Source organism: Amnibacterium setariae (assembly GCF_003581425.1).
In the GTDB taxonomy this organism is placed as follows: Bacteria; Actinomycetota; Actinomycetes; order Actinomycetales; family Microbacteriaceae; genus Amnibacterium; species Amnibacterium setariae.
The window spans coordinates 55,060-166,045 of the sequence record NZ_QXTG01000001.1 but is presented as its reverse complement, the minus strand read 5'-3'; the positions used below and the strand labels follow the sequence as shown (position 1 = coordinate 166,045).

Sequence of the window (110,986 nt, the reverse complement as noted above, 5' to 3'; positions counted from 1 at the left end):
CCGGACGCGACCGTCGTCGCGGACGCGACCGCGCTGCTCGGCCTCGACGGCCTGCACCTCGCGGCTCGCGAGGACGTGGTCTGGACGGACACGGCGCCGGCGCTCGCCCCCGAGACGATCGCGGTCCGGCGGGCGCTCGCCGGGGCGGCGCTGCCGGACGGGCTCGCGGTCGCCGGGTCCTGGGTCGCGGGGACCGGGCTGGCCTCCGTGGTCGCCGCGGCCGAGCGTGCAGCCCGACCAGGAGCCTCCTGATCATCCGTCGAGAAGATCCTGAGCACTCAGTGTCCCGTCGATACAGTGGCCCGACTACCGAGCAAAGGGGTGAGCCATGCAGGGTCGGATTCTCTTCGTGACCGGCGCAGCCGTCGGGTACGTCCTCGGCGCACGGGCCGGACGGCGTCGCTACGACCAGATCAAGTCGGCCGCCGACCGCGTCTGGAACGACCGGAACGTCCAGAAGAGCGTGAACGACGTCGTCGGCACGGTCCAGGGCTTCGTCAAGGACAAGGCGCCCGAGGTGCAGGACGCCGTCGTCGGGCAGGCGAAGAAGGTCGTGTCCAAGGTGAAGAAGTCCGACGGCGACGAGCCGTCGCCGTCGATCTGAGCACGATGACCGACGACAGGAGCGATCGGCGCACCGCATTCGCCTTCGGGTCGCGCGGCGCGTCCGACGACCGGCGGGAGCGCAAGTCCGTGTTCGCGCTCATCGGCGAGCTGCCCGGGCTGATCTCCACGCTGATCCGAGACGAGATCGAGCAGATCAAGCGGGAGGCGATCAGCCGCCTGAAGAGCGCCGGCATCGGCATCGCGCTCTTCGTGGTGGCCGCGGTGTTCCTCTACTTCGCCGCCTTCCCGCTGCTCGCCGCCGCGGTGCTCGGGCTCGGCGAGGCGCTGCCGCTGTGGCTGTCCGCGCTCATCATCGGCGTGTTCCTGCTGCTGATCGCCGTGGTGTTCGTGCTGATCGGGCTCTCGCGGGTGAAGAAGGGCGTGCCGCCGGTGCCCAAGGAAGCGGTCGACAGCGTGAAAGACGACGTGAAGGCGTTCAAGGGGGTCGAGCAGTATGACCGATGACAAGGAGCGGGCGCTCTCCGAGATCCGGTCGGACATCGAGGCGACCCGGCAGAAGCTGGCGGAGACGCTCGACGCGATCGAGGACCGTCTCGACGTGCCCAAGCGGGTGAAGGCGGTCCTGCAGGACGCGCTCGACCGCGTCGACGCGCTGCGGCAGGAGCGGCCGGAGGTGGTCTACGGCGTCCTCGCGGGCGTCGCCGCGCTGCTCGCCGGCGCCACCGCGCTGATCGTCCGGGCGGCCGCGCGCCGCTGACGGGACGGATCCCGACGCCCCCGGAACCGTGAGGTTCCGGGGGCGTCCGTCTGCACGGGCGCCCATCCGGGGTGAGGCACACTGGTCGGGGACTGCGCCGTCGCGGCCCGGAACGAGCGCCGATCCCCCGCGCCGTCCGTCGCGCGGGGCGCAGCCGCCCGCCGGCGAGTCCTGATCCGTGCTGCGAGCGAGGAAGTACCAGCGATGACGAACGAGGGCTGGGCCCTCTGGGCCGTGTTCCGCCGGGGCGACGCCGGGCAGGTCCCGGGCGATGCGACGGCCGGTCACCTCACGAGCGTGCTCGAGGAGCTGGAGCAGGGCGGGATCACCGTCCGCGGCATCTACGACGTCTCCGGGCTCCGCGCGGACGCCGACGTGATGTTCTGGCTGCACGGCGACGACGCGGCGGCCCTCCAGGCCGCGCTGCGCCGCATCCGTCGCACCGCGCTGATCGCGCCGCTGCTGCCGACGTGGAGCGCGCTCGGCGTGCACCGCGACGCGGAGTTCAACCGCAGCCACGTGCCCGGCTTCCTCCGCGGGGAGCGCGCCCGCGACTGGCTCGCGGTCTACCCCTTCGTGCGCGGCTACGACTGGTACGTGCTGCCCGAGGCGGACCGCGGGCGGATGCTCGCCGAGCACGGGCGGAAGGGCGCCGCCTACACGAGCGTCGTCGCCAACACCGTCGCGGCCTTCGCGCTCGGCGACTACGAGTGGATCCTGCCGATGGAGTCCGACTCGCTGACCGACCTCGTCGACATGATGCGGGCGCTGCGGGCGACCGAGGCGCGGCTGCACGTCAACGAGGAGACGCCGTTCTTCACGGGCCGGCGGATCACCGCCGACGAGCTGCCGGAGGTGCTCTGGTGAGCGCGCAGAACATCGGGACCGTCCGCAACGCCTCCGAGCCGGCGGCCTCGGGCCCGGAGCACGTGACCGAGCCCGTGGGGTACGACGCGATCCTGCTCGCCAGCTTCGGCGGCCCGGAGGGCCAGGACGACGTGATCCCCTTCCTCCGGAACGTGACGCGCGGCCGGGGCATCCCGGACGAGCGGCTCGAGGAGGTCGCGCACCACTACCGGCACTTCGGCGGCGTCTCGCCCATCAACGCGCAGAACCGCGCGCTCAAGGCGGCGCTGGAGACCGAGCTCGCCGCCCGCGGCGTCGACCTGCCCGTCTACTGGGGCAACCGCAACTGGGGCCCGTACCTGTCGGACGCCCTCCGCGAGGCGTCGGCGGACGGCGCGACGCGGCTCATCGCGATCGCGACGAGCGCCTACAGCTCCTACTCGTCCTGCCGGCAGTACCGGGAGGACTTCGCGCGCGAGCTCGACGAGACCGGGCTCGCGGACACGATGGTGATCGACAAGGTCCGCCAGTACTTCGACCACCCGGGCTTCGTCGCCCCCTTCACGCAGGGCGTTGCGGACGGCCTCGCGGAGCTCGAGCGGCGCCTCCCCGGCGTCGACCTCGCGACCGAGGCGCACGTGCTGTTCTGCACGCACTCCATCCCGACCGGCGACGCCGTGCACAGCGGGCCCGCCGCGCGCGGCTTCGGCGAGGGGGGCGCGTACGCGGCGCAGCACCGCGCCGTCGCCGAGGTCGTCATGGCCCGCGCGGGCCGCGACGTGCCGTGGGACCTCGTCTACCAGTCGCGCAGCGGCCCCCCGTCGCAGCCGTGGCTCGAGCCCGACGTGAACGACGCGCTCCGCGACCTCGCGGGCCGCGGGATCAAGGCGGTCCTGCTCGTGCCCCTCGGCTTCGTGTCGGACCACATGGAGGTCATGTGGGACCTCGACGAGGAGGCGACCGAGACGGCGGAGGGCCTGGGGATCGTGTCCGTGCGCACGCCGACGCCGGGCGTCGACCCCGCGTACGTGGCGGGCCTCGTCGACCTCGTGCTCGAGCGCGTGCACGGCACGCCGCCCGGCGAGCGGCCCGCGGAGACGGCGCTCGGACCCTGGTACGACGTCTGCCGGCCCGGCTGCTGCGAGAACGCGCGACTCGGCTTCCGACCGGCGGTCGCCGGGCTGGTGCCGTGACCGTCCGGCTCGGCACCCGCGGCAGCGCCCTGGCGCTCGCCCAGGCCGGGCGCGTCCGCGACGCGATCGTCGCGCTCGGCGAGCCGTGCGAGCTCGTGCCCGTCACGACCGTCGGCGACGTCTCGCGGGCGTCGCTCGCGCAGATCGGCGGCACCGGGGTGTTCGCCGGCGCGCTCCGGTCCGCGCTCGCCGCGGGCGAGGTCGACCTCGTCGTGCACTCCCTGAAGGACCTGCCGGTCGCGCCGGCGCCCGGCCTCGTCGTCGCCGGCGTCCCCGAGCGGGAGGACGCCCGCGACGCGCTCTGCGCCCGGGACGGCCTCGCGCTCGCGGACCTGCCCGCCGGCGCCGTGATCGGCACGGGGTCGCCCCGCCGCCACGCGCAGCTGGTGGACCGCCGGGCGGACGTCGAGGTCGTCGACCTCCGCGGCAACGTGGACAGCCGGCTCGCGCGCGTGCGCGACGGCGAGCTCGACGCCGTCGTCCTCTCCTGGGCGGGCCTCGCGCGCCTCGGCCGCCTCGACGCGGTGACGGAGGCGCTGCCGCTCGACGAGTGGCCCACCGCTGCGGGCCAGGGCGCCCTCGCGATCGAGGTGCGGGAGGCGGACGCCGACCCCGCCACCACCATCGGCCGCGTCGTCGCCGCGCTCACGGACCCGGCGGCGCGCGACGGCGCCCACGCCGAGCGCCGCGTGCTCGGCCGGCTGGAGGCGGGCTGCGCCGCGCCGATCGGCGTCGCGAGCACGATCGGCGACGACGACGCCGTCCTGTGGGCCTCCGTCCACCGGCCGGGCGGCGGGGACCGCATCGACCGCCGTCGCGTCGTGACCTGGGCCGCCGGCGGCCGCGCGGAGGCCCTCGACGCCGCCGCCGACGCCCTCGCGGACGAGCTGCTCGCCGCGGGCGCCGCCGAGCTCGCGCCGCTCGGAGCGGCCTCGTGACCGCGGACAAGCCGCTCAAGGGCTGGCGGGTGCTCGTCCCCCGCGGCGGCCCCTGGGGGCACGGCGTCGCGGCCGAGCTGCGCTCGCGCGGGGCGGTGCCCGTCGTCGCGCCCTCCATCAACTTCGCGGGCACGGCGGACGAGCCCGCCCTGGACGACGCGCTCGCGCGCCTGCAGGCCGGCGAGTTCGACTGGATGTCCGTGACGAGCGCCACCACGGTGGACGTGCTCGCCGCGCACCGCGTCGTGATCCCCGAGCGCACGAAGGTGGCGGCCGTGGGCGAGACGACGGCGGCCGCGCTCGTCGCCGCGGGCTACGACGTCGACTTCGTGCCGCGCCGAGACAACTCCGCGAGCGGGCTGCTCGCCGAGTGGGCGGAGGCGACGGGCGGCATCGTGCCGCTCGACATCCTCGCCCTCCGCAGCGACATCGCGAAGCCGGTCCTCACCGACGGGCTCCGCGCGGCGGGGCACCGCGTCTCCTCCGTCGTCGCCTACCGCACCGTCGGGGTGCCGATCGCGCCCGACACCGTCGCGCAGGTGTCCGCGGGCCAGTTCGACGCGATCCTCGTCACCTCCGGCAGCGTCGCGAACCAGATCGCGGTCCAGATCGGGCTCGTCCCGTCGCGGACCGTGATCGCGTGCATCGGCCCGCGCACGGCCGTGGACGCGGAGGCCGCCGGGCTCCGCGTCGACCTCGTCGCCCGGGAGCGCAGCAGCGAGTCCCTCATCGCGACCCTCGAGGAGCTCGCCGAGCGCCGACCCATGCAGGGGACCAGACCATGACGATGCCGATCCGCCCCCGTCGCCTCCGGCAGTCCGCCGCCGTGCGCCGCCTCGTCGCCGAGACCCGCATCGACCCCGCCCAGCTGGTGCTGCCGATGTTCGTGCGGGAGGGGCTCGCCGAGCCCCGCCCGCTCGAGTCGATGCCCGGGGTGCTGCACCACAGCGTCGACAGCCTCCGGCGGGCGGCCGCGGAGGCCGCCGCGGCCGGGATCGGCGGCGTGATGCTCTTCGGCGTGCCCGAGCAGCGCGACGGCATCGGCTCCGGCGCGACGGATCCGGACGGGATCCTCAACGTCGCGACGCGCGCCGTCGCGGAGGAGGTCGGCGACGCGCTCGTCGTCCAGACCGACCTCTGCCTCGACGAGTTCACCGACCACGGGCACTGCGGCGTGCTCGCCGCGGACGGGTCCGTCGACAACGACGCGACGCTGCTCCGCTACCGCGAGATGGCGCTGGCGCAGGCCGAGGCGGGCTCGCAGCTGCTCGGGCTCTCCGGGATGATGGACGGCCAGGTCGCCGCGGTCCGCGAGGCCCTCGACGAGGCCGGCCGGTCCGACGTCCTCCTGCTCGGGTACGCGGCGAAGTACGCCTCCGCCCTCTACGGCCCGTTCCGCGAGGCCGTCGAGTCCGCGCTGCAGGGCGACCGCCGCACCTACCAGCTCGACCCGGCGAACCGCCGCGAGGGGCGCCGGGAGGCCGTGCTCGACGTGGAGCAGGGCGCCGACGTCGTCATGGTGAAGCCCGCCTCCTTCTACCTCGACGTGCTCGCCGACGTCGCCGCCGAGAGCCCGGTGCCCGTGTGGGCGTACCAGGTGTCGGGGGAGTACGCGATGGTCGAGGCGGCCGGGCGGAACGGCTGGATCGACCGCGACCGCGCGGTGCTCGAGTCGATCACGTCGATCCGGCGCGCGGGGGCCGACGCGGTCCTCACCTACTGGGCCGTGGAGGTGGCCGGATGGCTGACGAACCGCTGACCCGCTCCCCGCAGCCGTCCGACGACGTGCCCGCGGGCGGCCTGTCCGCCGCCTCCTCCGAGGCGTACGACGCGAACGCCGCGCTCTTCGAGCGGGCGCAGCGGCGCATCCCCGGCGGGGTCAACTCCCCCGTCCGCGCCTACCGGTCCGTCGGCGGCGCCCCGCGGTTCGTGCGGCGCGCGGCCGGGCCGTACGTCTACGACGCGGAGGACCGGGAGTACGTCGACCTCGTCGCCAGCTGGGGCCCCGCGCTGCTCGGCCACGGGAACCCCTCGGTCGTGGCGGCGGTCAAGGCCGCGGCCGACCGCGGGCTCTCCTTCGGCGCCCCGACCGAGGGCGAGGTGGAGCTCGCCGAGCTCGTGCACGACCGCGTGCACCGGCTCGGCCGCTCGCCGATCGAGCGCCTCCGGCTCGTCTCGACCGGCACCGAGGCGACCATGACCGCCGTCCGGCTGGCCCGCGGCGCGACCGACCGGCCGCTCGTCGTGAAGTTCGCCGGGCACTACCACGGCCACTCCGACGGGCTCCTCGCCGATGCGGGCTCGGGCGTCGCGACGCTGGCGCTGCCCGCCTCCGCCGGCGTCCCGGCCGAGATCGCCGCGCAGACGCTCGTGCTGCCCTACAACGACGAGGACGCGCTCCGCCTCGCGTTCGAGCGGCACCCGGGCCGCATCGCCGCCGTCATCACGGAGGCCGCGGCCGCGAACATGGGCGTCGTCGCGCCCCTGCCGGGCTTCAACCGCTTCCTCGTCGAGACGGCGCACGCGAACGGCGCGCTCGTGATCCTCGACGAGGTGCTGACCGGCTTCCGCGTGCACCCGGGCGGCTGGTGGGCCCTCGACCCCGACGGGGCGCTCGACGTCGACCTGATCACCTACGGCAAGGTCATCGGCGGCGGGCTGCCCCTCGCGGCGCTCGGCGGCCGCGCGTCCGTGATGGACCTGCTCGCACCGCTCGGCCCCGTGTACCAGGCGGGCACGCTGTCCGGGAACCCGCTCGCGGTCGCCGCCGGGCTCGCGACCCTCCGCGCCGCGGACGACGACGTGTACGCGCGCGTCGACGCCGCGTCGCAGCGGGTGCAGGCGGCGGTGACCGCCGCGCTGACGGAGGCGGGCGTCGCCCACGCGATCAGCCGGGCCGGCAACCTGTTCAGCGTCGCGTTCGGCGTGACCGAGGCTCCGCGCGACTACGACGAGGTCCGGGCGCAGGAGTCGTGGCGGCACCCCGCCTTCTTCCACGCGATGCTCGAGCAGGGGATCAGCCTGCCGCCGTCGGTGTTCGAGGCGTGGTTCCTCACCGCCGCGCACGACGACCGCGCGCTCTCCCGCGTGGAGGAGGCCCTCCCGTCCGCGGCCCGCGCCGCCGCGGCGGCCCGCCGCCCCGCCTGACGCGCCTCGCGCGGTACCCGTACCACGTCGCGCGGTGGCCGCACCTCTGCGCGGTGGGTCGACCCACCGCGCAGAGGTGCGAGCACCGCGGGTCGTCCTCCGCGGGGCTGCCGGGCGCGGGGAGGCGTCAGGCGATCGGGGGGACCGTCCTCGGCCGGACCAGCACGAGGAGGGCGGTCGCGGCGCAGGTGCCGCCCACCACGGCGATGAGGCCGATGGAGGAGGCGGAGGAGGAGCCGAGCAGCCCGACGATCGGCGGGATGCACGCCGCGAGGCCGAAGTTGCTGACGCCGAGGAGGCTCGCGGCGGTGCCCGCCTCCTCCCCGTGGCGCAGCAGCCCGAGCACCTGCACCGACGGGAACGTGAACCCGCACGCCGTCATGAAGACGCCGAGGGGGATCAGCACAGCGACGAGGGGCGCCGGGTAGAGCATCGTCGTGATCAGCGCGACGGCGCTCAGCAGCTGGGCGGTGATCGTGACGCAGAGGATCCACTGCGGCCCGATGCGCCGCATCACCCGGGCGGCGAGCTGCGCGCCGCCGATGACGCCGACGGAGTTCGTCGCGAACACGAGGCCGTACTGCTGCGGGTCGAGGCCGAAGCGCCCCTGCAGCAGGAACGGGGAGACGGCGAGGTAGGCGAAGAGGCCCGCGCCCTGCATGGCGCCGACGATCGCCGCACCGACGAAGACCCGGTCGGTGAGCACCGCGCGGTACCGGGCGCGCGCCGTCGCGTGCCGGCCGTGCGAGCGCGCGGTGGAGGTGCGCGTCTCGCCGATGCCGACGGACGCGAGCATCAGCGCGGCGGCGCCGTAGATCGACAGGCAGACGAAGAGGCCCCGCCAGTCGAGCACGGCGAGCAGCTGCGAGCCGATCAGCGGCGCGAGGATCGGCGCCGCGCCGGACACCAGCCCCATGTTCGCGAGCATCCGCACGAGCCGGTGCCCGTGGAACAGGTCGCGCACCATGGCGGCTGCGACCACGCCGCCGCCGGCCGCGCCGATGCCCTGCAGCACGCGGAGCGCGGCGAGCACGCCCACGTTCGGGGCCATCGCCGCTCCGAGGCAGGCGAGCACGTGGACGGAGGTGGCGACGAGCAGCGGCACGCGGCGCCCGAAGCGGTCGGACAGCGGCCCGACGACCAGCTGCCCGAGCGCGAACCCGATGACGGTCGCGGACAGGGTGAGCTGGATCGCGACGTCGGTGGTCGCGAAGGAGGCCTGCACCGCCGGGAACGCGGGCAGGTACAGGTCGGTCGTGAAGGGGCCGAGCGCGACGAGCAGGCCCAGGATGACGACGACCGCGGCGCGGGCGCGCGGGCGGAGGGCGTCACCGGGGGAGACGAGGCCGGCGGGACGGACGACGGGGATGGACGCGGTGTTCGACGACAAGACGGTTCCGATGCGGATCGCGGTGGAGCGGGACGGTCCACGGCGGGCTGCTCGGGCACGGTCGGCGCCGCGTCCGGCGCCGGTGCTCGTGGAGACGACTCGACGTTCGCCCTGCAAGCGATTGCGGTGCAAACCCCGTCCCCGCGCGTCGCGGAGCCCGTAGCGTGGTCCCCGCCGGGCGGCGCCGGCAGCGGGACGGGTGAGGGATGCCGGCGACGATCCGGGACGTGGCGAGGCTGGCGGGCGTGTCCGAGGCCACGGTCTCGCGCGCGCTCCGCGACCTCCGGCACGTCGCGCCCGACACCGCGGAGGCGGTCCGGGAGGCGGCCGACCGGCTCGGCTTCGTCCCCTCCCGCAACGCCGCGGCGCTCGCGACGGGCCGCCCGAAGGTCGTCAGCGTCGTCACGCCGACCGTCGTCTCCTGGTTCTACGCGTCCGTGCTGGAGGGCGTGGACGCCGTGCTGCGGGAGGCCGGCTGGGCGACGAGCCTCGTCGACCTGAACGCGGACGGCGGCACGCGCCGCCGGCTCACCGCGACGGAGCTGCACGCCGGCCAGGCGTCCGCCCACGTCGTGATCGGCTTCGGCCTCGACGAGGCGGAGCAGGAGGTCGTGCGGGGGATGCGCGACCCGCTCGTCACGGTCGGCGGCAGCTTCGAGGGCGTGCGGGGCATCGGGATCCCGGAGGCGGAGGCCGCGCGGCTCGCGGTCGGGCACCTCCTCGAGCTCGGGCACCGCCGCATCGGGCACGTCGGGGGCGACCGCGAGCCCGGCCTGAACGAGGCGGTCGTCGGCGCCCGTCGCGAGGCCTGGGCGTCGACCCTCCGCGAGGCGGGGGTCGAGCCCTGCACCGACTGGTTCGCGTCGAGCGGGCTCGTGCTCGAGCGGAGCCGGGACGCCGCGCTGCGGCTGCTCGACCGCGGCGACCGGCCCACGGCGGTGTTCGCGGCCACCGACGAGTGCGCCTTCGGCGTGCTGCTCGCCGCGCAGCAGCTCGGGCTCCGGGTCCCCGAGGACCTCTCCGTGGTCGGTCTCGACGACCACGCCTTCTCGGCGGCCTACGGGCTGACCACGGTGCGGCAGTCGCCGCGGGAGCAGGGGGCCCGGGCGGCGCAGCTGCTGCTCCGGGACCTCGGCGTGCGCCGCCGCCCGGTCAGCACGGCGCCCGCGCCGGTGGAGCTGGTCGTGCGGTCGACGACCGCGCCGCCCGCGCGGCCCTGACCCTCAGGGGCGCAGCGTCATGACGGGACGGGCCGGCGTCGGGCGGGCCGTCTCGACGAACCCGGCGCGGACGAAGAGCCCGGCCGTGCCGTGCCACAGCTCCGCGCTCGTCGCGCCCGGTCGCGCCGCGCGGTCGACCGGGTAGCCCTCGACGACGCGGGCGCCGTGGGCGAACGCGTGCCCGACGGCCGCGTCGAGCAGGGCCGCGGCGACGCCCGTGCCGCGGTGCTCGCGCCGCACCACGAAGCACGTGACCGCCCAGACCTCGGGGTCGTCGGCCGGCTCGGCGCCGCCGCCGCGGACGACCCGGGTGCGGAGCACGCCGGGCTGCGCGACCCGGGGCCCGACGCGCACCCAGCCCGCCGCCGCCCCGTCCACCGTCAGCACGAGGCCCGGCGCCACCGCCGCGTCCTCCAGCTCCCGCACGAGCAGCGTTCGGCGCTCCTCGCGCGTCGCCGCGTCGAACGCGCGCCGCGTCTCGAGCAGCCAGCGGCACCAGCAGGAGGCGCCGTCGCCGCCGCCCGTGAGGGCGTGCGCGACCAGGTCGAACCGGTCCGCCGTCGCCGGCAGCACCTCGACCGCCGCCGTCATCGCTCCAGGTCCACCACGACGCGGCCGCGCACCCGGCCCGCGAGCACGTCGTCCGCGGCGGCCGGCACCTCCCCGAGGCCCACCACCCGCTCGACGAGGCGGTCGACGACCGCGGGCGTCACCCGGTCGGCGAGCAGCTCCCACGCCGACAGCCGCCGCTCGCGGGGCAGGTCGACCGAGAAGATCCCGGCGAGGGTCGTGCCGCGCAGGATGAACGGCAGCACGGTGCCCGGCAGGTCGGGGGAGCCCGCGAGGCCGCACGCGGCGACGACGCCGCCCGGCAGCGTCTGCGCGATCGCGTTCACGAGCGCGCCGCCGCCGACGGAGTCCACGACCGCGGCCCACCGGGCGGACTGCAGGGGGCGCCCCGGCTCGGCAGGCAGACGGTCCACGACCTCGGCGGCGCCGAGCGCCCGGAGGTGGTCGCCGAGCGCCGCGGCGCGACCGGTCGAGGCGTGCACCTCGCGGCCGGCGGCCGCGAGCAGCGCGATCGCGAACCCGCCCACGCCGCCGCCCGCACCCGTGACGAGCACCGGGCCGTCCGGCAGGTCCGCCCGCTCGAGGAGGAGGGCGGCGAGCGCCGCGGTGACGCCCGCCGTGCCGATCGCCGCGGCGTGCCGCGGCGTGAAGGCGTCGGGGACCGGCACGGCGGCCGCCGGGTCGACGGCGACGCGCTCCGCGAGACCGCCGTCGACGCGCTCGCCGAGGCCCGCGCCCGTCACGACGACCGTCGCGCCGTCCTCCGTGCGCCCCACGACGTCGATCCCGGGCACCATCGGCTGCGACCGCAGCACGCCGGGGCGGCCGGCGACCGCGAGGGCGTCCTTGTAGTTGAGGGAGGACCAGCGCGCCGCCAGCACCGTCCCGGTCGGGTCGGGGTGCTCGGTGAGCGCGGCGCGCTCGCCGGGCTCCCGCGCGACGAGGGCGCGCACGTCAGTCGAGCTCGACGGTGCGGGCCTCGCCCACGTCCGGCCGGCCGCCCGTGACCGCGGCCTTCGCGTACTTGAGGAGGACGACGGGCTTCGGGTCGTCCGTCGCCCAGTACTCGGCCGAGTGGACCGTCACCTTGAGCAGGGCGACCTTCGGGTCCTCGCGGCCGTGCTCGAACCACGCCTCCGCGCCGGTGTCCCACAGCTCGTCGATCTTCGCCGCGTCGCGCACGACCTCCGCCTCGCCGGACAGCGACACCCAGCCCTTGCCGGACTCGAGCGCCACGTTGACCTGCGGGTCCCGCCGGACCTCGACGGTCTTGTGGGAGGGGTCCTCCGTGAAGAACCAGAGGTCGCCGTCGAACTCCCGGTCCTTGATCGCCATCGGTCGGCTGACCAGGCGGCCGTCGTCGTCGACGGTCGTGAGGATGCCGATCCGGGCCTTGCCGATGAGCGTGCGGAGCCGCTCGATGTCGTCGTCGTCCACCATCCGCCGGACGCTAGCCGGTCCGGGCGCGAGTCGTCTGCGAGGGACCGGATCGCCGCTCCCGAGACCTCGGCGTGTCGCCGCAGCACGACACGGCTGTGATTACGCTGTCCCCCCGTGCGGGGGACAGCGATCCCGGCGTCCGTCGCGGCGCCGGCGGTGACGACCGTCTACGCGCCCGCCGAGCCGGTCGACCTCGTCGCCACCGTGCGGGTGCTGCGGCGGGGTGCGGGCGACCCGACCTTCCGCCGCGAGCCCGACCGCCCGGTCGTGTGGCGGACGGTGCGGACGCCGGAGGGCGCCGCGACCCTGCGGCTCGCGCAGCACGCGGACGGGAGCGTCCACGCCCGCGCCTGGGGCGACGGCGCCGAGTGGGCGATCGACGGGGTGCCCGAGCTGCTCGGGGAGGGCGACGACTGGTCGGACCTCGACGTCTCCGCCGTGCGGCTGCTCGCCGAGACGCGGCGGCGACGCGTCGGGCTGAGGCTCACCCGGTGCCGCCAGGTCGTCGAGATGCTCGTCGCCGCGATCCTCGAGCAGAAGGTCGCCACCGTGGACGCGCACCGGTCCTGGGCCTGGCTCGTCCGGCGGCACGGCGAGATCCCGCCCGGCCCGGTGCCGGAGGGCATGCGCGTGGCGCCGGCGGCGGACGCCTGGCGCCGCATCCCCTCCTGGGACTGGCACCGCGCCGGCGTCGACCCGAAGCGGTCGGCCGCGGTGATGGCGGCGACCGCCGTCGCGCCGGGGCTCGAGCGGACGCTCGCGCTCGGCCGCGGCGGCGCCGAGGTGGCGAAGCGGCTGCGGAGCGTCGCCGGGGTCGGCATCTGGACGGCCGCGGAGACGACGCAGCGCTCGCACGGGGACCCCGACGCCCCGAGCTTCGGCGACCTGCACCTGCCCGGCATCGTCGGCACCGCGCTGATCGGCCGCAAGGTCGACGACGCCGGGATGCTCGAGCTGCTCGAGCCCTGGCGGGGCCACCGGCAGCGCGTCATGCGGCTGATCGTCGCCTCCGGCGTCTCGGTCCCCCGCCGCGCCGAGAGGCTGGCGCCGCAGGACCACCGCTGGCACTGACCCCGCTCCCTGTTCTCCCCGCATCCGGGGAACCGGTTCGGCGGGCGCCGGTTCCTCGGATGCGGGAGGAGAAGGGGTCAGACGGCGGGGCGGTCCGGCGCGGTGAGCTGGGCGGGCGGCAGCGCCGCCAGCCGAGCGGCGACCGACCGGCGGGCCTCGCGGCCGCCGTCGAGGATGCGCTGCAGCTCCTCCGGCCGGAGGGGCACCAGGCCGACGAGGCGCACCTCGCCTGCGGCGGTCGCCACCGCCTCCGGCACGCCCGGCAGGCCGACGCCGACCAGCACGCCCACGCCGCCGTCCGCGCCGCGCCAGTCCGCCGGCGCGTCCGCGGGCACGGACATGGAGAGCGCGCCGTACTGCTCGAGCTCCGCGGGCAGGTGCATGCCGCTCGCGCCGATCCGGCGGGCGACGGCCGCCACGATCGTGAACCGCCAGCCGTCCGCGACGGCCTCGCGCGTCGCGCCGAGCTCCGGCGACGCGAGGTAGACCTCCGCGCCGGCGCCGAGCGCGGCCGCGCCCTCCGCCTCGCCGAGCCCGTCCGTCGTCAGCACGTCGGCGCCGTCCGGCCGACGGACGAAGAGGTAGCCCTGCCGTCGCCACGACGGCTGCACCCCGAGGCGCGGCTCGACGCGCTCGACCTCGCCGAGGGCGCTCCACGCCGCGGTGAGCGCATCCGCGGGTCGCGGTGCCGTGTCCGCGGCGTCGACCCGCGTCGCCGAGACGGGCAGCGGCGCGGTCGCGGGCGGCGTCGTCGCGGGTGCCGGCCAGGCGTCGAAGCCGCCGTTGGTCGGCGCGGCGGGCGGCGCGGCGGGCGGTGCGGTGGGCGGTGCGGCGAACGGCGCGGCGGAGGCGCCCGCGGCCGGCACGGCGAACGGGTCCGGCGTGGAAGGCGCGGAAGCGGCCGGCGCCGGCGCCGAGGGCTGCCAGCGCGCGGCGCCCTCGTCGAACCGGCGGCCCTCCGGGTTCGACGGCAGCACGTCCAGCACGAGCAGGACGAGCCCGCCCACGGACGGGATGAAGCCGAGCAGCAGGAAGAGGCCGGACAGGTTTGCGTCGTGCAGCCGTCGGATCGACAGGGCGATGCTCGGCACGATCTGCGCGAGGAAGAACACCCCGAGCGCGAAGAGCAGCACGGCGCCCAGCGCGTTCGGGATCGCGGCCACCGGCGAGCCGTCGCTCGCGAGGCCCGCGCCGACCGCCACGAGGGCGCCGCCCGCGATTGCGAGCACGAGCGCCGCGACCGTGTTCAGCAGCGCGGCCCACCAGAACTCGGACAGGCTGGCGCGCCCCGTGAAGACGACGTACCGCCGCCAGAACCGCGCGTAGGCGGTCAGCGGCGGTGCGCCGTACAGGGGGAGGTCGGGGTCGGTCGGGTCGACGGGCATCGCGCTCCTCGGCGGTCGGGCTGACCGCACGACCCTACCGACGCCCCCGGGGTCGGACGGGGTCAGGCCGGACGGGCCACCTGCGAGAGCCGGTCGCCGTTGCGGACCTTCACCTCGCGCACCCGCTTGCCCGGGTACGGGGCCTCGATCATCCGGCCGTGGCCGGCGTAGATCGCCACGTGGTAGACGGCGCCGGGGCGGCCGTAGAAGATCAGGTCGCCGGCCTTCTTCTTCTTGAAGGAGACGAGGCGGTGCTTCGACTTCGCCTTCCGCCACTGCGCGGTCGCGCTGTGGCCGCCGATGGCGACCTTGACGGCCTTGTACGACTTCATCGTGAGGCCGGAGCAGTCCCAGCGGCCCGGGCCCGCCTTGGCGAAGCCGTAGGGGTCGCCGATCTGCTTGCGCGCGTAGGAGACGGCGCGGAGCGCTCTCGTGCGGCCGACGAGCGCGGCCGTGGTCGCGGTGGTGCCGTCGCCCTGCACGGTCTCCGGACGCACGCCGAGCGACTCGAGGCGCTGCAGCAGGCCGGTCAGCTCGGGCGTCTGCCGGTCGGCGAGGGCCGCGAGGGCGGACTCTGCCCGGTCGGCCGCCGCGCGGTTCGCGGCGGTGTCGTGCTGCAGCACGGCCTCGTCGGCGATCGCCGCGGCCTTGCCCGCGCGGTCCGCCGCGCCGTCCAGCGCGGTCAGCCGCGCCTGCACGGAGCGGACGACCGCCGCCGTGTCCTCGGTGCGCTCGGCGGCCGGCGCCGCGTGGTGGGGCGCGCCCGCCACGGTCCCGCCCAGCACCGCGGCGCCCGCCACTGCCGATACCAGCGCGATCCCTGCGCTCCAGCTCGTCGTCCGACGCATGCCGGCTCCTTCCATGGTCTCGGCGCGCACGCCGCAGGCACGCCGCGACGCGGCCGTGCGAGCAGTCGCAGGCCAGGCGTCGAGGCGTGTCGATGGGCCGCCGCGGATGGGGTGGAGGGGCGGCGGATGTCGCCGAGGAAGGTAACAGGACGGTCACGGCCTGGACGAACCGCGTACACCGCCTGGACGCCGCAGGCCTGCTGCGCCACGCCGCGGAATTCGTTGCGGAGCGATACGAATCCCAGGTCGTGCCCGGGATTCCCAGGGGGCCGGCTCGCGTCTGAACCGGTTCGAACCGATTCCCGCTCAGTGGAAAACCGGGCGCCGAGCGCCTCCGGTCACCCCGCCGTGCGGTTGACGAGGCGCGAGAGCACGATCGCGCTGCGGGTGTGGTCGACGTTCGGCGCGACCCGCACGCGCTCGAGGGCGAGCTCGAGGCTCGGGATGTCGCGGCTCCGCATGTGCACGATCGCGTCGGCGCTGCCCGTCACCGTGCCGGCGTAGACCACCTCCGGCACCGCGGACAGGATGCGCCGCAGCTCGGTGGGGGAGACGGTGCCGCGGCAGAACAGCTCGACCCACGCCTCGGTGCTCATGCCCTCCGTCGCCGGATCCACCTGGATGGTGAACGACCGGATGACGCCCTCGGCCAGCAGCCGGTCCACGCGCCGCTTCACCGCGGAGGCGGAGAGGCCGACCACGGCGCCGATGTCGCCGTAGGCCGAGCGCGCGTTGCGCTTGAGGAGGTCGATGATGCGGGAGTCGATGGCGTCCACGATCCCGAGGGTATCGATCGTTGCGTTCTGGGGGCACCTGACGCACAGGCGCTGCGCGGACCGCGCTCCGACCGGGCGCGAACGGGGGGACGCGCCGCGCCGGTGCCCGTCAATACGGTGGCCGCATGTCGGCCCGAGCGTCCGCGCCTCCCGTCTCCTCGCGGCTCGAGATCGGGATCGGCGGGGCGGCGGCCGCCGTCGGCGCCCTCGTGCTCGTCGCCCACGCGCCGTCCGTGCCCGGCTTCGTCGCCGAGCTGCTGGTCGGGTTCGTGTCGGTCGCCGACTTCTGGCCGGTGCTCGGCGGCGTCGTGCTCCTCGTGCTCGGGGTCCTCGCCGTCGTACGCGGTCGTCGCGGCGTGCGCCGGCACCAGCGGGCGGTGGCGCGGCTCGAGTCGATGCGGCTGCGGCAGGAGCAGCGCCGCGGGCCCGTCGCGGGCGGCGTCAGCGCCGGCGTCGCCGGGACGGCGCACCGCGTCCCCTCCCGCCGCTGACGAGCGCTCGGCGCGTCGGACCCGGCATGAACGCAACATCGTTGCGCGACCGGACGCGTCCGTGCGCGATCGGCGTTGCACACTGGGAGCGAGCCGTCGACCTGGTCCGGCGTCCAGTCCCGCCGACAGAGAAGGACCTCTCGTGACGTCCACCGCGCCCGCGCGCAGCCCCGAGTCCGAGCGGACGGCGATCCGCCGCCGCTACCTGATGTGCCGCCCCGACCACTACACGGTCGCCTACCGGATCAACCCCTGGATGAACCCGCAGGACCCGACGGACACCTCCGTCGCCCTGCAGCAGTGGCAGACGCTGCACGACGCCTACACCGCCCTCGGCCACGACGTCGAGCTGATCGACCCGCTGCCCGGCCTGCCCGACATGGTCTACGCCGCGAACGGCGGCTTCACGCTCGACGGCGTCGCGTACACCGCGAGGTTCACCCACCCCGAGCGGCAGCCCGAGGGCCCCGCATACGGCGAGTGGTTCCGCGAGCACGGCTTCCGCGTCCACGAGGCCCGGGAGGTCAACGAGGGCGAGGGCGACTTCCTCCTCGTCGGCGACGCGATCCTCGCCGGCACGGGCTTCCGCACGAGCGTCGAGAGCCACGCCGAGCTCGCGCAGGTGACGGGCCGCGAGGTCGTCACCCTCCGCCTCGTCGACCCGCGGTTCTACCACCTGGACACGGCGCTCGCCGTGCTCGACCCGGCCGGCGCCGACGCGAACATCGCCTACCTGCCGGAGGCGTTCGACGACGCGAGCCGCGCGGTGCTCGCCCGCCGGTACCCCGACGCGGTGGAGGTCGGCATCGAGGACGCACGCTGGCTCGGCCTCAACTCCATCTCCGACGGCCGGAACGTCGTCATCGCCTCCCGGGCGAAGGGCTTCGAGGCGTCGCTGCGCGAGCGCGGCTACACCCCGATCGGGCTCGACCTCGCCGAGCTGCTGCTCGGCGGCGGCGGCGTGAAGTGCTGCACCCTCGAGCTGCGGGGCGAGCGGTGAGCGGCGCCCGCACGGCGCCCAGCGCGCTCGCGCACAACTACCACCCGCTGCCGGTCGAGATCGCGACGGGCGAGGGCGCGTGGGTCGTCGACTCGGACGGCCGCCGCTACCTCGACCTGCTCGCCGCCTACTCGGCGGTGAACTTCGGCCACGGCCACCCGGCGCTGGTCGCGGCGGCGAAGGCGCAGCTCGACCGCGTCACGCTCGTCAGCCGCGCGTTCGAGAACGACCGGCTCGAGCCGTTCGCCCGCGAGCTCGCGGCCCTCGCCGGCAAGACGATGGTCCTGCCGATGAACACCGGCGCCGAGGCCGTCGAGTCCGGCATCAAGGTCGCCCGCGCCTGGGGCTACCGCGTGAAGGGCGTGCCGGACGGCGCGGCCACGATCGTCGTCGCGAGCGGCAACTTCCACGGCCGCACGACGACGATCGTCTCGTTCAGCGACGACCCCTCCGCCCGCGAGGGCTTCGGCCCCTACACGCCGGGCTTCCGGGTCGTGCCCTACGGCTCGGCGGAGGCGCTCGAGGCGGCCATCGACGACACGACGGTCGCCGTGCTGCTCGAGCCGGTGCAGGGCGAGGCCGGCATCGTCGTGCCGCCGGACGACTACCTGCCCGCGGTGCGCCACCTCTGCGACGAGCACCGCGTGCTGATGATCGCGGACGAGATCCAGTCCGGCCTCGGCCGGGTCGGCGCGACCTTCGCGTGCGACCTCGTCGGCGTCGTGCCGGACCTCTACCTGCTCGGCAAGGCGCTCGGCGGCGGCATCGTGCCCGTCTCCGCGGTCGTCGGCGACGAGGACGTGCTCGGCGTGCTCCGTCCCGGCGAGCACGGCTCGACCTTCGGCGGCAACCCGCTGGCCGCGGCCGTCGGCCTCGAGGTCGTGCGCATGCTCGCGACGGGCGAGCCCCAGCGGCGCGCCCGCGAGCTCGGCGCCGTGCTGCAGGCGCGCCTCGAGCCGCTGGTCGGGCGCGGCGTCACCGCGGTCCGCGTGCGCGGGCTGTGGGCGGGCGTCGACATCGACCCCGCCGTGGGCACCGCCCGCGAGGTCTGCGAGCGGATGATGGCCGCCGGCGTGCTCGCGAAGGACACGCACGGGCAGACCGTGCGCTTCGCCCCGCCGATCGTCATCTCGGAGGCGGACCTGAACGCGGCGATCGACGTCTTCGAGGCGGCGCTGCAGGGCTGATCCGCGGGCGGATCTCGAGGCTCGCTCCGCTCGCACCTCGATCAGCGGGGGTGCTCCGCTCGCACCTCGATCGGCGGCCCGTTCCGTCGGTCGAGGTGCGAGCGCCAGCGAGCCTCGAGACCACCTCGCTCCCCTACGGCCTCTGGGCGACCAGGAGGCAGTCGCAGGCGAGGCCGCCCGGCACCTCGCGGTCCCGCCGGCCGGACAGCTCGATCCGCAGGCCCGCGGCCTCCGCCGCGGCCCGGGTCTCCTCGGGCGTCGTGCGGATGGCGGGCGTCATCGTGCCGCCGAGCCCGCGCTCGACGTCTTCGCGGTCGTGCCAGATGCCGAGCAGCAGGCCGCCGGGCGCGAGCGACTCCGCCGCGCGGGCGATCGCGGCGGCGAGGGCCTCGGGCGGCAGCTGGAGGTAGCAGAGCACGGCGAGGTCGACCGGCTCGGGCGACCGCCACTCGGTCGCGTCCGCCACCACGGCGTCGATCCCCGCGCGGTCGCGCATGCCCGCCACCGCCGCTGCCGAGAAGTCGGTCGCGGTCACCCGCCAGCCCCGCTCCGCGAGCCAGGCGGCGTTCCGCCCCTCCCCCGCCCCGAGGTCGACCGCCCGGCCCGGTCCGGGTGCGAGCTCGAGGACGCGCTCCGCGATCCAGCCGTTCGGGGCCGCGCCCCAGAGGCTCGTGCCCGCCTCGGCGGCCGCGCGGTAGCGGCCCTCCCAGAACTCCCTGCTGCGGTCCGCCACCCGCCCATGGTGGCCCACCGGCCTCAGCGGGGGACGGTGAGCTCGACGCGCACGGACACCTGCTCGTCCCCGATCCGCACGTCGGCGCGGGCGAAGGCGGAGCGCAGCAGCGGCACGAGGGGCGCGACCCGGGTCCGCCGCGGGCGCGCGGCGACGGGCAGCGCGAGCTCCAGCACCGCGTCGCGGTCCTGCCCGCGGACCGACGCGAGGCCGGGCCGCTCGAAGTCCGCGAGCGGCAGGCTCGCGACGGTGGTCCGGAGGGCGGTGCGCTGCGCCGCGGTCATCCGCTCCGCGTAGCCGTCGGGGTCGTCGACGCGGAACCCGGCGTCCGCGAGCCAGCCGCGCGCCAGATCCGCGACGAGCGCCGCGCGCAGCCCGGCGGCGATGGCGCGGGCGCGCTCGGCCTGCGCGGCCGTGATCGTCCCGGCGTCCTCCACCGCGGCGAGCAGCGGGATCGCCTCCGCCTCGAGCCGCGCGACGGCCTCCTCCTGCACGGAGGCGGCGTCCGACCTGGTCACCGCCCGAGCGCCGCCGCGGCGGAGGGCGCGCAGCGTCGTCGCCCCGAGCGCGGTCGCGGCGATCGCGGGCGGCAGCACCCCGGTCAGCACGGCCGCGACGCCGCGCAGCGGCTCGGGGGAGAGCGCGGCCACGGCGGCGCTCGACGCCGCCGCTGCGAGCACGCCGCCGAGCAGCACCTCGCGGGGCGGGCGGAGGGTCGCCAGGACGAGGAGGAAGACCGGCAGGACCATCGGGCCCCAGTCGTCGGCGACGACCGCGTTGCGGCCGTCCTGCGCGGCCGCGTCGAGCACGACCGCGAGCAGGACCAGGCCGAGCACGGCGGCGTGCGCGCCGGCGGTGAACGGCGCGCGGAACGGGCTGGCGAGCAGCACGGCCGCGACGCCCGCCACGGCCAGGACGACGAGCGCGACGATCTCGAGCCCCGGCGCGGCGAGCTCGCGCCGGCCGAGCAGCGCCGCCGCGGCGGCGAGCACGAGGGCGAGCGCGGCGCCGCCGCCCGCGAGCACGGGGGCGGGGGCGCCGAGCAGCAGCGGTTCGCGGGCCGCGAGGGTGTCCCGGTTCACGGGCCCGCCGCCTTCGGCACCGCGAGCAGCACGGTCGTGCCCACCCCGGGCCGCGCGAACACGCGCACGGAGCCGCCGACGGCCTCGACGCGCGCGACGACCGCGGTGCTGAGGCCGAGCCGGTCGGGGTCGACGGCGTCGGGGTCGAACCCCGCTCCGGCGTCCGCCACCATGACGGTCAGCCCGTCGCGGTCCGCGAGGACGGTGACGTCGGCGCCCTCCACGCCCGCGTGGATCCGCGCGTTCGTCAGGCACTGCTCGATCGCGGCGGCGAGGGCCCCCTCCACCGCGCCGTCGAGGCCGCGGAGCGCGGCGAGCTCGCCGTCGAGCCGCACCGAGAAGTCGGGGTCCTCCGCGCGGGCGATCGCCGCGAGCACCGGGCCGCCGACCGCGTCGGGCGGCGCCGCGGGGTCGGCCCAGCCGGGGGAGGCGAGCAGGTCGAGGGTGCTCCGCACCCGAGCGGCGGCCGCGGGCGGCAGCGGACCCGCCCCGATCGCGGCGAGGGCGGCCAGGTCGCCGAGCACGGTGTCGTGCACGACCGCGGCCGCCCGGGAGCGGGCGATCGCGCGCGTCCGCGCCAGCACGTCCTGCTCCGCCGCCGTGCGGGAGGCCCGTCGCGCGACCGCGGTGCGCCGCCCGCCGACGAGGAACCCGGAGGAGGCGAGCGCGACGAGCGCGAGCCCCGCGGTCGCCGGCAGGTCGAACGCCCACGGCACGCCGAGGGCGGGCCCGACGAGCCCCGCGGCGGTCTCGGTGACGGCGGTGATGGCGACCCCGGCGATCAGCGGCGCCCGCCGCCGCCCGGCGTTCACGCCGAACGCGAGCATGGCGATCTTGAGCGGCGGCAGCGGGAAGGCCGCGGTGCTCGCCGGCGGCGCGGCCGACCGCGCGAGCACGACGAGCGCGGCGGTGGCGCCGGCGGTCATGACGACCGTGGCGGCCGCGACGGCGACCGGACGCGGCAGGGGCAGCACGAGGAGCAGGCCGCCGGCGGCGATCACCGCGACGGGCACCGCGAGCACGGCGACGGCCCGGAGGTCGCCGACGACGAGCGCCGCGGAGGCGAGGGCGAGCGCGAGGGCCGTGCCGCCGTACCAGAGGCCGGCGGCGCGCAGGCCGTCGGAGAGGGCGAAGCGCGGCGTCCACACCGCGTCCGACACGGCGCGATCGTAGGGCGGCCGCCGCGGGCGGTCCCGTAACACGCCCGGAACACCGGTCTGGCAGCCTGCGGCCATGGCGGACCTCTTCGACGGGTACGCGCGGACGGCGCACGCCGGCGCCGGCGCCGCGCCGTTCGACGAGATGTTCGCGGAGCCGCCGCTGACCACGGCGGGGGCGGTGCCGCGCGCGCCCTACCGCGAGGTGCACGACGCGCTCGCGACGATGACGCAGGCGGAGCTGCGGGGTCGCACCGCGGCGCTCGCCGACTCGTACCTGGCGCAGGGCGTCACCTTCGACTTCGCGGGGGAGGAGCGCCCGTTCCCCCTCGACGCCGTGCCGCGGGTGATCGAGGCGGACGACTGGGCCGCCGTCGAGGCGGGGGTCGCGCAGCGGGTCCTCGCGCTCGAGGCGTTCCTCGCCGACGTGTACGGCGCGCAGGCGGCGGTCCGCGACGGCGTGATCCCGGCCGGCCTCATCAGCTCCTCCTCCCACTTCCACCGGCAGGCGGCGGGCGTCGTCCCCGCCAACGGCGTCCGCATCCAGGTGTCCGGCATCGACCTGATCCGCGACGAGCGCGGCGACTGGCGCGTCCTCGAGGACAACGTGCGCGTGCCGTCGGGCGTCAGCTACGTCGTCTCGAACCGGCGGGTGATGGCGCAGACGCTGCCGGAGCTCTTCGCGCGGATGCGGGTGCGACCCGTCGGGGAGTACCCGCACCGGCTGCTGCAGGCGCTCAGGGCGGCGGCGCCGCCCGGCGTCGACGACCCGACCGTCGTCGTGCTCACGCCCGGCGTCCACAACTCGGCCTACTTCGAGCACACCCTGCTCGCCCGGCTCATGGGCGTCGAGCTCGTGGAGGGCCGCGACCTGTTCTGCTCGGGCGGCCGCGTCTGGATGCGGACGACCGCGGGGCCGACGCGGGTCGACGTGATCTACCGCCGCGTCGACGACGAGTTCCTCGACCCGCTGCAGTTCCGCGCCGACTCCCTGCTCGGCTCCCCCGGGCTCATGCTCGCCGCGCGTCTCGGCACCGTGACGATCGCGAACGCCGTCGGCAACGGCGTCGCGGACGACAAGCTCGTCTACACGTACCTGCCCGACCTCATCCGCTACTACCTGGGCGAGGAGCCGAGGCTGCAGAACGTCGACACGTGGCGGCTCGAGGAGCCGACGGCGCTCGAGGAGGTGCTCGACCGGCTCGACGAGCTCGTCGTGAAGCCGGTCGACGGCTCCGGCGGCAAGGGGCTCGTCGTCGGGCCGAGCGCGACGCGGGCGGAGCTCGACGCCCTCCGGCGGCGGCTCGTCGCCGACCCCCGCGGCTGGATCGCGCAGCCGGTCGTGCAGCTGTCGACGATCCCGACGCTGGTGGAGGAGGGGGTCCGGCCCCGGCACGCGGACCTGCGCCCCTTCGCGGTGAACGACGGCCGCGACGTCTGGGTGCTGCCGGGCGGCCTGACCCGCGTGGCGCTGCCGGAGGGGCAGCTCGTCGTCAACTCCAGCCAGGGCGGCGGCTCGAAGGACACGTGGGTGCTCGGCGCGGAACCGGTGCACGCGGACCGGCGCGTCGGCGCGATCGTCCGGGACCAGGCGGCCCACGACCGGGCGGCGCCGCCGCAGCCCCACGGGCACCGGCCCGACCACGCGCCCCTCGACGTCGTCGACGACACCGGCGAGCAGGAGCAGCAGCAGCAGCAGGTCGAGGCCGCAGCGCCTCCCGGGGCCGCGGACGGGGGGACCGGCCCGTGCTGAGCCGGATCGCGGAGAGCCTGTTCTGGATCGGGCGCTACATCGAGCGGGGCGACGGCACCGCCCGCATCCTCGACGTGCACCTGCAGCTGCTGCTCGAGGACCCCTGGGTCGACGAGGACTCCGCCTGCCGGGCGCTGCTCGCCGTCATGGGCGCGACGCCGCCCGGCGACGCGGCGCTGCGCCGCGGCGACGTGCTGGCGCTGCTCGGCGTCGACCGGACCCATCCCGCCTCCATCGCCCACTCGCTCGCCGCGGCGCGGGAGAACGCCCGCCGCGCCCGCGAGATCGTCGGCACCGAGCTCTGGGAGTGCCTGAACACGACCCGGGCGCGGATGCCCCGGCAGGTCTCCCCCGCGCGGGTGTCCGAGTACTTCGCCTGGGTCCGGGAGCGGACGGCGCTCGCCGTCGGGATCATCGAGAGCGCCACGAGCCGCGACGACGTCTGGCAGTTCTTCACGCTGGGCCGCAGCATCGAGCGCGCCGACATGACGGCCCGGCTGCTCGCGACCCATGCCCTCACCGGCGACAACGGGCCGAGCTGGACGACGCTGCTGCGCTCCTGCGGCGGCTACGAGGCGTACCTCCGCACCTACCGCGGCGTCCCGTCCGCGCAGAACGCCGCCGAGTTCCTCGCGCTCGACCGCCTCTTCCCGCGGTCGATCCTCTTCTCCATCAGCCGCGCGGAGGGCTGCCTGCGGCAGCTGGAGCCCCGCAGCGAACGGGTCGGCACGTCCGACCGCGCGCTCCGGGTGCTCAGGCAGATCCGCGCCGAGCTCGAGTTCCGGCCGATCGACGAGGTCCTCGACGAGCTCGCCCTGCAGATGGAGGCGGTGCAGGCCGCGACGTCCGCGGCGTCCGAGGCCATCCGGAGCCGGTACTTCCCGACGCACGCGGTCCCGGTCTGGGCGGGGGAGTTCTGATGCGCATGCGGGGAGCGGCATGAGTCGCCTGCGGGTCCGGCACGTCACCGGCTACGACTACGGCGGCGAGGTCGTGCAGTCGTACAACGAGGCGCGGATGCTGCCCGGCTCCGACGACGGCCAGCTCGTGCTCGCGTCCGGCCTCGAGATATCGCCGATGTCGTCGTCGCACGGCTACGTCGACTACTGGGGCACGCGCGTCAACTCGTTCGAGATCCTCACGCCGCACGAGCAGCTCTCCCTCACCGCGTCGAGCCTCGTGGAGGTGCGGCGCAGCGGGCACGCCGAACCCGGCATGGGCTGGCCGGAGCTCGCCGCCGCCCGGGGCGCCGCGGTGGCCGTCGTCGAGCAGCTGCAGCAGACCCCGCTGACCGACCCGGCCGAGGCGGTCGCCGCGTTCGCCCGCGAGGCGGCCGCCGACCTCGACCCGTGCGCCGCCGCGCTCGCCGTGTGCCGGGAGGTGCACCGCCGGATCGAGTACATGACGGGCGTGACGGGCGTGCAGTCCACCGCGCGCGAGGCCTGGGCGCAGGGACGCGGCGTCTGCCAGGACATCGCGCACGTCGCGATCGGCGCGCTCCGCGCGATCGGGGTGCCCGCCCGCTACGTCTCCGGGTACCTGCACCCCGACCCCGACTTCCCCGTCGGCGTCCCCGTGACCGGGGAGTCGCACGCCTGGGTCGAGTGGTTCTGCGGCTCCTGGCACGGCTGGGACCCGACGAACGACCTGGCGATCGGCGAGCGGCACGTGCTCGTCGGCCGCGGGCGGGACTACGCGGACGTCGCACCGCTCCGCGGCATCTACGCGGGTCCGTTCGGCAGCCGCCTCTTCGTGGAGGTCGAGATCACGCGCGAGGCGTGATCCCGGCTCACTCCTCGGGGCCGGGATCCTCCGAGCCGCGCCCGGGCCGGCGGTCGCCGCCCTCGTTCGGGCCGGGGTTCGACGAGCCCTCCTCGGGCACGTCCCCGCCGGGGCCCGGATCCGCCGTGCCGTGCCCGCGCTGCTGGGGCTCGCCCTCCTCGGGTCCGGGGTTCGAGCTGCCGAGAACGTCGCTGTCCATGGCAGGACCGTACGCGCGCCGCCCCTCCCGCGCAGCCGGCTGTGCACGACCGTCCGCGAGGATGGGGGCATGGCTCGCCTGATCCTCGTCCGCCACGGTCAGACGCGGTCGAACGTGCAGGGGCTCCTCGACACCGCCTTCCCCGGGCCCGGGCTGACCGACCTCGGCCGGGAGCAGGCCGCCGCCCTGGTCGGCGTGCTCGCGGAGGAGCGCATCGACCGGGTCGTCGCCTCCCCGCTCGCGCGCACGGTCGAGACCGCGACCCCGCTCGCGACCGCCCGCGGGCTGCCGCTCGGCGAGGACGGCGGGCTCCGCGAGGTCCTCGCGGGCGACCTCGAGCTGCTCGCGGACCACGCCTCGCACATGACCTACCTCGGCACCGTGCTCGCCTGGGCGGACGGCGACCTCGCCGCCGAGATGCCGGGGCGGCCGGAGACGGGGGAGTCGTTCCTCGACCGGTACGACGCCGCGGTCGAGTCGGCCCTCGACGGCGTCGACACGGCCGTGTGCGTGAGCCACGGCGCCGCCATCCGCGCGTGGGCGTGCTCCCGGGCCGTCAACGTGGACGCCGGCTACGGCGCGGAGCACGGCCTGCCCAACACGGGCGTCGTGATCCTCGAGCGGAGCGGCCGCGGCCCGTGGCGCGTGGACGCGTGGCTCGGCCGGCGCACGGCGCCGACCGAGAGCGACCCGACCGGTTCGCCGCTGCCGTGACCGGCTCGCGGGGCGCCGCCGTGCTCGCCGGGGTCCTGGCCCTGGCGGTCGTCCTGCTCTTCGTCGTCGCGGTGCTGCGCGCACCGGTCCCGCTGCCCGTGGTCGCCCACCTCGGCGGTCCCGGCATCCGGGTGGGCGTGATCCGCGGCGAGTGGGCCGTGCTCGTGCCGCCCGCGGTGGTCGCCCTCGTCGCCGCGGTGCGCGCCACGGGTCGGCTGCAGCGGAGCGCGACGGTCTGGGCGGTCGGTGCGGCGTCGCCGATCGTGCTCTTCCTCGTCGCGCGGCTGAACGGCGTCGCGGAGGCGGTGGCCCTCGTCCTCGTCTACGCCGCGACCGCGGGCGGCGTGCTGCTCCGATCCGTGCAGCGGCCCGGCGGCGACCCGATGCCGATCCGCTGGGCGGCGGTGCTCGGCGTCGTGCCGTGGGGCGTCGTGGCCTTCACGCAGATCGGCGGCCGGCTGACCGGCACGCCCGTCCCGGAGGGGGTGCCGCTGCTCACGGTCGTCGTGCTCGCGGCGAGCGCCGTCGAGTGGCTCGTGGCGTACCGGCGCCGCGACCGGGAGCGCTGCGGACCGCTCGACCTCGCGCTCGCAGCCCTGCCGGGCGTGCTCCTCGCCGCGCTCGCGCTCGCCCTCGTTCCCTGAGCGCGGAGCGAGCGCCCGGTCCCGCTGTGGGAGAACTGTTCCGATGAGCCCGCTCGGAACCGCAGCCGCGCCCCTCCCCGACGTCCGCAGGATCGCCGTCCTGCGCGCGAACGGCCTCGGGGACTACGTCGTCGGCGAACCCGCCCTCGCCGCGCTGCGGGCGGCCTACCCCGATGCGGAGATCACCCTGCTCGGCGCCGCGCACACCGCGGCGCTGCTCGCCGACCGGCCCTCCCCCGTCGACCGGGTCGTCGTCGTGCCGCCGGTCCACGGCGTGCGGGTGGCGTCGGCCGCGCCGGACGCGACGGAGGAGGAGATCGACGCGTGGGCGGCCGAGCGGCGGGCGGAGGCCTACGACCTCGCGGTGCAGCTGCACGGCGGCGGCGGGAACTCGAACCGGCTCCTCCTGCGCCTCGGCGCGGGGACGACCGTCGGCGCCGCGACCGCGGACGCCCCGAAGCCGGACCGCTGGGTGCCGTACACGTCCTTCCAGCACGACACCCTCCGCTGGCTCGAGGTCGTCGCGGCGGCGGGAGCGCCTCCGGTGCGGCTCGAGCCCGAGCTCGCCGTGACGGAGCCGGACCTCGCGGCCTCGCGCGCGGTCGTGCCGGAGACCGACGAGCCGCTCGTCGTGGTGCACCCCGGCGCGACGGACCCGCGCCGCTGCTACCCCGAGGACCGGCTCGGCCGGGTCGCCCGCGCCCTCGCCGACCGCGGCGCCCGGGTCGTGGTGGTCGGCGGCCCCTCCGAGGCGGACCGGGTCGCCGCCGTCGCCCGCGGCTTCGGCCGGGGCGTCGGGACCGTCGTCGGCGGCCTCGACCTGCCCGGGCTCGTCGGCCTGCTGGCGCGCGCCGACCTGCTGCTCGCCAACGACTCCGGCCCGCGGCACGTGGCGGCCGCGGTCGGCACGGCCACGGTCGCGGTCTTCACGTACGCCAACCTCGCGGACGTCGCGCCGCTCACCCGCGCCCGGCACCGGGCGCTCGTGTCCTGGCACGGCGGGTGCCGCGTGTGCGGGCGGCGGGTGCTCGAGGGGTGGTGCGACCACGGCGCCAGCGCCACGCACGACGTGCCGGAGACCGAGGTGCTCGCCGCCGCGACGGAGCTCTTCGAGCAGGTCCGCGCCGAGGACCCCGCCGCGCGCAAGCCCTTGCAGCGCGCTCCCAGACTGGTGTAGCGGCAACCCGCGACGATGCACGGATGAAGACTCCGTTCGGCCTGCTCGACCTCTCCGCCCCCGAGAGCCGCCGGCCCGGCGCCGCGCTCGTCGCGGGCGTCGTCGCGGGGCTCAGCTCCGGCGCGATCAAGATGGGCTGGGAGTCGCTCTTCCCGCCCCGGCGGCCGGACCGGGAGGTCCCGCCCGTCACGTTCCTCAAGCAGCGGGGCATCGACCCCGACGAGCACACCTACGAGTACAACGGCAACACCGTGCCGTGGGGCGTGCTCGCCGTGCACTTCGGCTTCTCGGTCGTGACCGTGGCGGCCTACTCCGTCGCCGCGGAGTACCTGCCGAGGACGAAGCTGTGGGCGGGCGCCGCCTACGGTATCGGCGCGTTCGTCGTCGCCCACGAGGTCGTCCTGCCCCGCCTCGGCCTGTCGCCGAAGGCGCGGGACCTGCCGATCGAGGAGCACGCCTCCGAGCTGTTCGGCCACGTCGTCTGGCTGCTCGAGGCCGAGCAGGTGCGCAAGGCGGTGCGGCTGGCGATCGCCGGCGTGCCCGACGCGGACACCCGGGTGAACGCGGCCGCGAGGCTCGCCGACACCGCCCGCGCCGCGCTGAAGGGCCTCCGCTGAGCACCGAGCGCCGGCGGGTCCTCGTCGTCCGCCTCGACAGCATGGGCGACGTGATCATGTCCGGGCCGGCCGTGCGCGCGGTCGCCGCGCGCGAGGACACCGAGGTCTGGTACCTCGCCGGGCCGCGCGGGAGGTCGGCGGCCGCCCTGCTGCCCGGCGTCGACGAGCTGCGCGTCGTCGGCATCCCGTGGATCACCGCGGTCGACCGGCCGGTCGACGCGGCGCTCGTGGCGGAGGTCGACGCGATCGTGGCGGAGTGCCGGCCCGACGAGGCGATCATCCTCACCGCGTTCCACCAGTCGCCGCTGCCGATGGCGCTCCTCCTCCGGCTCGCCGGCGTGCCGCGCATCCTCGGCGCGTCCGTCGAGGCCTCCGCAGGGCTGCTCGACGAGCGCTGGATCCCGGGGGAGGCGTTCCCGGAGGACATCCCGGAGCCCGAGCGGAACCTCGCGATCGTGCGGCTCGCGGGGTACGAGCTGCCGGAGGGCGACGACGGGCGGCTGCACGTCGACCTCCCCGCCGAGCGGCCCGCGGTGCTCGAGGCGCTGCCCGAGCACTACGTCGTGGTGCACCCGGGTGCGCAGTACCCGGCGCGCGAGTACCCGGCCGACCACTTCGCGGAGGTCGTGCGGCTGCTCGGCGAGGCCGGGCACGCGGTCGCGGTCACCGGCGGCGACCACGAGACGGCGCTCACCGCGCAGGTCGCGGGCGCCACGGGCGTCGATCTCGGCGGCGTGCTCGACCTGGGCGGGACGGCGCTCGCGCTGGCGGGGGCGCAGGCGGTGATCGTCGGCAACACCGGCCCGGCCCACCTGGCCGCGGCCGTCGGCCGGCCGATCGTCAGCCTCTTCTCCGCGGTCGTGCCGCCCGAGCGGTGGGCGCCCTACGGCGTGCCGCTCGAGCTGCTCGGGCAGCGGGACGCGGCCTGCCGCGGCACGCGCGCGACGCTCTGCCCGGTGCCCGGCCACCCCTGCTTGACATCGGTGCGCCCCGACCAGGTGGTCGCGGCGGCCGAGCGCCTCCTCGCCCTCGGCTGACGCCCCGCCCGGCGCCCGGAACCGCGTCTCCCCCCTACCGCTGGTCGAGGTGCGAGCGGAGCGAGCCCCGAGGCCACCGGACCTCCGAGAAGCGCCGCTCAGCGCACGGGGGCGACCGCGTCGAGCACGAGGTCCGCGGCGAGGCCGGCGGCGCCGAGCACGGGCGCCGCGTCGCCGAGCGGGTCCTCGGCGACCTCGACCCCGAGGCCGAGCCGGTCCGCCTCGGCCACGACCCTGCGGTGCAGGGCGGGCCGCGCGCCGACCGTCCCGGACAGGACGACGAGGTCCGGGTCGAGCACGGCGACGAGGTCGCGCAGCAGCAGCCCGATCCCCCGCGCCTCGTCGGCGAGGGCGGTCTCGGCGACCGGGTCGCCCGTCTCGGCCGCGGCGAACAGGTCGTCGAGGGCGCCGGGCAGCGGCGCCGCTCTCGAGTGCCCCGCTGCCTCGAGCAGCCCGCCGACGGCGAGCGCCTCCTCTGCGGTGGCGCCACGCGGGATCGGGGCGGCGAGCCCCTTGATCTCGCCCGCGCGGCCGCGCGCGCCGCGCAGGATCGCCCCCTCGACGATGAGGGCGACGCCGAGGCCCGCGCCGACATGCAGGTGGAGCACCGACGGCGGGGTCGGGCCCGGTCGGTAGCGCAGCTGGGCGACGGCCTCGCAGTTCACGTCGTTCTCGGTCCACACGGCGGCCGGTGCGACGGGGGCGAGGGCGGCGAGCAGCCGATCGTCGGCCTCCGCCCCGCCGTCGGCGAGCAGGTCGCGGCGCTCCGGGACGGCCCGGGGCACGGCGATCGCCGCGCCGAGCAGGCCGCCCTCGGACTCCGACAGCTCCTGCGCCACCTCCGCGAGCGCGTGCGCGGCGAGCTCGAGCTGGTCGGGCCAGTCGCGCGACACGGTCGGCGCGGGGTTCGGCACGAGGCGCTCGGCCACGACGGTGCCGTCGAGCCGGGCCGCCGCGACGCGGAGGCGCGCGCTGCCGAGGTCGATCCCGGCCACCCAGCCGGCCGACCGGTGCAGGGCGTACCGCAGCGCCGAGCGGCCGGTCCGGCCCTGCTGCACCGCGACGGCCTCGACGAGGCCGCGCTCCTCGAGCTCCGCGATCGCGGCCGACACCGTCTGCTTCGTCACGGCGAGGGCCGCGGCGAGCTCGGGCCGCGTCGCACGGCCCTGCGCGAGCAGCGTGCGGAGGGCTCGGGACGCGGTGTCGCTGAGCCGCTCGGGGAGCGTCATGGCTCCAGTCTCCCGGCTCGGGAACAGTGGCGTGAGTTCGTTCGTTCAGTTATCATACGAACGCAGAGATCGAACTCCTGAGGAGGAGACCATGAGCGCCGTCCTCGACGTGCTGATCACCCGCAACCCGCTGCTCGCCCACGGCCCGCGCACGCACGCCAACGGCGTCGCCCTGCCGACCGAGCGCCGCTCCGCGCCCCGCCGCCCGCGCCGCGACGTCGACGCGCCCCGCGTCCACCTCGGCCCCCAGGGCCGCTGATCCGGAGCCGCTGACGCCGCAGGCGTCACGGACGGCACGAGGGCCGGGTGGGATCCGGAGATCCCGCCCAGCCCTCGTCGTCCGTCCGCGCTCCGCGCTACCGCCGCAGCTCGAGGTACTTCGCGATCAGCGACTTCGTCGACGGGTCCTGCGTCGCGAGCGCGTCCCGGTCGCCCTCGACGGCCGGCGTGACCTCGAGCGCCAGCTTCTTCCCGAGCTCGACGCCCCACTGGTCGAACGAGTCGATGCCCCACACGGTGCCCTCGACGAAGGTGATGTGCTCGTAGAGCGCGATCAGCTGCCCGACCACCGACGGCGTGAGGGCCGGCGCCAGGATCGACGTCGTCGGCCGGTTGCCGCTGAAGGTGCGCGCCGGCACGACCGCCTCCGCGGTGCCCTCCGCGCGGACCTCGTCCGCGGTCTTGCCGAAGGCGAGCGCCTTCGTCTGCGCGAAGAAGTTCGCGAGGAACAGGCTGTGCACGTCCGCGCCCGGCCGCACGGCACCGCCGTCGCCCTGCTCGTCCTGCAGCGCGTGCGCGGGATTCGCGACCGCGATGAAGTCCGCGGGGATCAGCCGCGTGCCCTGGTGGATGAGCTGGTAGAACGCGTGCTGGCCGTTCGTGCCGGGCTCGCCCCAGAACACCTCGCCCGTGTCCGTCACGACGGGGGAGCCGTCCCACCGCACGCTCTTGCCGTTCGACTCCATCGTGAGCTGCTGGAGGTAGGCGGCGAAGCGGTGCAGGTACTGCGCGTACGGCAGCACCGCGTGGCTCTGCGCGCCGAGGAAGTTCGCGTACCAGACGTTCAGCAGGCCCATGAGGACCGGCACGTTCGCCTCGAGCGGCGCGGTGCGCATGTGCTCGTCGACGGCGTGGAAGCCGGCGAGGAACTCCGCGAACCGGTCCGGGCCGATCGCGACCGCGACGACGGTGCCGACCGCGGAGTCGACCGAGTACCGGCCGCCCACCCAGTCCCAGAAGCCGAAGGCGTTCTTCGGGTCGATGCCGAACGCCTCCACCTTGTCGAGCGCCGTGGAGACGGCCACGAAGTGCTTGCCGACCGCGTCGCGGCGCGCGTCGTCGGTGTCCGCGATGGCGCCCGACTTCGCGAGCCCCTCCCAGAGCCACTGCCGCGCGAGGCGGGCGTTCGTCAGCGTCTCGAGGGTGCCGAAGGTCTTCGAGGCGACGATGAAGAGCGTCGTCTCGGGGTCGAGGTCCGCGGTCTTCTCGTAGATGTCCGACGGGTCGATGTTCGAGACGAAGCGGGCGGCGAGCCCGGGCTGCACGTACGGCTTCAGCGCCTCGTAGACCATGACGGGGCCGAGGTCGGAGCCGCCGATGCCGATGTTGACGACCGTCTCGATGCGCTTGCCGGTCACCCCGGTCCACGAGCCGTCGCGCACCGCGTTCGCGAACACCGCGATCCGGTCGAGCACCTCGTGGACGTCGTGGTCGACGTCCTGCCCGTCGACCACGAGCGGCGCCGGCGGCTCGAGGCCCTCGCCGCCCTTGGGACGCCGCAGCGCGGTGTGCAGCACCGCGCGGTCCTCGGTGACGTTGATGTGCTCGCCGCGGATCATCGCGGCGTAGCGGCCCGGCACGTCGACCGTTCGGGCGATCTCGAGCAGGTGGCCGAGCACCTCGTCGGTGAGCAGGTTCTTCGACAGGTCGACGGTCAGGTCCGCCGCCTGGAACGTCCAGCGCTCCGCGCGGCCGGGGTCGCTCTCGAACCAGCCGCGCAGGTCGGGCGAGAAGCCCTCGGCGAGACCGTCGAGCGCCTGCCAGGCGCTGGAGGTCGTCGGGTCGACAGGTGAATCGGTCACGGGTTCGTTGACCTTCCGATGAGCAGGGTGGGCCGCCCGTCATCGGGCGGGGCCGGATGAGCCGCGCCTCGTGGAACGCTAGCGCTCCCGCCTGCACGGGGGCTCCCTGCGCCTGGCAGAACGCTGCTCGCTAGGGTCGGCTCGATCCGTCGACGTGGGAGGGGACCGGGATGCTCGTAGGGGTCGAGACCGGCGGTACGAAGGTGGTCTGCGCCGCGGCGCGCGCGGACGCGCCCGACCGCCCGGTCGCGGTGCGCCGCTTTCCGACGACCGACCCCGGTGCGACCATCGGCCGGATCCGGGAGTTCATCGCCGAGGCGGGCGCCGACGAGCCCGTCGAGGCGCTGGGCCTCGCCTCCTTCGGCCCCGTCGACGCCGATCCGTCGAGCCCGCGCTTCGGCACGATCACCACCACCCCGAAGGCGGGCTGGGCGGACGTCGACCTGCTCGGCCGCGTGAACCAGGAGGGGCTGCCCGCCGCGTTCGTGAGCGACGTGCTGGGCGCGGCCGTCGGGGAGCTCCGCTACGGCGCCGGTCGCGGCGCCTCCTCCCTCGCCTACGCGACCATCGGCACGGGCGTCGGGGTCGGGATCGTGATCGACGGCCGTCCGATCGGCGGCGACGGGTGGCCGGAGGTCGGCCACCTCCTCGTGCGCAGGCACCCCGCGGACCGGTTCGCCGGCAGCTGCCCCTTCCACGGCGACTGCCTCGAGGGGCTCACCGCCGGGCCCGCCGTGCTCGCCCGGTGGGGCGTCGACGCCTCGTCCTTCCCCGCCGGGCTGCACGACGAGGCGTTCGCGGTCCTCGCCTCCTACATCGCGCAGATGGCCTACAGCGTCGTGCTCACGACCGGGGCCGAGAAGGTCGTGCTCGGCGGCGGGGTGATGCTCGCGCCGGGCCTGCTCGACGCGGTCCGGTCCGCGCTGCCGGACCTCGCGCGCGGCTACGGACCGGCGGCCCTGTCGGCCGCGGCGCCGGAGGACGTACTCGTCGCGCCCGGCGTCCCGGACTCGCCCGGCGTGGTCGGGGCGCTCGCGCTCGCCGCCGACCTGCTCTGAGGCGCCTGCACCGCACGCCGCGCCGGGGTGCACGCCCGGCGGCCCCATGACTGAGGGTCGTGCCGGGGCCGCTCGGCACGGGACCCTGGTCGGGTGAGCGACACCCTCCTGACCGGACCGACGCCGAACGGCCACGAGCCGTCCGGCGCCGACATCTGGAACGCCATCGTCCGCGCCGCCATCCGGTCGTTCCGGGAGCGCGCCTTCCACGAGGTGACGCTGGAGACGGTCGCCGACGGTGCGGGCCTGCAGCTCGCCGCGGTCCGCGCCCGGTTCCCCACCTGGGACGACCTCGTGGTCGCGACCGTGCAGGTGTGGAACGCCGAGCGCATGGCCGCCTTCGTGCCGCTCGCGGAGCAGGAGGGCGCCGCCGGCTTCCTCCGCGCCCTGGTGCGCGCGAACCTCGCGGACCCGTCGCTCGTCCGGCTGCTCACCGCCGTCGTGAACATCGCGGCGACGCCCGGGCACCCCATGGCGGAGGCGCTGCAGAAGCAGTGGATCCGGTTCCACACCCTCGTGGAGCGGGCGATCGCCCGGGACGTCGCCGCCGGGCGCGAGCCGGACGGCCTGGACCCGGCCCGCGGCGCCGAGCAGCTCGTCGCGCTGTACGAGGGCCTGCAGCTGCAGGCGATGGTCCGGCCGGGGATGGACCTCCTCGACGCCTGGGACCACGCGGTCGCCCGCCTCCGCGACGGCTGGTCGCAGACCGCCGCCACCGCCCACGTCTGGGAGATCTGACCCGCGTCAGTCCGCGGGGACGACCGGTTCCCGCGCCTCGGCGTGCCGCCGGAGGTACGCGGCGCCGAGCACCGCGACCAGCAGGCCGGCGACCGCGCCGACCACGAGTCCCTGGCGCGGTCCGAGCGCGTTCGCGACCCACCCGACGAACGGGCCGCCGACGACCGTGCCGCCCATGACGGTGGCCATGTAGAGCGCCATGACGCGACCCCGCACGACCCGGTCGACGCCGAGCTGCACGAGCCCGTTCGCGGTCGTCATGAAGGTCTGCGAGGCGACGCCGACGAGCGGCAGCGCGATCGCGAGCCAGAGGTAGGTCGGCGCCACCGCCCCGAGCAGGAGCCCGGCGCCGAACAGCGCGCCCGCGAGGATCAGGAGCGGGAACCGCGGCGCGGGCCGCCGGGCCGAGAGCAGCGCGCCCGTCACGGCGCCGACGGCCAGCGCGGAGGAGAGCAGGCCGTAGCCCGTGGCGCCCTGCCCGAACAGCACGGCCATGGTCGAGGCGTAGATCGGGAAGTTCAGGCCGAACGTGCCGAGGATCGCGACGAGCACGAAGACGATCAGGAGGTCGCGCCGGCGCAGCACGGTCGTGAACCCCTCGCCGATGTCCGTGAAGGAGCGGCTCCTCCCCTCGCGCGCGGCGAACGCCGGGGCGTGGATGAAGCGGAGGGAGGTGAGGACGGCGGCGAAGCTCAGGGCGTTGATCACGAACACCCACCCGGCGCCGACCGCCTCCGTCAGCAGACCGGCGGCGGCGGGGCCGAGCAGGCGGGCGAGGTTGAACGAGGCCGAGTTCAGGGCGACCGCGTTCGAGACGTCGCCCGGGCCGACCAGGTCGGAGACGAAGCTCTGCCGGGCGGGCGCGTCGAACGCGGCCGTGACGCCGAGCAGCAGCGCGAACCCGTAGACCTCGAGCAGGGTGTCGGTGCCGGTCAGCACGAGGATCCCGAGCACGAGGCCGAGCAGGCCCATCACGGCCTGCGTCACCGTCAGCAGCGTCCGCTTCGACACCCGGTCGGCGACGAGGCCGGTGAGCGGGGAGAGGAACAGCTGCGGCCCGAACTGCAGCGCGGTGGTGACGCCGACGGCGAAGGCGTCGTGGTGCGTCAGCCGTGTCAGGACAATCCAGTCCTGCGTCGTGCGCTGCATCCAGGTGCCGACGTTCGAGACGATCGCGCCCGACGCCCAGAGGCGGTAGTCGTGCACCCGCAGCGACCGGAACATCCCGGTCCCCGTGATCGCACTCATCGCCCGCCAGTGTAGACAGTCTGGACTGTGCATCTGCTCCGGGCGACCCGCCCGCGGGCTCGGTGCGGCCGCTCGGCTCCGCACGACGAGAATCGGCGGGTGCCTTCCTTCCGCGACGACGAGGGCGTCGTCATCGAGACGCACGAGTGGGCGGTGCCGTCCCCGCGCGCGGTCGTGCAGATCTCGCACGGCATCGGCGAGCACGCCGGCCGGTACGCGGCGCTCGCCGCGGACCTGAACGGGGCCGGCTTCACGGTCGTGGCCGACGACCACCGCGGGCACGGCCGCACCGGCATGGGCCAGTGGGGCGACGCGTCCCGACTCGGTCGGCTCGGCCCGGGCGGGCTGCGGGCCGCCGTCGCGGCGATCGGGCGCTTCGGCGAGCTGACGCGGGAGCGCTTCCCCGACGTGCCGCTCGTCCTCGTCGCGCACAGCTGGGGCTCGCTCATGGCGCAGATCGCGCTGAACGAGCGGCCGGACGCCTACGACGGGGTCGTGCTGTCCGGCACGGCGTACCGGCGCCCGGGCTTCATGGACGCGGGCGACCTGAACCGGCGGCACCGGACCGAGGGCGGCACCGGCGCGGAGTGGCTGAGCCGGGACCCCGCCGTCGCCCGCGCCTGGGTCGACGACCCCCTGACCTTCCCCGCGAAGACGGCGAAGCTGCTCGGCGTGCGCGACGGCCTGCGGCTGTTCGGGCGGCCCGCGCGGGACCTGCCGAGCGGCCTGCCCGTGCTGATCCAGGTGGGCTCCGACGACACCCTCGGCGGCCGCCGGAGCGCGGAGCGGCTCGCCCGCGCCTACCGCGAGCGGGCCGGCCTGACCGACGTGTCGGTGCTCGTGTACGAGGGCGCCCGGCACGAGGTGTTCAACGAGACGAACCGGGACGAGGTCGTGGCGGACCTCGTCGGGTGGATCCGATCCCACGTCCTGCAGCAGGAGGCGCAGCCATGACCGAACCGCTCCACGGCGAGACCGCACCCAGTTCACCGCTCCACGGCGAGTACAAGGTCCCGGGCGGCAAGCTCGTCGTCGTCGACCTCGAGGTCGACGACGGCCGCATCGCCGCCTTCCGGCTGGCGGGGGACTTCTTCCTCGAGCCCGACGAGGCGCTCGCGGCGATCGACGCGGCGGTGACCGGCCTGCCCGAGGAGGCGTCGGCCGCCGACATCGCCGCCGCGGTCCGCGCGGCGCTGCCCGCGGACGCCGTGCTGCTCGGGTTCTCGCCCGAGGCCGTCGCGACCGCGGTGCGGCGGGCGATCGGCCGCGCCGCCGACTGGCGCGACTACCGGTGGGAGCTCGTGCACCCGGGCGCGGTGCCGCCGGCCGTGCACCTCGCGCTGGACCAGGTGCTGACCGAGGAGGTCGGGGCGGGCCGCAGGAACCCGACCCTGCGGATCTGGGAGTGGGACCAGCCCGCCGTGGTCATCGGCAGCTTCCAGTCGTTGAGGAACGAGGTGGACCTCGACAACGCGGCGAGGTACGGGGTCGACGTCGTGCGCCGCATCTCCGGCGGCGGAGCGATGTTCATGGAGGCGGGCAGCGTCGTCACCTACTCCCTGTACGCACCGGGCGACCTGGTGCGCGGCATGTCCTTCGCCGAGTCGTACGCGTTCCTGGACGACTGGGTGCTGCAGGCGCTGCGCTCCCTCGGCATCGACGCCACCTACCAGCCGCTGAACGACATCAGCTCGCCGCTCGGCAAGATCGGCGGCGCCGCGCAGAAGCGGCTGGCGGGCCCGGGCGGCGCCGTCCTGCACCACGTGACCATGTCGTACGACATCGACGGCGACCGGATGGTCGAGGTGCTGCGGATCGGGCGCGAGAAGATGAGCGACAAGGGCACGGTCTCCGCCGCGAAGCGCGTCGACCCCCTCCGCAAGCAGACGGGCCTGCCCCGCTCCGCGATCATCGAGCGGATGGAGCAGACCTTCATCGGCCTGACCGGCGCGGAGCGCGGCGACCTGACCGAGGCGGAGCTCGCCGCCGCGGAGGAGCTCGTGCGCACGAAGTTCTCGACGCGGGAGTGGCTCGAGCGCGTGCCCTAGCGGACGGGCGCCGCGTGCGCGGCGACCTGCTGCGCCGTGAGCACCGTCGTGTACACGGCGGCGTCGCGGAGGCGGCCGGTGAACCAGGGGTTCGCCGGCGGGGAGGGCCAGCTGCTGCTGATGGAGTCGTACCCGACCCGCCAGTACCCGGTGTAGACCTCGGCCGCCGTGATGCCGGCGTTCTCGGCGACGAGGGCCCCGTCGATGTAGAGCCGGAGCCCCGTGGAGCCCGAGAAGGTCCCGGCCACGTGGTGCCACCGCCCGTCCGCGTAGTTCACGCCGGTGGTCGCGATTGTCTTCGCGCCGCTGCTGTAGACGCCGAGCACCAGCCCGCCGGCAGGGGTCAGGTAGACGTGCCGGTCGTACTGGGAGTCCGCGCCCGTCGCCTTCGCGCCGAACCCGATGAGCTTGCCGCCCTTGACGGTGGTCTGGAAGGCGACCTCGATCGAGAAGGTCTGCGGGTTCGTCTGCTGCGCGCCGGAGAGCGCGTAGGTCGTCGCGCCGTCGAGCCGCCACGCCGTGCCGCCGCCGTCGTCGCGCGGGCAGGCGACCGGTGCGGAGCCGTCCGCCGTCATCGTGCCCTGGTAGGCGCCGGTGCGGCCGTTGCCGCTGCTGTCGGCCGCAGCGGCCGACGCCGACGCGTCCGTGAGCGCCCACTGGAAGAAGGCCGCGCTCCGGTCGGCGGCGAGCGCGTCGTCGCACCGGAAGTACGGGGCGGTGGCGGCGAGGTCCTGGGTGTTCGTGACCCGGGCCGAGAAGGCGCCGGACGCCGACGGCACGGCGGCGGCGACGACCCCGATCGCCGCGACCGCGCCTCCCGCGGTCAGCACGACCGCGCGACGGCGTGCGGCGGCGAGCAGCCGGTTCACGCGTCCGCCCGGTCCTCGGCGGGCAGGCCGACGACCAGGACCGCGAGCGCGGGCAGCACCGCCAGGGCGGCGAGGGCGAGCTGCAGCGGCCCGGGCAGGTCGGGCAGGGCGAGCACGCGGCCCGCGGCGGCGGGCAGGTCGACGACCTCGGGGCGGCCCGTCGCGAGCCGGGCGAGCTCCGCGCCCGCGGCGTCGACGAGGCGCACGGGCAGCAGGCCCGTCGAGACGACGGAGGCGCGGACGGCGTCGCCCGCCCGTTCCGAGCCGATCAGCGTCAGCTGGACGAAGGGGTGCAGCCACAGCAGCACGCCGGTCACGACGAGGTGGCCGCCGATCACGCGGGCCGAGGCGCGGCGGTCGCGCCGGCGGATCGGCGCGGTGAGCAGCAGGAGCAGCAGGAGCCCGGCGGCGAGCGGGGGCAGGCCGCGGACGGCGTAGCCGGCGCCCGGCAGCAGGGCGACCGCGCGCCCGATCACGGCGTCGGGCCGGATCGTCCACGGGTCTGCGGCGCCGTTGATGTCGCCCTTCGTCCGGATGCCGGAGGCGTCCACGGCGACGACGCGGTGCGTGTAGGTGCGGGGCGCGCCCGGCGGCGTGAAGGCGATGACCTCGCCCACGGCCGGCCGCTCGACCGGGGCCGTCACGACGAGCGTGCCGACGGGCGCCGCGGTGCCCATGGAGGGCGTCTGCACGACGAACCATCGGAGCCCGGCGAGCCAGCCCGCTCCCGCCAGGGCGAGCGCCAGCACGGCGACCGCGACCGCGACGCGGGCGACGACCGCGGTGCTCGTCGCGCGCCGCGACCGCGCGGGAGCGGGCTCGGGCGTGTCCGCGGTGCGGTCGGCCGCGGCGCCGTCGACGCGCCACCACTCCTGCAGCAGCGCCGCCGGAGCGGGGTCGACCGCCTCGACGGACTCGGGGACGAGGGCTTCCGTCGTCCCGCGGCCCGGGAGGGCGATGACGCGCAGCCCGGAGCCGCTCCGTCCGACCCCTCCGTCCCGCGGCGCCGCCTCGTCCCGGAGGGTCCAGACCGTGCGGCCCGGGAGCAGGGTCAGCTGTTCAGCGTCCACGTCATCGGCACCGAGGCCTGCAGGCCCTGGTAGGCGTTGGTCGCCGCGCCGTCCAGCGTGACCGCGAAGGTGAACGTCGTGGAGGCGCCGGCGGCGAGGGTCGTGAGGGGCTTCTGCGCCGTGAAGGCGGCAAGGGTGCCGTTGTAGACGCCACCGGTGGTGCCGCCGCTCTGCGTGACGACGACGCTCAGCTTCGTGCAGAGGTCCGTCGCGGATCCTGCGGGCGCGGTCGGGGCGGACTGGGTGCAGCCGGCGGGCGCGAGCGTGAACGTGCTGGCGTTCAGGGTGCCGCTGTTCTTGAAGGTCACGGTCTGGGTCACCGTCTGGCCGGGGACCATCGTCTGGGAGCCGGTGCCGCCGAACGTGTTGACGGTCGAGCACGTCGACGCGTTGGTCGTGATGCTCGAGCCGTCGACGGAGGTGCAGGTGAAGGTCGTGGCGTTGCTGCCGACGCCCTCCTGCAGCACGAGCGAGCCGGTTGTGACGGTGTTCGCGCTGTTCGTGATCTGGGCGGTGAAGCCGGACAGCGTGCCGGTCACGGACAGCGACAGCAGCCCCGCGGACAGCAGGACGGTGGTCAGCGCCAGGGGCGTGAATCGCAACCGCTTCGCGGCTGTGATGGGCGACATGGTCGGGTTCCTCTCCAGGCCCGAATCAGGGCCGAGGGAAGGATGGGGGGACACGCCGTGTCCCCCCATCCCCCAGAACGCGGCAGGCCGACGGGCAATCCGCGAGGCCGTCGGCGCCGGGGAGGGGGACGACGAGCGGTCCACCCCGGAATTCCGGGGCAGAACGGGGTTCCGTGCGGATCCGTCGAACGTGGTGCACGGAGGTTCGACGCGGTGTCGTCCCCCGAAACGGGGCGGCCTCCGCTGCCGGTCGGACCGCTTCTCGGCCTCATGGAACTCTTGGCCGGCTCCAAGGCGGGTGCGGGGGATCCGGGAAGACGCACCTCCACCCTGCTGTTGACATGAACGTCGCCGCATGCGCGGCGCGGAATGGAAGGGACCATGCACCGCCACTACAACGGCCTGAAGACCGCTCTGCTCTTCGGACTGCTCAGCGGCGTCATCCTGCTCGCCAGCTACCTGCTCTTCGGTGCGAACCTCGGCGCGCTGACGATCGCGCTCGTCATCGCGCTCGCGATCAACCTCGGCACGTACTGGTTCAGCGACACCGTCGCCATCAAGGCGATGCGCGCCCGGCCGGTCACGGCCGCCGAGCAGCCCGCGATGCACCGCATCGTGCAGGAGCTCTCGGCGAAGGCCGGCCAGCCGATGCCGAAGCTCTACGTCTCGCCGACGATGGCGCCGAACGCCTTCGCGACCGGCCGCAACCCGCAGCACGCCGCGGTCTGCGCGACCGAGGGGATCCTGCAGATCCTGGACGAGCGCGAGCTGCGCGGCGTCCTCGGGCACGAGCTGATGCACGTCTACAACCGGGACATGCTCACGGGCTCGATCGCCGCCGCGATGAGCTCGGTCATCACCTACCTCGCCTACGCGGCGATGTTCTTCGGCGGTGGCGGCAACGACCGCGAGCGCGGCGGCGGCGCCGCCGGCGGCCTGCTGATGCTGTTCCTCGGCCCGCTCGCGGCCGGCCTCGTGCAGATGGCGATCAGCCGCACCCGCGAGTACGACGCCGACGAGGACGGCGCTCGGCTGACCGGCGATCCGCTCGCCCTCGCCTCCGCGCTGGCCAAGCTGGAGCGCGGCGTGCAGGCGCGGCCGCTCGCGCCGGAGCCGCAGCTGCAGTCGACGAGCCACCTGATGATCGCGAACCCGTTCCGTGCGCAGGACGTCGGCCAGCTGTTCTCGACGCACCCGCCGATGCGGCAGCGCATCGCCCGGCTCGAGGCGATGGCCGGGCGACCCCTCGGTCGCTGACGGCGCACGGGGAGGTTTCCGAGAACTAGGAGTACGCCGACAAAGCGTTCCCTCTGCGGCCCCCTCCGGGCCAGGCTGGCGTCGATCCGGCGCCGGCCGGTCGGGAGGGGGCCGCAGTGGCCGTCAGGGACCTGTTCATCACGCGGGACATCGCCGACCTCGTGAAGGACACGGGGACCGAGGGCGAGCAGCTCAAGAAGACGATCGGTCCCGTCGCGCTCACGGCGCTCGGCGTCGGCGCGATCATCGGCACCGGCATCTTCGTCGTCATCGGCCAGGGCGCCGGCCTCGCCGGCCCGGGCGTCGTGCTCGCCTTCGTGCTCGCGGGCGTCACCTGCGCCTTCTCCGCGCTCTCCTACGCCGAGCTCGCGGCCGTCGTGCCCGTCTCCGGCAGCGCCTACACGTTCTCCTACGCCACGCTCGGCGAGCTGATCGCGTTCATCATCGGGTGGGACCTGATCCTCGAGTACGGGGTCTCGGTCGCCGCGGTCGCGGTCGGCTGGGGCGGGAACATCAACGAGTTCCTGAAGTCCGCGTTCGACTTCGCCCTGCCGGACGCGATCTCGAAGTCGCCGTCCGACGGCGGCGTCTTCAACATCCCGGCCGTCGTGGTCGTGCTCGGCATCACCGCGCTGCTCACGATCGGCACCCGGGAGAGCGCCCGCGTGAACGCCGTGATGGTCGGCGTGAAGATCGTGATCCTGCTGTTCTTCATCGCCGTCGCCTTCACGGCCTTCAACGGCAGCCACTTCGAGCCCTTCGCCCCCAAGGGCTTCCCGGGCATCGCCGCCGCGGCGAGCACGATCTTCTTCGCCTACATCGGCTTCGACGCGGTGACGACGGCGTCGGAGGAGGTGAAGCGGCCGGCCCGCGACCTCCCGATCGCGATCATCGCGTCGCTGCTCATCTCGACGCTCCTGTACGTGCTCGTCTCCTTCACCGCGGTCGGGATCGCGAGCACCAAGTCGCTCTCGGGCAGCGACGCACCCCTCTCCACGGCCCTCCGCGAGGGCGCGGGCATCCCCTGGGCGGGTGCGGTGCTCTCGCTCGGCGCCCTGATCGCGATCACGAGCGTCGTGCTCGTGATCATGTACGGGCAGACGCGCATCTTCTTCGCGATGTGCCGCGACGGCCTGCTGCCCCGGCGGCTCGCCACGGTCAGCCCGCGCTTCGGCACCCCCGCGAAGATCACCGTCGGGTTCGGGATCCTCATCGCGATCCTCGCGGCGCTGGTCCCGCTCAACGTGATCGTCGAGCTGACGAACATCGGCACCCTGTTCGCGTTCGTGCTCGTGAACATCGGCGTGATCGTGCTGCGCCGCACGCGCCCGGACCTGGAGCGGCCGTTCCGCGTCCCGCTCGTGCCCGTGGTCCCGATCATCGGCATCCTGCTCTGCGGCTACCTGATCTTCACGCTGCCGAACGAGACGAAGCTGCGGTTCGTGGTCTGGCTGGTCGTCGGCCTGATCATCTACTTCACGTACTCCCGCCGCCACTCCCGCCTCCGGACCGGCGAGAAGGCCGCAGTGCCCCCGATCGAGGGCGCATGAGCACCGCGCCGTCGCCGCTCGTCGCGGCGGTCAAGGGGCCGGCAGGGCCGGACGTGCTCACCTTCGCGGCGCGGTGGCGCGGCGCCTCCGGCCGGCCGCTGGTCGTCGTCACCGTCTACCCGGCGCCCGCGCCGCTCGGCGCGGGGCGGGTCGACGCGGAGTGGGTCGCTGCGGGGCGGGAGGAGGCCGAGCGGACCCTCGACTCGGCCCGCGCCGCGCTCGCCGGCACGGACGCGACGTTCCGCGCCGTGCCCGCCGCCTCGGCGCCGCGAGGCCTGCACGAGGTGCTGGAGGCCGCGGGACCGGGCGCGATCGCGGTGCTCGGGTCGCGCGACGCGAAGGGCGTGCGCCGCACGGCGCCCGGCAGCACCGCGGAGCGCCTGCTGACCGGCGCCCCCGGCCCGGTCGTGCTCGTGCCGTGGGACCACGAGGAGGACCCGCAGCCGCCGGTCCGCCGCATCGCGGTCGCCTTCATCGACACCCCGGACGGGCGCGCGGCGCTCGAGGCCGCGCGCCGGCTCGCGAAGGAGGTCGCCGCCTCCGTCGACCTCGTGTCCGTGCTGCCCGACACCCTCGTGCGGCCGAGCCTCGGCGAGCCGCGCCGGTTCGCGGAGGAGCAGCGGCGCGACTACGAGGCGTCGTTGCAGGCGGCCGCGCGCCCCGACGAGCGGGTCCGCCTGCTCGAGGGGCCCGTCGTGGACGCGCTCGCGGACCTGCGGCCCGCCGATGCCGACCTGCTCGTGTGCGGGTCCCGCGGCTACGGGCCGGCGCGGCGGGTCCTGCTCGGCGGCGTCTCCGCCCGGCTGCTGCGCTCGGCGCGGGTACCCGTGATGGTCGTGCCCCGACCCTGACTCCCGCCCGCGTCGCCACGTGCGGAGCACGCGGCCGTCAGTAGGCTCCCGGCCGTGCCCGGTGCGTCCTCCCTCCGTCCGACCCGGGCCGCGGCGGCGGTGCTCGCGACCCTCGCGCTCGCCGGCTGCACCACGCAGCAGGCCGCTCCGACGGCGCCCTCCTCCGGCACCGCGTCGACGGCGCAGGCGGTGCGCACGCCGCAACCGAGCCGGACGCCGAGCGCGACCCCGTCGCCGAGCCGGGACGCCGGCTTCGACTTCTCGGCGCACTCGCTCGACGACCCCGCCAGCATCTGGGTCGTCGTCGACAAGAAGCGGCCGCTGCAGCCGAAGACCTACGTGCCGGCCGACCTCGTGACCCCGGACGTGCCCCACACGAACGTCCCGCAGCTGCGCCGCGTCGCCGCGACCGCGCTCGAGACGATGTTCGCCGGCGCGAAGCAGGACGGGATCACGCTCGTGTCCCTCTCCGCCTACCGGTCGTACACGACGCAGAAGTCGATCTTCGAGCGGAACCTCGCCTCCCTCGGCCGGGCGACGACGCTGAACCTGACGGCGAAGCCGGGGTACAGCGAGCACCAGACCGGTCTGGCCGACGACCTGGGCGACGGCTCCTCCTGCGACCTGCAGGTGTGCTTCGAGTCGCACCCCGCGGCGAAGTGGCTGGCCGCGAACTCGTGGCGGTACGGCTGGGTGCTGCGCTACCCGCTCGGCTACACCCGCATCACGGGGATCCAGACCGAGCCGTGGCACTTCCGGTACGTGGGGGAGGCCGCCGCCGCGGAGATGCACCGCACCGGCGCGAAGACGCTCGAGGAGTTCTTCTCGCTGCCGCCGTCGCCCGACTACTGATCGCCGTGGCACGCTCGTGACCGTGGCGTCCCGGTTCCCGCGAGCGGTCTACGGGGTCGGGTCGGAGCCCGACCCGCGGTTCAGCCTGGCGAACGAGCGCACGTTCCTCGCCTGGATCCGCACCGGCCTCGCCCTGATCGCGGGCGGGGTCGCCATCGACGCGGTCGCGCTGCCGCTGCCCGGCTGGGTGCGCGTCGCGACCGCGGTGGTGCTGCTGGTGCTCGGCCTGGCGGTGCCGCCGCTGGCCTGGTTCGGCTGGGCCGCGACCGAGCGGGCGCTGCGCCTCGGCCGCCCGCTGCCGGGCTCGCTCGTGACCCTGCCGCTCGCCGTCGGGGTGCTCGTCGTCGGCGTCCTCGTGGTCGTGGGCGTGCTGATCCGGTGACCGCGCCGCGCGACCCGGGCCTGCAGCCCGAGCGGACGCTGCTCTCCTGGCGGCGCACCCTCCTCGCGGTGGCGGTGGGCGCGCTGCTCTCCCTCCGGGTGCTGGAGCCGCTGCTCGGCGTCGGCGCGCTCGTCGCGGGCGCCGCAGGGCTGGTCGCGGCGGTCGTGCTGTGGGCCCTCGCCGCCCGCCGCCACCGCGCCGTGGACGCGGTGTTCCGCGAGGAGGCCCCGCGCTCGGCGATGCCCGGCGGCGCCCTCCTCCTGGCCCTCGCCCTCCTCGCGACGGCGGCCGCGGCCCTGGCCCTCCTCCTGCTCCCCCTCCGCTAGTGCGGTGATTCCCGACTGGTGCGGCTGCGATCGCAGCCGCACCAGTCGGAGATCACCGCAGAAGGCAGCGGATCCGCTCCTCCCCAGCACCTCGTCTCGAGGGAGGGATGCGCGCGGGGGCATGCTGCCGCCCGTGAAGGGCTGGGAAGTGGAGCTGATCGTCGCGCGAGGCGACCGGGAGCAGCGCGCGGCGGCCCGGGACACCGACCGCGGTCTGCTCCGGCGCGTGCGGGGCGGTGTGTACGTGCTCGCGGGGGACGTCGCCGGGCTGCGCATCGAGGAGCTGCACCTCGTCGCGATGCGGGCGCTCGCCTCGGCGACCGAGCGGCCCCTCCTCTTCTCGCACCAGTCCGCTGCCGTCGCGCACGGTCTTCCCGTCCTCGGTCCGCATCTCGCCCGGGTGCACGTGACGGTGGAGCGCGCGGGCGACCGCTACTTCGAGCGGGCGGCCGGCCATGTCTTCGCCGTCCGGGACGAGGAGGTCGTCGAGGTGGGCGGGCTGCTGCTCACCGCGATCGGCAGGACGGTCGTCGACGTCGCGGGCAGCGGCACCTTCGAGGAGGGCGTGGTCACCGCGGACGCCGCGCTCGCTGCGGGGCTGTCGAGGGAGCTGCTCGAGCAGGCGGTCGACCTGGCGGGACCGCGCCGCGCCTGGCGCCGCATCCAGGACGTCGTCGCGTTCGCGGACGGCGCCGCGCAGTCGCCGGGGGAGTCCGTCAGCCGGGTCACGATGCGGGAGCTCGGGCTGCGTCCGGTCCTGCAGCATCGGATGTCCGACCGTCGCGGCGTGATCGGCGACGCCGACTTCTGGTTCCCGGAGGAGGAGGTGGCAGGCGAGTTCGACGGGTTCGTCAAGTTCCTCGACCCCCGGTACGCCCCGGCCGGCGCAGGCCGGAAGGTCTACGACGAGAAGATCCGGGAGGACCGCGGCCGGGCGGTGACGAAGGGGTGGGCCCGCTGGGGCTGGGTCGAGGCGAGGAGCCGTCGCCTCCTCGGCGCGGTCCTGCATCGGGCAGGCGTCAGGGTGCCGCGCCTCGTGCGGTGATCCCCGACTGGTGCGGCTGCGATCGCAGCCGCACCAGTCGGGAACCGCCGCACTAGGAGCCGAGGGCCGCGTCCACGATGCGCTTCGCCTCCGCCTGGACCTCCGCCAGGTGGTCGGGGCCCTTGAAGGACTCCGCGTAGATCTTGTAGACGTCCTCCGTGCCGGAGGGGCGGGCCGCGAACCACGCGGACTCCGAGACGACCTTCACGCCGCCGATCGCGGCGCCGTTGCCGGGCGCCTTCGACAGCTTCGCCGTGATCGGCTCCCCCGCCAGCTCGGTCGCGTCGACGGCGTCGCCGTCGAGCTTCGCCAGCGCCGCCTTCTGCGCCTTCGACGCCGGGGCGTCCACGCGGGCGTAGGCCGGGTCGCCGAAGCGCTCGGTCAGCTCGCGGTACAGCTCGCTCGGGCTCCTGCCGGTGACCGCCCGGATCTCGGAGGCGAGCAGGGCGAGCAGGATGCCGTCCTTGTCCGTCGTCCAGACCGAGCCGTCGCGCTTCAGGAAGCTGGCGCCCGCGCTCTCCTCGCCGCCGAACGCGACGGAGCCGTCGATCAGGCCCGGCACGAACCACTTGAAGCCCACCGGCACCTCGACGAGCTCGCGGCCGATGGACTCCGCGACGCGGTCGATCATCGACGAGGAGACGAGCGTCTTGCCGACCTTCGCCGACTCCGACCACTCCGGCCGGTGCGTGTAGAGGTACTGGATCGCGACCGCGAGGTAGTGGTTCGGGTTCATCAGCCCGCCGTCGGGCGTGACGATGCCGTGCCGGTCCGCGTCCGCGTCGTTGCCGGTGAGGATGTCGTAGTCCCCGGCGCGCGCGACCACGGAGGCCATCGCAGAGGGGGAGGACGGGTCCATCCGGATCTTCTCGTCCCAGTCCAGCGTCATGAAGGACCAGGTCGGGTCGACCTCCGGGTTCACGACGGTGAGGTCGAGGCCGTAGGTGTCGGCGATCGCCTGCCAGTAGGTGACGGAGGCGCCGCCCAACGGGTCCGCGCCGATCCGGATGCCCGACGCCTTGATCGCCTCCACGTCGATGATCGACGCGAGGTCGTCGACGTAGTGCTTCCGGAAGTCGTAGGTCTCGACCGCGGAGGGCTCGGCCCGCTTCACGGCCTTCAGCCCGTCCGCGATGATCGCGTTCGCGCGGTCCGCGATCCACGTCGTCGCGTCGGAGTCCGCGGGGCCGCCGTGCGGCGGGTTGTACTTGAAGCCGCCGTCGGCGGGCGGGTTGTGCGAGGGCGTGACGACGATGCCGTCCGCCTGCGGCTCGCCCGGGTGCTCCCGGTTCCACTTGATGATCGCGTGGCTCACCGCCGGGGTCGGCGTGTAGCCGTCGAACTCGTCGACGAGCACGCGGACCTCGTTCGCGACGAGCACCTCGAGCGCCGTCGTCTGCGCGGGCGCCGACAGGGCGTGCGTGTCCGCGCCGATGAACAGCGGGCCGGTGGTGCCCTGCTCCGTCCGGTACTCGACGATCGCCTGCGTGATCGCGGCGATGTGGTCGTCGTTGAAGGCGGTCTTCAGCGAGCTGCCGCGGTGCCCGGAGGTGCCGAACACCACCTTCTGCTCCGGATCGGACACGTCGGGGTGCCCGTTCCAGTACGCGTGCACCAGCTGCTCGACGTCGATGAGGTCGGACGACTGCGCCGGCGTCCCTGCTCGTGAGCTCATGCGCCCATCCTGGCCCACCCCGCTGATTCCGTTTTGAAGGAGTTCTCGGCCGCATCGCCCGAGAACTCCTTCAAAACGGAGTCAGGAGGGGGTGACTCGGACGACCGGGGTGCGCGGCGACCAGGGGAGCGTGCCGAGCAGGCGGGTGCCCGGCGGCTCCTCCGCCCCGCTCGCGCTCGAGATGAGCAGGAAGCGCCCCGCCGCGTCGGTGAGCAGCTCCGCGAACGCGGCCCCTCCCGTCGCGAGCAGCGGCAGCACGTCCTCGGCACGCGCGCCGACCCGCACCGACCGCAGCGTCGGGTCGGAGCCGTCGCGCTGCGGCGCGAACTCCCCCGGCACCCCGAGCACGAGGAACCGGGTGATGGAGCCCGACAGGTCGTCGACCTCCCGCTCGAGCACGCGGAGGTCGCCCGTCGCGAGGTCCGCCCCGCCGAGGGCGAGCGCCGGCACGTCGGATCCGAGCGCCCGCTCGAGCGCCCCGGCGGTCGAGTCGGTCTCCACCGGCTGCAGGCCCCACCGCGCGATGAACCGCGTGCACTGCGCGAGCCCCTGCGGGTGGCTGTAGACCGGGGCGCCGCGGAACGACTCGAGCGACCCGGGCGCGGCCGCGTAGGCGTCGAACCGCACGGCGACGTCGACGACGCCGGAGGCGACGACCGGGCCGGGATGCGCGAGCAGCGCGTCGACCGCCCGCCGCACGAGCCCGGAGGCGGAGCTCGAGATCGGCAGCACCGCGATCGTGCCGGGGCGGAGGGAGGCGAGCACCTCCGGGAACGCGGACCGGGCGAGCAGGTTCCCCGCCTGCAGGCCGATGCTCGTCGCGCACTGCAGCGCGGCGGCCTCCGAGAACGTGCCGGCCGGGCCGAGGTACGCGACGTCGAACACGTCGTTCGCGACCGTGCGGGCGACGCCGACCGGCCACCGGTAGGCGGCCGCGACCTCCTGCCGCACGGCCTCGATCGTCGCCTCGACGTCCCGGTCGGCGCGGATGCCGACGTGCACCACGACCGAGCGCTGCCCGGTGCGGACGACCTCGTCGACGAGGCGGACGTCGCGGAGGCCGGCGAACTGCGCGACGACCCGGGCGACGCCGGAGCCGGCGACCGACTCCGGCACCAGGAAGCGCACGTCGCGGCCGAGGAAGGCGAGCTGCTCGTCGAGCACCGCGGCGAGCTCCGCCTCCGGCAGCAGCTCGATGTGGCCGAGCCCGAAGGAGCGGGTGCGGACCGTGACGCCGACGCCGAGCCGCTGCGCGTTCTCGAGGCCGGGTCCGTCGAGCAGCGCGGCGCGGCCGGGCGGCCCGACGAGCAGCTCGGCGAGCTCGACGCGGGTCGGGGTCACGTCGACGATGCGGCCGACCCGGACGGGTCCCCCGGCGCCCACCCGGCGCAGCCCGACGAGGCGGCCGTCCCGCCGGCGCCGCGAGATGTCGCGCCGCCGCGCCTGCGCCGCCTGGATCCCGGCGGCGGCGGAGGCCTGCAGCTCCTCGAACATCGCGCCGCTGATCCGATCGCGCACGCGGGTCAGGGAGCGCTCGAAGTCGTCGCCGTCGAGGTCGTGCAGCGCGTCGGCGAGCCGCTCGCCGGCGACGCGGCCCGCGGCCGTCTGCGCGGCGACGACCTGCGCCTGCTGCCGCGGGTCGAGGGCCCGCGCGGTGAGGCCGAAGAGGCTGTCGAACAGCGGGGTGCGCAGCGTCCAGAGCGCCTGGAGGTCGACCTCGCTGCGCGTCACCGCGTCGGCGAAGGCGACGAGCGCGCGGTGCGTGGTCGCCTGCACGCTCGCCATCGCGGCGTCGTGCTCCTCGGCCGTGCCGGTGCGGAGCACGGCGCCGCTGCCCGTCACGACCGCGTCGAGCCAGGCGGGCGCCTCCCGGTCCCCCGCGACGTAGACGCTCTGGCCGTCGACCGCGGTGAGGTTCGGGTCGAACAGGAGGTGCACGCCCCAGAGCGGCCGGCCGGGCAGGAGGGGGCGGGCGGCGTCGAGCGTCGCCGTCATGGTGCTCGTCACGAGCACGACCTCCGTCGCCGGGCCGGCGACGGGCGCGAGCCGGCGGAGCACGTCGGGCATGGCCGCGACGGGCACCGCCACGATCACCGTCCGCGCAGGGCCCGGCGCGATCCGCGAGCCGTCCCCGAACCGGGTGAAGCCGCCGTCCTCCTCGAGCACGGCGACGAGGGTCGTGCCGTCGTCGCGGTCGCGCAGCGCGCCTGCCGCGGCCGGGGTGTCGACGAGGACGGTCGGCCGGGCACCGTCGGTCAGGCGGTCCGCGAACCAGCGGCCGGGCCCGAGGGCGGCGCCGACGACGACGAGCGGCCGCGCCGCCTCCGCAGGTCCGTCCGCCACGAGGCAAGGATGCCAGGGCGCGCGACCGTGCCGCGGATCAGGTCGGCGACGAGGGGCACGTCCCGATGCGTCGTCGGGACCCGCACCCGATGCTCAGGCGGCGGCCGCCTCGCGCTGCTCCTCGTCGTGGGGGAGCCGGTCCTGCTCCGTCGCCGGGATGCGCACGGCGAGGCCGCCCGGCCGCACCCGGGCCCGCACCGCGACGACCTCGCCCATGGTGTCGCCGTCGAGCTGGAACTCCTGCGGGTCCTCGGTGCGGAACACGATCTCCTTGCCCTTCAGGTAGCGGAGCGTGCGCACCTCCTTGGTGTTGCTGAGGATCTTGCGGCCCAGCTCGCTGCGGCGCATGACGCCGTTCTCCCAGAGCACCTTCCACGCGATCTGGATCCAGCCGAAGAGCCCCTCCGGCCGCAGCGCCACGATGTCGAAGACGCCGTCGTCGACGACGGCCTCGGGCAGCAGCAGGATGTTGCCGGTCAGCAGGCCGCAGTTGCCGATGAGGACCGAGTTCACGCGGACGGAGCGCGGCTGGCCGCCGTCGAGGCGGAAGCGCAGGCGAACGGTGTTCGGCCCCCGCATCGCGCGGGCGATGCCCTGCACGTACGCGAGCCAGCCGACCTTCTTCTTCAGCGCGGGGCTCGTGTTGGCGATCATCGCGGCGTCGATGCCGAGGCCCGCCATCACGACGAAGGCGTGCTGGTCGCGGCTGCCGTCGGGGCGCTCGAGGTCGACCGTGCCGAGGTCGATGGCGCGGTCGACGCCGGTGAAGGCGGTCTCGACGGACTCCTCGAGGCGGTCGAGGGAGAGCTTCAGGTTCCGCGCGAGCAGGTTCCCCGTGCCGGAGGGCAGCAACGCGATCGGGACGTCGCTGCTCTGCAGCCCCTCGGACACCGCGCGGATCGTGCCGTCGCCGCCGGCGGCCATCACGACGCGAGCGCCGTCGCGCACGGCCTGCTTCGCCTGGCCGACGCCCGGGTCCTCCTCGGAGGTCGCGTACCACCGCGACCCGCCCCAGCCCGCGGACTGCTCGGAGGCCGCGACGGCGGCGCGCAGGCGCTCCTCGTCGACCTTGATCGGGTTGTAGACGATCGCCGCGAAGGACGTGGAGGAGTCGTCGGACGCAGCCATGCTCCGCAGGGTACTGAGCGCTCGCCGAGCATCGCCTGGAAGCGGCATGAGAGCCTGTGGAGGCGCGCGCCCGCATAGGCTGGCGCGGTGATCGATCCGCAGCTGCTCCGAGCGGCTCCGGAGGTCGTCGAGGCGTCGCAGCGCGCCCGCGGCGCGGACGTCGCCCTGGTCGCGCGCGCGACCGAGGCGGACGCCGCTCGGCGGGACGCGATCGCCGAGTTCGAGCGACTCCGGGCCGAGCAGAACGCATTCGGCAAGCGGGTGGCCGCCGCGTCCAAGGACGAGAAGCCGGCCCTCCTCGCGCAGGTCAAGGACCTCGCGTCCGCCGTGAAGGCCGCCGCCGAGCGCTCGAGCGCCGCGGAGGCCGCCGCCGACGAGGCGGTCGGCGCCATCCCCAACGTCGTGCTGGCCGGGGTGCCGGAGGGCGGCGAGGACGACTACGTCGTGCTCCGCGAGGTCGGCACGGTGCCGGAGTTCGACTTCGCGCCGCGCGACCACCTCGAGCTCGGCGAGCTGCTCGGCGCGATCGACATGGTGCGCGGCGCGAAGGTGTCGGGCACCCGGTTCTCCTACCTCCGCGGCGTCGGCGCGCGGCTCGAGCTCGCGCTGATGAACCTCGCGCTCGACCGGGCGCTGGAGGCCGCGTTCGTGCCGCTCATCACCCCGACGCTCGTCAAGCCCGAGATCATGCGCGGCACCGGGTTCCTCGACGCGCACTCCGACGCCGTCTACCGCGTCGAGTCGGAGGACCTCTACCTCACGGGCACGAGCGAGGTCGCGCTCGCCGGGTACCACTCGGACGAGATCATCGACCTCGCCGACGGCCCCCTCCGCTACGCCGGCTGGTCGACCTGCTACCGGCTCGAGGCCGGCAGCGCGGGCAAGGACACCCGCGGCATCATCCGCACGCACCAGTTCGACAAGCTCGAGATGTTCTCGTACGTCGACCCGGCCGACGCGGAGCAGGAGCACGAGCGGCTCCTCGCGATGCAGGAGCGGATGATGACCGACCTCGGCCTCGCCTACCGCGTCATCGACACCGCGGCCGGCGACCTCGGCTCCTCCGCCGCCCGCAAGTACGACGTGGAGGCGTGGATCCCGACGCAGAACCGGTACCGCGAGCTCACCTCCACCTCGAACTGCACGACCTACCAGGCGCGTCGCCTCGCGATCCGCCACCGGACGGAGAGCGGGCGGACCGCGCCCGTCGCGACGCTGAACGGCACGCTCGCGACGACGCGGTGGATCGCGGCGATCCTCGAGACGCACCAGCGCGCCGACGGGTCGGTCGTGGTGCCGGAGGTGCTCCGGCCGTTCATCGGCGGCCTCGAGGTGCTCGAGCCGACGGTCGCGTGACCCTCGGACCCGGGGGCTGGCTCGTCGGCCTGGACATCGACGGCACGATCGTGCACGAGGACGGCTTCCTCTCCGAGGCCGTGCGCGCCGCGGTGCAGCGGGCGGACGCCGGCGGGCACGAGGTGATGCTCGCGACCGGGCGGTCCCCCGCGGCGACCGTCCCCGTGATCGAGCAGCTCGGCATCGCGCCGCGGTTCCTCGTGTGCTCGAACGGCGCGGTCACGCTCGAACGCACCGGCTCGGGGGAGTACGAGCGGGCGCGGGTGGAGACCTTCGACCCCGCCGAGGTGCTCACGACGATCTCGGGCGCCCTGTCCGACGCCCGGTACGCGGTGGAGGACTCGGAGGGGCGCTTCCGCTACACCGCGAGCTTCCCGGAGAACGCGGTGTCCCCGGGCAGCCTCGAGGTGCCGTTCGAGGAGCTGCTCGAGGTGCGCGCCACGCGCGTCGTCGTGATCTCGCCGAACCAGGGGCTCGAGGAGTTCCTCGCCGTCGTCGACCGGATGGGTCTGACCCGCGTCAGCTACGCGATCGGCTGGACGGCCTGGCTCGACATCGCGCCGGACGGCGTGAACAAGGCGACGGCGATGGAGTGGGTCCGGTCCGAGCTCGGCGTGCCCCACGAGCGCACGCTCGCGGTCGGCGACGGGCGCAACGACATCGACATGCTCGAGTGGGCGGCCCGCGGGGTCGCCATGGGGCAGGCGCCGGACGACGTGGTCGCCGCCGCCGACGAGCGCACCCGCGAGGTCCGCGACGACGGTCTCGCCCGCGTCCTCGCCACCCTCCCCTGACCCGCGCCCGCGGTCACCGTCGCGCGGTACTCCGACCGCGCCGCGCGGTACTCCGACCGTCCCGCGGCAGGTAGACCTACCGCGGGACGGTGCAGGTACCGCGCGACGCGTCCGCCGCGCGGGCCCTCACCGCGTGAGCAGGAGGAAGTGCAGCGCGAGGCCGCCCGCGAAGAGCGCCGCGGCCCCGGTGGTGACGAGCAGCGACGTCCGCGTGGTGCGTCGCGCGGCCGCGTCCCGGCCGTAGACGTGGGCGCGCACGGACGTCCGGTTCGCGTCCTCGATCACCCGGCGCACCTCCGGGTCGCCGCGGTCGAGCCGCCCGGCCGCGTCCTGCGCACGGATGCGCTGCGCCTCCTCGGGCGTCATGCGGACCTGTCGGCGCGGAGCCACGGCCCCATCCTGCGCCTCCCCGATCCCGGTCGGCAGGGACGGGCTCGAACCCGGTGCGAAGGGGGGCGCGCGGTCCGCGGGCATACGCGGGCGGGTCGTGCGGTTGCGGCCATCCGAGCCGATGCGGGCGTGGTCGTCCGCGGGCACGTCGCCGGCCGACGACCGCCGACGTCTGGAGCCCCATGACCGCCGATCTCGATGCAGCCGCACCCCGCACGATGAGCGACCGGCGGGGGTGGGTCGCGGTGCTCTCCGTGGCCCTCGGCTCCTTCGTGCTGGTGCTGTCCGAGTTCCTGCCCATCGGCCTCCTCCCGGCGATCGCCGCCGACCTGCACATCGGTGTCGGCACGGCCGGGCTGATGGTGGTCGTCACCGCGCTCACCGGCGCGATCGGCGCACCGGTCGTCACCGTGCTCACCTCGCGCGTGGACCGGCGGATCGTCCTGTGGTCGCTCGTGTCCCTGCTCGTCGTCGCGGACGTGCTCGGCGCGCTCGCGCCGAGCTTCGCCGTGCTGCTCGTCGCGCGCATGCTGCTCGGGCTCTGCATCGGCGGGTTCTGGGCGCTCGGCGCCGGCATCGCCGGCCGGCTGGTCCGGGGAAGCGCCGTCATCCGCGCCACGTCGGTCATCACCGGCGGCGTCTCCGTCGCGACCGTCGTGAGCCTCCCGCTCGGCGCGCTCGTCTCCGCGGTCGCGACCTGGCGGCTCGCCTTCCTGATCGGCGCCGCGCTCGGCGTGGTGGCGCTCGTGCTGCAGCTCGTGCTCCTGCCGCGGATCCCCTCGCTGCAGCGGGTCCGGTTCGGCACGCTGGGGGAGCTGCTCCGCGTCCCGCGCGCCCGCATCGGGCTGATCGCGACCGGGCTCGCGTTCATCGCGCAGTTCTCGGCCTACACCTACGTGGCGCCCTACCTCGAGGACCTCGTGCGGGTCTCTCCGACCGTGGTGACGATCGCCCTCCTCGCCTTCGGCGTCGCGGGGATCGCCGGCAACTTCGTCGCGGGCGTCACGCTGAGCCGCAGCGTGACCGGCACGCTCGCCGTCACGAAGATCGTGCTCGCGCTCGCCGTCGTCGCGCTGCCCCTCCTCGCCTGGTCGCTGCCCGGCGTCCTGGTGCTGCTCGTCGTCTGGGGCTTCGTGTGGGGCGCGCTGCCGCTCGGCCTGCAGACCTGGATGTCGAAGGCCGCGCCCTCGGCGTCGGACGGCAGCCTCGCGCTGTTCGTGAGCACGATCCAGATCGCGATCTCGCTCGGCTCGGTCGTGGGCGGTGTGGGCGTCGGCGCGTTCGGCATCGCGTTCGACTTCTACCTCGCCGGCGGCATCGCGGTGGTGGCGCTGCTCGTGCTGGTCTCGCTCGGGCGCGCACGGGTCCCGGCCCGGGTGCAGGCGCCCGGCCCGGCGCCGGCCTCGTGCCCCGCTCCCGGCGCCTGCTGACCGCCGATCGCCGACGACGGCGGTATCGTCTGGGGCCCTGGAGGGCTGTCCGAGCGGCCGAAGGATCCGGTCTTGAAAACCGGCAGGCAGCAATGCCTCGTGGGTTCGAATCCCACGCCCTCCGCTCGCCGAGCCGCAGAGGATCGTCGAGCGGTCGGCGCGGCCGGCCCCGTCGTCCTGTGCGCTCCCCGCGCGGACGCGCCCACCGCACGCGGCTCCTCCTGTCGAGGGAGTGTCCAGATCGCGCAGGACGCGCACCGTCCACCGCCTACCCGCTCATGGCGGAGGCGGGATCGAGATGATCGGGCGTCCGACGTGTGCGGAGTCGGCAGGGGTGCAGATCAGCGCCGTGGTCCGGCAGGCCGGGGACGGTGCGGCACGACCCGGCGAATGGTCCGCGCGCTGCGACGGCTGCGGCGCGGAGTGGGCGTTCTCCGACTGAGCGGGCTCACGCGCTGAGCGCGACGACGCAGGCCACTGCCGGCAGTGCCTGAGCGAGGAAGCCCGGGACGCGCTCGCGTCGCCGGTCGACGGCGAGCAGTGCGAGGGCCGCGGCGACCATCGCGGATCCGGAGGCGAGCAGCAGCGACTGGGCGACGGTCGTGGAGCCCAGCGCGAGGGCGACCAGGCCTGCGGCCGCGATCGCGGCGAGCAGGAGGTTGTAGACGCCCTGGTGGTGCGCCCAGAGCCGCACGGCCTCGGCGTGGGCCTCGGGCACCTCGAGCATGCGACGGGTGCCGTCCCGCCCGAAGAGCAGGCTCTCGACGACGAACATCCCGGCATGCGAGGCCGCGGCGATCGCGCCGGCGATGCCCGCGGCCACGAGCGCGACGGTCACTGCGGTGCGAGGGTCGCGTGGTGGCGGGCGAGGACCGGGGGTACGCCCTCGCTCAGCATCGTGCGACGCACGCCGCCGAGCAGCCGGGACATCGCGAAGCCGCCGGGACCGGTGAAGCCGGTGTGGCTCCAGGTGAAGCGGGTGCCCCCGGGGGTCGCCTCGAGCCGGTACGTCACGTCGGTGACGGCGCCGGCGTCCTCCTCGCCCCTCCACGTGTAGCGCAGCAGCTCGGGCGCCCGCACCTCGAGCACCTCGCAGTAGACGACGCCCGCCCAGCCCATCGTGGGCTTCCCCACGAAGCGGAACCGCCGGCCGACCTCCGGAGCGAAGTCCTCCGGACGCCCGCCCCGGCCGGTGGTGGTCCACTGCGCGACCCAGCCGGGGTCGGTCAGGACGTGCCAGACCTCCTCGATCGCGTACGGGTAGTCCCGGGTGATCGTGTACTCGCTCATGCGTGCTCCTCCGTCGATGCGGTCGACCGGCAACCTACCTACCGTTAGGTAGATGCGTCAAGCCTACCGACCGGTAGGCTCCCGGCGTGGTGGAACGGATGATCGGCGCGCGCCGGCGCGACGGGGCGGAGACCCGGCAGGAGGCGCTGCGCGTCGCGCTCGACCTCTTCACGGAGCAGGGGTACGAGGCGACGTCCCTCCGGCAGATCGCCGACGCGCTCGGCATCAACAAGGCCTCGCTCTACTACCACTTCCCGAACAAGGAGGCGATCCTGCGGTCGGTGTTCGAGCGGCGCGGCTCGGAGGCCGCCGAGCTGCTCGCGTGGGCGGAGCGCCAGCCGCGCAGCCCCGAGCTGATCCGCGAGGCCGTGCTGCGGTGGGTCGACTCGTTCTCCGCGGAGAAGCTGCAGGGGATCCGCTTCCTCCGCGGCAACCCCTTCATCGGCCGGGCCCTGGCCGACGCGGAGGGGGATCGCATCGGCGACCCCCTGGGCCGGTTGAGCGACCTGCTCGTCGGTCTGCTGCCCGAGCCGGACGGCGCGGACGCCGTGCTCGTCCGGATGGCCCTCCTCAGCATCAACGCCGCAGTCGAGGCGGCCGTCGGCGCCGATGTGCCCGACACGGACGTCATCGCCGCCGCCCGCGCGGCCGCCGACGCCCTGGTACGGGAGGTCCTCGCCCGCTGAGCTCCTGCGGGCGGACGCGCGCGGCCGCCGATGGGCCTCCGCGAACCATTGACTCGCTACGCTCGCCCCGCGCCGCCGCTGGACGATCAGCCCGCAGGCCGAACGAGGAGAGCCACGTGCCGCGAGTCGAGATCGCTGTGCCGTTCCAGGACAACTGGTACTTCGACGCCATGACGGAGGGGATCGCCGCCCGGCTGCAGGAGGTCGATCCGACCTGCACGGTCTCGATCCTCGCCGAGCGGCCCGGCGCGCCCGGCCGCGCCGTCGTCGCCGACCGGTTCGACGAGGTGCTCGCCGACGAGGACTGCGTCGGTGCGATCGCGATCGGGTTCGAGTTCAAGGGGCCGCAGGTCCCGCGCCTGACCGCGCACGGGAAGCCGGTCGTCGTGATCGGCGGCTGGTGCGACGGCCTGCCGAGCGTCACCGTGGACGACGAGCGCGTGGCCCGCGAGGCGACGCAGCACCTCCTCGACCTCGGGCACACGACCATCACGCACCTCGCCGGATACGCGCTGTCGCCCGACGACTTCACGATGCGGACCGACCGGGTCCGCGGGTACAGCGAGGCGATGCGCGAGGCGGGCCTCGACGAGCACTCCCACGTCGTGCCCTGCGAGTTCACGCACGAGGCCGCGTACCGCGCCGCCAAGGAGCTGCTGTCCGACCCGGTGCGACCGACCGCGGTCTTCGCCGTCGCCGACGAGCTCGCCTTCGCGGTGCTGGAGGCCGCCGGGGACCTCGGGCTCGAGGTCCCCCGCGACCTGAGCGTCGTCGGCGTCGACGACCACCGGGACGCCGCGAGCCGGGGGCTGACGACCTTCCGGCAGGACCCCGCCGTGGTGGGCGGCGCCGCGGTCGACCGGCTGCTCGGGCGCACGGAGGCGGACCACCAGGTCCTTCGGTGCGACCTCGTGGAGCGCGAGACCACCGCCGCGCCCCGGACGCCGGAGGCGCCGCGCCGCTCGGTGCTCGACCGGCTGCTGCGCCGCCGTTCGCCGGCCGTCGGCTAGGGGGTCAGTGGTCGGCGAGGGCGAGCATCACGGACGCTCGGACCGCGCCGCCGTCGCTCAACTCGGCGACCGCGTCGAGGAACTCCACGCCGTCGCCGTCACCGCTGACGACGTACGTCCAGCTCGCCACGTTCCTGCACAGCTCGCAGCACGACATCGTGCGCCTCCTCGACCCGTCCGACCCTCCTCGGAGTCGAGCACGGTGCGACGCGGGCGGTCAAGCCGGGAGGCGGACGCTTGACACCGGCAGTCGCAGGTGCAGGCCGAGGAGCGCTGTCGAGCGGGTCCATGCCCACCGGAGCATGTCGGGAGGATCGATCGCGGTGTCCTGCTTCCGCGGACGGCCCGGACGGCGCTCCGGCGCCCCGGGCCGTCCCGGTGCTCACCCCGGACGGCCGCCCGTCCCCTGCTCCACGGTGCGCGCGAAGCCCTCGATCAGCCGGTCGAAGCTGCGGTCCACGTCCGCGCGGAAGCGGAACCCGCCCGCCGCCTCGAGGCTGACGAAGCCGTGCAGCATGGCGCGGAAGCCGCGGATCGCGTCGATCGCGTCGTCGTCCCGCAGCCCGTAGCCGGCGAGCACGTCCGCGATCAGGTCGACGATCGCGGCGGCGCTCGCCTCGTGCTCGGCGTCGTCGGGCGCCGGCATGAGCTGCGCGGCCTCGTACCGTCCCGGGTGCTCGAGCGCCCAGCCGCGGTACGCCCCGGCCATCGCGACGAGGGCCTCGCGGCCGGACCGGCCCACTGCCGCCCGGGTCAGCACCTCGAGCAGCTGCCGCTGCGCGACGATCGAGATCCCGCGGCGCAGGCCCGCGAGCGAGTCGATGTGCTTGTAGAGCGACGGCTGCCGGACGCCGACGCGTTCGGCGAGGCCGGCGAGCACGACCCCGCCGAGCCCGGTCTCGTCGGCCATGACGGCCGCCGCCTCCACGACGCGGCCGGGGCTGAGGCCCGCCCTAGCCACGGGGGAGCGCCTCCGCGAGGAACGGGAGCACGGCGGCCGCGCTCGCCTCCGGCTGCTGCGCCTGCGGGTAGTGGCCGGCGTCCTCGATCAGCACGACGGGGGCGTGCAGGGCCTCGCCGATCCAGCGGGCCTCGCCGGCGGGGTCGCGGAAGTCGGGGTCCCGATCGCCCATGACGACGAGCGCGGGCGCGGTCACGCGGGGCAGCGCCGCCTCGGCGGGCGCGTGGTCCGTCTGCCGGGTCGTCGCGGAGAACGCCCTCCCGTACGACAGGCGGCGGAGGGCGGTGTGCACCGCGCGACGGTACTCGGCGAAGTCGACCGGCTTCCGCCCGGCGTAGAGCACCGGCATGTAGGCCTTCCAGACCGGGGCGATCCAGGCGGGCGCGGTCATGGCTCGGAAGAGCGCCGCCGTGAAGCGGCCGACGGGCGGGTTCCGCACGAAGGGGCCGACCAGCGCGAGCCCGGCGATCAGCTCCGGGTGCTCCGCCGCCGCGATCACCGCCGAGCCGGCCGCCAGGGAGTTGCCCACGACGACCGCCGGGCCGCCGAGCTCCGCGATCAGGGCGACGACGTCCCCGGCGGTCGCCTCGTCGCCGTAGGCGCTGAACCCGGTGTCGCTGTCGCCGTGGCCGCGCAGGTCCGTCGAGACGACCCGGTAGCCCGCCGCGACGAGCTCCGGCGCGAGGAAGCGGTAGGACGACCGCAGCTCGCCCATGCCGGGCACGAGGACGACGAGCGGCCCGTCGCCGCGCACGTCGTAGGCGACCCTCCCCTCCGAGCGGTCGAGGAAGCGGGTGTCGGTGCTCGAGGCGGTCGCGTTCATGGTGGCTACTGTAAACAGCCGTCCGGCTATTAGCAATAGCCGAACAGGAGCTCGGTCGGCTCGATCAACCCCGGTCGTGCAGCGTGACGCGGTAGCCGTCCGGGTCCGCGAACGTGAACGTGCGGCCGAACGGCCCGTCGGCGGGCGGGGTGACGATCGGGACGCCCTGCGCGACCAGGTCGTCGTGGATCGCCTGCGCGTCCGGCGCGAGGAGCCACAGCGCGACCCCGCCGCTCGGCTCGGGCGTCGCGTCGAGGTCGAAACCGGCCACGGCCTCGCGGACCGCGAACGCGATCGGCGAGGTGGCGAACACCACGGCGTGCGGCGGTCCGGGCTGCCGCACGAGCCCGAGCCGCTGCTCGTAGAACGCGGCGGAGCGCTCGAGGTCGCGGACCTGGATGGAGACGAAGTCGGGGCCGGTGACCGGCATGGGGTCCTCCTCGGGACGGTTTAAATGTCAGGAACCTGACATGGAGGAGGCTATGTCAGAATCCTGACATGAGTCAAGCCGGGCCGGCCGTCGACCTCGACACCTCCGTCGGGTACCGCCTGAAGCAGGCGACCGCGGTGCTCCACGCGGCCATGGAGGACGTGCTGCGCCCGCTCGGGCTGAGCATCACCCAGTACTCGACGCTCGAGCTGCTCGCGCAGCGGCCCGGGATGTCGAGCGCCGGCCTCGCACGGGGCGCCTTCGTCACGCGCCAGTCGATGAGCCTCGTGCTGCAGGGCCTCGAGTCGGGCGGCCTCGTCGTGAAGCAGGAGCGGCCCTCGGTCGGCCGCGTGCTGCCCGTGGAGCTGACCGCCGCCGGCCGGGAGCGGTTGGCCGCGGCCAGCGCGGCCGTCCGCTCGGTCGAGGACCGCATGCGGTCCGGCTTCGACGACGGCGACGCGCGCCGGCTCGCGGCGCTGCTCGACCGCTGCGTCGAGGGCCTCCGCGGCTGACGCGCCCGGTCGTGCGACGCCGAGCGGCTGATGCGACGCCGCGCGCCGTCGCACGAGCCGCGGAGCGGTGCACGAGGGCGCGGCGCATCGATCAGGAGCCGAGGATCGCCGCCCGGATGCGCTCGATCGGCGCCTTCGGCTCGCGGTCCGCGGTGAGCAGGCCGTTCGTCTCCTGCAGCGTGTCGGTCAGCTGCGTCCAGCAGGAGCCCGCGAGGAAGGCGCTCGCGCGGACGCCGTCGTAGAGGGCCGTGATCCGGCGGATCCAGTCGTCCTCGTCGGCCGCCTCCGTGTAGCCCCAGCCCTCCTCGTGCGGCCGGTCCGGCTGGTAGCGGACGCCGCCGAACTCGGTGAGCATGACCGGCTGCCCCTCGTCGACGGCGCCGCCCACGAGGATGCGGCGGCCGGCGGGGCCGATCCCCGCGAGGAGCCGCGTCCGCGCCGCGTCGTCGGCGTACGTGGCGGCGAGGCGCTCGCCGTCGCCCTCGTAGTCGTGCACGGTGACGATGTCGGAGCCCGGGTGCTCCCACCCGTCGTTCGAGACGACCGGCCGGGTCGGGTCGAGGGCCCGCGTGACCTCCGCGAGCGCCCGCGCGTACGCCTGCTGCGCCGGCTCGTGCGCGACGTGCTGGACGCCCCACGACTCGTTCAGCGGCACCCACGTGACGATCGAGGGGTGGGAGGCGTCCCGCTCGACGACGTCCACCCACTCGCGCACCAGGCGCTGCACCGCGAGCGGCGAGAAGGCGTAGGCGTTCGCCGTCTCGCCCCACACGAGCAGGCCGAGCCGGTCGGCCCAGAACAGGAAGCGCGGGTCCTCGACCTTCTGGTGGATGCGGGCGGCGTTGAAGCCGAGCGCCTTGATCAGCTCGACCTCCCGGCGCAGCGCGGCCGGGGAGGGCGCGGCGAGGTGCGACTCGGGCCAGTAGCCCTGCTCGAGCACCGAGCGGACGTCGACCGGTCGGTCGTTCAGGAGGAACGCGCCGCGGTCGACGGCGACGGTGCGGAGGCCGAAGTAGGAGGCGACCGCGTCGAGCCGGCGTCCGTCGGCGGTGCGCAGCTCGACCACCGCGTCGATCAGCCGCGGCTGGTCCGGGCTCCAGAGCAGCTCCTCCTCCGCCTGGCCGTTCGCCTGCCGCGCGACCGGCACGAGCAGGTCGACCGACCGGGCGTGCGGCGGGACCGCCGTCTCGAGCGCGCCGAGGTCCTCGTCGCCGTCGGTCCAGCGCAGGGCGACGGCGACGCGGGCCCCCTCCGGGACGGCGCCGCGGAACCGCACGGTCAGCCCCGTCGTCGCGGCGTCGCGGTTCGTCCAGCGCAGGTGCTCGACCGCCGCGTCGGGCACGGCCTCCAGCCACACCGGCTGCCAGATCCCCGTCGTGCGGCGGTACCAGATCGCGTGGGGCCGCTCCTGCCAGTCCTGCTTGCCGCGCGGCTGGGACACGTCGTGCGGGTCGTCCTCGGCCCGCACGACGAGCAGGTGCTCCCCGCCGCCCGCGAGGTGCCCGGTGACGTCGAACGTGAACGGCGTCTGCCCGCCCTCGTGCTCGCCGACGAGCGCCCCGTCGATCCACACCGTCGCCCGGTGGTCGACGGCGCCGAAGTGGAGCAGCACCCGCGGGTTCTCGGGCGACAGGCCGGCCGCGTCGAGGTCGGCCTGGGCGAGGGTCCGGGCGTACCAGACGACCGGGTGGAAGCCGGGCTCGTCGATGCCCGAGGCGCTCGACTCGGGCGGGAACGGCACCGTGATCGTCCGCGGCTCCGGCAGCCCGTGCGACCAGCGCGCCGACCCGCCGTCGTCGTGCCGGAACGACCACGGCCCGGACAGGTCCCGCCAGTGCGCCCGCAGCGCCTGCGGCCGCGGGTGCGTGCCGTCCTGCAGCGTGGCGGTCGGAAGGGCGTCGGGTCCGGAGGGGGCGGCGGTCACGCCGAGCACGCTACGACGCGGACGTCGGCGCCGTCCGAGCCCGTCGCGGACGGCCAGGTCGCCGCGGTCCGGTGCGGCGATACTGCAGAGCGCCCGACGACGAGCGTCCGGGCGGGAACGGGGTCCGCGTGCGCATCCGTCTGACCGAGACCGACCACCGCGACCTGCCGCGCGCCGTCGACCGGGTGCGGCGCATCCTCGAGGAGCGCGTCGGACCCGCGGTGGTGCGCGCCGCCGCTCCGGTCGAGGTGTCGGCCTGGCACGCGCCGGGCGAGCCGGTGCCGTTCGCGGAGGCGGTCCGCGCCGAGTACGCGCCCTTCGCCGTCGGCACCCCCTGGGGCGCGCCGTGGAGCACCACGTGGTTCCGCCTCCGCGGTGCCGCGCCCGCGGCGCCGGCGCCCGGGCTGCGCGCCGAGCTGCTCGTCGACCTCGGGTTCTCGGCCGGCGCGCCCGGTTTCCAGGCCGAGGGCCTGCTCTACACCCCGGACGGCGTGCCCGTCGAGGGGCTCGCGCCCCGCCGGCACTCGGTGCCGGGCGCCATCGCGGCGGACGGGTCGGTCGACGTCCTGCTCGAGGCCGCGGCGAACCCGGACGTGCTCCGCGACCTCTCGTTCGCGCCGACGCCCCTCGGCGAGCGCGCGACGGCCGGCCTGGAGCCCCTGTACGTGCTGCGGCGCGCGGACGTCGTGCTGGTGGACCTCGAGGTCCGCGGCCTCGAGGCCGATCTCGTCGTGCTCGCGGAGCTCGCGTCCGCGCTCCCGGAGGACTCGACGCGCCGCGCCCGGATCCTCGTCGCGCTCGACGCGGCCTGCGCCGCGCTCGACCTCGACGACGTCGCGGGCACCGCGGCCCGGGCGCGCGCGGTCCTCGCCCCGGCGCTCGCGAGCCCGGCCGTCCCCTCCGCGCAGGCCATCACCGCGGTGGGGCACGCGCACATCGACTCGGCGTGGCTGTGGCCGATCCGCGAGACGCGGCGGAAGGTCGCGCGGACGATCGCGAACGTGCTCGCGCTGATGGACGAGGACCCCGGGTTCGTCTACGCGATGTCGTCCGCGCAGCAGTACGCGTGGCTGGAGGAGGACCAGCCCGCGCTGTTCGCCCGGCTCGCCGAGCGCGTGCGGGAGGGCCGGTTCGTCCCGGTAGGCGGCATGTGGGTGGAGTCGGACACGAACCTGCCGGGCGGGGAGGCGCTCGCGCGGCAGTTCGTGGCGGGCACGCGCTGGTTCCGCGACCGGTTCGGCGTCGACGGCGAGGGCGTCTGGCTGCCGGACTCCTTCGGCTACACGGCGGCGCTGCCGCAGATCGCGCGGCTCGCGGGCAAGCGGTGGCTGCTGACGCAGAAGGCGTCCTGGAACGACACCAACCGCATCCCGCACCACACCTTCTCGTGGGAGGGGCTCGACGGCACGAGGCTGTTCACCCACTTCCCGCCGGTCGACACGTACAACGCCGACGGCTCCGTGCCGGAGCTGCTGCACTCGGAGCGGAACTTCGCGGACGCGGCGGTCGCGACCCGCGCCCTCCTGCCGTTCGGGCACGGCGACGGAGGCGGCGGCCCGACGCGGGAGATGCTGCTGCGCCTCGCGCGGGCGCGGTCGCTCGAGGGCGTCCCGACCGTGGAGATCGGGACGCCGCAGGCCTTCTACCGGGCGGCGGAGGAGGAGCTGACCGAGCCCGCGGTCTGGGCCGGCGAGCTGTACCTCGAGCTGCACCGCGGCACCTACACGAGCCAGCGACGGACGAAGCAGGGCAATCGCCGCAACGAGCACCTGCTCCGCGAGGCCGAGCTGTGGGCCGCGACCGCCGCGATCCGGGTCGCGGCGCCGTACCCCGCCGTCGCGCTCGAGCGGCTCTGGCGGCACGTGCTGCTGCTCCAGTTCCACGACATCCTCCCGGGCTCCGCGATCGCCTGGGTGCACCGCGAGGCGGTCGCCGACCACGCCGCGATCACGGCGGAGCTGGAGGCGCTGATCGCGTCGAGCCTCGCCGCGCTCGCCGGCGAGGGCGACGCCCTGCTGCTCGCGAACGCCGCACCCGACCCGCGCCGGGGCGTCGCGGCGCTCGGCGTCGGCGCACCGACCCCTCCCCGGTCGGGCGCGGTCACCGCCGACGGGAGCGGGTTCGTGCTCGAGGACGAGGCGGTCCGGGCGGTCGTCGACGCGGAGGGGATGCTCGTCTCCCTCGTGCACCGCGCGAGCGGCCGGGAGACGGTGCCGCCCGGCACCCGCGGGAACCGGTTCCAGCTGCACGAGGACCACCCGGTCCGGTGGGACGCGTGGGACGTCGACCGCGAGTACCGCGCGACGGCGGTCGACCTCGACGGCCCGGCCGAGGTCCGCGCCGACGGCGACGCGGTCGTGGTCGTCCGTCGGTTCGGCCGCTCCTCCCTCGAGCAGCGGCTGCGGCTCGTCCCGGGCGGCGAGCTCCGCATCGAGACGACGGTCGACTGGCAGGAGCGCGAGAAGCTGCTCAAGCTGGCGTTCCCCGTCGACGTGCGCGCCGAGCGCGTGGCGTCGGAGGTGCAGTTCGGGCACGTCGAGCGCGCGACGCACGCGAACACCTCGTGGGACGCGGCCCGGTTCGAGACCAGCCAGCACCGCTGGCAGCACCTCGGGGAGCCGGGCTTCGGCGTCGCGGTCGTGAACGACTCCGTCTACGGCTCGGACACCACGCGGATCCGGCGGGAGGGCGGCGGGACCGCGTCCCTGCTGCGGCTCTCGATCCTCCGCGCGGCCCGCTTCCCCGACCCGGAGCAGGACCGCGGCGCGCACCGCTTCGCCGTCGGCCTGCTGCCCGGTGCGCGCGTCGTCGACGCGGTCGCCGCCGGCTACCGGATCAACCTCCTCGAGCGGACCGTCCGCGGCGGCGGCGCGGTCGAGCCCCTGCTCGCGGTCGAGGGGGAGGGCGTCGTGGTGGAGTCGGTGAAGCTCGCGGAGGACGGCGACGGCGACATCGTCGTCCGGCTGTACGAGGCGCTCGGCCGGTCGACGGAGGCCGCGGTCGTGCTCGGCGTCGCGCACGAGGGCGTCGAGGAGGTCGACCTCCTCGAGGACCCCCTCGCCCCGTCCGCGCTCGTCGGCGTCGACGGGGGCCGCGCCCGGCTCCGTCTCCGACCGTTCCGGATCGTGACGCTGCGGGTGCGGCGCCCGCACGGGCGGCGCGCGTGACGGACGGCGAGGAGCACGGCGGGTCGTGGCTGGTGCTCGTCGTCGGCAGACCGGCTTCGGGCAAGACCACCGTCTCGCGGCTGCTCGCCGACCGTCTCGGGATCCCGCGCATCGCGAAGGACGACCTGAAGGAGATCCTCTTCGACGAGCTCGGCGGCGGGGATCGGGACTGGTCGGTGCGGCTCGGGCGCGCCTCGTTCGCCCTGCTCGGCTACGCGCTCGAGCGGCAGCTCACCGCGGGCGGCGCGGTCGTCGTCGACGCGAACTACGACCCCCGCGTCGAGGACGCGGTGCTCCGGTCGTGGCAGCGCCGGTACGGCTTCCGGGCCCTGCAGCTGCACTGCCGGGCGGGCGACGACGAGCTGGTGCGCCGGTTCGCGGCCCGCGCCGGTGACGGCTCCCGGCACGCCGGCCACGGCGACGCCGCGCAGGTCGACGCGTTCCGGGCCGTGCTGGGCGACGGCCGACCGGAGGTGCTCGACCTCGACGGCGTGGTCCTCGAGGTCGACACCGAGCGACCCGGCGCCGTGGACGCGGCGCTCGCCGAGGCGGACGCCCTCCTCACCGCTCGATCCGCCGGCCGGTGACGGCCGAGCGGGGCAGCCGTCCCGCCCGCGAGGTGCCCGTCATGACGTCGCCGGTGACGACGACGTCGAAGCGGAGGTCGAGCCGAATCGGCTTCGTGATCGACTGGTCCCAGGTGACGTGCTCGCCCTCCGGGGCGGGGTCCGTCCGCACGTCGCGCAGCGGGACCGTCTCCGCCCGGCCCGTGGCCGTGCCGCCGATTCCGTCGCCGTCGTCGACGAACGTCAGCTCCGCCTCGATGCGGCCGATGGGCGTGCGCATCGTGAGCGCCCAGCGCCCCGGCAGCGCGCTCGCGCCGCTCATGCCGGCACCGGGACGGCACCGGAGGCGCGCCAGACGACGCCGCGCCGCTCGTACTCGAACAGCCGCTCCACGGCGTGCGCGACCCGCGGTCCGTAGCAGCGCTCGAGCAGGTGGAGTCCGAGGTCGAGGCCGGAGGTGACCCCGCCGGCGGTCACGAGGTCGCCGTCGTCCACGACCCGCGCGGGCACGACCTCGACGCCGGTCGCCTCGAGCACGTCGTTCCCGAGGCGGTGGGTCACCGCCCGGCGGCCCTCGAGCAGGCCCGCCATCGCGAGGGCCAGCGAGCCGCCGCAGACCGCGGCGACGACCACGTCGGGTGCGGCGAAGGCGCGCCGCACGAGGTCCGGCAGCGCGGTCCCCGCGGTCCGCGCGAGCAGCACCGGGACCGTGTCGACCTCGTCCGGGTCGCCCTCGACGGGGCCGGAGGCGCCGGGGACCAGCACGATCCCCGGCTCCTCGGGCCGGAGCACGTCGGTCGCCTCGAGCCGGAGCCCCCGCGTCCCGCTCGTCACAGGGCCGGGGCCGTCGACGCCGACGAGCCGCACCTCCAGCGCGCCGCCGACCGCGTCGGACCCGGCGCACAGCACCTCGAACGGTGCGACGACGTCGAGCGGGTCGAACCCCTCGAACAGGACGATCTGAGCCAGCACGGGGCTCCTCCCTCTTCCTCGGGCACCGACGCTAGGCATCGGGCCGGAGCCGCACGAGTGGCCGATCAGCCGTTGTACGCCACGATCCCGCCACCGCGTCGTACGGTCGAGGGGTGCACACCGTGGCGGTCCTCGCGCTCGACGACGTGATCGCGTTCGACCTGGCGACGCCGATCGAGGTGTTCGGCCGCACGACGGCCCCGGACGGCGCGCCCGCCTACGAGGTGCTCGTCGCGGGGCCACGACCCACGGCCGCGGCGGGCCCGACGACGCTGACCGTCCCGCACGGCCTCGACCGCCTCGTCGCCGCGGACACGGTGGTCGTGCCCGGGCGCACGGACCCGACGACGCCGGTGGACCCCGCCGCGGCGGACGCGGTGCGGGCGGCCGCGGCGCGGGGCGCCCGCATCGCGTCGATCTGCGTCGGGGCCCTCGACCTCGCCGCGACCGGGCTGCTGGACGGGCTGCGCGCGACCACGCACTGGCGGGCGGCCGCTCTGCTCGCCGCGCGGCACCCGGCCGTGACCGTGGACCGGACCGCGCTGTTCGTCGACAACGGGCGGGTGCTCACCTCCGCGGGCGCGGCTGCCGGCCTCGACCTCTGCCTCCACATGATCGCCCGGGACCTCGGCGGTGCGGCGGCCGCGGAGGCCGCCCGGACCGCCGTCGTGCCCCTGACCCGGGAGGCGGACCAGGCGCAGTACGTGCGGGACGACGAGCTCGGCGCCACCGGGCTGACCGCGACGCTCGCGTGGATCGAGGCGCACGCCGCCGAGCCGCTCACGGTCGCGCGGATCGCTGAGACCGCGGCGGTCAGCGTCCGCACGCTGAACCGGCGGTTCGCCGACGAGGTCGGCGTGGCGCCGAGCGCCTGGCTCTCCCGGGCCCGGGTGCGGCGCGCGCAGCACCTGCTGGAGACGACCGACTGGCCCGTCGACCGCGTGGCGGCCGAGTCCGGGCTCGGCTCGGCGACGAACCTCCGAGCGCGCTTCGGGGAGGTCGTCGGCACGAGCCCGAGCCGGTACCGGGCCGCGATGGGAACGGCGCAGCGCCACCGCTGACGCGGCGCCCGCGCGCCACCGCTGACGCGGCGCCCGCGCGCCGCCGGGAGGGGGCGGGCGCGCGCCGATACCCTCCACGCGACCGCACGACCGGGGGAGGCGCCATGCGAGGGGACACCGCCCCGCCCGTGCGCGGTCGTCGCGCGGCCCGCGGCCCGCGTCGGCGGACGCTGCTCAGCCTGCTCGCGATCGCCGCGTGCGCGGGCATCGCGCTCGTCAGCGTCACCGACCCCTACGCCGGGGCGACGGCCTCCTCGTTCTACCGGCAGCCCGCGGTCGCCCAGCACCCGGCGGCCGTGCAGCGCTTCTCGATCGACGGCGGCACCGTGCTCGTCGCGCTGAAGCGCGACCGGTTCACCACGCAGGTGCTCGGCTCGTCCGGCGCCGCCGACGTCGTCATGCCCAGCGGACCCGTCGCGCCCGCGTCGACGGCCCAGGCCTTCGCCGCCGGGATCGTCGCCCAGAAGGGGTGGGCGGGCAGCGAGTTCAGCTGCCTCGTCAGCCTCTGGAACCGCGAGTCCGGCTGGAACGCGCACGCGGCGAACCCGAGCGGCGCCTACGGCATCCCGCAGGCCCTGCCCGGCAGCAAGATGGGCGTCGGGGGCGGCGACTGGCAGAACGACTACCGCGTCCAGATCCGCTGGGGCATCGGCTACATCGCGGGCCGCTACGGCAGCCCGTGCGGCGCCTGGGCGCACTCCCAGGCCGTCGGCTCCTACTGACGACCGGCCGGCGGGCGGCCGGAAGCCCCCGTCCGCTTCGAGGTGGCAGAGCCCTCCGGCAGGGCGCGGGAGTCGAGCCCTACCGTCACGATCATGCGCGCCAAGACGGCTCTCGTCGCCTCCTTCGACGACTACGGCACGGTCGACCGTCTGTCGATCGAGACGGTCCCGAGGCCGGAGCCCGGCCCCGGCGAGGTCCTCGTGCAGGTCGTCGCCTCCGGGGTGAGCCACATGGACGCCTACGTCCGCGAGGGCCGCTTCCGCGACGCGCTGCCGCTGTCGCTGCCCTCGCGCCAGGGCGTCAGCTTCGCGGGCATCGTGCGGGCCGTCGGCCCGGGCGTGCGCGGCGTCGCCGTCGGTGCAGAGGTGCTCGGGCACGACCCCGCGCACGGCGCGCACGCCACCCACCTCGTCGTCGACGCCGGCGCGGTCGTGCGCCGGCCGCCGCGGATGCCGTGGGAGGTCGCCGGCGCCCTCTACCTCGTCGGGCTCACCGCGTACACGCTGGTGCAGGAGCTGCGGCTCCACGACGGCGACGTGGTGCTCGTCTCCGCCGCGGCAGGCGGCGTCGGCCACATCGAGTGCCAGCTCGCCCGCCTCGCCGGCGCGCGCGTGATCGGGATCGCGGGTCGGGAGAACCACGACTACCTCCGCTCGATCGGCGTGCGGCCCGTCGCGTACGGCGACGACCTCGAGGAGGAGATCCGTCGCGCCGCGGAGGGCCGCGACGTCACGGCCCTGCTCGACAACTACGGCGACTACGACGCCCTCGCCCGGCGGCTCGGGATCGCTCCCGAGCGGATCCGCACGAGCGACCGGCGCCGTGAGGTCGAGATCGGGCTCTGGACCGCGGGGCCCGACCGCGGGATCGCCACCCGCCTCGCGGACGTGGCCGAGCTCGTCGCCGAGTGGAACCTGCGGGTGCTGGTGTCGGGGTTCTACCCCTTCATCAGCCTCGCGGAGGCGCTCACCGACCTGGACGCGCGCCACAGCCGCGGCGTGGTCGTCGTCGGCATGGACACCACCGCGCCGCCGCGCGAGTACCTGAAGCAGAAGCTCCGCGCCCGCTACGAGCAGCCCGCCGTCGACCGCGCCTGACGGCGCCGCGTGCGGATCCCGGCCCGCGGGGCACGGATCCGGGCCGAGCGGCAACCGCTCGGCGGCAGTGCTCCGGATCCGTGGTGGTCGGCGACGACGGGTCGCCCGATGCATCCGGATGGAGAACTTCGATGTTCGACAAGGAATTCATCGCCGGCGCGATCGCGCGCTCGAGCGAGACGGCGGTCGACCGCCGCCGCCTGCTGACCCTCACCGGCCTCGCCGGCGCGGGTGCGGCAGCCGCCATGGTCGCCGGCCCGGCGGGTGCGGCCAGTGCCGCGACCGAGTCGGCCGCCTCGAACGGCGTGAGCGACGGTGCGGTCCTCAACTTCGCGCTGAACCTCGAGTACCTCGAGGCCGAGTTCTACCACCGGGCCGTCTACGGCACCGGGCTGCCGGAGAAGCTCACCGGCGGCAAGGGCGAGCGCGGCGGCGTGACCGGCGGCCGCAAGGTCCGCTTCAAGAGCAAGCGGCTCGCGTCCTACGCCAAGGAGATCGCGGGCGACGAGTACAACCACGTCGCCTTCCTCCGCTCCGCGCTCGGCAGCGCCGCGGTCGCCCGCCCGGCGATCTCGCTCGACGGCGCCTTCCGCGCCGCCGCGAAGGCCGCCGGCCTCGGCAGCGGCTTCGACCCGTACGCGAACGAGACGAACTTCCTGCTCGCCGCGTTCGTGTTCGAGGACGTGGGCGTCACGGCCTACAAGGGCGCCGCGCCGCTCATCACGAACAAGACCTACCTCGAGGCGGCCGCCGGCATCCTCGCGGTGGAGGCGTACCACGCCGCCACGATCCGCTCGTCGCTCTACGAGATGGGCAAGCCGGCGCAGCGCGCGGCGAACGCGATCTCCGACGCGCGCGACTCGCTCGACGGCAAGCGCGACGACGACCAGCACATCACGATGAACGGCGGCAAGGACGCGAACATCGTCCCGGCGAACCGCTTCAGCGTGGCCTACAGCCGCACCCCGGGCGAGGTCCTGAACGTGGTCTACCTGACCCCGAAGGCCGCGACGAGGGGCGGGTTCTTCCCGAAGGGCGTCAACGGCGCCGTCAACGCCTCCACCTCGGAGTCCTGATCCACACGTCCTGACCCGCACGTGCCCGGGCGGCGCCGACGACGGCGCCGCCCGGGCACGCCGCCGCACCGCGTCAGTTCAGGACGCGGTGCGCTGCAGCGGGCCGGCGGCTCGCGCCGACCGCCTTGACCAGCACGCCTTCGACGTCGGTCACGATCAGCCCGCGGGGGCTCTCCGCGGAGCGGGACAGGCGGTCGATCCACTCCTGGTCGATCACGGGCACCCGCGACCCGGCGAACGTGAAGAAGATCGGCGTCGTGGGCGTGAGCCACATCGCGCTCCGCCCGTCACCGATGGCCGGCGAGTCCGCCCAGGACATCGGGAACGACTCGCCGCGGCGGAACTTCTGCATGATGACGACCTGCAGGTGGGTCAGGGTGCGGTCGTCGAACTCGACGGTCGCACCGACGTACGTCAAGGTGCCCATGTCGCGCCCTCCTCGGCCGAGGGTATGCCCGGCGGTCCGTTCCGCGCAGACCCTGTGCGGATTCCGCAGACCCCGTCCAGGGTGAGCGCTGCTCAGCGGATGAGCAGAGCGCGCAGCGCCGGCAGCATCGTCGCGAGCACGGTCCGATCGGCGCCCGCCGCGGCGCCCAGCCGCACGCCCGTCGCGTCCTCGAACAGCAGCGTGATCGTGCAGCCCGCGGGCAGGCCGTCGCCGTCGTAGACGAAGCCGTCGACCTCGATCGCGTTCAGGAGCCGGAGCGGGCGCAGCTTCACGGTCGGCTCCGGGTCGTCGCCGCCCGCGGACCAGGGCGTCGTCACCACCGCGAGCACCGACGCGGTCAGCACGCGGACCTCGAGCTCGGCCGTGTCCGCGAGCCCCGGATAGGCGACCGTCTCGATCCAGCGGGGCGTCTCCTCGACCGCGAAGGCCAGCGCGTGCGCGAACCGCAGCAGCGCCCGGCGGTCGAACTGCGGATCCGGGCCGCCCGTCCAGCGAGGGTCGCTCGCCTCGACGGCACGCACCGCGGCGTCGTACCCGAACCCGTGCTGCTGCGCCACCGGCGCACCTCCTGGAGTGGTCCGGGGCCGCCAGGTCGGAGCCGGATGTGCAGCGAGTCTGCCTCCTGTTGCGCGCAGTGCACACCCCCTTGCGCACACCTGCGTGCTGCACGGCGGTGCTGGGAAGGCGAGGGGGTGCACCGCCGCGGAGCACGGATGCGCCGTCGGAGCACGGGTGGGGGACAGCAGGACGGACGGGGGCACCGCGCCGGCGGTGGTCCGGGAGGCGGGGCGGGACCGTCCGACCGGCGCTGAGGGCGCGGACCGGCGGCGACTCGGCCGACGTGCACGTCGGAGCGCGGAGGATGTCCCGCATGAGCAGGAGATCGAGGTGAGCCGCGCCGAGCGGGTGACGGACGCCGTCGCCTTCCACGGCGAGGGGCCGTACTGGGACGACGAGCGGGCGCGCCTGCTCCTCGTCGACATGCTGGAGGGCGCGGTCGTCGAGCTGGGCGAGGACCTCCGGCCGACCCGGCACGAGTACGGCGGCATCGCCGCAGTCGTCCGTCGAAGGGCCTCCGGCGGGTTCGTGCTCGCGGTCGAGCGCGGGTTCCGGATGCTCGGTGAGGACCTGGAGCCGCAGGACGAGGAGGTCCGCGTCCTCGACGATCCCGCGATCCGCATGAACGAGGGCGGCTGCGACCCGCAGGGGCGGCTCTACGTCGGCACGATGGCGTACGACACGACGCCCGGGGCCGGCACGCTCTACCGGCTCGACCCGGACCGGTCGGTGCACACGGTGCTCACCGGCGTGACGATCTCGAACGGTCTCCAGTGGTCGGCGGACGGCACGACGGCGTTCTACAACGACACCCCGACCGACCGCGTCTCCCGCTTCGCGTTCGACCCCGTGGCCGGCGCGCTCGGCGAGCGGGCGACCGTCGCGACGATCGAGGAGGGCGCCGGGCACCCCGACGGCATGGCGATCGACGCCGAGGGCGGCCTGTGGATCGCCCTCTGGGGCGGGTCCGCCGTGCGGCGGTACGACCAGGACGGCGGGCTGACCGAGGTGGTCGACCTGCCGTGCCGCAACGTGACGGCGTGCACGTTCGGCGGCCCGGACCGGTCGACCCTCTACATCACGACGTCGCGCGACGGCCTGCCCGAGGGCGAGGTCGAGGCCGAGGCGGGCTCGGTCTTCGCGCTCGAGCCCGGCGTCGCCGGCGCGGTGCCGTACCGCTGGGCCGGCTGACCGGCCGGGCTCAGCCCGCGAGCACCGCGGCGCGGGCGCCGTCGATGACCCGCATCACCTGCACGACCTCCGCGTGCGGGTGGAGCGGCGACTCGAGGCGCCCCTCCGCGACGTAGGAGGCGAAGGCGGTCGCCTGGTACCCGAGGCCGTCGTGCAGCACGTCGAAGGCCTCGTCCCGCCACTCGGCGGTGTCGTCGGAGTCGAAGCCGCCGCGCGTGACGACGATCCCGCTCGGCCCGAAGAAGGGGCTCAGCAGGCGCGCCCGGCCGGCCGAGCCGACGACCTGCGCCTGCACGGGCAGCGCGGCGACGAGCGAGGTGGTCAGCAGGGCGGCGGTGTCGTCGCGACCGGTGGCGAGGAGGGTCGCGCTGCTGTCGACGCCGTTCTCCGTCGTGCCGACCGCGGACGTCAGGGCGAGCGGGCCGATCACCGACGAGGCGAACGAGATCGGGTAGACGCCCGCGTCGAGCAGGGCGCCGCCGCCCAGCTCGGGGGCCCAGAGGCGGTGCGACCGGTCGTCCGGCGCGACGAAGCCGAAGTCCGCGATGACGGTCCGCAGGTCGCCGAGCACGCCGTCGGCGACCACCTGCCGGAGGATCGAGGACTGCGGCAGGTAGCGCGTCCACATCGCCTCCATCACGAGCACGCCCGCCTCGCGCCCGGCGGCGAGGATCTCCTCCGCCTCCTCGGCCGACATCGCGATCGGCTTCTCGACGAGCACGTGCTTGCCGGCCGCGATCGCGGCGAGCGCCTGCTCGCGGTGCAGCGGGTGCGGGGTCGAGACGTAGACGACGTCGACGTCGGGCGAGGACACGAGCGCCTCGACGGACGGCAGCACCGCCGCGATCCCGTGCTGCTGCGCGAACCGGGCCGTCTTCTCCGCGTCGCGCGCGGTGACCGCCACGGCGCGCTGCGCGGTGTGGGCGTGGATCGCGCCGACGAACCGGTCCGCGATGCCCGTGCCGATCACGCCCCAGCGCAGCGCCGGCACCGAGTCGATCGGGATGAGCTCGGGTTCGGGCAGCGGGAACGGCATCGTCGACCTCTTCCGGGGCGGCTCGTCCGGCCCCGCTCGACCCTAGCCGCCGGTCGCTGCGCGGTCCCGGGACCTCAGGGGCCGAGGACCTCGGCGAGGAAGGCGTTGGTGAAGACCCGCTCCGGGTCCGCCGCGTGGCGCAGCGCGAGGAAGTCGTCCCAGTGCGGGTACAGCGTCCGCAGCCGCTCCCCGCGGACGGCGAAGAGCTTCGCCCAGTGCGGCCGGGCGCCGAGCGGCAGCAGGCGCTCCTCGATGCGGGGCAGCAGGGGGAGCACCAGGTCGGGCTCGTCCTTCCAGGTGAACCCGATCGACAGCACGTCCGCGCCCGCCGCGGCGGAGAGCCACAGGTCGTCCGCCGCGACGGTGCGCAGCTCCGTCACGTGCAGCGCGGGGTCGATGTCGGCGCCGATCCCGCGGAGCGACCGCAGCGCCTCGCGCGCCGCCTCGCGGGGCACGAAGTACTCGCTCTGCAGCTCCTCCCCGACGCTCGGCACCGCGGCGAGGCGGAAGTGGGGGAGGCGGTCCCACGACGGCCCCCAGGTGCCGACCTCGGTGTTCTTCGTCGCCGCGCCGATGTCGGCCGGGTCGCGCGGGCTCGGGGCGGCGCCGAAGAAGGGGCCGTCCCAGCCGTCGCGGGTGCGGGACTTCACGAGCGCGCCGCGCACGTCGCCGGTGTACTTCGTGAAGAGGCTCACGGAGTAGGCCGCGGCGAAGACCTCGTCGAGGTGCGCCTCCGCCTCGGCCCACGGCATCGCGTCGAACGCGTCCTGCCGCACCGCGAACGCGGGCTCGACGGCGACGGTGATCCGGGTCACGACGCCGAGCGCGCCGTAGGACAGCACCGCGCCGGCGAGCTCCCCTCCCTCGTACCGCCGCGCCGCGCCGCCGGGCCCCACGACCTCGAGCCCGCGGACGAGCGTCGCGAGCATGCCGAGCCCGTCGCCGGAGCCGTGGGTCGCCGTCGCGACCGCGCCGCCGAGGGAGATGTGCGGCAGGGAGGGCAGGTTCGCGATCGCCCAGCCCTGCTCGTCGAGCAGCCGGCCGAGGTCGCCGAGCCGGATCGCGGAGCCGACGGTCGCCGTCCAGGCCGCAGCGTCCACCACGAGGTCGGGCGCGACGCGGTCGAGGGCGACGAGGAGGCCGTCCGTGTCGGCGCAGGGCGTGAACGAGTGCCGGGTGCCGAGCGCGTGCACGCGGGTCGCGGCGGCGACCGTCTCCTGCAGCTCCTCGACGGAGCCGGGGTGGGCGACCGGCGCGCTGTAGACGAGGTTCCGGGCCCAGTTGCGTTCGACGTCGACCACGCCCGTACCGTAGTCCGCCGATGGACGAGGACGACCGGATCCTTCTGCCGGCCGGCGCGGTGCTGCGGCCCGTCGGCCCGGACGAGTGGACCGTGGTGGCGTGGCTGTGGCAGGCCTTCCGGCAGGACCTGTCCCCTGTGGTCGAGGGGCTGCCGTACGCGGACGGCCGCTACGGGGCCAGGCCGCTCGAGCGGTTCCCCTCCGCGGACGCGGTCGGGCACCTCGTCTGGCGGCCGCACCCGAACACGGGAGAGCAGGCGCCCGTCGGGTTCGCGCTCGTGGACGGGCTGGAGGGGGAGCGCCGCACGATCACCGGGTTCTGGATCGCGCCTCCGCTGCGGCGCACCGGCCTCGGCGCCGCCGTCGCGCTCGCGGTGCTGGGCCGCCACCCGGGCCCGTGGGAGATCGCCTTCCAGCACGCGAACCCCGTTGCCGGCGCGTTCTGGCGGCGCGTCGCCGACGCGGCGTTCGGGCCGGACGGCTGGACCGAGACGGAGGAGCCCGTGCCGGGGCGGCCGCAGGCGCCGTCGGACCACTTCATCCGATCGAGGTGAGCAGGAGGCGTGACCCGGGTACCCCAGGGGGGGTGTGCACAGGTACCCCTGGGGGGTATAACGGAGCCATGGACCACGCAGGGCACCAGCAGCACGTCGACCACGCAGGGCACCTCGAGCACGCCGCGGGGGCCCGGGGCGCCGGGCCCGTCGGCACCACCTGGCGCGCGGCGGCCCAGGCGACCCTGCACTGCCTCACGGGCTGCGCGATCGGGGAGGTGCTCGGGATGGTGATCGGCACGGCGCTCGGCCTGCCGAACCCGGCCGTGATCGTCCTGTCGGTCGTGCTCGCGTTCGTCTTCGGCTACGGCCTGACGACCCGCGGCGTCGTGGTCGCGGGCGTGCCGCTCGCGCAGGCGCTCCGCATCGCGCTCGCCGCGGACACCGTGTCGATCGCGGTCATGGAGGTGGTCGACAACACGGTGGTCGCCGCGATCCCGGGCGCCATGGACGCGACGCTCGCCGACCTGCTGTTCTGGGCGTCGCTCGCGCTGTCGCTCGCGATCGCCTTCGTGGTCGCGCTGCCGGTCAACCGCTGGATGATCTCGCGCGGCCTCGGCCACGCCGTCGTGCACGCCCACCACGCCCGTCACGCCTGAGAGCCGGCCGGGCAGGCTCCGAGCGGTGCTCAGGCGCCGACGTACTCCGCGAGGTGCTGCCCGGTCAGCGTCGAGCGGGCGGCGACCAGATCGGCCGGCGTCCCCTCGAAGACCACCCGGCCGCCGTCGTGCCCCGCACCCGGGCCGAGGTCGATGATCCAGTCCGCGTGGGCCATCACCGCCTGGTGGTGCTCGACGACGACGACCGAGTCGCCGCGGTCGACCAGCCGGTCGAGCAGCGCGAGCAGCTGCGCGACGTCCGCGAGGTGCAGGCCCGTCGTCGGCTCGTCCAGCACGAGCACGCGACCGCGCTCGCCGAGGTGCGTCGCGAGCTTGAGCCGCTGGCGCTCGCCGCCCGAGAGCGTGGTGAGGGGCTGACCGATGGTGAGGTACCCGAGGCCGACGTCGACGAGCCGCGCGAGCACCGCCTGCGCGGCCGGCACCCTCGCGGTCTCGCGGAAGAACGCCTCCGCCTCGGCCACCGGCATGGCGAGCACCTCGCTGATGTCCCGGCCGCCGAGCCGGTACTCGAGCACGGAGGCGTCGAACCGGCGCCCGCCGCACACCTCGCACGGCGTCGCGACGCCCGCCATGATCCCGAGGTCGGTGTAGACGACGCCGGCGCCGTTGCAGCTCGGGCACGCGCCCGCGGAGTTCGCGCTGAACAGCGCGGGCTTCACGCCGTTCGCCCTCGCGAACGCCTGCCGCACGGGATCGAGCAGGCCCGTGTAGGTGGCGGGGTTGCTGCGTCGCGAGCCCCGGATCGGGGACTGGTCGACCGTCACGACGTCGGGCAGTGACGACACGGAGCCGCCGATCAGGGAGCTCTTGCCGGAGCCGGCCACGCCGGTGACGACGACGAGCACGCCGAGCGGCACGTCGACGTCCACGTCGCGCAGGTTGTGCGCGGACGCGCCCCGCACGGCGAGCGCTCCGGTCGGCGTCCGCACCGCGGCCTTGAGCGCCGCCCGGTCGTCGAGGTGCCGCCCGGTGACGGTCCCGCTCGCGCGGAGGCCCTCGACGGAGCCCTCGTAGCAGACGGTCCCGCCGGCCGAGCCCGCGCCGGGGCCGAGGTCGACGACGTGGTCGGCGACGGCGATCGTCTCCGGCTTGTGCTCGACGACGAGCACGGTGTTGCCCTTGTCGCGGAGGCGCAGCAGCAGGTCGTTCATCCGGCGGACGTCGTGCGGGTGCAGCCCGGTCGTCGGCTCGTCGAAGACGTAGGTGACGTCGGTGAGGGACGAGCCGAGGTGGCGGATCATCTTGACGCGCTGCGCCTCGCCGCCCGAGAGCGTGCCGGAGGCCCGGTCCAGCGAGAGGTACCCGAGCCCGATCTCCTCGAAGGAGTCGAGCAGCTGCTGCAGCGAGGCGAGCAGCGGGGCGACGGCCGGTGCGTCGAGGCCGCGGACCCACCCCGCGAGGTCGCTCACCTGCATCGCGCAGGCGTCCGCGATGCTCGTCCCGTCGATCCTGGAGGAGCGCGCGGCGGCGGAGCGGCGGGTGCCGCCGCAGTCCGGGCAGGGCGTGAAGGTCGCGACGCGGTCGACGAAGGCGCGGACGTGCGGCTGCAGGCCCTCCCGGTCCTTCGAGAGGAACGACTTCTGCACCTTCGGCACGAGGCCCTCGTAGGTGAGGTTCATGTTCCCGATCCGCACCTTCGTCGCCTCGCGGTACAGGAAGTCCTGGCGCTCGGCGTCGGTGTAGTCGCGGATCGGCTTCGCCGCGTCGAGGAAGCCGGACTCCGCGAAGACCCGCACCTGCCAGCCGTCCGCCGTGTAGCCGGGGATCGTGATCGCGCCCTCCGCGAGCGAGCGCGTCTCGTCGAACAGCTGCGCGAGGTCGATGTCCGACACCGTGCCGCGACCCTCGCACCGCGGGCACATGCCGCCGGTCACCTCGAAGGTCCGGCTCGTGGTCGCGCCGTCCGACGTCGTGAGCACGCCGGAGCCGCGCGCCGAGGGCACGTTGAAGGAGAACGCCTGGGGCGAGCCGATGCGCGGGCTGCCGAGCCGGCTGAAGAGGATGCGCAGCATCGCGTCCGCGTCGGTCGCCGTGCCGACCGTCGAGCGGACGTCGGCGCCCATCCGCTGCTGGTCGACGATGATCGCGGTGGTCAGCCCGTCGAGCAGGTCGACCTCCGGCCGGGCGAGCGACGGCATGAAGGTCTGGACGAACGCGCTGTAGGTCTCGTTGATCAGGCGCTGCGACTCGGCGGCGATGGTGCCGAACACGAGGGAGCTCTTGCCGGAGCCGGAGACGCCGGTGAACACCGTCAGCCGGCGCTTCGGCAGCACGACGTCGACGCCCCGCAGGTTGTGCTCGCGGGCGCCGCGCACCCGGATGAGGTCGTGGCCGTCCGCCGGGTGCTGCGTCGTCGTCGATGCCATGCGTCCGTCCGCTTCGGGGGGTGGAGCTCGGGGCACCGACGATATCCGCGGGGGATTCGGAGCAGAAGTGCGGATTCGGCGAGACGGGTGTGCCCCGCACTGGGGAATCATTTCCGGATGCGCCGCGGGGTGCGCCCGATTACGATCGTCGACATCGGGCCACTTCCCGCTGGGGGGCGGGAATCGAGGCCTGATTCGCTACGGAGACGCCGCGGCGGCCGATTGGGGGATCGGTCGCACGCGGCGTCTTCCGTTCTCTCCGCCCTGAGCTGCTGCGCGCCGGGGGGAGGCGCGCCGTTCCGCATCAGGACGGGGGAGTCCGCCTTCCGAGACGGGGATCCGGTCCGCCTTCGGGTCGGCGGTCCGGGAACTCGGAATGCGGTTCGGGGTGGGTCGGGTATCGCTGGGTATCGCTATCCGCGGCGGGTACCGCGGTGGCATGACGGTAGCACGCGAGAGGACAGACAGATCTGTCTGTCCTCGTGATCTCGTGCCCCCATTCCGGGGTGCGAAGAGGAATTCGAGAATTCCGCGGGTGGAATTCGAACGCGTGTGGCATTCCTTCTCGACCCGCCGACTGCCGCTGTTCCCGGAGCCGTCATGCGGACGAAACGCCGCGCGGGCGATGATCGAGCGTGCTCGAGCTCGCCGACCGCCTGCTGCCGCTGCTCGCGGCCGGGCGCCCGGTCGCCGTGGCCACGGCCGTCGACGTGGTCGGCAGCGCGCCGCACCTGGCCGGCACCTCGATGGCCGTGACCGAGGAGGGCCCGGTCGTCGGCGCGGTGTCCGGCGGCTGCGTCGAGGACGCCGCACTCCGCGACTGCCGCGCGCTGCTCGCGGGCGGCACCGCCGGCGCGCGGCGCTTCGGCTTCGGGGACGACGCCGCGGGCCGTGCCGGGCTCGCCTGCGGGGGCGAGCTCGACGTGCTGGTCCACCTCGCCGACGGTCCCGGCGTCGCCGACGAGCTGCGGGCGGCGCGCGACGGACATCCTGCCGCCGTCGCGCTCGTGACGACCGGGCCGGCGCCCGTCGTCGGCCGGCTCGTCACCGCCCGGACGGTCGAGGCGCTCGTCGCCGAGGTCCCGGGTCTGTCCGCCTCGCAGCTGCGCGGCGCGATCGAGGGGCGCCGGGACGCCGGGCGCTCCGGCCCGGTCGAGGTCGCCTGCTCGGGGGCGGCGCTCCGGCTCTTCGTCGACGTCGCCGCGCCCGCCCCCCGGCTGTTCGTCGGCGGCGCGACGGAGACCGCCGTCGCCGTCGCGGCCGCGGCCGCGGCGATCGGCTACCGCGTCACCGTGTGCGACCCGCGGGCGACGTTCGCGGACCCCGCGCGGTTCCCGGCCGCCGACCGCGTGCTCGTCGGGCGGCTCCACGAGGTCCTGGCGGACGCGGCGCCGACGGCCCGCGACGCGGTCTGCGTGCTCGGCCACGACGAGGACCTCGACCCGCTCGCGCTCGCCGTCGCCCTCGAGTCCCCCGCCGGCCACGTCGGCGCCCTCGGGTCGCGGACCACGACCGCGCGACGGCGCGAGCAGCTGCGCCTGCTCGGCGTCCCGCGCGAGGCGATCGAGCGGCTGCGCATGCCGATCGGGCTCGACCTCGGGGCCCGCACGCCCCAGGAGGTCGCGGTCGCGGTGGTGGCCGAGCTGCTCGCCGCGCGGGCGGGCACGGACGGCGGACCGCTGACCGGGCGCGAGGGCCCCGTGCATCGCGCGCTCGCGCGCTGAGCCCCGCCCAACCGGCGGAGCCGCGGCTCCGAACCCCTCCACATCGGAGGGAAGATGCTGCGCGACGACATGACGGCCCGGGGCTCCGCGCCCGCCGCCGGACCCGGCACCGGGCTCGGCCGGTCGGCCGTCTCCACGCACGACCGGGCCGAGGCGGCGCTGGCGCTCCACCGCGCCTACCCGCGCATCGCCGTGGAGGTCCGCGGCGACGGCCCGTTCCTCTTCCGGCACAGCGCCGTCGGCGACGCCAGGCTGCGCAGCACCGAGCTCGTGCTGACCGGTGCGGCCCGGGCGGCCGGCGCCTTCGACGAGGGCGTCGTCGCGGTCGCGGAGGTGCTCGGCGGCCGGCTCGCGGTCGAGGCCGCCCGCGCCCGGATCGAGACCGGCGGGCCGTTCCTCCGCCCCGACGGGCACGCCCGCGCGATGGCCGAGGACGTGCACCTGCGCGCGACGGCCATCGACGCCGAAGCCTTCCGGCGCGCGGCCGAGCGGTACGACCGCGAGGGCGGGCGGCGCCGCTCGACCCGTGGCACGCCGGCCTCGCCGGCCGCGGCCGCCGCGTGGACGTGGACGGCGGCGCACGTGCAGCGCACGCTCCGCGACCCGGAGTCGTCCGGCAACCCGATCGTCGCCGGCGAGCTCTTCGACCTGACGGTGCGCACGCTGCTGGCCTGCTTCGCCGACGGGCCGGAGCCCGAGGCGGGGCTCGAGGCCTCGCCGAAGGCCCTGCGCCGCGCCATCGCCTACCTGGAGGAGCACGCGCTCGATGCCGTCACCGTGCCGGACGTCGCGGCCGCGGCCCGCGTGTCCGTCCGCTCGCTCCAGTCGCTGTTCCGCCGCCACCTCGGCGTCAGCCCGATCGAGCACCTGCACGCGATCCGGCTGGACGCCGCGCGCCGCGAGCTCACCGCGGGCGCCGAGGAGTCGAGCGTGCGGACCGTCGCGGAGCGCTGGGGCTTCGGCAACAGCGGACGGTTCGCGCGGCTCTACCGGGACCGCTTCGGCGAGCGGCCCAGCGAGACCCTGCGCGCACACCGCTGATCGCCCCGTGCGCTTATGCGCGAGGTAAGCGTGCGCTGAAGGCGTGCCGCCGAACGGCTGACGAGCAGCCTGCATCCGACCTGAACGCGGTCCGCGTCCGGTTCCATGACGGGACCGAACGGATCCACAGGAAGGACCCCATGAACGCGCCGGCCCTGGTCTGGGTGCTGACCGTCCTCTTCATCGTCGGGCTGCTGCTGTTCGACTTCTTCGCCCACGTGCGGAAGGCCCACGCGCCGAGCCTCCGCGAGGCCGCCGTGTGGTCGGGGGTCTACGTGGGCCTCGCGGTCCTCTTCGGCGTCGGGGTCCTCGTGCTCGCCGGGCCGGAGACGGGCGGCGAGTACTTCGCCGGCTACCTGACGGAGAAGGCCCTGTCGGTCGACAACCTCTTCGTCTTCGTCGTGATCATGGCGGGGTTCAGCGTGCCCCGGGAGTACCAGCAGAAGGTCCTGCTGTTCGGCATCGTCTTCTCGCTGGTCGCCCGGACCGGGCTGATCTTCCTCGGCGCGACCCTCATCGACGCCTTCGCGTGGATCTTCTACCTCTTCGGCGCGATCCTCATCCTCACCGCGGTCAACCTGCTGCGGTCGAAGGACCACGACTCGGTCGGCGACAACGTGATGGTGCGGCTGGCGCGCCGGTTCCTGAACACCACCGACGACTACGACGGCGACCGGATCACGACGCGCGTCGACGGCCGCCGGATGTTCACGCCGATGATGCTGGTGATGGTGTCGATCGCCGGCACGGACATCCTCTTCGCGTTCGACAGCGTGCCCGCGATCTACGGCCTGACGGAGAACGTCTACATCGTCTTCACCGCGACGGCCTTCTCCCTCCTCGGCCTGCGGCAGCTGTTCTTCCTCATCGACGGCCTGCTCGACCGCCTCATCTACCTGAGCTACGGCCTCGCCGCGATCCTCGGCTTCATCGGCGTGAAGCTGCTGCTGCACGCCCTGCACGAGAACGACCTGCCGTTCCTGAACGGCGGCCGCCCCTTCCCGGTCCCGGAGATCGGCACGCCGCTCTCCCTCGGGGTGATCGTCGGCATCCTGCTCGTCACCGTCGTCGCCTCGCTGCTCACCCCGGCCGGCCGCCGCAACGGCCGGCTGCTGAAGCTGCGCGAGCACGCCGCGATCGTGCTCGACCCCGACCGCTCGCTCCGCGAGCGGCAGGAGGCGCGGGCGGAGGTGGACGCGGTGCACGACGAGATCGCCGCGAACCGGGACGATCTCCCGCCGGAGGATGAGACCCTTCTTCACGAGGCCCGTTCGACGCGGCTCCGCTGACCGGAGCCCACGGGAGGAAAGGATCACCGACGCGTGGAGCTCACGACGTACCCGACCGCGGCGCTGTACGCGCTGCTCGCCCTGATCACCGCCGGCGTGGGCGTGGGCATCATCGTCTGGCAGACGGGCGCGTCCCGGAACGCGCTCGTCGCGCGCCGCAGCTTCCTCGTCGGCGGCGTCCTGCTCGTGCTCCTCGGCGGGGTCGTGCTGCTGACGCAGATCTTCGCGATCGTCACCGCCTCGTACGGCACCCTCGGCTGACCCGCCCTCCGGGACCTCCGGCACGAGGTTCCGTGCACCGCGCCCGGCGGCGCGTGCACGGGACATGAACGGGGGGACCGCTTGCGTGCAGCACAGGCCCGTTCGCGCCGACTGTGCGTGCAGTCGAGCGCGCCGCGCCGTGCCGCGCGCCGTGCCGCCCCTACCTTCCGAGCACGCCGCTCCCGCGGCGACCGCGGCGCGGTTGGCGCCGCCGGACACGACTCGGCAGGAGCCGGATTTGTACGAGAAGCAGTTCATCAGCGAGGCCGTCCAGCGCAGTGCCGCGACGGACGTCGACCGTCGCAAGCTCTTCACGATGCTCGGGGTCGCGGGCGTCGGCGCCGCAGCGGCGACCGTCGTCGGCGGTGCCGCGGCGAACGCCGCCCCGGCCGACGCGGCCTCGGACGCGGCGACGGACGCCGCCGTCCTCAACTTCGCGCTCAACCTCGAGTACCTCGAGGCGGAGTTCTACCTCCGCGCCGTCACGGGCGAGGGCCTCGGCAGCAAGGACGTGCACGGCACCGGCAAGTACGGCACCGTCTCCGGCGGCCACGAGGTCCCCTTCAAGTCGAAGGCGATCGCGAAGTACGCCCGCGAGATCGCGCGCGACGAGCGCGAGCACGTCCGCTTCCTCCGCGGCGCCCTCGGCAAGTCCGCCGTCGCGCGGCCGAAGATCTCGCTCGACGCCGCCTTCACGGCCGCCGCCGTCGCGGCCGGCGTGATCAAGAAGGGCCAGAAGTTCGACGCGTTCGCGAACGACACGAACTTCCTGCTCGCCGCCTTCCTCTTCGAGGACGTGGGCGTCACGGCGTACAAGGGCGCCGCGGGCCTCATCACGAACAAGACGTACCTGGACGCCGCGGCCGGCATCCTCGCCGTCGAGGCGTACCACGCCGGTGCGATCCGCACCGTGCTGTCGGCCGAGGCGGAGAAGAACCACGCCGTCTACGGGATCGTGCAGAAGCTCTCCGACGCGCGCGACTCGCTCGACGGCAAGGGCGACGACGACCAGGGCATCAAGTACGGCAGCGACTCGGGCTGGAAGCCGAAGAACCCGTCGAACCTCGTGCCGACGGACCGTCACGGCATCGCCTACGGCCGCACGCCGGACCACGTGCTGAACATCGTGTACCTGAACCCGAAGAAGGTCACGAAGGGCGGCTTCTACCCGAACGGCGTCAACGGCGGCGTGAACACCAGCGGCGGCGCCGCGAGCTGACGCTCCGCGCACGCAGGACGGGCCCCGGTCGATCGACCGGGGCCCGTTCCGCGTCCGGGGGAGTGCTCAGCGGTCGTCGTCGCCGCGGCGGCCGCCCGCGCGCGGCAGCGGCTCGGTGCGGTCGGACTCGAGCAGCGGCGCGAAGAGGCGGTCGATCGCGGAGTCGCGGTCGGCGCCGCTCCCGCCTGCAGCCGGGTCGGCGGCCGGCTCCGCCGCGGGGGCCGGAGCGGGCGCGGGGCGCGGCGACGGCGTCCGGCGCGGCGTGGCCCGGGGCGCCCGAGCGGGCTTCGCCTTCGGTGCGGGGGCGGCGGCGGGCGCGGGCGGCGTCCCGACGGGGAGCACCTCCGTCGGCGCGTCCTGCGGGCCGGTCTCGCGAGCGGGCGCGTCCGCGGCGCTCGTGACGGCGACCGCGGGAGCGGGAGCCGACGCCGGAGCGGCCGGCTCGGCCGGCTCGGTCCGCGCGGTCGGTTCGGTCGGCTCGGTCGACACGGCCTCGGGGGCGGTCGCGGTGGCGGGAGCGCTGGAGGCGCCGGCGGCCGGCGCGGGCCGTCCGGGTCGGCGGGCGGAGAACGGCACGCGCGGCGCCGCCGTCCGGCCCTCGGTCGCCGGCGCGGTCGAGGCGCCCTGCTCCTCCGTCCGCGCGGCGGCCCCGGTCCGCTCGGCCTTCGCCGCCTGCGCGGCGGGCCGCGGCCGGGGTCCCGGCGCCGTCAGGCGGCTCCGAAGGCGCCGGAGGCCGGCTCGACGGTCCACGCCGTTGCGGTCGAGCACCACGTCGAGGGCGAGCACCGCGGCCAGCAGCAGCAGCGCCGCCAGCGCCAGGAGCGCGATCAGGACGAGCGCGGTCACGGCGGCGGCGACGACGCCGAAGACGAGGGAGAGGAGCGGGGTCACGGCGCGCCAGTATGCCCCTCACGGGGGACGGCCGCATGACCGCGACCGGGACGCCGAGGGCTCCTCAGGCCTACTTCAGCAGGTGGAAGAACTGGATCCGCAGGGTGGAGCCCTTGATCTTCTGCTTCGCGTACCAGGCCGCGAGGCTCGTCGTCCCGCCGCCGTACTGGCGGTTGAGCGTGTGGGCGACGTAGTAGACGTCGTGGGTCCCGTCCGGCAGCACGACGACCTTCGAGACGACCGCCGTGTGCTCCCACGCCGAGTACTTCTTCGAGTGGCCCGGCCAGCGGAACTGCACGATGTCGCCCACCGCGACCTGGTCGCGCTGGCGGTAGTTCAAGTGCGTCGCCAGGTCGGGGCGTGACGACAGGTACGAGCTCAGCGCCGTGGACGACACCCAGGCGCCGCTCCAGTTCCCCGGCCCGTAGTTGAACCACTGCGCGGTCCGCTTCCAGCCGCGGGCCAGCAGGGTCTGGCTGGCGAAGTTCGCGCAGTCGTTCCCGCTGAGGTACCCGAAGCTGCGGTTCGAGTAGGCGTTCCAGTTCTTGAACGCGTACGCCATCTGCTTGTCGAGCCGGCTGTCCGCCTTGTACTGGAAGGTGAACGGCGTCGCCCGCGGCGTGCGGTCCGACCAGGCGGTGACCGTGATCCGGGCGGTCTTCGGCTGGTAGTCGATCGCGTTCGGCAGGGTGAAGGTCGCACGGGTGGGCGACAGGACCTTCAGGTTCGGCGCGGGCGTGCCGGCGACCTGCACGCCGGCGAGGTTCGTGAACTGCGTTCCCGTGATCGTGGCCGTGCGCGAGAGCGCGGTGTGGCCGACGTGCTTGTTGATCGTCGCCACGACCGGCAGCGGGACGGTCGGCGTCGGCGTCGGGGTGATCCGGGTGGGCGTCGGCGCGGGCGTCGTGGGCGCGACGGAGGGCGCCGCCGTCGGCGTCAGGACGGGCGTCGGCGTCGCGGTCGGGCTCGCGACCGGGGACGCGGTGCGGATGGGCGTCGCGGTCGGCGCGGGCGCCGCGCTCGTCGCCGGGGCGGGCGTCGGCGTCACGGCGACCGCCGGGACCGCGGCCCCGGTGGCGGCGAGTGCGGCGATCGCGATCGCGGCGGTCAGCGTCGTCGTTCGTGCGTTCATGAGCGGTGCGTGGTCCCCCGTCAGCGGTTTCCGGGCGAATCCATGGGGACCGAGCCCTGTTCAGGGGAAACGCGGTCAGTAGGATTCGCTCGGCGTGCGCGTTCGACGGTAGTTCGCGGCCTCCGCGACCTCGTCCCCCACTGCGAGGCGCACCGGAGGTGCAGCACGAAGCGCCGCAGGTGCACGGGAAGGAGGTCGGTCGATGACCGGATCGCGCCCTGCGCCGCTCGCGCGGCACGGCCGGCTCCGCTCGCCGGGGCTCGCCGCCGCGATCGTCCGCGTCGTCGCGATCGGGCTGTGCGTCGTCGTCGTCGCGGGCCTCAGCGTCGGCGCCATCGCGTTCAGCCGCATCGACGGCAACCTCCGGCAGCGCACGACGACCCTGCCGGGCGACACCGACGTGCCGTCGATCGGCGCCTACTCCGGCACCGTGAACCTGCTCCTCGTCGGCAGCGACACCCGCACGGGGCAGAAGGGGCACTACGGCGAGAACCCGGGCAGCACCCTCAACGACGTCAACATCCTGATCCACATCAGCGAGGACCACACCAAGGCGACCGTCATCAGCTTCCCGCGCGACCTCTACGTCTCGCGGCCCGCGTGCACGAACCCCGGGGACACGAAGGAGCGGCTGCCGTCCGCGACGGGCGTGAAGATCAACAGCGTCCTCGAGTTCGGCGGCCTCGGCTGCGTGCGCGACACGGTCGCGTCGCTCACCGGGATGCGGATCCCCTTCGCGGCCCTCATCACCTTCGACGGCGTCGTCGAGATGTCGAATGCCGTCGGCGGCGTGCCGGTGTGCGTGGCGAAGCCGATCCGCGACGACTACACGGGCCTCCGCCTGTCGAAGGGCGAGCACAGTCTGCAGGGCACGACCGCGCTGAAGTTCCTCCGCACCCGCCACGGCGTCGGCGACGGCAGCGACGTCACCCGGATCAGCTCCCAGCAGGTCTTCCTGTCGTCGCTCGTGCGCAAGATCAAGAGCGACTCCACGCTGACCGACGTCACGAAGCTCTACGGCCTGGCGATCGCGGCGACGCAGAGCATGAACCTCTCCTCGTCGCTCGCGAACGTCGACACGATGGTCTCGATCGGCCGCGCGGTCGCGCAGATCCCGCTCGCGCAGTTCGTGCTCGTGCAGTACCCGACGACGCTCTACGGCGACGGGCTCGTCCCGAACGAGAAGAGCGCGACGGTGCTGATCGACGCCGTCAAGGCGGACAAGAAGCTGACGCTCGCGAAGTCGCAGAAGGGCGCGACGGACGGCAAGGGGTCCGTCGACGAGAGCGGCTCCTCCGCGAGCCCGAGCCCCTCGTCGTCCTCCTCGTCCGCGTCCCCCTCCCCGTCGCCGAGCGGCTCCGCCTCGTCGAGCGACACCGTGGACCTGCCGGACACGGTCGTCGGGCAGACGGTGGAGCAGCAGACCTGCTCGGTCGGCAACGACCTCGGGCGCCGGTGACGGCGCTCGCGATCCCCCGCGGCGCGGGCGGCGGTTCGGGGGAGGGCGGTCTCGTCGCGTTCGCGGGCGACCTGCTGAACCGGCTCGGGGACGTCGGCGTCGGCGCGCTCGTGCTCCTCGAGACCGTGGTGCCGCCGATCCCGAGCGAGGTGATCCTGCCGTACGCGGGCTACCTCAGCCGCGAGGGGAGCCTCACCCTCGTCGGCCTGATCCTCTGGAGCACCGCCGGGTCGACGGTCGGCGCCCTGCTGCTCTACTGGCTCGGCGCCGCGCTCGGCATGCGCCGCGCCTCCCGCCTGCTCGCCCGCACGCGCCTGGTCGACGAGGACGACCTCGACCGCGGCGCCGCCTGGTTCCACCGGCACGGCGCGGTCGCGGTGGTCGTCGGCCGCCTCGTGCCCGGCGTCCGGAGCCTCATCTCGCTGCCGGCGGGCGCCGACCGGATGCACCTCGGGCTGTTCGTGCTCTGCACCGCGATCGGCAGCGGCGCGTGGAACTCGGCCCTCATCGGTCTCGGCGCCGCGCTCGGCACGCAGCGGCACCTGATCGACCCCTACCTCGACGTGCTCGACAAGGTCGTCTACGTCGCGCTCGCCGTCGCCGTGGCGGTGCTCGTCGTGCGGCGCCGTCGGCGTCGTCGCGCGCGCATCGAGGCCGCCGAGGACTGAGGAGGGGTCGGTGCGGGTCGTCGTCGCTCCGGATTCGTTCAAGGGCACGATCGCCGCGCCGGAGGCGGCCGCCGCGATCGTCCGGGGCTGGCTCGACGTCCGGCCCGCGGACGACGTGCGGGCCATGCCGATGGCCGACGGCGGCGAGGGCACCCTCGACGCGCTCGCGACGTCGCTCCCCGAGGCCGTGCGGCTGCCGGTCGTCGTGCCCGGGCCCGACGACCGTCCGGTCACCGCCGCGGTGCTGCTGCTGCCGGACGGCACCGCGGTCGTCGAGCTCGCGGCGACGAGCGGCATCACCCTGCTCGACCCCCTCCGGCCGCTCACCGCGCACACGCGGGGCTTCGGCGCGGCGATCCGCGCCGCCCTCGACGCCGGCGCGACCCGGCTCCTGCTCGCGATCGGCGGCAGCGCCTCCACGGACGGCGGCACGGGTGCGCTCCGGGAGCTCGGCGCCCGGTTCCTCGCCGCGGACGGGTCGCCGGTGGCGGACGGCGGCGCGGGGCTCGCGGCGCTGGACCGCGTCGATCTCCGCGGCCTCGCGGCGCCGCCGCCCGGCGGCGTGCGCGTGCTCACCGACGTGACCAGCCCGCTGCTCGGCCCCGAGGGCGCGGCCGCCGTGTTCGCGCCGCAGAAGGGCGCCGACGCCGCGGACGTCGCCCTGCTCGAAGCAGCGCTCGCGCGGCTCGCCCGCCTGCTGCCCGGGGACGCCGCGGCGCCGGGCGCCGGCGCGGCGGGCGGCACCGGGTTCGGGCTGCTCGCCTGGGGCGCCGTCCTCGAGCCCGGCGCTCCGGCCGTCGCGGCCGTGAGCGGCCTGCCGGAGGCGGTCCGCGCCGCCGACCTCGTGATCACGGGGGAGGGCCGGTTCGACGGCCAGTCCGCCCGCGGGAAGGTCCCGACCGCGGTGCGCGACCTCGCGGGCGCCGTCCCCGTCGCGCTCGTCGCGGGCGCGATCACGGCCGCGCCGGAGGGCTACCGCACGGCCGTCTCCCTCGCCGAGCTGGTCGGCCGGGAGCGGTCGTTCGCCGATCCGGCCGGCGCGCTGCGCGCCGCGGGCGCCGCCCTCGCCGCGCGGTTCCTCCCTGCATCCGGGGATTCCGCGCCCGATGCGGCGGATCCCCGGATGTAGGAAGGAACCGGGCGGGTCAGCGGGCGGCGCGGGCCTCCGCCTGGCGGGCGGCCTCGGCGCCCGAGGCGATGGCGGCGCGCAGGTGCCCCTGCTCGTACCCGAACGCCTCGACCAGCGGCAGCGCGTGCGGGCGCATGCGCGCGACGAGCGCGTCGAGCAGCCGCGTCACGGCCCTCCCGCGCGAGCGGCTGAGCAGCCCCCGCACGAGGTACCAGCCGAGATCCCGCTCGATCACCTGCAGCGCGAAGACGTCGCGGACGAGCGCCAGCAGCGCGCGCGTCGGCGCGTCCGTCTCCCGCTCGACCGCCCGGGTGAACGCCCGCCACTGCCGCAGGCGCGCCTCCGCGCGGGCCGCCTCGATCAGCGCGTGCTGGTGCTCGCCGAAGCGCGCGGCGAGGTCCGCCGCCGAGACGCCGGGCCCCGGGCGGAGCGCCGGTGCGATCTCCGCGACCGCGACCTCGACGCGCTCCTGCAGCAGCCGCTCCTGCGTCGCCGGGTCGCGCAGCGATCGGGCTGCGCCCGCCGCCGTGCCGCCGTCGGCGACGCGCTGCGCCAGCGCCGTCAGGCCCGCCGACGCCGCCGCGGCGCCGAGCGCCTGCCCCGCGACGATGCGTGCGGCGCCCGCGCCGCCTGCCGCCTTCAGCCGCTTGCCGTAGTCGGTGAGCAGCCGCTTGCCGACGAGCTGCAGCAGCACCGTGTTGTCGCCCTCGAAGGTCGCGTAGACGTCGAGGTCGGCGTGCAGCTGGCCGAACCGGTTTTCGGCGAGGAAGCCGGCGCCGCCGGCCGCCTCCCGGCACTCCTGGATCGTGTCGAGCGCGTTCCAGGTCGCCTCGGCCTTCGCCGCGGCGGCGAAGTTCTCGAGCTCCTGCCGCGACTCGTCGGTGTCGTGCTCGCCGGTGAAGACGCGGTGGAAGGCCAGCAGCAGCTCGTCCTGCGTGAACGTCGCCGCGCAGACGGCCGCGAGGCGCGGCAGCAGGCGCCGCTGGTGCCGCGGGTAGTCGAGCAGCACCTCCTCGTCGCCGGCCGCGCCCGCGAACTGCCGGCGCTGCTCCGCATACGTGAGCGCGATCTGCAGCGCGATCTTCGCGCCGGTGTTCGACGCGCCCGCGAGCGAGACGCGGCCCTGCACCAGGGTGCCGAGCATCGTGAAGAACCGGCGGCCCTGGCTCGGGATGGGGGAGGAGTAGGTGCCGTCCGGGGCGACCGAGCCGTACCGGTCGAGCAGGTTCGCCCGCGGCACGCGCACGCCGGTGAAGTGCAGCCGACCGTTGTCGACGCCGTTCAGGCCGCTCTTCGGCCCGTCGTCCTCGCCGCCGACGCCCGGCAGGAAGGCGCCCGCCTCGTCCCGGATCGGCACGAAGAAGGCGTGCACGCCCTGGCGCTCGCCCTTCGTGACGAGCTGCGCGAAGACGACCGCGGCGCGCGCGTCGACGGCGGCGTTGCCGATGTAGTCCTTCCACGCCGCGCGGAAGGGGGTGTCGATCACGAACTCCTGCGTCGCCGGGTCGTAGGTCGCCGTCGTGGCGATCGACGCCACGTCGGAGCCGTGCCCGGTCTCCGTCATCGCGAAGCCGCCGAAGGTGCGCAGCTCGACCGCGTCGGCCAGGAAGTGGTCGTGGTGGTACCGCGTGCCGAGGTGGAGGATCGCCGCGGCGAACAGGCCCCACTGCACGCCGGCCTTGATCTGCAGCGACGGGTCCGCCGTCACCAGCTCCTCGAACGCGACGAGGTTGCCGCCCGCGTCGCCGGTGCCGCCGAACGCCTCAGGGAAGGGCAGACGCACGGCGCCGCTGTCGAGCAGGACCTGCAGCTGCGCGGTGACGCGGGCGCGGTGGTCGGCGACGAGCAGGTCGTCGCGCCGGTGCAGCGCCGGGTCGAGCGTCCTGGCGCGCGCGGCGAGCCGCACGTCCTTCCAGCTGCCGAGGAGGGCGTCGTGGATGCGGTCGAAGTCCGGGCCGTCCGCCGGAGGACGGGTCGCCCCCGCCTCAGCCGTCATCGTCGCCCCGGTCACCGAGTCCACCGTCATGCCCGCCTCCTGTCCGTTCGGTCAGGGACGGTAGCCCGCGGTCGCAGCCGGGCCGAATCGGCTGGGGGAAGCACGAGTCCGGATCGCCGGAGCGCGCCCGTCCGCTGTGGACGACCTACAACCGGAGGCGTCCCGGCCTGTGGGACCCGTTCAGTCCGCGGCGCGGGCGACGACGACGCCGTCGCCCAGACGACGACGCATCACGTCGACGGCGTCGGGGTTCTCGTCCACGAGCAGGAAGCGCCGGCCGAGCAGCCGCGCCGCCTCGCCCGTGGTGCCGCTGCCCGCGAACGGGTCGAGCACCCAGTCGCCGCGCCGGCTGCTCGCGGCGAGCATCCGGCGGACCACCCCGACCGGCTTCTGCGTGGCGTAGCCCGTCTTCTCCCGCCCGGTCGGCGACACGATCGTGTGCCACCAGACGTCCGTCGGCAGCTTGCCGAGCGCAGCCTTCTCCGGCGGCACCAGGCCGGGCGCCATGTAGGGCTCCCGGTCGACCTCGGCGGAGTCGAAGAGGTACCGCCCGGGGTCCTTCACGTAGACGAGGACCGTGTCGTGCTTCGCGGGCCACCGCCGGGTGGTCCGTGCGCCGTAGTCGTAGGCCCACACGATCTCGTTCAGGAAGCACTCGCGCCCGAACAGCGCGTCGAGCAGCACCTTCGCGTAGTGCACCTCGCGCTGGTCGAGGTGCAGGTAGAGCGTGCCGTCCTCGGCGAGCAGCCGCCAGACCTCCTCGAGCCGCGGCTCGAGGAACGCCCAGTAGTCCGGGAACGCGTCGTCGTAGCGCGTGACCACGCCCTTCACGACGTCGTAGGGCCGGCCGTGGAACCCCATCCGCGTCCCGCCGATCGGGTCGTGGCGGGTGACGGTCGTGCGCCGCCGCTGCTCCCGGCCGGAGTTGAACGGCGGGTCCAGGTACGCGACGCGGAAGGCGCCGTCCGGGAGGCGGCGCAGGACCGGCAGGTTGTCGCCCTCGAGCACGAGGTCGGGCCCGACCGGGGACCAGGAGACCCGGGCTGCGGCCGGCAGGTCGAGGGTCACGACAGCACCGTACGGGCGGGAGCGGACAGCGACAAAGCGCCCGGCACCACGAGGGTGCCGGGCGCCCCGAGGAGGGATCGGGTCAGCGACGTCCGATCAGCGCTGTCCGATCAGCGCTGTCCGGCTCCGACGGTGCCGGAGTCGGCCGGCGCCGTCGTGCCGACCGCGGCGGCCGCGCCGCCCTCGGCGACGTCGAGCTTCTGCGCCGCCGCCGCGTCGTCCGCCTGCTCCTGCAGCGCGGAGCGCTGACGGAGCGGCGGCACCCGGAAGAACCAGGTGATGACGAAGGCGATGAGCAGCACGATCAGTCCGACCCAGTAGATCTGGACGGCTGAGGTGTTGAAGCCCGTGAGGAACGGCTTCGCGAGCCGCGGGTCGGCGCCCTTCAGGAACGACGTGTCGCTCGTCGAGCTGTCGGTCGACGAGGCCGCGCCGGAGCCGCCCTTGGCGATCTGCTTCTCGATCGTCGGGACGACCTTGTCGACCACCGCACGGCGCTGGGCCGCGTCGCTGAAGTCGACGACGAGCCTGCCGTCCACGACGCTCGCGTCCGCCTTCGCCGCCGCCTGCGTCAGGCCTGCCGCCTCGGCCTGCGCCTTCGCGTCGGGCAGGGCCGCCGCGACCTGCTGGTCGATGACGGTCTGCGCGGCGGCGGCGGGGACCCGGCCGGCGGCGACCTGCTGCTGCACCGCGGCGGTGACCTGCTGGGTCACGGCCCTGGTCGCGGCGGCGTCGGCGCCCTGCTTCACCTGCGTGGTCGCGTCGTCGAGGCTCGCCTGCAGCTTCGTGCGGATCGGGTCGACGATCGGGTTCCACAGCTGCTTCATGATCGGCCGGTTGTCCGCCGCCTGCGCCACCGAGGGGGTGAGCGCCGCGTTCAGCGCCGACGTGAGCGTCGGCCGGTCCGCTGTCGCGGTCAGGATGTTGCCCGGCAGCGACGAGAACAGCACCGACAGGAGCACCGCGGTGCCCAGCGTGCCGCCGATCTGGCGGAAGAACGTGGACGCGCTGGTCGCGACGCCCATGTCCCGCGGCTGCACCGAGTTCTGGCTGGCCATGGTCAGCGTCTGCATCAGCTGACCGAGCCCGAGGCCGATCAGGAACATGCCGATCATGAGGTACCAGAGCGGCTTGTCGATCGTGATCGTCGTCATGAACAGGAAGCCGGCGGAGGTGAACGCCGTGCCGGTGACCGGGAAGACCCGGTACTTGCCGGTGCGGGAGATGATCTGGCCGGACCCGATCGACGCGATCATCAGGCCGAGCACCATCGGCAGGGTCGCGAAGCCCGACTCGGTGGCGGTCAGGCCGGTGACGACCTGCAGGTACAGCGGCAGGGTGAGCAGCGCGCCGAACATGCCGAAGCCGACGAGCACGCCGAGGATCGTCGACATCGTGAAGACCCGCGAGCGGAAGAGCTTGAGCGGGATGATCGCGTCGTCGCCCATCAGCGTCTCCGCGACCAGGAAGCCGATCAGGCCGAGCGCGCCGACGACGTAGCAGGTGATGGAGCCCCACGAGCTCCAGCCCCACTCGCGGCCCTGCTCGGCGACGAGCAGCAGCGGCACGAGGGTCGCGATGACCGCGGTGGCGCCCCACCAGTCGATGCGGGGCTTCCGGCGGTCGCCGAAGCGGGGGAGGTGCAGGAAGGTCAGCACCATGAACAGGGCGACCGCGCCGATCGGCACGTTGATGAGGAACACCCAGCGCCAGCCGGTGATGAAGAGGATCTGGCTCGCACCCGAGAACAGGCCGCCGACGAGCGGGCCGACGAGCGACGAGACGCCGAAGACGGCGAGGAAGTAGCCCTGGTACTTCGCGCGCTCGCGCGGCGCGAGCATGTCGCCCATGATCGCGAGCGGCAGCGACATGAGGCCGCCGGCGCCGATGCCCTGCACGGCGCGGAAGCCGGCGAGCATCAGCATCGAGGTCGAGAACGACGCGAGCAGCGATCCGAGCACGAAGATCGTGATCGCGAAGATGTAGAGCGGCCGGCGGCCGAAGAGGTCGCTGAGCTTGCCGTAGATCGGCGTCGCGATGGTCGACGTGATCAGGTATGCGGTCGTCACCCACGCCTGCTGGTTGAGCCCGTGCAGGTCGTCGCCGATGGTGCGGATCGCGGTGCCGACGACGGTCTGGTCGAGCGCCGACAGGAACATGCCGGCCATGAGGCCGTAGATCACCAGCAGGATCTGCCGGTGCGTCATCACGGCGCCGCCGGTGCGCGGCGCGGTGTCGGTGGTGGTCACGGGTGCCCTTCGGGAACAGCGGAGCGCACCGGGGGCCGCGACGTCGTAGCGCCACAGCCCGACATCGATGCTTGCAGAGACTGCAAGATTACACCTCGTGCAAGATCTGTCCAGATCCGGCACGCCGCGCTGCGTCCGCGGCGAGGCTCACTTGCTCGTGGTCGGCTCCCGCAGCGCGATCGCGTCGAGCAGGCGCGCGTGCACCTCGTCCGGCGTGCCCGTGCCGTCGACCCGCAGCACCAGGTCCGCGGCGTCGTAGAGCGCGACGAGCGGCTCCGTCTCGTCGTGGTACAGCGCGAGGCGGTGTCGGATGACCTCGGGGGTGTCGTCCGAGCGGCCCTGCTCGGCGGCCCGCTTCAGCAGCCGCTCCTCCAGCACCTCGTCGGGCGCTGCGAGCAGCAGCACCGCGTCGATCGAGACGCCGGCGGTGGCGAGCAGCCGGTCGAGCTCCGCCACCTGGTCCGCGGTGCGCGGGTAGCCGTCGAGCAGGAAGCCGCCGGCGGCGTCGGGCTCGGCGAGGCGCTCCGCGAGCATGGTGTTCGTCACGGAGTCCGGCACGTAGTCGCCGGAGGCGATCAGCGCCGACAGGCGGCGGCCCAGGTCGGTGCCGTTCCGGACGTGCGCACGGAAGAGGTCGCCGGTCGAGATCGCCGGGACGCCGAGGGCCGCGGCGAGGCGGCCGCCCTGGGTGCCCTTGCCGACCCCCGGGGGGCCGAAGAGGACGACTCGCTGCATGTCTCTGCTCCTTCGATGAGACGCCGGTGACGGTGGGGTCAACGCTCAGAGGGGCGGGGACTTCCCTCCGGAAGGCGCGATCGGGCCGGGCGTGCTCGATCGTGTGTACCAGACGATCCGAGGACGGCCAACAGCGGGCGCTCGGGAAGCTCTGAAGTCGAGGGCACCCGGGGGCGCGCCGCCGCCGCTGCGGCGCACGCCCCGGGACCGGAGCCCGATCGGCCCGTCAGCCCGCTGCGAGGAGCTCGAGCGTGTCGACGACGCGGTTGGAGAAGCCCCACTCGTTGTCGTACCAGGCGACGACCTTGACGTGCCGACCGTCGGCCCGGGTGAGCGAGGAGTCGAAGATCGACGACGCCGGGTCGCCGACGATGTCGGAGGACACGAGCGCGTCCTCCGAGAACTCGAGCACGCCCGCGAGACGGCCCTCCGCCGCCGCCCGGTACGCCCCGATCACCTCGTCCCGCGTCACGTCGCGGGACACCGTGGCGTTCAGCTCCACGATCGATCCGACGGGGACGGGCACGCGGATGGAGTCGCCGGCCAGCCGGCCGTCGAGGCGCGGCAGGACGAGGCCGATCGCCTTCGCGGCGCCCGTCGTGGTGGGCACGATGTTCACCGCGGCGGCCCGCGCCCGACGCGTGTCGCGGTGCGGGCCGTCCTGCAGGTTCTGCTCCTGCGTGTAGGCGTGCACCGTGGTCATGAAGCCGTGCTCGATGCCGGCGAGGTCGTCGAGCACCGAGGCGAGCGGCGCGAGCGCGTTCGTGGTGCAGGAGGCGTTGGAGACGATCACGTGCGCCGCCGGGTCGTAGGCCTCGGTGTTGACGCCGTAGGCGAGCGTGACGTCCGCGCCGTCGGCCGGCGCGCTGACGAGCACGCGCTTCGCCCCCGCCGTCAGGTGCGCGCGGGCGGCCGTCGCGGAGGTGAACCGCCCGGTCGACTCGAGCACGACGTCGACGCCGAGCTCGGCCCACGGCAGCTGCGCGGGGTCGCGCTCCGCGAGCACGCGGATGCGGCGGCCGTCGACGACGAGCGCGTCGCCGTCCGCGACGACGGGGCGGCCGAGGCGGCCGGCCGTCGAGTCGAAGGCGAGCAGCCGCGCGAGTGCCGCCGGCTCCGTGAGGTCGTTGACGGCGACCACCTCGAGGTCGCTGCCGCGCTCGAGCAGGGCGCGGAGGGTGTTGCGGCCGATGCGGCCGAAGCCGTTGATGGCGATGCGGGTCATGGGGACTCCTTCCGGTTCCCCTCCACCGTCGTCGTCCCGCGAGCGCCTCGACAGTGGCGCGAACGACACGGTTCGAAAGGATCGCGCCAGGTGGTCAGAAGTCCGGCGTGAAGGTCCGCCGGTACTCGGAGGGCGTGGTCCCGAGCACGCGCTGGAAGTGGAGCCGCAGGTTGGTCCCGGTGCCGAGCCCGACGTCCGCGGCGATCTGCTCGATGCTCCGCTCGCTGCGCTCGAGCAGCTCGCGGGCGACGTCGAGCCGGGCGCGGAGCAGCCATCGCATCGGCGTCGTACCCGTGTCCTCGGCGAACCGGCGCGAGAAGGTGCGCGGCGAGACGGCGGCGTGCCGCGCGAGGTCGTCGAGCGTCAGCGGTTCGGCGAGGCGGCGGAGCGCCCATTCGCGCGTGGCGGCGAAGCGCTCGCCGAGCGGCTCCGGCACGCTCCTCGGCACGTACTGCGCCTGCCCGCCGCTGCGGTAGGGCGCGGCGACGAGGCGGCGCGCGGCGTGGTTCGCGCTCGCGATGCCGAGGTCCCCGCGCAGCACGTGCAGGCACAGGTCGATGCCCGAGGCCGCGCCGGCCGATGTGAGCACCGCGCCCTCGTCGACGAAGAGCACGTGCTCGTCGACCCGGATCCGCGGGTACCGCGCCGCGAGCGCCCGGGTGTAGTGCCAGTGGGTCGTCGCGCGGCGGTCGTCGAGCAGCCCCGTCGCCGCGAGGGCGAACGCGCCGGTCGAGATCGCGGCGAGCCGGGCACCCCTCGCGGAGGCGGCGCGCAGCGCGTCGAGCACCACCGCCGGCGGGTCGTCGCGGTCGGGGGACCGGTAGCCGGGCACGAAGACGAGATCGGCCCAGTCCAGCGCCTCGAGCCCGTGCGCCACGAGGTACGACAGGCCGTCGCCGCCCGTGATCGGGCCGGGCGCGGCGCCGCAGACGCGCACCTCGTAGGGCATCGAGGCGCGCGTCGTGAACACCTGGGCCGGGATGCCGACGTCGAGCGGCTTCGCACCCTCCAGCACCAGCACGGCGACGCGACGCAGGCGGGGCTCCGGCACGGGGCCACGCTACGGCGCCCGGTCGGAGCGCGGGGCCCGGTGTCGGGCAGCGGGCTTGCATCGCCCTCCTCCGAGGGTCTACCGTCGTTATCTAACAACGCAATTCAACCCGGAAGGACCACTCGTGTTCATCGTCGCCCTCGTCGTCACCCTGCTCGTCGCGGGGTTCATCGTCTTCATCGGCACCCGCTTCCTCCTCGCGCCCCGGGTCGCCCTCGCCGGGTTCGGACTCCCCGAGGGGCGCTTCCAGCCGCTCGCGGGGGCGAAGGGGATCCGGGACATCACGTCCGGGGTGATGGTCCTGGTGGTCCTCGCGGTCGCCGGGACGCATGCGCTCGGCTGGGCGCTCGTCGTCGCGGCGATCACGCCGGTCGGCGACGCGATCCTGGTCGCCCGCAACGGCGGCTCGGTCTCGTACGCGCTCCGCGTCCACGGCCTCACGGCCCTGTTCCTCGTCGTCGCCGGCCTGGTCCTGGCCCTGGTCTGACACGAACCGTCGTCAAGATCGATCCCATGCCTCCGAGACCCGCCCCCGACCTCGCGGGTCGGCGCGACCAGGTCGTGGTCGCGGCACGGACCGTCGCCGAGGCCGAGGGGTGGAGCGCCGTCACGATGCGACGGCTCGCGGGCGGGCTCGGTGCCACGCAGCCGGTGCTCTACTCGGTCTTCGACGGCCGGCGGGCGCTGGTGGACGCCGTCGCGCTCGAGGGCTTCGACGCCCTGGCCGCGCCGCTCGTGCGGGCGTCCGAGCGGGAACGACGAAGCCCCCGGTCGCGAGACCGGGGGCTGATCGTCCTGCGCGCCCGGAGGGACTCGAACCCCCAACCTTCTGATCCGTAGCCACGCGCCTGGACATCACACCGGCGCGTCGAGAGCGTCTGGCGCTCGTCTTCGGCGTCATTCCGGGCCTGTTCCCAGCGCTTCGATCATCAGCGCGCGGCAGGTCGAGCGCGGCGTGCACACACACGGCACACACGACGCGTCGGCTCATGAGGGTGCGCAGTGTCACGTGTCCTGCGAGCAGAGGCGCCCTGATCGGCGTCGCTCGATGTCTAATCGAACTTCAAAAGTCCGCAGGAGCGGGGAGGAAGCCGTCCTCGATGGCGCGTTTGTAGAGGTCGACCTTCGTGGCGGCGTGTCTTCCGACGCGGGCGTACTTCGCGCGGATGCGGCGCACGTAGTCCTCGATCGTGGACATCGCGACCTCGAGTTCACGGGCCACTGCCTGCGCGCTGGCGACGTCCGCGAACCGCATCAGCACGAGCTGTTCATGGGCGGTTATGCCGGCGTCGGCGAGGAGAGGGTCGTTCTGCAGGGCTGTCGCCCACTCGCTGGTCACGACCGGGCGGCCGCGAGCCGCCTGCTGGATCGCCTGGACCAGCCGCGGCAGCGGCTCGCTCTTGCGCAGGATTCCGAGAGCGGGCGTACGGGCAGCGCTTCGCAGCAGGAATCGACTCTCGCCGCTCGTGTAGATGAGAACGCGATACCGCCTTCCGTGAGCCGTCTAACGTTCAGTTCGGGCGACGTGTGGTCGCGAAGGCGCAGGTCGAGCAGCACGAGATCGAGTGGCGCGGTCGCGCGCCCCAGCAGGCCCTCGACGGTCTGTGCCCAGGTCACGAAGTCGATCTCGGGAGCGAGACGCATGGCTGCCCGGAGTGCAGATGCGATCACCTCGTGGCCGTCGACGAGCGCGACACGGAAGCGGCTGGAACTGTTTCGCAGTCCGAAGTCAGTGGCGCTCGTCGACATGATCCAGCTCCCTCTCCGGCCTTGTAGCGCTGTTCCAGACGCTCTCGGCCGCCCCGGTTCTTAGCCCTACGTCCGCGTAGTGAACTTGCGCACCGTGCGGCGGGCCCGCTCGGAGCGTCGGGTCGGTGGTTCTGATGGTCTGAGCAATCGCACGTGTCATGGACCGGTTGGGCGGTAGCCGGTGACGGCTCCCACGCCGTCCGCGCTGACGTTCGGATCGGCGCATTTGCCGACCGGCGGGACGTCGGGGACCGGTATCCGCGTTCGCGCGCGACCGATCGTGAGTACGACGTTCTGAACTCGTTCTGCGCCGCAGTCGGTCAGGCGGTCGAGCCGGAAGAGCTCGATCTCGACGTAAGCGGTGCCGTGCGCGGCGAGACGGACTGGCTTCGCCGGGGTCGCCGGGTCGCCGTTCTGACCCCCGAGGCCGCCGATCTGGTTGCCGGACGCGTCGAGATACGCGATCTGGGGCCACGTCCGGATCGCGCAGTCGTTGGTAGCGGCGCTCGTGATCTTGACGATTCCGCCCTCGAAGTGCGGCCAGCGAGTGAACTCCGCCGTCGGTTCGAGATCCCGGGTGCTGCAGGTGCGTAGGGAGCGGGGGACGCCGGGGCCGGTCGCAGTGACCGAGGGGTGATCCGGGACGGCGGGCACCGCGCGAACCGGCACCGCGGTGACTCGGAGTGCGAAGCGCGGGTACCCGGTCGTACTGACCTTGATCGTGACCTTGCCCTCGGCCATAAGGCGCCCGTTCTTGGCTTGCAGCTCCGGGCCGGTCGAGGCGGTGCCGTCGCACCCGATTGCGGAGTCGCTGTGGTGGACGAGGGTGTACCGCACGCTGCCGCCGCCCGTGCACGCGACCGTGATCGCGACCGCCTTGCCGTGGGCGTCGAGCGTGCGGGTAGCCGGCAGTGAATCGCGGGAGGTCCACGTGGCCAGGACCGTACCTGCGACCGCGGGAAGCGCCCCGACCGTGCCCGCGCCCGGAGATGGCGACGGTGTCGGGGTGGCGGTCGGGGGCACGGAGAGTGCCGGTGCGGACGTGCGCGTCACCTGCCCCAGTGCGATCGTCCCGACGACGAGCAGCGCGAGGACCACCACAGTGATGATTACGGCGCGGACACGACTCTCATGAGCGCGTCGCCGGTTGTCGCGCGATCCGGACTCGGTGCTCTGCGCGGGTAGGAAATCGGGTTCCATCGGTAGCCAGCGCTCGGCTGACCGAAGTCGGCGCAGCGCGTCTTCGGGGTTCATCGTTTCTCCGCGACCGCGCGGGTCTCCGCGCGGAGCTTGTCGAGTCCGCGCATCGCGTTGGAGCGAACCGTCGCGCGGGTGATGTCGAGCAGCTCGGCGATCCGGCGGTCGTCGAGATCGAGGTAGTAGCGGAGCACGAGCACGGCTCGTTGCTGCTGCGGCAGGTGCTGTAGCCGAGCGAAGAACGCCTGGTCCTCCTCGAACCGCAGCAGCCCGCGGTCCTCCACGGTCCGCTCGAGCAGGTCGTCGGACGGATGCCGCTTGCGAATGAGGTCGATCGACTTCCGCAGCACAGCGGTGCGCAAGTAGGCGAAGGCGGCGCTCTCGGAGCCGAACAACCGAGTCGGCCATGACCGCGAGACGGCGATGTACGCCTCCTGCAGCGCGTCCTCCGCGTCGTGCCGGCTCCCCGTAAGCATCGCCGCCGCGCGCAGGAGCTCGCCGCCACGCCGCCGCACTAGATCGGTGTATCGCGGGTCAGCGGACCACGTGTCCGTCATCCACCCTCCGCTCCCTGCCACTGCTCACGTATTAAGAACGGCGTGGAGGACGCGAACTGTTGCATCGTCCTGGGAGCGGGTCCCCTCGATGCGCACATGAGCCCTGTCGGTGGCGCGCGGGCCGTGCCTCATCTGGACGGTGAAGCTGCCTTTTGGGCGCACGCGTCTAGTCCCGAGGAAGGCGAACGCGGCTGCCAGCGCGAGGTGCGCGGCGAGTTGCAGCCACTGGTTAAGAGCGGGGGTCGGGGTGGCGATCGTCCAAACACCCAGCGCCAGCCACACGCCCGCGAAGACGAAGTACGCGATCGGATTCGGCCCTCTCACCGTCCGCTCGGCCACGAGGTGAGGCTGCCAGCGCGGTGGCTGCGTCGCAACCGTCGACATGCTCGGACGAGGTCGAGGACGGGCCGTTGGAAGCGGAGTCGGCGCTCCGACAGATCGCCGGTGCGATTCGGCGGCTCCCGCAGCGCGACCGAGACGCGATGCCGCTCTAAGCGTGGGGCGACCTCGGGTACAAGGGCGTCGCGCAAGCGTTGGCCGTTCCCGTCTGAACCGTCCGCTAGATCCAAACCTATCGATTGACGACACTGTCGACGTTCGATATGTTACGGAAATGTCCGATGCCTCACGACTGCAGGACGCCCAGGTGATTCCGGAACGATTCCGGTGGGCGCTACGACTGTTACTCACGGTCGCAGTGCTGTGGACGCTTGTCAGCCTTGTCGGTCTGGTTCTGCAGGTGACGCAACTCGTGAACTGGGTGCAGCCCGGAGCTCGTGTACCGGTGACCTTCAGCACCAGCTTCGAGCTGAAGACCAACGGCGGGCAGAACAGCTATGGCGGCGGTCCGTTCGTGCAGGACGGACAGTCGGTGACTGTCACGCAGGTCGCCACAACGTTGAACGGCGTGCCGCTGATCAACCGGATTCTGCTCGGGGCCGCGCCCATCGTCTGGTCACTCACCGGGGTCGGGGTCGCCCTGCTGCTCGGCTTCACGATCCGGCGACTCATCGTCGGCACGTCCTTCGGGCGAGGGCTCGCCCGTCCGGTCGTACTCGCTGCAGTGGTCCTGGCCATCGGCTCGAGCGTCGCGCAGTTCCTGGAACTCGCCACCCCCGTCGCGTTCGGAGCGTTCGCGTGGGCGGCCCCGAGCGGTTACCCGATTTCGATTTCCCGAGCCAGCGCCCCGGGCTTCCAGTTTGGCCCGCTGCTCGCCGCGTGCGGGTTGCTCGTGGTTGCGCTCGTGGTGCGTCGAGGGCTTGCTTTGCAACGCGACGTCGACGGGCTCGTCTAGGTGAGTGGCAGCAGCATCCACTGCCGCCTCGACGAGCTGCTTTCCGAGCGGGGTATGACTCTCACTCGACTCAGCGAACTTGTCGGCATAACCGTCGTGAATCTCTCGATTCTCAAGAACGACCGAGCCCGGGCCATCCGGTACTCAACCCTCGAAGCTATCTGCGAGGTCCTCGAGTGTGACGTCGGCGACGTCCTCGTCAGGCGTAGATGACACAAGACAACCTGCGATTTGAGGCGCAACATTTCGCGGACCGGCTGATGAAGCGGGATAGTCGCACCGGCTATCACTGAGCGATGTGGCAAGGAAACCAGGACGCCGTCCCAAATCCTGCAGAGAATCAATGCCGCCGCGGTGTGCTTCTCAAGTACCAGTTGCAGCCTCACCCGCGCATCTTGCCAGTGCGGCTCGTCGATGCCACTGGCGGCCGAACCGGACTCCTCCTGCCGCTTCGAACTCTGGTGGCACGCGCCGGTTGACACGTCCTGCAGCACGCGACACAACTCTCCGCCGAGCTCGCGTGGATGGTCGTCGTGCTCCCAGCACGCGTTCTGCAATCAATTGGACTGTCGGCCAATGCCGTCGGCTACGCCACTGACCCTTCGGCTGGGATGTACCGGTCCGCTCGCTGTATCGCGACGCCCAACAACCTCAAGGACCAATCCCTCGATTCATGCTATTTAGCAAGGTGCCCGCGAACAGCGGAACGGCGCGCTCGAGCCGCGAGCCTCGCGGCTTGTCCACTTTCCCACGAGAGCAAGAGAATGCCAAGCGGCAGCCTACTTTGACCGCATCGATTCGACGGCGGAGAGAGCGATGCCAAGCAACAGCGCAAGTATGCCCCCGAACATAACTACGCCGCCGAGCACCCATTGCGCCGCCTGTCCGCTCGAGCCCAGCAGAAGCAGTCCCCCGAGGACCATCAGCGAGCCCGCAATCCAAAGGAGTCGGAGCCACGAATCCATCAAGGTCCTCCAGACTCTCGCTCAGCCCACAGCGGATACAACATAGTCGAGCTGCGCTACGCGTTCAACTGACGCGGCGGAGTAGAGGCTCAGAAGATTCACCGGGCTAGCACTAGGAGGCATCGTCAAGGTCCACAAGTTGCCCTTCCCGCGGAACGAGTTCAGAACGCGGATTGGCTTATCAGCGGCGGCTCCTGATGCGCTAAGCCCGATGGCAGTCGAGAACAAATCCGCCCCTTTGAGGTCAGTCGCGAAACGGTAGGTGTTTGTCGACTCCTTGAATCGCGCAATCGACTTTTGCGCGGAGGTTTCGAGGTCGGGCCGATGCAGACGTCTGGCAAGTGCCGCCATCGCGCCAATGGAACGTATGTCGGATGACGACTGCACCGCACGCGCCTGTGCTGAAGTGGGTGCCCGATCCAACACGATGAGTGACAGGGCAACGGCCAGACCGTCTCCTTGCGATGTTGCGATTCTCAAGAGGTTATTCGCATACGCCGATTCTCTCGCTAAACCCGATCCATCGAGGTTCAAGTGTAGCTTGACTTGTAATTCATGCAACTGGTAAAGAGTCACTGCTGACGTCCTGTCCGAGATTGAGTCGATTTCGCGCGAAACAAACTGTCCTACGTCGGCAATGGAGGATCCGCATATTAGGAGACTCTCCACTGCCATGTATGTTGACTGGATAGACGGCCGTACTCGGCCACTCGGCCATCCTCGTGCTGTTTCGCCGTTTGAGACTGCTTGTGTGATACTTGCCTTGGAGCCGACCTCGAGACCCATGCGGAGTGCCAACAGGGTTACTTGAGGATCAAACTGGCCTTGCCCATCAGCTGAAAGCCCTGCACTGATATTGGATGCAAGTGTCGACCCATAAGATCGTTCAAGTGGACTCAGCGCCCAATCCCTGCGCTGAGAAAGGTCATGCAACTGCGAGAGCGTACTGATGGACGTAAACGAGGCAGGTTCCTCCGCAAAGCGAGCAAACCACGCGGTGACATTTGCCCGCACTTCGCGCAGTTGAGGGTACTCGTTGAGTGCCTCGCCTTCGAGGATGCTGAGAGATGGCAGATCTCGATCAAAGATTGTTTCGTTGTCATCGGTCGGTCGCGCGTGGGATAGTGCCAGGCGCGCTCGCGTCACGAGTGCCGCGGGCACGTTATGCCCGGTCAGGCGGAAGATCTGACTCGCTGTGGAATCTGCCGCAAGCGAGGTGCCTTCCGCCCGAGAATAGAAGTATGAGCTGCCTGAACGGCTTGCCTCGAGCCACCGGGTTGGGAGTGCAGGACGAGACCCGAGTGCCCGCGATGCCGCCGCGGCTAGAAGCGCAACCTGCAAGCCAGGCAGACCCTGAACGTTGCTTCTCGGCGGACCGGTCAGAAGCCGATTGAAGTAGGAGGACAGGAACTTCCTTGATTTGACTTCGTCGTCGCTCCTCAACTGCGCGAGAAGCTGCACGCTCCATGAGGATCGGTACACGGACGGTTCAGCCGCAAGGTTCGTGATATCGCCGTAGGCGACCCCGTGGTCGGTTTGCTGCGCCAGGCTTGGAACGTTGTCCGCGACTGAACTGCAAGCGCTGCCGGACGCTCTCTCTAGCCGCGACGGCAGGGTGGGGTCCGTGTTGCGAGTTGCGGTGCAGCCCGCTTGGGTCGCGCAGAGCGCTGCGAGCAAAGCGCCTAGGGCAATGCGTGCGATGGTTGCTCGCAAGTCTGACCTCAACAATATGCACGTTCATTACGACTACGGTCAACAGGAGAAGCATCGCCAGCCGCGCGTCCCGGGAGTGCCCTTAGGCGGTCCCGAGGCGCGCGGCCGGCAATGCCTCGCAACTAAGAGTTGGCCGTCACGAAGGAGGACCCAAACTTGGCCGTCGCGTTTCCGCTCTCGGTCACGGAGATGAGAGCACCCGAGAACTGGTAGCCACTGAAGCTGTGCGTGATCTTCTTCGTCTTGCTCGCGTCGCCATCCCACACAATCACGCCTCCCACGATGCTGGATCCGGGCGAAGAGGAGATTGAGGGGGTTCCGACCCCAGCGTATGAGAACTCGTCGTGCAGTTGCATCGAAGAAGGCGTGTCAGTCCCTGCCCACTTGCCGTAGGACGACCCTGTGAAGGAGCCGTTATAGCACCCGAAACCGCTCCAGATCACCTTACTAGTGAAGCCGTTTTCGACGTAACTGCCTCGGCCATTCTTCTTACCGACGTTGTGGACAGACTCCTTCGAGCAGACTCCGATCGTGATGGCGTTAGTGTGCGCGCCGCCCTTGGGTACTGGTCGAGTGCTCGTACCGCTACCGGCAGTGGCACTTTCAATTGGTGCAGTTGTGCTCACGGAATCGGAAGGCGCGGCGGGTGCCGAGTCGTCCGCAAAAGCGGTTGTCTGAAACATGATGGTTGATCCGAGAATTACTGCCGCGCAAAGCCCCGTCTGGAAAAGACGCCTTCCCTGCATGTGAATGCCCTCCAACTGTCCTACGTCATTGTTTGATGTGGCCGGCCGTGAGGATGCTGGCAGGTCTCGTCAGACGATGTCAACGCGTGCACGAGTCGTTGCCCAGGGATTCGGGATGACTCCGCATGAATGCTGGCGACGCGCCGTGAACCGTTCGGGTCTACCGCCGGTTGTCGTCTAGCGCTAATATTCGCTGGGTGGCAGGGGATCACCTGACGGCGGTTAGTGCGGCACGTTTGTAGGCTCTGCACTGACCTGCTTGTCTCGGGAGCAGGGCAGTCAGACGCGCCTAGTTGGTCTGCCGCCGCGCGCGTGACTACGGCGTCTACGTGGAGGAGCGATGCGCTGCCGCTCCAGCAGCTACCAAGGTGAGCCCTGGCTGCGGAACCTTGAGGACGGGGCGCAAGCCCGCTGCGAGTACCAGCTCCACTGCGGCTTCTGTTGTCGCGCCGACGAGCTCATGCTGGTGCGCCACGAGCCAGCGATACTCATCGGTCTCACTCGCTAAGCAATTCTGACGCGCGCTCCGCGGTGCCAGCCGACGTTTAAGGCGAGGCAGCAATTGAGACGGTCGACGGGGCAGGCAGGCGAGTTGTCTCCAGGAGGCCGGTAAGACGTCTTGCGGGCAGACTTGGGAGAGCGGATCTCGACGCGAGCAGCTGCAGGTAGGCGACGCGGCTGGCTCAGGACCGCGCGGTTTGGTACCGGGAGGTTGCCGCTGTGACTGCGGCAGACGCGGATGCGGCGATCATCCCGACGACGACGCTCGCGATCAGCCAGAACTCCCACTGCGACCAGTAGTCCTGCACGACCGTGAAGATCGTCCCGATGCCCAATATCACGAGGGCGACGCCTGCCCCGGCTCCGAGAGCGATGAGGCCGAGCGCGGGCTGAAGTTGGTTGTCGGGACGGCGTCGCGCCTGAAGTGCGACCGCAGTCACGGCACCGAGGGCCGCGATAGTCGCGGTTGCTACGCCGACTCCTGCGCCGAGGGGAACGGTGTAGAGGAGCCACTGGATTGTCCGGGTGTCTTCGTTGCTGCTGGCGGAGAGTCCGAGACCGAGGAGCGCGCCGAGCACGAGACCGGCTGGAAGCGCGATGACGAGCGCTAGGCGGTAGCGGCGGAGCAGTCCCATGATCGCGAGTCTCCCGAGCAACGCGGGGAAGGGCAAGTGCCCGGTTGATGTGCGCGGAGTCTCGCGTACAGGTAGTTGGAGCGTTCGTTGGCGTGAGACACGCCGGGCGGTCTGGCGCTAGGGACGAGGTCCCGCGGACACTCGGATCGTGACCGACACAACGCGCGTCAGCCCTGCCTCGTACTCCGTGCCGCTGAGCGCGCAACCGCGGTTCAACGGCGTGGCGATCGCTGCCTTCATTGTCGTCTTCTTCGCGAGTGTGGTCGGTCTCGTGCTCGGCTACGTCGCCTTGAGCCAGATCAAGCAGACACAGGAGAGCGGGCGTGGCCTCGCTCTCGCCGCGGTCATCCTCGGTTCGATCGGCACGGTCGGGGCGATCCTGCTCGTGGGGCTGTTCCTCGTCGGCACCTTCGTGCTGAAGCTCTACTAGGGCCAACTACCGAAGGGACCGCTGGCTTGCGGGCCGCGGTTCAGCGGCCCGTGGGGAGCATCGAAACCTCGACGATGCAGCCGGCGTCTCGCGAGCAGGCGTCTGGGACGACCCGCCGCGACTGGCTACTGGATCGGAGGTTCCTCCGACTGTCGGTCGGCGAGCCATGCTCGGTAGCTGGTGTCGCCCGCGACAACGTCGTACTGTGCACCGGCCGCGATACTGCCGCTGAGCCGCTGCCGCTCCGCCACTTCGGCGTCAATGAGAGCGTGCACCGCTGCAGCTGATGTGGGGGAGCCCGCGTCCTTGGTGCTGTGGACGTACTGGCCATCGACCTCGATCACGAAGTCGCTGCCGAGGGTGATCGCGACGTCGCGGGGCAGTCGCGATTCCTCCTCTTCCCACCACTGCTCGGGCGTTCCTGCGGGCCACCCGTCGTCCCAGTGGAACGTGCTGTCCCAGTAGACCGACCACCGCTGAAGCCGGTGAGCGAGGTCTGCAGGCAGCTGAAGTGCGGCAAGATCCGGGTAGTCGAACCAGAACCAGAGCGGGTGGGGCGCTGAGTACTCGAGGAAGAATCGGATCGTGCGCTCCGGGCCGTAAGTGGCCGGACGCTCTGAGTTGACTTCTACTGCGTTAGCGACCACGACACCACGGTACGGACTCCAACGCGCAGGCGCTGTCCGTGTCTCAAGAGCAGGTCATTGAGACGCTTCGCCGGCTGCGCCCTGAAGGTCGTGGGGAGCCCATCGGGCGCGTTTCGGCGTCGTTGACGGGCGTTTTCTCGGCGCTCCCAGCCGGTGTCTCACTGTCTGTCTCAGAACCCCGGTCGCACGACGGCGTTACGAAAACAAGAACTGAGACGGACTCTCCGGCTGAGCAGCCGCGAGCTGCGACCCCTCGCCTCCCCGTCGTTGTCCCCGTCGTCGGGTGTGTGGGGTCTTGCGAGGGGTTTCGTCCGTCTTGCCCTGTCCTGGCCTGCCACCTCCGCTGGCGCGGCTCCCGAACCACCCCCACACAACTTGAAATGAAGCGTCGTGTGGGGGTGGTTCGGGAGTGCAGGTGGCAGGCCAGGACAGGGCAAGACAAGGAGCGATGGGGTGTCGGTTGAGTAGAGGCAGTTGTGATTCGAAGACACGAATGGGATGCGAGATCGGGGAGGGAATGGTGGCGTGGGCGGTGAAGTCGGTGTGAGGGCAAGGAGATGGTGTGGCGGGCTCGGAGCGGCGAGTTTGGGTAACGGGTCGGGATGGGCGCATGTTCGAGTGGTTGCGGATCGTGCGGGTCTGCGATGTGCAGTCGATTCGGTGGGTCCTCGGAGCGCTGAACTCGTCCAGCAGGCCGGTGTCAACCCGATCGGCGCAGGTGTGGTGCGCTCGGATGGAGCAGGTCGGCTTGATCGAGCGTGTCAACGTCGGCGCCCCTGGTGGTTCGTGGGTGTGGGGAACGTACGAAGCGACAGGGCAGGCGCGTCCGCGGATCTACACCCAGACGGCACGCCATGAGGTTGCTGTCGCGGCGGCCTCCGCTCGGTACATCGCTGCCGGGTTCGCGTGGAAGCGCGATGAGAAGCCGTCGCGCGTCGGCAGTCACCAAGCCGACGGCGTCGCCCTCGGCTTG

115 protein-coding genes and 1 tRNA gene (2 of these 116 running past the window's edge) are annotated in these 110,986 nt (G+C 74.1%); 65 read left to right on the top strand and 51 right to left on the bottom strand.

What is annotated here, in order from left to right:
- The 10 genes from D1781_RS00855 to D1781_RS00810 all read left to right on the top strand — a co-directional run.
- Positions 1-252, top strand: the 3' end of a protein-coding gene (locus D1781_RS00855) for a protoporphyrinogen/coproporphyrinogen oxidase (RefSeq protein WP_325048765.1). Its footprint begins 1,104 nt before the window's first position; the window shows 252 of its 1,356 coding nt (coding positions 1,105-1,356); its start codon lies off the left edge, out of view; its stop codon occupies positions 250-252.
- Between the two features lie 76 nt (positions 253-328).
- Positions 329-604 carry a hypothetical protein gene (locus D1781_RS00850; RefSeq protein ID WP_147392002.1) on the top strand — a complete coding sequence of 92 codons (276 nt, stop codon included), beginning with the start codon at positions 329-331 and terminating at the stop codon, positions 602-604.
- A gap of 5 nt (positions 605-609) precedes the next feature.
- Positions 610-1,071: a phage holin family protein gene (locus D1781_RS00845; RefSeq protein WP_119480412.1), complete on the top strand. Its 462-nt coding sequence runs from the start codon at positions 610-612 to the stop codon at positions 1,069-1,071.
- Positions 1,061-1,324 carry a DUF3618 domain-containing protein gene (locus tag D1781_RS00840; RefSeq protein WP_119480411.1) on the top strand — a complete coding sequence of 88 codons (264 nt, stop codon included), beginning with the start codon at positions 1,061-1,063 and terminating at the stop codon, positions 1,322-1,324. Before D1781_RS00845 ends, D1781_RS00840 begins: the two co-directional genes overlap by 11 nt.
- A 204-nt stretch (positions 1,325-1,528) precedes the next feature.
- Complete coding sequence (gene hemQ, locus D1781_RS00835; RefSeq protein WP_119480410.1) at positions 1,529-2,191, top strand: hydrogen peroxide-dependent heme synthase; 663 nt, start codon at positions 1,529-1,531, stop codon at positions 2,189-2,191.
- The gene (locus D1781_RS00830; protein ID WP_233550884.1) at positions 2,188-3,363 is read left to right on the top strand and encodes a ferrochelatase; all 1,176 of its coding nucleotides are present in this window, start codon (positions 2,188-2,190) and stop codon (positions 3,361-3,363) included. The genes hemQ and D1781_RS00830 overlap by 4 nt, the downstream gene beginning before the upstream one ends.
- A complete protein-coding gene (gene hemC, locus D1781_RS00825; protein WP_233550882.1) occupies positions 3,360-4,301 on the top strand; it encodes a hydroxymethylbilane synthase in 942 nt (313 codons plus the stop codon). Before D1781_RS00830 ends, hemC begins: the two co-directional genes overlap by 4 nt.
- Positions 4,298-5,086 (top strand): uroporphyrinogen-III synthase, encoded by a 789-nt coding sequence (locus tag D1781_RS00820; RefSeq protein WP_119480409.1) that lies wholly within the window; start codon positions 4,298-4,300, stop codon positions 5,084-5,086. Before hemC ends, D1781_RS00820 begins: the two co-directional genes overlap by 4 nt.
- The gene (gene hemB / locus D1781_RS00815) at positions 5,083-6,060 is read left to right on the top strand and encodes a porphobilinogen synthase (RefSeq protein ID WP_119480408.1); all 978 of its coding nucleotides are present in this window, start codon (positions 5,083-5,085) and stop codon (positions 6,058-6,060) included. The genes D1781_RS00820 and hemB overlap by 4 nt, the downstream gene beginning before the upstream one ends.
- Positions 6,042-7,448, top strand: coding sequence for a glutamate-1-semialdehyde 2,1-aminomutase (locus D1781_RS00810; protein ID WP_119480407.1), 1,407 nt, complete (start codon positions 6,042-6,044; stop codon positions 7,446-7,448). Before hemB ends, D1781_RS00810 begins: the two co-directional genes overlap by 19 nt.
- A 127-nt stretch (positions 7,449-7,575) precedes the next feature.
- Here the strand turns inward: D1781_RS00810 and D1781_RS00805 are convergent, their stop codons facing one another.
- A complete protein-coding gene (locus D1781_RS00805; protein ID WP_233550873.1) occupies positions 7,576-8,838 on the bottom strand; it encodes a multidrug effflux MFS transporter in 1,263 nt (420 codons plus the stop codon).
- Positions 8,839-9,044: 206 nt separating this feature from the next.
- Here D1781_RS00805 and D1781_RS00800 point away from each other — a divergent pair, with 206 nt between their 5' ends.
- On the top strand, positions 9,045-10,058 hold the full coding sequence (locus D1781_RS00800) for a LacI family DNA-binding transcriptional regulator (RefSeq protein ID WP_119480406.1): 1,014 nt from the start codon (positions 9,045-9,047) through the stop codon (positions 10,056-10,058).
- A 3-nt stretch (positions 10,059-10,061) separates the two neighbouring features.
- On the opposite strand, the gene D1781_RS00795 is transcribed toward D1781_RS00800, so the two are convergent.
- From D1781_RS00795 to D1781_RS00785, 3 genes are read right to left on the bottom strand one after another with little or no spacing between them, the layout of a single operon-like run.
- A complete protein-coding gene (locus D1781_RS00795; RefSeq protein WP_119480405.1) occupies positions 10,062-10,649 on the bottom strand; it encodes a GNAT family N-acetyltransferase in 588 nt (195 codons plus the stop codon).
- Entirely contained in the window at positions 10,646-11,581 is a 936-nt protein-coding gene (locus D1781_RS00790; RefSeq protein ID WP_119480404.1) for a zinc-binding dehydrogenase, read from the bottom strand. The genes D1781_RS00795 and D1781_RS00790 overlap by 4 nt, the downstream gene beginning before the upstream one ends.
- Before the next feature lies 1 nt (position 11,582).
- Complete coding sequence (locus D1781_RS00785; protein ID WP_119480403.1) at positions 11,583-12,068, bottom strand: pyridoxamine 5'-phosphate oxidase family protein; 486 nt, start codon at positions 12,066-12,068, stop codon at positions 11,583-11,585.
- Between the two features lie 114 nt (positions 12,069-12,182).
- On the opposite strand from D1781_RS00785, the gene D1781_RS00780 reads away from it, so the two are divergent.
- Positions 12,183-13,139, top strand: coding sequence for a DNA-3-methyladenine glycosylase family protein (locus D1781_RS00780; protein ID WP_233550871.1), 957 nt, complete (start codon positions 12,183-12,185; stop codon positions 13,137-13,139).
- A gap of 77 nt (positions 13,140-13,216) precedes the next feature.
- Here the strand turns inward: D1781_RS00780 and D1781_RS17720 are convergent, their stop codons facing one another.
- From D1781_RS17720 to D1781_RS00765, 3 genes are all read right to left on the bottom strand, one after another.
- Positions 13,217-14,524, bottom strand: coding sequence for a DUF805 domain-containing protein (locus D1781_RS17720; RefSeq protein WP_199706328.1), 1,308 nt, complete (start codon positions 14,522-14,524; stop codon positions 13,217-13,219).
- A 62-nt stretch (positions 14,525-14,586) separates the two neighbouring features.
- A complete protein-coding gene (locus D1781_RS00770; RefSeq protein WP_147392001.1) occupies positions 14,587-15,372 on the bottom strand; it encodes a C40 family peptidase in 786 nt (261 codons plus the stop codon).
- A gap of 338 nt (positions 15,373-15,710) precedes the next feature.
- Positions 15,711-16,148: an Lrp/AsnC family transcriptional regulator gene (locus D1781_RS00765; protein ID WP_119480401.1), complete on the bottom strand. Its 438-nt coding sequence runs from the start codon at positions 16,146-16,148 to the stop codon at positions 15,711-15,713.
- A 125-nt stretch (positions 16,149-16,273) separates the two neighbouring features.
- On the opposite strand from D1781_RS00765, the gene D1781_RS00760 reads away from it, so the two are divergent.
- The 3 genes from D1781_RS00760 (at position 16,274) to rocD (ending at position 18,826) form a co-directional block, all read left to right on the top strand.
- The gene (locus D1781_RS00760) at positions 16,274-16,639 is read left to right on the top strand and encodes a hypothetical protein (RefSeq protein WP_119480400.1); all 366 of its coding nucleotides are present in this window, start codon (positions 16,274-16,276) and stop codon (positions 16,637-16,639) included.
- A gap of 208 nt (positions 16,640-16,847) precedes the next feature.
- A complete protein-coding gene (gene ddaH / locus D1781_RS00755) occupies positions 16,848-17,639 on the top strand; it encodes a dimethylargininase (protein WP_119481645.1) in 792 nt (263 codons plus the stop codon).
- The gene (gene rocD, locus D1781_RS00750) at positions 17,636-18,826 is read left to right on the top strand and encodes an ornithine--oxo-acid transaminase (RefSeq protein ID WP_199706326.1); all 1,191 of its coding nucleotides are present in this window, start codon (positions 17,636-17,638) and stop codon (positions 18,824-18,826) included. The genes ddaH and rocD overlap by 4 nt, the downstream gene beginning before the upstream one ends.
- Positions 18,827-18,959: 133 nt before the next feature.
- Here the strand turns inward: rocD and D1781_RS00745 are convergent, their stop codons facing one another.
- The 3 genes from D1781_RS00745 to D1781_RS00735 are packed head-to-tail and all read right to left on the bottom strand — an operon-like array spanning position 18,960 to position 21,801.
- A complete protein-coding gene (locus tag D1781_RS00745; protein ID WP_119480399.1) occupies positions 18,960-19,559 on the bottom strand; it encodes a class I SAM-dependent methyltransferase in 600 nt (199 codons plus the stop codon).
- A gap of 23 nt (positions 19,560-19,582) precedes the next feature.
- Positions 19,583-20,641 (bottom strand): hypothetical protein, encoded by a 1,059-nt coding sequence (locus tag D1781_RS00740; protein ID WP_119480398.1) that lies wholly within the window; start codon positions 20,639-20,641, stop codon positions 19,583-19,585.
- Entirely contained in the window at positions 20,638-21,801 is a 1,164-nt protein-coding gene (locus D1781_RS00735; protein ID WP_119480397.1) for a sensor histidine kinase, read from the bottom strand. The genes D1781_RS00740 and D1781_RS00735 overlap by 4 nt, the downstream gene beginning before the upstream one ends.
- A gap of 73 nt (positions 21,802-21,874) precedes the next feature.
- On the opposite strand from D1781_RS00735, the gene D1781_RS00730 reads away from it, so the two are divergent.
- From D1781_RS00730 to D1781_RS00720, 3 genes are read left to right on the top strand one after another with little or no spacing between them, the layout of a single operon-like run.
- Complete coding sequence (locus tag D1781_RS00730) at positions 21,875-23,551, top strand: circularly permuted type 2 ATP-grasp protein (RefSeq protein WP_119480396.1); 1,677 nt, start codon at positions 21,875-21,877, stop codon at positions 23,549-23,551.
- Positions 23,545-24,471, top strand: coding sequence for an alpha-E domain-containing protein (locus D1781_RS00725; protein WP_119480395.1), 927 nt, complete (start codon positions 23,545-23,547; stop codon positions 24,469-24,471). The genes D1781_RS00730 and D1781_RS00725 overlap by 7 nt, the downstream gene beginning before the upstream one ends.
- A 19-nt stretch (positions 24,472-24,490) precedes the next feature.
- Positions 24,491-25,333, top strand: a complete 843-nt coding sequence (locus D1781_RS00720) for a transglutaminase family protein (RefSeq protein WP_119480394.1) — start codon at positions 24,491-24,493, stop codon at positions 25,331-25,333.
- Between the two features lie 7 nt (positions 25,334-25,340).
- On the opposite strand, the gene D1781_RS00715 is transcribed toward D1781_RS00720, so the two are convergent.
- Positions 25,341-25,532 (bottom strand): hypothetical protein, encoded by a 192-nt coding sequence (locus D1781_RS00715; RefSeq protein ID WP_119480393.1) that lies wholly within the window; start codon positions 25,530-25,532, stop codon positions 25,341-25,343.
- A 69-nt stretch (positions 25,533-25,601) separates the two neighbouring features.
- Here D1781_RS00715 and D1781_RS00710 point away from each other — a divergent pair, with 69 nt between their 5' ends.
- The 5 genes from D1781_RS00710 to D1781_RS00690 are packed head-to-tail and all read left to right on the top strand — an operon-like array spanning position 25,602 to position 29,721.
- Complete coding sequence (locus D1781_RS00710; protein WP_119480392.1) at positions 25,602-26,246, top strand: histidine phosphatase family protein; 645 nt, start codon at positions 25,602-25,604, stop codon at positions 26,244-26,246.
- The gene (locus D1781_RS00705) at positions 26,243-26,890 is read left to right on the top strand and encodes a hypothetical protein (protein WP_147392000.1); all 648 of its coding nucleotides are present in this window, start codon (positions 26,243-26,245) and stop codon (positions 26,888-26,890) included. Before D1781_RS00710 ends, D1781_RS00705 begins: the two co-directional genes overlap by 4 nt.
- Positions 26,891-26,933: 43 nt before the next feature.
- Positions 26,934-28,067, top strand: coding sequence for a glycosyltransferase family 9 protein (locus tag D1781_RS00700; protein ID WP_119480390.1), 1,134 nt, complete (start codon positions 26,934-26,936; stop codon positions 28,065-28,067).
- Between the two features lie 23 nt (positions 28,068-28,090).
- Positions 28,091-28,684 carry a DUF1440 domain-containing protein gene (locus D1781_RS00695; protein WP_119480389.1) on the top strand — a complete coding sequence of 198 codons (594 nt, stop codon included), beginning with the start codon at positions 28,091-28,093 and terminating at the stop codon, positions 28,682-28,684.
- Positions 28,685-28,725: 41 nt separating this feature from the next.
- A complete protein-coding gene (locus D1781_RS00690; protein WP_119480388.1) occupies positions 28,726-29,721 on the top strand; it encodes a glycosyltransferase family 9 protein in 996 nt (331 codons plus the stop codon).
- 98 nt (positions 29,722-29,819) lie between these two features.
- Here the strand turns inward: D1781_RS00690 and D1781_RS00685 are convergent, their stop codons facing one another.
- The gene (locus D1781_RS00685; RefSeq protein ID WP_119480387.1) at positions 29,820-30,950 is read right to left on the bottom strand and encodes an ROK family transcriptional regulator; all 1,131 of its coding nucleotides are present in this window, start codon (positions 30,948-30,950) and stop codon (positions 29,820-29,822) included.
- A gap of 91 nt (positions 30,951-31,041) precedes the next feature.
- On the opposite strand from D1781_RS00685, the gene D1781_RS17385 reads away from it, so the two are divergent.
- Complete coding sequence (locus D1781_RS17385) at positions 31,042-31,209, top strand: hypothetical protein (protein WP_158589950.1); 168 nt, start codon at positions 31,042-31,044, stop codon at positions 31,207-31,209.
- 97 nt (positions 31,210-31,306) lie between these two features.
- Here D1781_RS17385 and pgi read toward each other — a convergent pair whose 3' ends face one another.
- The gene (gene pgi / locus D1781_RS00680; RefSeq protein WP_119480386.1) at positions 31,307-33,031 is read right to left on the bottom strand and encodes a glucose-6-phosphate isomerase; all 1,725 of its coding nucleotides are present in this window, start codon (positions 33,029-33,031) and stop codon (positions 31,307-31,309) included.
- Positions 33,032-33,201: 170 nt separating this feature from the next.
- Here pgi and D1781_RS00675 point away from each other — a divergent pair, with 170 nt between their 5' ends.
- Together D1781_RS00675 and D1781_RS00670 are read left to right on the top strand one after the other, a co-directional pair.
- Positions 33,202-34,089, top strand: a complete 888-nt coding sequence (locus tag D1781_RS00675) for an ROK family protein (protein ID WP_119480385.1) — start codon at positions 33,202-33,204, stop codon at positions 34,087-34,089.
- Between the two features lie 93 nt (positions 34,090-34,182).
- Complete coding sequence (locus D1781_RS00670) at positions 34,183-34,827, top strand: TetR/AcrR family transcriptional regulator (protein ID WP_119480384.1); 645 nt, start codon at positions 34,183-34,185, stop codon at positions 34,825-34,827.
- Positions 34,828-34,833: 6 nt separating this feature from the next.
- Here the strand turns inward: D1781_RS00670 and D1781_RS00665 are convergent, their stop codons facing one another.
- Complete coding sequence (locus D1781_RS00665; RefSeq protein WP_233550869.1) at positions 34,834-36,075, bottom strand: MFS transporter; 1,242 nt, start codon at positions 36,073-36,075, stop codon at positions 34,834-34,836.
- A 99-nt stretch (positions 36,076-36,174) separates the two neighbouring features.
- Here D1781_RS00665 and D1781_RS00660 point away from each other — a divergent pair, with 99 nt between their 5' ends.
- Both D1781_RS00660 and D1781_RS00655 read left to right on the top strand, forming a co-directional pair.
- Complete coding sequence (locus D1781_RS00660) at positions 36,175-37,029, top strand: alpha/beta fold hydrolase (protein ID WP_119480382.1); 855 nt, start codon at positions 36,175-36,177, stop codon at positions 37,027-37,029.
- Positions 37,026-38,123 (top strand): lipoate--protein ligase family protein, encoded by a 1,098-nt coding sequence (locus tag D1781_RS00655; RefSeq protein ID WP_119480381.1) that lies wholly within the window; start codon positions 37,026-37,028, stop codon positions 38,121-38,123. The genes D1781_RS00660 and D1781_RS00655 overlap by 4 nt, the downstream gene beginning before the upstream one ends.
- Here the strand turns inward: D1781_RS00655 and D1781_RS17715 are convergent.
- The 3 genes from D1781_RS17715 to D1781_RS00645 are packed head-to-tail and all read right to left on the bottom strand — an operon-like array spanning position 38,120 to position 40,691.
- Positions 38,120-38,992 (bottom strand): LamG domain-containing protein, encoded by an 873-nt coding sequence (locus D1781_RS17715; protein ID WP_233550868.1) that lies wholly within the window; start codon positions 38,990-38,992, stop codon positions 38,120-38,122. The two genes, D1781_RS00655 and D1781_RS17715, sit on opposite strands and share 4 nt — an antisense overlap.
- Positions 38,989-40,062: a S26 family signal peptidase gene (locus tag D1781_RS17710; RefSeq protein ID WP_199706324.1), complete on the bottom strand. Its 1,074-nt coding sequence runs from the start codon at positions 40,060-40,062 to the stop codon at positions 38,989-38,991. The genes D1781_RS17715 and D1781_RS17710 overlap by 4 nt, the downstream gene beginning before the upstream one ends.
- Positions 40,044-40,691, bottom strand: a complete 648-nt coding sequence (locus D1781_RS00645; protein ID WP_119480380.1) for a hypothetical protein — start codon at positions 40,689-40,691, stop codon at positions 40,044-40,046. The genes D1781_RS17710 and D1781_RS00645 overlap by 19 nt, the downstream gene beginning before the upstream one ends.
- 381 nt (positions 40,692-41,072) lie before the next feature.
- Between D1781_RS00645 and htpX the strand changes: the two genes are divergently transcribed.
- From htpX to D1781_RS00610, 7 genes are all read left to right on the top strand, one after another.
- Positions 41,073-41,948: a zinc metalloprotease HtpX gene (gene htpX / locus D1781_RS00640; RefSeq protein ID WP_119480379.1), complete on the top strand. Its 876-nt coding sequence runs from the start codon at positions 41,073-41,075 to the stop codon at positions 41,946-41,948.
- Positions 41,949-42,064: 116 nt separating this feature from the next.
- Positions 42,065-43,498 (top strand): amino acid permease, encoded by a 1,434-nt coding sequence (locus tag D1781_RS00635; protein WP_233550861.1) that lies wholly within the window; start codon positions 42,065-42,067, stop codon positions 43,496-43,498.
- Positions 43,495-44,349 (top strand): universal stress protein, encoded by an 855-nt coding sequence (locus tag D1781_RS00630; protein WP_119480378.1) that lies wholly within the window; start codon positions 43,495-43,497, stop codon positions 44,347-44,349. Before D1781_RS00635 ends, D1781_RS00630 begins: the two co-directional genes overlap by 4 nt.
- Before the next feature lie 54 nt (positions 44,350-44,403).
- Positions 44,404-45,201, top strand: coding sequence for a M15 family metallopeptidase (locus D1781_RS00625; RefSeq protein WP_119480377.1), 798 nt, complete (start codon positions 44,404-44,406; stop codon positions 45,199-45,201).
- Positions 45,202-45,217: 16 nt separating this feature from the next.
- The gene (locus tag D1781_RS00620; RefSeq protein ID WP_119480376.1) at positions 45,218-45,583 is read left to right on the top strand and encodes a YidH family protein; all 366 of its coding nucleotides are present in this window, start codon (positions 45,218-45,220) and stop codon (positions 45,581-45,583) included.
- A complete protein-coding gene (locus D1781_RS00615; protein WP_119480375.1) occupies positions 45,580-45,909 on the top strand; it encodes a DUF202 domain-containing protein in 330 nt (109 codons plus the stop codon). The genes D1781_RS00620 and D1781_RS00615 overlap by 4 nt, the downstream gene beginning before the upstream one ends.
- Before the next feature lie 133 nt (positions 45,910-46,042).
- Complete coding sequence (locus D1781_RS00610; RefSeq protein ID WP_147391999.1) at positions 46,043-46,954, top strand: hypothetical protein; 912 nt, start codon at positions 46,043-46,045, stop codon at positions 46,952-46,954.
- Between the two features lie 52 nt (positions 46,955-47,006).
- Here D1781_RS00610 and pgm read toward each other — a convergent pair whose 3' ends face one another.
- The 3 genes from pgm to D1781_RS00595 all read right to left on the bottom strand — a co-directional run bounded on the left by pgm (position 47,007) and on the right by D1781_RS00595 (position 52,100).
- Positions 47,007-48,629, bottom strand: coding sequence for a phosphoglucomutase (alpha-D-glucose-1,6-bisphosphate-dependent) (gene pgm / locus D1781_RS00605; RefSeq protein WP_119480373.1), 1,623 nt, complete (start codon positions 48,627-48,629; stop codon positions 47,007-47,009).
- Between the two features lie 81 nt (positions 48,630-48,710).
- Positions 48,711-50,972 (bottom strand): prephenate dehydratase domain-containing protein, encoded by a 2,262-nt coding sequence (locus D1781_RS00600; RefSeq protein WP_119480372.1) that lies wholly within the window; start codon positions 50,970-50,972, stop codon positions 48,711-48,713.
- Between the two features lie 93 nt (positions 50,973-51,065).
- Entirely contained in the window at positions 51,066-52,100 is a 1,035-nt protein-coding gene (locus tag D1781_RS00595) for a diacylglycerol/lipid kinase family protein (protein ID WP_119480371.1), read from the bottom strand.
- Between the two features lie 87 nt (positions 52,101-52,187).
- Between D1781_RS00595 and serS the strand changes: the two genes are divergently transcribed.
- Both serS and D1781_RS00585 read left to right on the top strand, forming a co-directional pair.
- On the top strand, positions 52,188-53,456 hold the full coding sequence (gene serS, locus D1781_RS00590) for a serine--tRNA ligase (RefSeq protein WP_119480370.1): 1,269 nt from the start codon (positions 52,188-52,190) through the stop codon (positions 53,454-53,456).
- Positions 53,453-54,250 (top strand): HAD family hydrolase, encoded by a 798-nt coding sequence (locus D1781_RS00585; protein ID WP_199706322.1) that lies wholly within the window; start codon positions 53,453-53,455, stop codon positions 54,248-54,250. Before serS ends, D1781_RS00585 begins: the two co-directional genes overlap by 4 nt.
- A 126-nt stretch (positions 54,251-54,376) precedes the next feature.
- On the opposite strand, the gene D1781_RS17380 is transcribed toward D1781_RS00585, so the two are convergent.
- On the bottom strand, positions 54,377-54,640 hold the full coding sequence (locus tag D1781_RS17380; protein ID WP_158589949.1) for a hypothetical protein: 264 nt from the start codon (positions 54,638-54,640) through the stop codon (positions 54,377-54,379).
- 182 nt (positions 54,641-54,822) lie between these two features.
- Here D1781_RS17380 and D1781_RS00575 point away from each other — a divergent pair, with 182 nt between their 5' ends.
- Both D1781_RS00575 and D1781_RS00570 read left to right on the top strand, forming a co-directional pair.
- A complete protein-coding gene (locus D1781_RS00575; RefSeq protein ID WP_119480368.1) occupies positions 54,823-56,070 on the top strand; it encodes an MFS transporter in 1,248 nt (415 codons plus the stop codon).
- A 39-nt stretch (positions 56,071-56,109) separates the two neighbouring features.
- Positions 56,110-56,194 (top strand) — tRNA-Ser (locus tag D1781_RS00570).
- A 324-nt stretch (positions 56,195-56,518) separates the two neighbouring features.
- Here the strand turns inward: D1781_RS00570 and D1781_RS00565 are convergent.
- Positions 56,519-56,908, bottom strand: a complete 390-nt coding sequence (locus D1781_RS00565) for a DUF1304 family protein (RefSeq protein ID WP_119480367.1) — start codon at positions 56,906-56,908, stop codon at positions 56,519-56,521.
- The gene (locus D1781_RS00560; RefSeq protein ID WP_119480366.1) at positions 56,905-57,360 is read right to left on the bottom strand and encodes an SRPBCC family protein; all 456 of its coding nucleotides are present in this window, start codon (positions 57,358-57,360) and stop codon (positions 56,905-56,907) included. Before D1781_RS00560 ends, D1781_RS00565 begins: the two co-directional genes overlap by 4 nt.
- Positions 57,361-57,446: 86 nt before the next feature.
- Between D1781_RS00560 and D1781_RS18100 the strand changes: the two genes are divergently transcribed.
- The gene (locus D1781_RS18100; protein ID WP_325048764.1) at positions 57,447-58,046 is read left to right on the top strand and encodes a TetR/AcrR family transcriptional regulator; all 600 of its coding nucleotides are present in this window, start codon (positions 57,447-57,449) and stop codon (positions 58,044-58,046) included.
- Between the two features lie 116 nt (positions 58,047-58,162).
- Positions 58,163-59,056 (top strand): LacI family DNA-binding transcriptional regulator, encoded by an 894-nt coding sequence (locus D1781_RS00550; protein ID WP_119480364.1) that lies wholly within the window; start codon positions 58,163-58,165, stop codon positions 59,054-59,056.
- Between the two features lie 4 nt (positions 59,057-59,060).
- On the opposite strand, the gene D1781_RS18015 is transcribed toward D1781_RS00550, so the two are convergent.
- From D1781_RS18015 to D1781_RS00535, 4 genes are all read right to left on the bottom strand, one after another.
- Positions 59,061-59,186 carry a hypothetical protein gene (locus D1781_RS18015; RefSeq protein WP_267899772.1) on the bottom strand — a complete coding sequence of 42 codons (126 nt, stop codon included), beginning with the start codon at positions 59,184-59,186 and terminating at the stop codon, positions 59,061-59,063.
- Between the two features lie 252 nt (positions 59,187-59,438).
- A complete protein-coding gene (locus tag D1781_RS00545; protein ID WP_119480363.1) occupies positions 59,439-60,017 on the bottom strand; it encodes a TetR/AcrR family transcriptional regulator in 579 nt (192 codons plus the stop codon).
- Positions 60,010-60,840, bottom strand: coding sequence for an alpha/beta fold hydrolase (locus D1781_RS00540; RefSeq protein WP_119480362.1), 831 nt, complete (start codon positions 60,838-60,840; stop codon positions 60,010-60,012). Before D1781_RS00540 ends, D1781_RS00545 begins: the two co-directional genes overlap by 8 nt.
- A gap of 64 nt (positions 60,841-60,904) precedes the next feature.
- Positions 60,905-61,270: a VOC family protein gene (locus D1781_RS00535; RefSeq protein WP_119480361.1), complete on the bottom strand. Its 366-nt coding sequence runs from the start codon at positions 61,268-61,270 to the stop codon at positions 60,905-60,907.
- A gap of 68 nt (positions 61,271-61,338) precedes the next feature.
- On the opposite strand from D1781_RS00535, the gene D1781_RS00530 reads away from it, so the two are divergent.
- Positions 61,339-61,782: a MarR family winged helix-turn-helix transcriptional regulator gene (locus tag D1781_RS00530; RefSeq protein ID WP_119480360.1), complete on the top strand. Its 444-nt coding sequence runs from the start codon at positions 61,339-61,341 to the stop codon at positions 61,780-61,782.
- A 91-nt stretch (positions 61,783-61,873) separates the two neighbouring features.
- On the opposite strand, the gene D1781_RS00525 is transcribed toward D1781_RS00530, so the two are convergent.
- Positions 61,874-63,706, bottom strand: a complete 1,833-nt coding sequence (locus D1781_RS00525) for a glycoside hydrolase family 2 protein (protein ID WP_119481640.1) — start codon at positions 63,704-63,706, stop codon at positions 61,874-61,876.
- A 128-nt stretch (positions 63,707-63,834) separates the two neighbouring features.
- Here D1781_RS00525 and D1781_RS00520 point away from each other — a divergent pair, with 128 nt between their 5' ends.
- Together D1781_RS00520 and D1781_RS00515 are read left to right on the top strand one after the other, a co-directional pair.
- A complete protein-coding gene (locus D1781_RS00520) occupies positions 63,835-66,873 on the top strand; it encodes an alpha-mannosidase (RefSeq protein WP_233550858.1) in 3,039 nt (1,012 codons plus the stop codon).
- Entirely contained in the window at positions 66,870-67,460 is a 591-nt protein-coding gene (locus tag D1781_RS00515) for an AAA family ATPase (RefSeq protein ID WP_119480359.1), read from the top strand. The genes D1781_RS00520 and D1781_RS00515 overlap by 4 nt, the downstream gene beginning before the upstream one ends.
- Here D1781_RS00515 and D1781_RS00510 read toward each other — a convergent pair.
- Together D1781_RS00510 and D1781_RS00505 are read right to left on the bottom strand one after the other, a co-directional pair.
- Positions 67,435-67,761, bottom strand: a complete 327-nt coding sequence (locus D1781_RS00510) for a hypothetical protein (RefSeq protein WP_119480358.1) — start codon at positions 67,759-67,761, stop codon at positions 67,435-67,437. The genes D1781_RS00515 and D1781_RS00510 overlap by 26 nt on opposite strands.
- The gene (locus D1781_RS00505) at positions 67,758-68,411 is read right to left on the bottom strand and encodes a DJ-1/PfpI family protein (RefSeq protein WP_119480357.1); all 654 of its coding nucleotides are present in this window, start codon (positions 68,409-68,411) and stop codon (positions 67,758-67,760) included. Before D1781_RS00505 ends, D1781_RS00510 begins: the two co-directional genes overlap by 4 nt.
- A 113-nt stretch (positions 68,412-68,524) precedes the next feature.
- On the opposite strand from D1781_RS00505, the gene D1781_RS00500 reads away from it, so the two are divergent.
- From D1781_RS00500 to D1781_RS00485, 4 genes are all read left to right on the top strand, one after another.
- Complete coding sequence (locus tag D1781_RS00500) at positions 68,525-69,472, top strand: GlxA family transcriptional regulator (protein ID WP_119480356.1); 948 nt, start codon at positions 68,525-68,527, stop codon at positions 69,470-69,472.
- 104 nt (positions 69,473-69,576) lie between these two features.
- Positions 69,577-70,194, top strand: coding sequence for an aggregation-promoting factor C-terminal-like domain-containing protein (locus tag D1781_RS00495; protein ID WP_119480355.1), 618 nt, complete (start codon positions 69,577-69,579; stop codon positions 70,192-70,194).
- Positions 70,195-70,287: 93 nt separating this feature from the next.
- Positions 70,288-71,292 carry an NADP-dependent oxidoreductase gene (locus D1781_RS00490; RefSeq protein WP_119480354.1) on the top strand — a complete coding sequence of 335 codons (1,005 nt, stop codon included), beginning with the start codon at positions 70,288-70,290 and terminating at the stop codon, positions 71,290-71,292.
- 131 nt (positions 71,293-71,423) lie between these two features.
- Positions 71,424-72,368 (top strand): ferritin-like domain-containing protein, encoded by a 945-nt coding sequence (locus D1781_RS00485; protein ID WP_119480353.1) that lies wholly within the window; start codon positions 71,424-71,426, stop codon positions 72,366-72,368.
- A gap of 73 nt (positions 72,369-72,441) precedes the next feature.
- On the opposite strand, the gene D1781_RS00480 is transcribed toward D1781_RS00485, so the two are convergent.
- Positions 72,442-72,795 carry a DUF7882 family protein gene (locus D1781_RS00480; RefSeq protein ID WP_199706318.1) on the bottom strand — a complete coding sequence of 118 codons (354 nt, stop codon included), beginning with the start codon at positions 72,793-72,795 and terminating at the stop codon, positions 72,442-72,444.
- 92 nt (positions 72,796-72,887) lie between these two features.
- Positions 72,888-73,373, bottom strand: a complete 486-nt coding sequence (locus tag D1781_RS00475) for a hypothetical protein (protein ID WP_119480352.1) — start codon at positions 73,371-73,373, stop codon at positions 72,888-72,890.
- A gap of 331 nt (positions 73,374-73,704) precedes the next feature.
- Between D1781_RS00475 and D1781_RS00470 the strand changes: the two genes are divergently transcribed.
- Positions 73,705-74,565 carry an SMP-30/gluconolactonase/LRE family protein gene (locus tag D1781_RS00470; protein WP_119480351.1) on the top strand — a complete coding sequence of 287 codons (861 nt, stop codon included), beginning with the start codon at positions 73,705-73,707 and terminating at the stop codon, positions 74,563-74,565.
- A 10-nt stretch (positions 74,566-74,575) separates the two neighbouring features.
- On the opposite strand, the gene D1781_RS00465 is transcribed toward D1781_RS00470, so the two are convergent.
- Together D1781_RS00465 and D1781_RS00460 are read right to left on the bottom strand one after the other, a co-directional pair.
- On the bottom strand, positions 74,576-75,601 hold the full coding sequence (locus D1781_RS00465; RefSeq protein ID WP_119480350.1) for a Gfo/Idh/MocA family protein: 1,026 nt from the start codon (positions 75,599-75,601) through the stop codon (positions 74,576-74,578).
- A gap of 74 nt (positions 75,602-75,675) precedes the next feature.
- Positions 75,676-76,902, bottom strand: a complete 1,227-nt coding sequence (locus tag D1781_RS00460; protein WP_119480349.1) for a D-arabinono-1,4-lactone oxidase — start codon at positions 76,900-76,902, stop codon at positions 75,676-75,678.
- A gap of 20 nt (positions 76,903-76,922) precedes the next feature.
- Between D1781_RS00460 and D1781_RS00455 the strand changes: the two genes are divergently transcribed.
- Positions 76,923-77,456 (top strand): GNAT family N-acetyltransferase, encoded by a 534-nt coding sequence (locus D1781_RS00455; protein ID WP_119480348.1) that lies wholly within the window; start codon positions 76,923-76,925, stop codon positions 77,454-77,456.
- 68 nt (positions 77,457-77,524) lie between these two features.
- On the top strand, positions 77,525-78,055 hold the full coding sequence (locus tag D1781_RS00450; RefSeq protein WP_119480347.1) for a DUF4396 domain-containing protein: 531 nt from the start codon (positions 77,525-77,527) through the stop codon (positions 78,053-78,055).
- Positions 78,056-78,084: 29 nt separating this feature from the next.
- Here the strand turns inward: D1781_RS00450 and D1781_RS00445 are convergent, their stop codons facing one another.
- Positions 78,085-80,442, bottom strand: coding sequence for an ATP-binding cassette domain-containing protein (locus D1781_RS00445; RefSeq protein ID WP_119480346.1), 2,358 nt, complete (start codon positions 80,440-80,442; stop codon positions 78,085-78,087).
- Between the two features lie 635 nt (positions 80,443-81,077).
- Here D1781_RS00445 and D1781_RS00440 point away from each other — a divergent pair.
- From D1781_RS00440 to D1781_RS00420, 5 genes are all read left to right on the top strand, one after another.
- Positions 81,078-82,166 carry an XdhC family protein gene (locus D1781_RS00440; RefSeq protein ID WP_199706316.1) on the top strand — a complete coding sequence of 363 codons (1,089 nt, stop codon included), beginning with the start codon at positions 81,078-81,080 and terminating at the stop codon, positions 82,164-82,166.
- A gap of 54 nt (positions 82,167-82,220) precedes the next feature.
- Positions 82,221-83,207, top strand: coding sequence for a helix-turn-helix transcriptional regulator (locus D1781_RS00435; RefSeq protein ID WP_119480345.1), 987 nt, complete (start codon positions 82,221-82,223; stop codon positions 83,205-83,207).
- Positions 83,208-83,347: 140 nt separating this feature from the next.
- On the top strand, positions 83,348-84,496 hold the full coding sequence (locus tag D1781_RS00430; protein ID WP_119480344.1) for a TerC family protein: 1,149 nt from the start codon (positions 83,348-83,350) through the stop codon (positions 84,494-84,496).
- A gap of 33 nt (positions 84,497-84,529) precedes the next feature.
- A complete protein-coding gene (locus D1781_RS00425; RefSeq protein WP_119480343.1) occupies positions 84,530-84,757 on the top strand; it encodes a hypothetical protein in 228 nt (75 codons plus the stop codon).
- 238 nt (positions 84,758-84,995) lie between these two features.
- Positions 84,996-85,976, top strand: a complete 981-nt coding sequence (locus D1781_RS00420; protein ID WP_119480342.1) for a ferritin-like domain-containing protein — start codon at positions 84,996-84,998, stop codon at positions 85,974-85,976.
- Between the two features lie 66 nt (positions 85,977-86,042).
- On the opposite strand, the gene D1781_RS18010 is transcribed toward D1781_RS00420, so the two are convergent.
- Entirely contained in the window at positions 86,043-86,867 is an 825-nt protein-coding gene (locus tag D1781_RS18010; protein WP_119480341.1) for a hypothetical protein, read from the bottom strand.
- A gap of 70 nt (positions 86,868-86,937) precedes the next feature.
- A complete protein-coding gene (locus tag D1781_RS00410) occupies positions 86,938-87,999 on the bottom strand; it encodes an amidase domain-containing protein (RefSeq protein WP_119480340.1) in 1,062 nt (353 codons plus the stop codon).
- Positions 88,000-88,201: 202 nt separating this feature from the next.
- Here D1781_RS00410 and D1781_RS00405 point away from each other — a divergent pair, with 202 nt between their 5' ends.
- Genes D1781_RS00405 through D1781_RS00395 form a run of 3 tightly spaced genes read left to right on the top strand, consistent with a single transcriptional unit; the run spans position 88,202 to position 91,255 of the window.
- Complete coding sequence (locus tag D1781_RS00405) at positions 88,202-89,458, top strand: LCP family protein (RefSeq protein WP_119480339.1); 1,257 nt, start codon at positions 88,202-88,204, stop codon at positions 89,456-89,458.
- Positions 89,455-90,126, top strand: coding sequence for a DedA family protein (locus D1781_RS00400; RefSeq protein WP_233550857.1), 672 nt, complete (start codon positions 89,455-89,457; stop codon positions 90,124-90,126). The genes D1781_RS00405 and D1781_RS00400 overlap by 4 nt, the downstream gene beginning before the upstream one ends.
- A 10-nt stretch (positions 90,127-90,136) precedes the next feature.
- On the top strand, positions 90,137-91,255 hold the full coding sequence (locus D1781_RS00395) for a glycerate kinase (protein ID WP_119480338.1): 1,119 nt from the start codon (positions 90,137-90,139) through the stop codon (positions 91,253-91,255).
- Positions 91,256-91,271: 16 nt separating this feature from the next.
- Here the strand turns inward: D1781_RS00395 and D1781_RS00390 are convergent, their stop codons facing one another.
- The 6 genes from D1781_RS00390 to D1781_RS00365 form a co-directional block, all read right to left on the bottom strand.
- On the bottom strand, positions 91,272-93,281 hold the full coding sequence (locus D1781_RS00390) for an acyl-CoA dehydrogenase family protein (RefSeq protein ID WP_119480337.1): 2,010 nt from the start codon (positions 93,279-93,281) through the stop codon (positions 91,272-91,274).
- A 150-nt stretch (positions 93,282-93,431) separates the two neighbouring features.
- Entirely contained in the window at positions 93,432-94,319 is an 888-nt protein-coding gene (locus tag D1781_RS00385; RefSeq protein ID WP_233550855.1) for a DNA-methyltransferase, read from the bottom strand.
- A 110-nt stretch (positions 94,320-94,429) separates the two neighbouring features.
- Positions 94,430-96,526, bottom strand: a complete 2,097-nt coding sequence (locus tag D1781_RS00380; protein WP_119481636.1) for an MDR family MFS transporter — start codon at positions 96,524-96,526, stop codon at positions 94,430-94,432.
- A gap of 189 nt (positions 96,527-96,715) precedes the next feature.
- Positions 96,716-97,303: an adenylate kinase gene (locus tag D1781_RS00375; protein WP_119480336.1), complete on the bottom strand. Its 588-nt coding sequence runs from the start codon at positions 97,301-97,303 to the stop codon at positions 96,716-96,718.
- Between the two features lie 226 nt (positions 97,304-97,529).
- The gene (gap, locus tag D1781_RS00370; RefSeq protein WP_119480335.1) at positions 97,530-98,528 is read right to left on the bottom strand and encodes a type I glyceraldehyde-3-phosphate dehydrogenase; all 999 of its coding nucleotides are present in this window, start codon (positions 98,526-98,528) and stop codon (positions 97,530-97,532) included.
- 94 nt (positions 98,529-98,622) lie between these two features.
- Positions 98,623-99,564, bottom strand: a complete 942-nt coding sequence (locus D1781_RS00365) for a GlxA family transcriptional regulator (protein WP_199706440.1) — start codon at positions 99,562-99,564, stop codon at positions 98,623-98,625.
- A gap of 139 nt (positions 99,565-99,703) precedes the next feature.
- Between D1781_RS00365 and D1781_RS00360 the strand changes: the two genes are divergently transcribed.
- Together D1781_RS00360 and D1781_RS00355 are read left to right on the top strand one after the other, a co-directional pair.
- Positions 99,704-100,066 carry a DUF4267 domain-containing protein gene (locus tag D1781_RS00360; protein WP_119480333.1) on the top strand — a complete coding sequence of 121 codons (363 nt, stop codon included), beginning with the start codon at positions 99,704-99,706 and terminating at the stop codon, positions 100,064-100,066.
- Positions 100,067-100,092: 26 nt separating this feature from the next.
- A complete protein-coding gene (locus tag D1781_RS00355; RefSeq protein ID WP_119480332.1) occupies positions 100,093-100,419 on the top strand; it encodes a TetR/AcrR family transcriptional regulator in 327 nt (108 codons plus the stop codon).
- A gap of 223 nt (positions 100,420-100,642) precedes the next feature.
- On the opposite strand, the gene D1781_RS00350 is transcribed toward D1781_RS00355, so the two are convergent.
- The 5 genes from D1781_RS00350 to D1781_RS00335 form a co-directional block, all read right to left on the bottom strand.
- On the bottom strand, positions 100,643-100,918 hold the full coding sequence (locus tag D1781_RS00350) for a helix-turn-helix domain-containing protein (RefSeq protein WP_119480331.1): 276 nt from the start codon (positions 100,916-100,918) through the stop codon (positions 100,643-100,645).
- Positions 100,915-101,328: a hypothetical protein gene (locus tag D1781_RS17310; RefSeq protein WP_147391998.1), complete on the bottom strand. Its 414-nt coding sequence runs from the start codon at positions 101,326-101,328 to the stop codon at positions 100,915-100,917. The genes D1781_RS00350 and D1781_RS17310 overlap by 4 nt, the downstream gene beginning before the upstream one ends.
- A gap of 156 nt (positions 101,329-101,484) precedes the next feature.
- Entirely contained in the window at positions 101,485-102,582 is a 1,098-nt protein-coding gene (locus tag D1781_RS00345; protein ID WP_147391997.1) for a hypothetical protein, read from the bottom strand.
- Complete coding sequence (locus D1781_RS00340) at positions 102,579-103,082, bottom strand: RNA polymerase sigma factor (protein WP_119480329.1); 504 nt, start codon at positions 103,080-103,082, stop codon at positions 102,579-102,581. The genes D1781_RS00345 and D1781_RS00340 overlap by 4 nt, the downstream gene beginning before the upstream one ends.
- Positions 103,083-103,106: 24 nt before the next feature.
- A complete protein-coding gene (locus D1781_RS00335) occupies positions 103,107-103,421 on the bottom strand; it encodes a hypothetical protein (protein ID WP_119480328.1) in 315 nt (104 codons plus the stop codon).
- Between the two features lie 274 nt (positions 103,422-103,695).
- On the opposite strand from D1781_RS00335, the gene D1781_RS00330 reads away from it, so the two are divergent.
- Entirely contained in the window at positions 103,696-104,376 is a 681-nt protein-coding gene (locus tag D1781_RS00330) for a hypothetical protein (RefSeq protein ID WP_147391996.1), read from the top strand.
- Positions 104,377-104,589: a helix-turn-helix domain-containing protein gene (locus tag D1781_RS00325; RefSeq protein ID WP_233550854.1), complete on the top strand. Its 213-nt coding sequence runs from the start codon at positions 104,377-104,379 to the stop codon at positions 104,587-104,589.
- A gap of 773 nt (positions 104,590-105,362) precedes the next feature.
- Here the strand turns inward: D1781_RS00325 and D1781_RS17305 are convergent.
- Together D1781_RS17305 and D1781_RS00315 are read right to left on the bottom strand one after the other, a co-directional pair.
- Positions 105,363-106,802: a hypothetical protein gene (locus tag D1781_RS17305; RefSeq protein ID WP_147391995.1), complete on the bottom strand. Its 1,440-nt coding sequence runs from the start codon at positions 106,800-106,802 to the stop codon at positions 105,363-105,365.
- Between the two features lie 1,681 nt (positions 106,803-108,483).
- Positions 108,484-108,936 (bottom strand): hypothetical protein, encoded by a 453-nt coding sequence (locus D1781_RS00315; protein WP_147391994.1) that lies wholly within the window; start codon positions 108,934-108,936, stop codon positions 108,484-108,486.
- A gap of 148 nt (positions 108,937-109,084) precedes the next feature.
- On the opposite strand from D1781_RS00315, the gene D1781_RS00310 reads away from it, so the two are divergent.
- Positions 109,085-109,366, top strand: coding sequence for a DUF4190 domain-containing protein (locus tag D1781_RS00310; protein ID WP_158589947.1), 282 nt, complete (start codon positions 109,085-109,087; stop codon positions 109,364-109,366).
- Positions 109,367-109,491: 125 nt separating this feature from the next.
- Here the strand turns inward: D1781_RS00310 and D1781_RS00305 are convergent, their stop codons facing one another.
- Entirely contained in the window at positions 109,492-110,013 is a 522-nt protein-coding gene (locus D1781_RS00305) for a hypothetical protein (RefSeq protein WP_119480323.1), read from the bottom strand.
- Positions 110,014-110,623: 610 nt separating this feature from the next.
- On the opposite strand from D1781_RS00305, the gene D1781_RS00300 reads away from it, so the two are divergent.
- On the top strand, positions 110,624-110,986 hold the 5' portion of the coding sequence (locus tag D1781_RS00300; RefSeq protein WP_119480322.1) for a hypothetical protein. Its footprint extends 243 nt past the window's final position; 363 of the gene's 606 nt are visible here — the first part of the coding sequence; it begins with the start codon at positions 110,624-110,626; its stop codon lies off the right edge, out of view.

What these genes read in the sequence shown, in the direction of transcription:
- D1781_RS00685 (WP_119480387.1), bottom strand. Translation starts at nt 30,950, where the DNA reads ATGACGCTCCCCGAGCGGCTCAGCGACACCGCGTCCCGAGCCCTCCGC.
- D1781_RS00455 (WP_119480348.1), top strand. Translation starts at nt 76,923, where the DNA reads ATGGACGAGGACGACCGGATCCTTCTGCCGGCCGGCGCGGTGCTGCGG.
- D1781_RS00375 (WP_119480336.1), bottom strand. Translation starts at nt 97,303, where the DNA reads ATGCAGCGAGTCGTCCTCTTCGGCCCCCCGGGGGTCGGCAAGGGCACC.
- D1781_RS00330 (WP_147391996.1), top strand. Translation starts at nt 103,696, where the DNA reads ATGTCCGATGCCTCACGACTGCAGGACGCCCAGGTGATTCCGGAACGA.
- D1781_RS17385 (WP_158589950.1), top strand. Translation starts at nt 31,042, where the DNA reads ATGAGCGCCGTCCTCGACGTGCTGATCACCCGCAACCCGCTGCTCGCC.
- D1781_RS00390 (WP_119480337.1), bottom strand. Translation starts at nt 93,281, where the DNA reads ATGACGGTGGACTCGGTGACCGGGGCGACGATGACGGCTGAGGCGGGG.
- D1781_RS00355 (WP_119480332.1), top strand. Translation starts at nt 100,093, where the DNA reads ATGCCTCCGAGACCCGCCCCCGACCTCGCGGGTCGGCGCGACCAGGTC.
- D1781_RS00380 (WP_119481636.1), bottom strand. Translation starts at nt 96,526, where the DNA reads ATGACGCACCGGCAGATCCTGCTGGTGATCTACGGCCTCATGGCCGGC.
- D1781_RS00510 (WP_119480358.1), bottom strand. Translation starts at nt 67,761, where the DNA reads ATGAGCGGCGCGAGCGCGCTGCCGGGGCGCTGGGCGCTCACGATGCGC.
- D1781_RS00540 (WP_119480362.1), bottom strand. Translation starts at nt 60,840, where the DNA reads ATGAACGCGACCGCCTCGAGCACCGACACCCGCTTCCTCGACCGCTCG.
- D1781_RS00700 (WP_119480390.1), top strand. Translation starts at nt 26,934, where the DNA reads ATGAGCCCGCTCGGAACCGCAGCCGCGCCCCTCCCCGACGTCCGCAGG.
- D1781_RS00850 (WP_147392002.1), top strand. Translation starts at nt 329, where the DNA reads ATGCAGGGTCGGATTCTCTTCGTGACCGGCGCAGCCGTCGGGTACGTC.
- D1781_RS00405 (WP_119480339.1), top strand. Translation starts at nt 88,202, where the DNA reads ATGACCGGATCGCGCCCTGCGCCGCTCGCGCGGCACGGCCGGCTCCGC.
- D1781_RS00715 (WP_119480393.1), bottom strand. Translation starts at nt 25,532, where the DNA reads ATGGACAGCGACGTTCTCGGCAGCTCGAACCCCGGACCCGAGGAGGGC.
- D1781_RS00560 (WP_119480366.1), bottom strand. Translation starts at nt 57,360, where the DNA reads ATGAGCGAGTACACGATCACCCGGGACTACCCGTACGCGATCGAGGAG.
- D1781_RS00485 (WP_119480353.1), top strand. Translation starts at nt 71,424, where the DNA reads ATGTTCGACAAGGAATTCATCGCCGGCGCGATCGCGCGCTCGAGCGAG.
- D1781_RS00340 (WP_119480329.1), bottom strand. Translation starts at nt 103,082, where the DNA reads ATGACGGACACGTGGTCCGCTGACCCGCGATACACCGATCTAGTGCGG.
- D1781_RS17720 (WP_199706328.1), bottom strand. Translation starts at nt 14,524, where the DNA reads ATGCCCGTCGACCCGACCGACCCCGACCTCCCCCTGTACGGCGCACCG.
- D1781_RS00675 (WP_119480385.1), top strand. Translation starts at nt 33,202, where the DNA reads ATGCTCGTAGGGGTCGAGACCGGCGGTACGAAGGTGGTCTGCGCCGCG.
- D1781_RS00645 (WP_119480380.1), bottom strand. Translation starts at nt 40,691, where the DNA reads ATGTCGCCCATCACAGCCGCGAAGCGGTTGCGATTCACGCCCCTGGCG.
- D1781_RS00845 (WP_119480412.1), top strand. Translation starts at nt 610, where the DNA reads ATGACCGACGACAGGAGCGATCGGCGCACCGCATTCGCCTTCGGGTCG.
- D1781_RS00480 (WP_199706318.1), bottom strand. Translation starts at nt 72,795, where the DNA reads ATGGGCACCTTGACGTACGTCGGTGCGACCGTCGAGTTCGACGACCGC.
- ddaH (WP_119481645.1), top strand. Translation starts at nt 16,848, where the DNA reads ATGTGCCGCCCCGACCACTACACGGTCGCCTACCGGATCAACCCCTGG.
- D1781_RS00315 (WP_147391994.1), bottom strand. Translation starts at nt 108,936, where the DNA reads ATGGGACTGCTCCGCCGCTACCGCCTAGCGCTCGTCATCGCGCTTCCA.
- D1781_RS00795 (WP_119480405.1), bottom strand. Translation starts at nt 10,649, where the DNA reads ATGACGGCGGCGGTCGAGGTGCTGCCGGCGACGGCGGACCGGTTCGAC.
- D1781_RS00710 (WP_119480392.1), top strand. Translation starts at nt 25,602, where the DNA reads ATGGCTCGCCTGATCCTCGTCCGCCACGGTCAGACGCGGTCGAACGTG.
- D1781_RS00490 (WP_119480354.1), top strand. Translation starts at nt 70,288, where the DNA reads ATGCGCGCCAAGACGGCTCTCGTCGCCTCCTTCGACGACTACGGCACG.
- D1781_RS00695 (WP_119480389.1), top strand. Translation starts at nt 28,091, where the DNA reads ATGAAGACTCCGTTCGGCCTGCTCGACCTCTCCGCCCCCGAGAGCCGC.
- D1781_RS00720 (WP_119480394.1), top strand. Translation starts at nt 24,491, where the DNA reads ATGAGTCGCCTGCGGGTCCGGCACGTCACCGGCTACGACTACGGCGGC.
- htpX (WP_119480379.1), top strand. Translation starts at nt 41,073, where the DNA reads ATGCACCGCCACTACAACGGCCTGAAGACCGCTCTGCTCTTCGGACTG.
- D1781_RS00770 (WP_147392001.1), bottom strand. Translation starts at nt 15,372, where the DNA reads ATGCGTCGGACGACGAGCTGGAGCGCAGGGATCGCGCTGGTATCGGCA.
- D1781_RS00410 (WP_119480340.1), bottom strand. Translation starts at nt 87,999, where the DNA reads ATGAACGCACGAACGACGACGCTGACCGCCGCGATCGCGATCGCCGCA.
- D1781_RS00810 (WP_119480407.1), top strand. Translation starts at nt 6,042, where the DNA reads ATGGCTGACGAACCGCTGACCCGCTCCCCGCAGCCGTCCGACGACGTG.
- D1781_RS00535 (WP_119480361.1), bottom strand. Translation starts at nt 61,270, where the DNA reads ATGCCGGTCACCGGCCCCGACTTCGTCTCCATCCAGGTCCGCGACCTC.
- D1781_RS00445 (WP_119480346.1), bottom strand. Translation starts at nt 80,442, where the DNA reads ATGGCATCGACGACGACGCAGCACCCGGCGGACGGCCACGACCTCATC.
- D1781_RS00630 (WP_119480378.1), top strand. Translation starts at nt 43,495, where the DNA reads ATGAGCACCGCGCCGTCGCCGCTCGTCGCGGCGGTCAAGGGGCCGGCA.
- D1781_RS00760 (WP_119480400.1), top strand. Translation starts at nt 16,274, where the DNA reads ATGTCGGCCCGAGCGTCCGCGCCTCCCGTCTCCTCGCGGCTCGAGATC.
- D1781_RS00655 (WP_119480381.1), top strand. Translation starts at nt 37,026, where the DNA reads ATGACCGAACCGCTCCACGGCGAGACCGCACCCAGTTCACCGCTCCAC.
- D1781_RS00435 (WP_119480345.1), top strand. Translation starts at nt 82,221, where the DNA reads ATGCTGCGCGACGACATGACGGCCCGGGGCTCCGCGCCCGCCGCCGGA.
- D1781_RS00430 (WP_119480344.1), top strand. Translation starts at nt 83,348, where the DNA reads ATGAACGCGCCGGCCCTGGTCTGGGTGCTGACCGTCCTCTTCATCGTC.
- D1781_RS00840 (WP_119480411.1), top strand. Translation starts at nt 1,061, where the DNA reads ATGACCGATGACAAGGAGCGGGCGCTCTCCGAGATCCGGTCGGACATC.
- hemB (WP_119480408.1), top strand. Translation starts at nt 5,083, where the DNA reads ATGACGATGCCGATCCGCCCCCGTCGCCTCCGGCAGTCCGCCGCCGTG.
- hemQ (WP_119480410.1), top strand. Translation starts at nt 1,529, where the DNA reads ATGACGAACGAGGGCTGGGCCCTCTGGGCCGTGTTCCGCCGGGGCGAC.
- D1781_RS00730 (WP_119480396.1), top strand. Translation starts at nt 21,875, where the DNA reads ATGGCGGACCTCTTCGACGGGTACGCGCGGACGGCGCACGCCGGCGCC.
- D1781_RS00785 (WP_119480403.1), bottom strand. Translation starts at nt 12,068, where the DNA reads ATGGTGGACGACGACGACATCGAGCGGCTCCGCACGCTCATCGGCAAG.
- D1781_RS00595 (WP_119480371.1), bottom strand. Translation starts at nt 52,100, where the DNA reads ATGGCTGCGTCCGACGACTCCTCCACGTCCTTCGCGGCGATCGTCTAC.
- gap (WP_119480335.1), bottom strand. Translation starts at nt 98,528, where the DNA reads ATGACCCGCATCGCCATCAACGGCTTCGGCCGCATCGGCCGCAACACC.
- D1781_RS00495 (WP_119480355.1), top strand. Translation starts at nt 69,577, where the DNA reads ATGCGAGGGGACACCGCCCCGCCCGTGCGCGGTCGTCGCGCGGCCCGC.
- D1781_RS00690 (WP_119480388.1), top strand. Translation starts at nt 28,726, where the DNA reads ATGGGCGACGTGATCATGTCCGGGCCGGCCGTGCGCGCGGTCGCCGCG.
- D1781_RS00530 (WP_119480360.1), top strand. Translation starts at nt 61,339, where the DNA reads ATGAGTCAAGCCGGGCCGGCCGTCGACCTCGACACCTCCGTCGGGTAC.
- D1781_RS17310 (WP_147391998.1), bottom strand. Translation starts at nt 101,328, where the DNA reads ATGTCGACGAGCGCCACTGACTTCGGACTGCGAAACAGTTCCAGCCGC.
- D1781_RS00450 (WP_119480347.1), top strand. Translation starts at nt 77,525, where the DNA reads ATGGACCACGCAGGGCACCAGCAGCACGTCGACCACGCAGGGCACCTC.
- D1781_RS00465 (WP_119480350.1), bottom strand. Translation starts at nt 75,601, where the DNA reads ATGCCGTTCCCGCTGCCCGAACCCGAGCTCATCCCGATCGACTCGGTG.
- D1781_RS00345 (WP_147391997.1), bottom strand. Translation starts at nt 102,582, where the DNA reads ATGAACCCCGAAGACGCGCTGCGCCGACTTCGGTCAGCCGAGCGCTGG.
- D1781_RS00665 (WP_233550869.1), bottom strand. Translation starts at nt 36,075, where the DNA reads ATGAGTGCGATCACGGGGACCGGGATGTTCCGGTCGCTGCGGGTGCAC.
- pgm (WP_119480373.1), bottom strand. Translation starts at nt 48,629, where the DNA reads ATGAGCTCACGAGCAGGGACGCCGGCGCAGTCGTCCGACCTCATCGAC.
- D1781_RS00800 (WP_119480406.1), top strand. Translation starts at nt 9,045, where the DNA reads ATGCCGGCGACGATCCGGGACGTGGCGAGGCTGGCGGGCGTGTCCGAG.
- D1781_RS00575 (WP_119480368.1), top strand. Translation starts at nt 54,823, where the DNA reads ATGACCGCCGATCTCGATGCAGCCGCACCCCGCACGATGAGCGACCGG.